The sequence below is a fragment of the Pedobacter sp. 01N310 genome (genome assembly GCF_056399805.1).
On the sequence record NZ_JBFTSB010000007.1, the window covers coordinates 1 to 115343 of the forward strand.

A 115343-nucleotide genomic window follows, 5' to 3' on the forward strand; every position below is an offset into this window, starting at 1 on the left:
CCTTCGGTTTTTGTAAGCAAGCTGAGCAATATTAGCTGGGCCCAGACCAATGCGGTAAAAACGATCGACATGACAGCCAGCCCGATTGTAAAACCCTATATCGTCCGCTTTGTAATCAGGGCGGCAGGAGGCAATTTTTCAAGTTGTGCCGAAATCAATTTTAGCTCTGCAGAAACGGGAACGCTGGTTTCTACAGACTGTGAGCACCCAACTGCAGACCTGGATTTATTTGCAGACGCAAAGATACAGCCGACTGCTGTAAACGGGACGGTTGCGAATGAGCAGCAGCGCCTTATCGGCTACTCTATAGATGGCAGTTTAAGTTCGTTTTATTTTTCTGCTTATACCGAAGGCGTCAGCCAGGTCAAACCGGTATTGATGAATTTTGACTTTGGGGGAAATAACAGCATGGATTACATAAAATATTTTCCCAGAACAGATGGCGGAGTAAACGGTAACATTGGAAAAGGGGAGATCTGGTACACCAGTGCAACGCAGGCTACTTTGACCAAGCTGATGGATTTTGATGCCGGCCTTGTTAATACCCCTTCTACATTTACATTTCCGGCCAACCTGCAAAACGTCACGAAAATTGTATTTAAAATATTTTCTGGTGTAAACAATGTAGTTAACTGCGCTGAAATGGAGTTTCACCGCGCTGCCAGACCGGTGTCCAGTAATGTTTTTGCGGATGATCTGTATACTACGTTAAAACCCGAAATCACACAGACCGATATCGATGCCATTGCTTCTCCGTTTTTTAAATCCATGGCGCAGTGTATTTTCAACAATACCTACAACAGGAAATACCGCGTACAGACCTATGATTTTTATCCAAATACCGGTACAGTTGAGGGCATATTAAAGACAAATGGTTTGAACAAGGTTGAAAACCCGACAGGGATTGCCTTTAAGGCCAATACCAAAGCGGTTGTTTTTGTTGGCGATACCTATGGTGTAAACCCAAAATTGCTCATTAAGGACTTTGCGCTTAATAACAGTGCCACTACCGATAGTTATCCTTTGCAGAAGGGGGTAAACATTATCAATGTGGCACATAATGGCTTGGCCTACATCAGCTATTTTAGCGATAATGCCAATCTGCAGCCTGTGCGGGTTAACATAGCCACTGGCCAGGTTAACGGATATTTCAATCCTTTAACCGACACCAATGATGAATGGACAAAAATGTTGCTGAACGGTGTTTATCCAACTTTGGACATCAAAGGAACCTATACAAATTTAAACTTACATAAATATATACTCCTAAACGGTTCACCGAACGGCGGAAAAGAGCTGGTTGCTGCCTACGACACTATTGTGCATAAAGAATATATTTTAAACGGCCTGACCAAATATAACAGAGTACCTAAAAACCACATGTTCCTGAGGTCTGTATCTGAGGATGGAAATCCCAATGCAAGCAGTGATGGCGTGAACTATCTTATAGGCGCGGGAGGTAGTGGATCCAATCTGTACAGTGCTGCAGGTGTTCTTTACGATCCATGGGGAGTAGCCCATGAATATGGCCACAATAACCAGGTGAGGCCCGGAGCCAAATGGATCGGCATGACCGAGGTAACCAATAACATCAATTCGGCCTGGATCATGTATATCTATGGCAGCAGGTATCCGAATTCTTCAAAGATGGAAAAACAGGCCGAGAAAACTAAGGTAGGAGGTCCAAGTGTAATCGGTGGTAGATTCAGTCTGTTATTAGATTATAGTTTAATACAGAAAAAACACATCCAGACACCTGGGAATGCAATAGATGCCTATATTCCGCTAGTGCCTTTCTGGCAATTGGAACTGTATTATCAGGCTGCCGGGGCGTGTAAAGACCTGCCTACCATGCAGCAGCGATTATCTGGTACAGCAGCTCCGGCTGGGCTACCAGATGTGGCTTTCTGGTATGGTGATGTGCTGGAGAAAATGCGTACAACCAGTCAGGTTGGTGTAAATGACGGACAATTGATCATTAATTTTGTAACCGCTGCCAGCGATGCCGTTCATGAAGACCTGACTGATTTTTTCATAAAAGGAGGTTATCTGCTGCCAATTGATGCGGATATTAGCGATTATGGCACAATACGCCGTTTAACAATTACCCAGGCGCAGATAGATGCTTTAAGTACTGCAATGAAAGCCAAATATCCAAAACCGGTATCCCCGGTATTGAATTACATTTCGGCAAATACTGTAGATACCTATAAAAACCGTATCCCATTGGCGGCAACCGCAGTTGCAACGGTCGGTGTAACCGTTAATGCAGGTACGTTAACGATCGACAATACGAAATGGACTGGTGCAGTAGCTTTTGAGACCTATAACCAAAAGGCACTTACCGATGTGGCTATTTATGCCGCAGGCGATGGCACAACTGCAAACGCAACCACAACGGTTCAATATGGTGCCGGTTCTACAAGTGTTTATGCTATCGGATATGATGGTTCAAGAAAACTGGTTTATCCGGCTGTAGACGTTGCCAACTCGTTGCCAACGGTATCGATTACTTCGCCTGTTAGCAATGCAGTAGTTACAGTTGGTAGCGATGTTGCTATTAATGCCAATGCTGCCGATACCGATGGAACGGTTGCTAAGGTAGAATTTTATCAGGGCAGCACACTTTTAGGTCAGTCAACCACTGCACCTTATAGCTTCACCTGGACTACTCCAGCTGTAGGAAATTACAACCTAACCGCTAAAGCAACCGATAATAACGGAGGAATAAAGGTATCAGACACGGTGAAGGTAATCATCAATACCTTGCCAACCGTGGCCATCAGTTCACCGGCAAACAATACGGTGTTAACGGCTGGTACCAATGTTGTTATTGATGCCAATGCTGCTGATACCGATGGAACGGTTGCTAAGGTAGAATTTTATCAGGGCAGCACACTTTTAGGTCAGTCAACCACAGCGCCTTACAGCTTTAACTGGAATAATCCTACAGCAGGAAATTACAGCCTTATCGCTAAAGCAACGGATAATAACGGAGGAACAACAATGTCAGACACCGTTAAGGTTACTATCAATACCTTGCCAACGGTAGCCATCAGTTCACCAGCAAACAATACTGTATTTACAGCAGGTGCAAATGTTACTATTAATGCCAGCGCTACGGATGCGGACGGAACAATTAGYAAAGTAGAGTTTTATCAGGGCAGCACTTTATTAGGTCAGTCTACCACAGCGCCTTACAGCTTTAACTGGAATAATCCTACAGCAGGAAATTACAGCCTTATCGCTAAAGCAACGGATAATAACGGAGGAACAATAATGTCAGACACCGTTAAGGTTACTATCAATACCTTGCCAACGGTAGCCATCAGTTCACCGGCAAACAATAATGTATACACAGCAGGTACGAATGTTACTATTAATGCTAGCGCTACGGATGCGGATGGTACGGTTGCTAAAGTAGAGTTTTATCAGGGCAGCACTTTATTAGGCCAGTCAACCACTGCACCTTATAGCTTCACCTGGAATAACCCTGCTGCAGGAACTTATGCGCTTACCGCAAAAGCGACCGACAACAGTGGAGGGATAACTGTATCGGGTGCGGTTAATATTACCATAAATACTCCACAAGCTTTAGTTGTTAATCCGGTAGCGGACGCATTTGTACGAGATGGTTCATTGGCAAATACAAAATATGGGGCGGCAACAACTTTGGAAGTGAAAAAAGATGGATCATCATTTTTTAGGCAGTCGTATTTGCGATTTGATTATACTTCGTTTACACAATCCAGCGTCGAAAGTGCGAAATTGCGGGTTTATGTTTCCAGTGTTGGCGCAGATCCAACCAGGGTAGTATCTGTATATGGACTTTCCAATACAACCTGGACTGAAAGTACAATTACTTGGAATAACCAACCAGCTGAGGCCGGCACATTGATCGGGAATTATACCGTCAGTAATTTAAATGGTCGATGGTACGACCTAGACGTAACTGCCTACATCAACAGCCAATTGGCAGCGAACAACAAAATCATTTCTTTCAGGTTAATCAATCAGGGAACCACAAGCTCGGCCAACAATGTAAGCTTTAATTCGCGAGAAGCTGCAAGCAACAGACCGGAACTCTTATTGAATCAGGAGCCAAACAACAACATACAAAACACGGAAGAAGTATTCTCAAACGAGGATATAAATACCGTCATTTTGCCTTCCGAAACATTAAAAGTTAAGGCCTGGCCAAATCCGAGTACCAGTGCATTTAAAGTGCATGTAGAAAGCCCTAGTAAAGAAATAGTATATTATAGAATATTTAATATAGCCCAACAATTGGTTAAAGAAGCTAAAACAGATGCTCATGACCAGCTAAATTTTGGAGATGAACTTGTTCCAGGGATGTATTTGATAGAAATAAAACAGGGCACACAAAGAAAGGTTGTAAAAGTAATTAAGTTATAATAGATGACAGTAGCATTCAACCTAAACCATAAATAAAATGAAAAAAAAACAATTATTGATTGCCCTTGCGGCAACTGCAGTCCTCTTTACGTCCTCATGTAAAAGAACAGAGATACCTGTTGCAGAAACGGGAAACACCTACAAGTCTAAACCACAGATGACCGTAGCGAATCCAGTGTTATCACACACCCGCAATCTTACTGTTGCCTATCTGATTCCGACGGATCTTGACACTGTTGCAAATTTTAGATCAAGAATTGATGGGGTGCTAACATGGATCCAGAATTACTATGCTCAGGAATTGGATAGAAATGGATATGGGCCAAAAACCTTTGGCCTTGTTAAAGATTCGGTTACTCAATTGGTCCAAATCAGTGTAATCAGAAGTGCACAATCTAAAATAAATTTCAATGCTGGTACTGGAGTTACAGAAGTGAATAATTTCTATGCAACCAATCCGGGCCTAAAACAAAGCCAGCATGTGCTTATACTGTTACCACCTTTCTCAACAAATGCAAATGGAGAGCCTGCTGGAGGAAATCCATTTTATGGGGTTGGAAAATACTGCTATGCCTTGGATTATGCAGGTCTGAACATTGCCAATATTGGAACTGACCCGTTTACAATGTGGATCGGTGGAACGGCACATGAACTGGCGCATGCACTCAATTCTTCCCATAACAGGGAATCGGTATCTCAAAAAAGCAGCTTGGGTACATCATTGATGGGGTATGGCAACTATACCTTAGGTAAAACACCAACCTATATTTCTGCAGTAGACGCCGCCATTTTTAATAACAACGAAGTATTCAACGATAATAATTCCACTTATTATGGTAGCGTAAGTACCACAATACCCAAAATTTATGCCAGCTACTCTGCAGCGCAAGGTGCGATTCTCTGCTCTGGAAAATTTACTTCTACAGGTACGGTAGACAAGATCCTGTATTATAACGATCCCAATGTAAACAACGAGGGTACTGGAGTTAACAAGGACTATAATGCGATTACCTGGGCCAGTTCAAAGATCGGCACAGACAGTTTCAGTGTTGTAATGCCCATATCGGATTTTTGGGTAAAGACTGATGGGATACCTTATGAGCTAAAGGTAAAATTTGTGCATACCAATGGTACCATTACCGAACATATCTATTATTATACTTTCCAGGGTGGTATACCTGTAGTGAACTTCGGTTATCGCCCCGAACTTAGCAAAACAGGATGGACGATTGATGGATTCAGTACCCAGGAAACCAGTGGTACAAATGGCTACGCTGCAAATATACTTGACAATAATTCGTCGACGGTTTGGCACAGCAGATGGACATCCTCACCTACAGGAACTTTCCCCCACTATATCAGCATAAATCTGGGTAGCAATAAAACCGCAACAGGTGTAGCTATACAACACCCCTCGGGATCGAGCAGAGCGATTAAAAATTTCGAAATATTAACCAGTACCGATGGTGTGAACTTCACCTCGAGGGGAAGTTTTACAACCATTAAAACAAATAGTAAACAATATTTTGCTTTTGGATCGTCATTGACTTTTAAATATCTTAAAATTGTGGCCAATACCTCTTGGGATGGAACTCAATATGCAGCTATAGCTGAACTTGGATTATATTAACAGGCTGAAATACAATTGTTATTGATGTATGAAAAGAGAGTGCCCAAAAAGCACTCTCTTTTTTATGCGGTTATTTTTTAATGTTAGGGAAGCATTCTTTTTAAAAGGTCTGCTCATTTTAAGAACAAGCCTGTAAAACAGTTACATTCATTTTAACTTTTTTATGTAACGCATTTTGTTACAATTAATGGTCGCCTTTTAGGCTTCTACACTAAAAAACGCCTAAAAGTGTTAAAAAAACCTTAAAATTTAAGGTTTTTGCACATGTTCATTTAGGGTTCAGGTAGATAATGACCAGATGGTCAAACAGTCTTACAAGCTAACACACGAGAGAACCGATTGCCAATTTTTTAATCAGCGCATTTAAACTGCGATATAGCTCACAAAAGATATTGGTTGTCTTGGGGTTTCTACATTCATAAGTAAAGACTGCAAGCGCGATTTATTGCTATGCTGATACATAACTACTATAAAGAGAAAATTGGATAACATATAATGGCAATAGTAAGTTTTAAAAACGTTTCTACCACGAATAATGAAAAGAATAACTCAATGAAATCTAAATTAATTACAGGTAAGATTTTAATTTTAAGTGCCTTTTTTATGACAGGCACAAGCAGCTTTCTGGCGAAAGCACAACCCGGCCGAAATACCAGAGATGGAATGAAGCAGTTGATAGATGAGCAATTTAGTTTTGCCGCAAAGCAATATAAGGTACTGGCCAAAACTGTTCCGACAAATGTAATGCCGAGGTATTATGACCCAAAGAAAAACAAATTGGTAACCAGTAGCACCAAGTGGTGGTGCAGTGGGTTTTTTTCCGGAACCCTATTATATATTTATGAATATACAAAAGACACAGGTATACTAAGTGAGGCTAAAAACAGGTTAGCGATATTAGAAAAAGAAAAACATTTTACGGGCAATCATGACTTAGGGTTTATGATGTTCTGTAGCTTCGGCAATGCCTATCGCATATTGAAAAACCCAGCATATAAAAATACACTCGACACATCTGCTGCATCATTGGCTACGCGTTACAGACCATCAATTAAAGCAATTCAGTCATGGGATTCGGATGAAAGCTTAGCATGTCCGGTCATTATCGATAATATGATGAACCTAGAACTGCTTTCCTGGGTAAGCGATCACGGAGGTGATCCAAGGTATAAGGAAATTGCCGTTACACATGCCAATACCACCCTTACGAATCACTTCAGGCCTGATTACAGCTCCTATCATGTAATAGATTATGATTTGAAGACTGGCAAGGTGCTAAAGAAGGTAACCGCACAGGGTGCGTCAGATTCTTCAGCATGGAGCCGCGGACAGGGATGGGGCCTGTACGGTTATACCATGATGTACCGCTTTACCAAAGATAAGCATTACCTCAACCAGGCTAAAAACATTGCCAAATTTATACTAAGCCATCCGAATATGCCTGAGGATATGATTCCATACTGGGATTTTAATGCACCTGGTATACCAAATGTTCCGCGTGATGCCTCATCTGGGGCCTTGATGGCATCAGCCCTGCTTGAACTTGCACAGTATTCGGGCAAGGCTGAGCAGAAAACCTATGTTGCTGCAGCAGAAAAAATGCTCCGTTCACTTTCCTCGGATACTTATCGGGCCAGATTGGGCGAAAATGGCGGCTTTTTATTGATGCACAGCACGGGCTCATTTCCTGTAAAATCGGAGGTCGACGTGCCTTTGACATATGCCGATTATTACTTTTTAGAAGCTTTGGCTAGGTATAAAAAGTGGTATCTATAATAAATTACAATTCATTAAAAACAATATTTAAAATTATGGGCAACAGAAGACAGGCATTAAAGAATCTTTTTTTTGGTGGAGCTTTAACCATCGGTATTCCAGGGCGTGTATTGGCCAGTGGTTCAGCACAAGAACATGAAAGAAATAATTTGCCGGTATCGGGTGATAAGGACAGGGCCTACTGGATTAAATTAATGTATAAAATGGTTTATCCAGTACTTTCTAACCTGGCAGATGGCACACTAAAAAAGAATATGCCGCTAGAAAAGTCGTCTGATTATACCAAGCCTGTTTCTACAATCTACGTAGAAATTGTAGGCCGCACCTATGCAGGAATTGCAGCCTGGCTAGCCTTGCCCGATGATGCTACCGATGAGGGCGAATTAAGAAAAAAATTAAGGGGACTGGCACTTACAGGACTTAAGAATGCCGTAGATCCTTCAAGTCCGGATTGCTTACAGTTTAGGGTAGACTATCAGCCCATTGTTGATTCTGCTTACCTTGCCCAAGCCTTTATCCGTGCGCCAAAAGCTTTATGGGAACCGCTTGATGATCTGACCAGGCAGCGAATAATAGCAGAGTTTAAGGCCCTCAGGGTACGTAAACCATTTAATACGAACTGGCAGCTTTTTGGGGCAATTACCGAAACCTTTTTAATGTCCATCGGGGAGCAGTATGATGAAGAGCGGATATTTGGTGCGGTAAAGAAAATACAGGGCTGGTACGTTGGTGATGGCTGGTATAGCGATGGACCAATGTTTTCGTTTGATTATTATAATTCTTATGTAATCCACTCGATGCTGGTTGATACATTGAAAATTTTGTCGGAGCATAAATTAGCTACAGTTGCATCTTATGATCTGGCCGTGAAAAGAATGCAGCGTTATGCCGGACAACTGGAAAGAATGATTTCTCCTGAAGGAACATTTCCGCCAATTGGCAGATCTATAACTTACCGTACAGGAGCACTCCAGGGACTGGCACAGGTGGCCTTAATGGAAAAACTGCCTGAAGGGATAACACCTGGGCAGGTGCGTTGCGCTATAACCAGTGTGGCAAAAAATATGTTCAGCTTCAAAGATATTTTTGATAAAAACGGATGGTTGCAGTTGGGCTTTTGCGGCCATCAACCAGAAATTGCCGATTATTATACCACAACGGGAAGCTTATATATGGCTGCACTTGGGTTTTTGCCATTAGGCCTGTCTGCGGATAACCCTTTTTGGACAGCGCCCGCTGCCGATTGGACAGCGAAAAAAGCCTGGGCGGGTAAATCAATTAAGAATGACCATCATGTAGAATATTAAATCTGTAATGATCAAAATTAGGCCTTTTTCACTTTGCAAAAGACTGGCCAACATGGGAGAAGGCCGATTAACCATAACAAAATTAAACAAGGTACAAACTTATGAAACAAATTGTAGCAATCTTCTTTTTGTTTATTGCATTTAACGCTGGGGCGCAGTTACAAAAGGGCGAATCCAAGCTTGACAATAATACAAACAAAGGGCGTAAACAGACGGCCATGGCAGGGGAGACGTGGTCACCCGATAACGGGGATGGTACATTTAAGAATCCATTGCTGTGGGGCGATTGGGCAGATCCCGATGTAATCAGGGTAGAGGATGAGTTTTATTTTGTATCAACCAGTATGCATTATGTGCCTGGATGCCCTGTACTGAAATCGAAAGATCTGATAAACTGGGAAATGGCCGGTTATGCGGTTGATAAATATGATGAAGATCCACGATATAACCTTCAAGGGGGAAGTATGTACAGTAATGGCTCCTGGGCGGCAACGATCAGGCATCATAACGGATTGTTTTATGTTGGCTTTTGTACCCCGAGCAGAAATGGCGCAAAAGGCAGTTATCTATGTGTGTTGCAAAAGATATCAAAGGGCCCTGGAAGAGGACGATTTTTCCTGAATTAATGTATGATCCTGGTTTGTTCTTCGATGATGATGGGAAGGTATATGTAGCACATGGGCAGGAAAAACTCTTTATAACGGAATTGAATGCTGATGCCTTATCAGTAAAAACACCACAAAAGGAAATTTATAACAACCGTAATTATCCCTATTTGGAGGGATCGCATATGTACAAGGTTAAGGGGAAGTATTATATTTTAGGCACAACCGGTGGGACAAATGGCCGACAGATCTGTTTACGGTCTGACAGTATTTATGGCCCCTACGAATCAAAAGTTGTCCTCCGTGACGATAATCTTTATCCCGGAAATTTTTTGCACCAGGGCGGAATGATGCAGCTCAAAGATGGCTCCTGGTGGTTTATGATTATGCAGGGCCGCGGGGCAATAGGGCGTGTTCCAAATTTAGAACCGGTTACCTGGGCAGATGGCTGGCCGATGTTAGGTGTAAATGGTAAAGGGTAGCTACCTATAAAAAACCTAATGTTGGTAAAAGTTATCCTGTAAAAGTACCTGCCACATCCGATGAATTTAGTCTGCAGTCACTGGGCTTGCAATGGCAGTGGAACCATAATCCAGACCATTCAAAGTGGTCGCTAAAGGAACGGAAAGGCCATATGCGCTTGCATGCCTCATTTGCAAATGATATAACCATGGCGCGTAATACGCTAACCCAGCGTGTTCAGGGGCCAGCTTCTGAAGGGATTGTAGAAATGGATGTATCGGGATTAAAAGATGGTAATATTGCAGGTTTTGGGATTTATCAAAAGCCCCATGCGTATATAGCAGTAAGGAAAGAAGGCAATACAAAGACACTGATTATGGTGAACAATAACAAAGTGATCGATAGCATCAAAAATTTCTCGGCCAATAAAATCTGGATAAAAGCTAATGCCACGCATATCGGTTATAAAGCTACATTTGCATACAGTCTGGATGGAAAGAAATTCATCTCCTTCGGGAATGAACTTAACATGGCCCTTGGTTATAGCTGGACAGCCAATCGCTTTGCGCTGTTAAACTTCAGTACAAAAAAAGAAGGCGATAACGGATATGCCGATTTTAACTGGTTTCACTTTAAAGGAGAAAACCCTCACGCAGAAGAAACAATTAAGACGGATTAATCCCGCAGACCGATGCCATTAAGAAAATAGGATGGTGTATAGAACCTCTGGAATAGGTTAAAAGTTAAGAAAAATGACCGGATAACCAGTTTTTACCCTCATTTCCATTAATAAGAACCCCTTGGTTTTTGTGAATAATATTCAGATTTGGCTATTGTAATCGAAATGATTATTAATAGAATAACCAAATTTAATTTTTAAAATGTATGAGAAAGATTTACCTCTTTGTAATGTGTATGATCTGTGTCTTTTCTGTTTTTGCCCAACAAACGCGTAAGGTAGAAGGTAAGATTACCAATCAAAGTGATGGCACCCCTTTAGTTGGTGCAAGTGTGCTTGTTAAAGGAAGCAAAATTGCTGCTACAACCAATGGCGACGGAAAGTATTTAATCAATATTCCTTCTCAAGAAAATAGCACCCTGATTTTTAGTTACATCGGATACCTAAACAAAGAAATAACCGTAGGTGATAATAGCGTTATTAATTTAGGTCTTGTTGAAGACAGCAAATCATTGAATGAGATGGTTGTAATTGGCTATGGTACACAAAAAAGGGGAGACCTTACTGGTTCTGTATCTTCAGTGTCAATGAAAGATTTACAAAAAGCGCCTGTTCGTTCATTTGACGAAGCTTTAGCAGGTCGTATTGCCGGTGTACAGGTTACCTCATCAGATGGACAGCCGGGTTCGGGAATAGATATTGTAATTCGAGGAAACAACTCGATTTCCCAGGCCAATTCTCCATTGTATGTAATTGATGGATTTCCTATCGAAGATATGAACAATAATGCGATTAACCCGCAGGATATTGAATCTATAGATGTTTTGAAAGATGCTTCGGCAACCGCTATTTATGGAGCAAGAGGTGCTAACGGCGTAATTGTAATTACCACCAAAAAAGGAAAAACAGGGCCTCCGGTATTTAGCTTCGGCAGTTCATTCGGCATTCAAAAAGACATAAAAAGATATACATTACTGGATCCTTACGAATTTGTGAAACTCCAACTGGAATGGGATCCGACACCAGTTTCTACAACAACATTTCCAACACCAACAGAAACCTATTTAACAGGTCCTGGCAAAACATTGGAGGATTATAAAACGGTAAAAGGCATCGATTGGCAAGATAAGGTACTACGTACTGCACTCATGCAAAATTACAATCTCTCCTTAACGGGAGGAACAAAAAAAACTAAATATGCCTTATCAGGTTCTCTGGTTGATCAGGATGGTGTTTTGCTTGCTTCAAACTACACCAGATATCAGGGCCGTTTAGTTATTGATCACCAATTAACCAAGAAGATAAAAATAGGCCTTAATACTAATTACAGTTATTTACGACAAAGTGGTAGCAGCCCGGCGCAAACTATTTATAGTGCTACTTTGAATACGATGTACTCTGTTTGGGGTTATAAGCCGGTTGACGCAGGTGGAGTAGATCCTGATTTGGATGCTCTTTTTGATGAGGATGTTAACCCTGGCAATGATTACCGGGCAAATCCTATTCTTAATTTAAAGAACACTTATAGCGTAAATATCGGGCGCAGTTTGATATCTAACGCTTATTTGGACTACGAACTTATTCCTGGCCTGAAGTTTCGTGCATCAGGTGGAATTGTTAGCAATGAAGGAGAAAACCGACTTTTTTATAACAGCAATACCAGCTCAGGTCGCGGTACTAATGGACAAAATGGTAGAATAGATTATCCTAAATCGTTCAATTGGGTCAGTGAAAATACCCTAACCTGGAACAAACAATTTAACAAAAAACACAATCTAAATATTTTAGGCGGGTTCACGCTACAGAAAGGAACCGGCAAAACTTCAGGTAGAGGCGCCAATAAAATACCTGAAGGCCTGGATATTACGAACGGTTTAGACCAGGGTATTGCGTATAGAATTGATTCTTTTGAGTCATTATGGACCATGGAGTCTTTCCTATCAAGGGTAAATTATAATTATGATTCCAGATACCTTTTAACAGCTTCGATAAGAGCCGATGGATCATCTAAGTTTCCTTCAGAGAACCATTGGGGCTATTTCCCATCAGCTGCTGTTGCATGGAATTTTAAAAATGAAAAATTTCTCGTAAACAGCAACCTATTATCTGAGGGTAAATTGAGATTCTCTTATGGCCAAACCGGAAATAACAGGGTAGGTGATTTTGATTACCTGACTAAATATTTTAATCCGGTAGGGAGTGCCTACGCATTCAATAACCAGTATATAGATGGCATAGTTGCAACTAATCTGGGAAACGACAAATTAAAATGGGAAACTACTGAGCAAACCGACCTGGGACTTGATTTAGGATTCTTTAAGCAACGTATCAACCTGACTGCTGAAGTTTACAAAAAAACAACCAATGATTTATTGCTAAGGGCCGATCTTCCTACTTCATCGGGTTTTGCAACCGCCTTTAAAAACGTAGGTTCAGTAGAAAATAAAGGATTGGAACTTACCTTAAGCACCGTAAATATAAAAACACCCGATTTTAACTGGAATACGTCCATTAACATCTCATTTAACAGAGGTAAAGTACTGGGCCTGTCAGACAACCAAACGGAGTTAGCAAGCTATATTTCATGGGATAGCCCCTTTAATACGATCCCGGGTTATATTGCAAAAGTAGGCGGTCCACTTGGCGAAATGTACGGTTTAATTTCTGAAGGAACCTATAAACTCTCTGAGTTTGATCAACCAACACCAGGCAAATATGTGTTAAAGCCAGGGATTGTTACCAATGGTAATTCAGCTAGTCTGATACAGCCAGGTGATGTAAAATACAAAGATATTAACGGTGATGGTGTGGTTACTGCTAAAGATTATACGGTAATTGGGCATGGCTTACCCAAACACACCGGAGGATTCACTAATAATTTCAATTACAAGGGATTTGATCTGAATATCTTTTTTCAATGGTCTTATGGAAATGACCTGATGAATGCGAACAGAATTAAGTTTGAAGGAGGAGGTGGCAATTACCTAAATCAATTTGCCAGCTATGCAGATCGATGGACATTTGCTAACCCTGATTCTGATTTGCCACGTGTTAAAGGATTTCAAGGTGCAACAAGTGGTTACACGAGTGCAAATGTAGAAGATGGTTCCTATTTAAGGCTTAAAACAGTGTCTCTGGGATACACCTTCGATGATAAATTAATTCGCAGATTAAAGTTAAAATCTTTGAGGCTTTATGCTTCAGGACAAAACCTGATCACCTGGACCAAATACTCAGGTACAGATCCGGAAGTAAACACTAAAAGATCTGCCTTAACCTCAGGGTTTGATTACTCGGCTTATCCAAGAGCCCGTGTGATAACTGCCGGATTAAACGCATCATTTTAATAATTTAAAAATCAAAAAAAGAAACCAGCATGAGCATATGCTTACAAACGGCAACATATATGCTCATGCTAGCTTCATCACAATTAAAAAACAAACTATATAAAGATGAAAAAGTTACTTTTTTTATTATCGATAATAGCTGTTACGTTAGTATCGTGTGAAAAATTTCTAGATACCGAACCCATTGACAAAATATCTATTAAACAGTATTATACTGATGAAGCTGGATTAACACAAGCATTGGCCGGTGTTTATGATCAACTAGGCGTTATTTATGGAAATGCATTTTACGTGACTTACAACGCATGTACAGATGAGGGATATTACGCCAGAAACAACACCATTGGTCTTGCAACAAATAGTTATGACGCGGCTGACGCGAGCGTAGCTAATTTATGGGCTACGTGTTATCGCGGCATTGATCGTGCCAATACTTTAATTGCAAATATTCAGTTACCTCAAATGGACGAGGCAAAGCGTCAGATTATATTAGGCGAGGCATTATTTTTAAGAGGGTATTTCCATTTTATTTTAGTGCAAAATTATGGTAATGTTCCTATTAAAGTAGATCCTACCACTAACCCAGCTGATGTATTTGTATCTCCTTCGCCTGCCAAAGCGGTGTATGAACAAGTTTTGAAAGATATGAAAGACGCCGAAACAAAAGTAGGCACTTCTACCGCTATTGGGTTCTCTGGCCGTATATCCAAAACTGCTGTAGAAGGGATTTTGGTGAGGGTTTGCTTGCAAATGGCCGGCTATCCACTAAATGACAACAGTAAATATGCAGAAGCCTTAAGCTGGGCACAAAAAGTACAATCTTCAGGAGAGCATGCTTTAAAAACCAGTATAAATCCAGATCCAACCTGGACATACAATGCCTATACCGCCGCCACCCCAAGTGTTAAACAAACATTAGCCACTGCCTATAGCCAAATTTTTATCAATGAGGCACAAGATGTATATGATACAAAAGAAAGTATGTGGGAGGCTGAGTTCAACGGAGATCGGTCAGGAGTATACAATGAGCTTGGTGGTTTGGGCAGTCAAAATGGGATCACGATGACTGCAACACCTTTTATGGCGACCATAGGGTACAGTTATGGATTTATCAGGGGAACCGCGAGATTATACAAAGCTTACGGTGTAGGTGATTTACGCCGCGATTGGGCGCTAACCACTTTTACCTATAATGGTACTACAGGAGCCGAAACTGCAATAACCGCCGCAACGGGTTATGGAAGAGATTGTGCCAAATGGCGCCGGATATATGAAAAATCTAAAATTAAAGACAAAAACCAAACCGCTATCAATGCGCCTATATTGCGTTTTGCAGATGTATTGTTAATGTTGGCTGAAGCTGAAAACCAGGTAAATGGACCAACCACAACTGCATACAATGCTGTTAACCAGGTACGAAGAAGAGGTTATGGCTTAGATATTAATACAATAAGTGTGGTGGCAGATTTACCTGCCGGTTTATCAAAGGCACAATTTCAACAGGCGATTGAAGACGAACGTTTTCGTGAATTGTGCTTTGAAGGTACACGTCGTCTGGATTTAATCCGCTGGAATAAATACGTTCAGACACTGAATAGTGTTGGTAACGAGATAACAACTGGCTACGCAGCGCAAAACTGGGGAGGAACCGGAGGAAAAAATACAGTAGATAAACACCTGTTATATCCAATTCCTTTAAAAGAAATGGGAATAAACCCAAACCTAAAACCTCAAAATCCAGGTTGGTAAAAAATCTCAATATAAGCAACAATTACCCTGGACAGACAATCCAGGGTAGTTTTTGAAAAGCCTATTTTACGACATCGGTTCAACAAAACCGTTCTCCAATTTCTCTTGTGGCTATAAAATATAACTAAAAAATATTTTGATCTTTTCTATGATGAAAAAATATACATATTGCCTTTTGATTCTTGTGGCGAGTACGAAGCTGGCTTTTTGCCAAAAAATACAGCCTTCTCAGTTATTTCAGAATTATAAACAAAACAAAAGCCAATCCTTATTGCCTGATTTTTCTTATGCGGGTTATCATTGTGGTGAAAAGAAGATTCCTTCAGACACTAAATACAAAATTTTTAATGTAGTCGATTTTGGTGCTAAACCAGATGACGAACTTTCTGATAAGGATGCGATACAGCGTGCCATTACTGCCGCTAACAATAATGGATCGGGCATTGTGTTTTTTCCAAAAGGGAGATTCCTGGTAAACGAAGATGTTGCTGCCAACAAAGGTATATTTTCAAAAGGAAGTAAGATTATCTTTAAAGGGAGTGGTTCTGGCCCAGGTGGTACCGAACTGTTTATGAAGCAGGCACTGTTACCAGGCGATCCAAAAAAAATGTGGACAGGACCTCCCATGTTTACATTTACGGCCAATGGGGCTGATAGCAAAATAGGAACCATTAAAGAGAGTGCCAGTGTTGGAGATTTCAAATTAAAGCTAACCGAAACAAATAAATTAAAAGCAGGCGATTGGATAGCTTTAAAATTATTGGATAACACACCTGCTTTAATTGATGAAGAATTAAGCCCGGCTAAGGTAAATATAACATGGACTTATCTGGTAAAAAAAGGAGTGGATGTTTGTATGTACTACCAGGTGGTAAGTATAAAAGATGATGAGATCCAATTGCATGCCCCCCTGGCTTATAAAGTTGATGTAAAGTATAAGTGGAAGGTAGAAAAATTTGCTAATGCAGCGGAAGTAGGTATCGAAGACATTGCATTTGTTGGCAACTGGAAAGAAAAATTTATACATCATCGTTCCTGGATGGATGACAGCGGCTTTAACCTTCTTATATTTAGCCGCTGTACCAATTCCTGGATGCAGAATTGCCGGTTCACCGATTGTAATGTTGCTGCCATTGTAGGGCAGAGCGCCAATGTAACCGTAATGAATTGTATGGTTACAGGAAATGCTGGTCACGAAGCCATCACATCGAACCATTCTACAAATGTGCTGTTGGCAAACTTAACAGATGAGGCTTCACAATGGCACTCATTTGGTGTAGCTAATGGCTCGGTTAATACTGTGGTCTGGCATTGTATCTATCCATCAACTACTAGTTTCGAGTCGCATTCAAGCCAGCCGAGAAATACACTTTTAGATAATGTAAAAGGCGGATTAATGCAGAATCATGGCGGAGGCGCAATAGAAAACATGCCCAACCATATGAAAGGGCTGGTTATATGGAACTATACACAAACCAATAAGCCAGTAAAAGATTTCGAATTTTGGCCATCCAATTATCTTTGGTGGAAAATGCCCGTTCCGGTAATTGAAGGGTTCATCGGAAACGGTACAACATTTAAAAAGGATCAGTTGAGTTCCGTAGAAGGCATCGATAAACAAGTATCTCCCTTATCGTTATACGAGGCGCAATTGCAGTTGCGTTTGAATAAACTCCCGGAGTGGTTGTTGCACACTAAATAAGACGAAGTTAAATTGATTAAAAAGGAATAAATGAAACAGATAACTTATTTTATATGGGTTGCGCTAGGGTTCAGTATTTTTAGTTTAGCAACATCATGTAGTAAAAAAGGCAGCGAAGTTGTTGAACAGCCCGTATCAAAAAGTACCGAACCAGAATATCAATTGGCATGGACTGATGACTTTAATGGCACTCAGCTTGATATGGCGAATTGGGAATATATGTATAACAATCAGGTACGACATTCAGCCATCAATGATGCAGCAACTATATCTGTGGCAAATGGCAACCTAATTCTTCAACCGTTTACTGATATCGTAAATGGTGTTACTACCCATCACGCATGCTATCTTGCTACTAAGAAGAAGGATTATCTATACGGACGTTTTGAAGCAAAAATCTCTTTCGTAAATGAGCCCGCATCATGGTCGGCTTTTTGGGTGAATTGTGGTGGAATGGGGAATCCGGTTGGTAATCCAAAAGTGGCGGGTACGGAAATGGATATCGTAGAATCGCTACCAAATGACGGAAGAGTGCAACATGCGATTCACTGGGATGGGTACGGAGCCGATCACAAATCCAAAGCATTTAAAACAGGTGATTTAGGCTGTAATAGCGGTAACTACCATATTTATGTGATGGAATGGACACCAGACTATTATAAATTTTATGTGGATGGAAACTTAACCTGGACTTTTAATGAAGCTATTTCGCAAAGAGGCGAATATATGATTTTTAGTACAGAAATAGCCGATGATTATTGGACTGGAAAAATACCAGCAGGTGGTTATGGAGCTAAAGGCCAGGGCAAAACGATCATGAAAATAGATTATGTAAAATATTACGCGCTCAAAAAGTAATACAACTTACAGCGCAATAACAGAGAAATGAGGTTGTATCATAAATATAGAATTGTCATCCTGAGCCTGTCGAAGGACCTGTTTAAATGCCCTTCAAAGCATTTCGACAAGCTCAATGCGACAAGTTCGAATGGAATCACAACTTATGATACAGCCTCTATAAAATGAAACCACATAGGTTTTTTACATCAAACCAAATGAAAAAAAAATATCATCAACTAAATCTTTTGCCTATTGCATTACTGATGTTTTTCCTTCTAGGGGGACTTAAAACTGCTTTCTCTCAATCAAATACTGCCGAAGTTTGCCAAACAATTACCTCAAGAATAGTTAAAAATTTAACTAATAATAGGCCTGATAATAAGTTAGTTACAGCAAATATAGCTGCCATAAAACCAGATGGAACCTGGCCCGGCGTGGATTATGCCAGTAAATCAATTACCATTTGGCCACCCACAGAACATTTAATAAAACTGCAAACACTTATTAAAGCCTATCTCACAAAAAACAGTGGTTTTTATGCAGATGCAAAGGTCTTTCAAAACATCAACAATGCATTGCAATACTGGTATAATTTAGATCCCAAAAGTGATAATTGGTGGTTTAATGAAATTTATACACCTCAATCCTTAGGCGAATCGCTCATCATGATGGAATATGGCGAGAAGAAATTAGATAAAGAACTGAAACTGAAACTTGTTGAAAGGATGAAAAGGGGTAATCCGGAAAAACAAGCTGGAGCCAACAAAACCGATATTGCACTTCATTATTTTTATAGAGCTGTATTAACAGAAGATGATACTTTGCTAGCTTTTTCCTTAAAGGAATTTTTTAGTCCGGTTGGTTTAGTTTATAAAAAAGAAGGCTTGCAATATGATAATTCTTATATGCAGCATGGATTACAATTATATATAGCGGGCTATGGTGATGTATTTATCAATAGCGTATTTAAATTGACAAACTATGTAAAAGAGACGCCCTATGCCTTAAGTGCCGATAAAGTTGCCCTTCTATCTAATTTTTATAGAAATACTTTTCTTAAAGCCATTCGTGGGGAATATGCTGATTTTAACATTGAGGGGCGTAGAATAAGTAGATTCGACATGTTAAATTTGGAGAAACAGATAGAAAGTGGTCAGATACTAAAAGCAAGTCCCCAAATTTTGATTGCAAAACAGGTTGACCCTAAAAACACTGTTGATTGGGATGGTGCCATTGCACGAATTACTGGTAAACAAGGGCCATCTTACAACGTTAAAAAGGTGCATACCCAATATTTTAATTCCGATTATACTTTACACGTAAGACCTGGGTATTCTTTTAATGTCCGTATGGTAAGTAACCGTACCAAGCGATGCGAATCAGGAAATAATGAGAATTTATTAGGGCGATATCTATCTGATGGAGCAACTAATATCCAGGTTAATGGCCCCGAATATTATAATATTATGCCCATTTGGGAGTGGGATAAAATACCAGGGGTTACCAGTAGGGATTACGCAACCGATAGGCCAATGACAGTATTTTGGGGTGAGCAAGGTAGTAATGACTTTGCTGGTGGTGTTAGCGATGGTGTATATGGTGCAAGTGCCTATGCACTCGATTATGATAGTGTTAAAGCGAAAAAATCCTGGTTCTTTTTTGATAATGAAATTATGTGTTTGGGAACAGACATTAAAAGTAATGAACCAGAAAGTATTACCACGACCATTAATCAGTGTTGGTTAAAGGGAAATGTAGAAAGTTCTTTAAGTAGAAATCCGATAGCAAAAGATAAAACAATCCAACATAATGAAAAATTAAGCGCTTGGTTTTTGCACGACAATGTAGGCTATTATTTTCCACAAGGTGGTAATATCACATTAAGTACAGGTGTACAAAAAGGAAACTGGTATCATATTAACAACTCACAACCCAAAGATGAGCTTTCTGGTAATGTGTTTAAATTGTGGCTAAATCATGGTTCAAAACCACAAAATGCCAGTTATGCTTATATCGTACTGCCTGGGATTAAGGACGCAGCTAGTATGAAAAAATTTCAGGCCAACAATCTAAAAATTATAGCGAATAATCCAGCTATACAAGCCGTTTATCATCAAAAATTAAATATCCTACAAGCCATTTTTTATCAGCCAGGAAGATTGACTTTGCCATCAATGGAAATTAAGACAGATAAAGCCTGTGCCCTGATGATTAAAATGATAAATGGGAAACGGTTAATCTCTATTGCCGATCCGTTACAAAAAGAGAAAATAGCAACCTTGAGTCTCAAAGACTTAAAAACCGGGAAGACAGAACAGGTAACGGCTAATTTTCCGGAGGGCGCATTAGCAGGTTCAAGCGTTCAGTATAAAAACTAAAAAAGTGAAAAAAAGTTTTATTGGCTTAACAGCCTTGTTAATTCTCATTACAGTTAAAGTTTTTTCTCAAAACGCAGAATCAGGAATAGCTTTTGCCAATTACCATCGCTATTATGCGGATGGACAAAAAACAAAAAATCTCGTAAAGGAAAAATCAATCTCGGATTACAGGCAGTATTATTCGACACATGGTTATCATGTAAGTTCATTGAGCGATGAAAAATTGACTGTTTCCGAATGTATTTCTCTTCTTAATGAAGAGGGGCTGTTTTCAGATTTAATAGCTCAGGAGAAAAAAATAGTAAGCGAAAACTTGTCGCGAAAGAATGATTTAGCCATTCAACAAACCGTTGCAGGATTGGTTTATGAAGCTTACAACCGTATTTGGAAAATTGCTGAAGGGTATCGTAAAGGTGAGTTAAGTGAGAAAAACGCACTTACTAATAAGTACATAAAAGCAATCGTTCATTATGGCAATATAGAAATCAGCAGATCGAATAAAGTACATCGCTTTCATGCATCCTGTTTTGCCCTGCCTACAGCTGCGGTTAACATTTATTTTGCTTTCTTAAAACAAATGAATGCGACGGAGAATGGCAAAAACACGCGGCTAAATGCTACTTGTGATATGTTGAAGGCAGTAGCTTTACAAGCCTGGACGCAACCTTTTAGAAATGATGAAACGGATAAAAATGTAGTGCAGATTGATCGATTCAGAAAACATGTGTGGTGGGTAGGCGGCAATGCGTTGGCCTATCGGCCATTATTATTGGTGGCATACATGTACAAATCCATTCCGATGGTTGATCTGATAGCGGAAGTTTCGCAAAATGGAATTAGCATGACCTCCCAAAACACTTTTAATGAGGCTTTCTGGACGGAGGGTTTTACTGTTGACGGAGCAGGTTGGGGACATGGGAAACAAAGTTTGGTATGGGGATACCCTATTGATGGAACAATGGCAGCTTTAAACATGCTTACTTCTCTAAAGGGTACCGCCTGGGAAAAGAAATTGACAAAAGAAAATACAGATGCTTTGCTTAATTTTTTCAGGGGAAGTAATTGGTATTATTATAAAGGATATAATTTACCCTGCCTTGATCGTTATTCCATGCGATATAATGTAGATAGTAGATCTATTCACTATTTGGGTATGTTAAAAACAATTCTCAAAGACTGGAAAGACTCCTTTACCGCTGAGGAAAAAAAAGAGCTCGAACAATTGGATAAGGAATCGGCAGGAAATAATATCAAAATGATCAATTATCCAAATAGTGGTTATAATGGGACAAGATCATTTTTTAATAATGATGATTTGATTAAAAAAAATGAGAAGTACCATATCCTTGTAAACATGGCTTCCGCTCGTTGTGACGGCCTGGAAAGTGCAGGTTTTGCTGATAAATATAATTTTTTCACAGCCGATGGAATGACAATTTTTCAGAAAAAAGGAAATGAATATAATAAAATATTTGGGGGCTGGGATGTGACAGCTGCTCCCGGAGTAACCGCCCGTGAAGGAATGGATAAACTAACTCCGGTTACCAATTGGAGGGGTTATTGCAGTAGGTATAATTTTGCGGGTTCAGCTACCAACGGTGATGAAAATGCCGTGGCCGGGTTTATTTTTGAAAAAATGAATGGCTCCGATAAGGATGATGTGAATGATAAGGGCACAAGTGTTGGGGAAAATCCGACTTTGTATGGAGTGAAAGCATACAAGTCTTATTTTATGTTGGGTGATTATTTCGTGGCTCTTGGGGCAGGAATTACCAATTTAAATCCGAAAATGGACGGATCAATACGCACCACTATCGATCAAACGGCCAAAGAAAATGAGGTAACTATTATCGAAAATGGAGTATCCCGTCCTGCGGTTACCGGGATACAATCATTTATGGTAAATGAAAAACCAATATGGGTGTCGCAAAAGGGTAAATTTGCTTATACCATTCTACCTGAATTTACCAGGAATGCCTCTTTTGTTTGTGAAAGCAAGAAAACCAACTGGGTAAAAATGAATCAAACCAACGAGAAAGTTCAAAACTTACCAGGGAAAGCAGATATTCTTCGCCTTTGGGTAGATCATGGACAAAAAGTAACAAACGGAACGTATGGATATGTAGTTTATGCTGGAGATGGTATTCCATCGCAAAAATTACCATTCAATGTATTAAGAAATGATACCCTGATTCAGGCGGTGAAATTAGCTGGCAATAAACTGCTTGAAGCCGTATTCTACAAAGCCAATACACAATTGAATGAAACAGGGATTTCGTTGACAGCCTCGGCTCCATGCATTGTTTTAATTGAAGACAAAGGCAACGAATATGTGATTTCGGTTACTGATCCAGAAATGAATGCTGTTTTAAAACAAATCAGTTTGAATTTCAACGGCAAAGATATAGTTGTTAGCATGCCTCAAGGCCAATATTGCGGTAAACCTGCCACAATCAGGATTAAAAAATAAACTCATTTATGAAAATATCAGGAACAAACACGATAGCTTCATTGCTATTAAAAAACATATTGTTTTTATGTTTTATTTTAATTACGGCTCAGACAGTATCAGCACAAGAGCAAAAAATGCTACCTAATTTGCTACAGTTAAAAAAGGACTCAAAAAATGAAATCTTTCATCATCTGGGTCAGGCAGTAAAGAAAGGTGGTTTTTACCTTAAAGGATATTGGGTTTGGGATAATACGGTAATAAAAGGAGACGATGGAAAATACCATCTGTTTTCATCTTGCTATTCAGATACGATAGTATTTCATCCTGGCTGGATGGTTTCTGCAGAAATTATTCATGCTGTTGCTGATAAGCCAGAAGGTCCTTTTCGTTTTGTAAATAAAGCGCTTAAAACCAGAGGTGCACAGTATTGGGATGGCCGTTCAGTATTTAATCCACAAATCTTCAAGCATAATGATAAATATTATATGTTTTATGTTGGCTCTACTCATCCATTTGAAGATCCTAAGCGCGGCGAACTTACCTTAGATAGCAAATGGTGTATTATAGGTAGAAGCAACAAACGTGTGGGCCTGGCAGTTTCTAATAGTCTTGATGGGCCTTGGAAAAGAATGGACAAACCAATTCTTGAAACAGAACCCAATACATTCTACAGTTTTTTGACATCCAACCCCACCATGGTTATCAATAAGGACGGATCGGTACTAATGATTTTTAAAGCCCGTTCTTACGAAGGAACTAAATATAGCGACATGTCGCTCGGCGTTGCCTATGCGAAGAATATTTTTGGCCCCTATAAAGTATTGAATAATAAGCAACCGGTTTTTAGTGCCAAACTTACAGGCGAACTCGAAGATCCATTTCTGTGGAAGGATTCAAAAGGATATCATGTAGTTTTTAAAGATCATAAAGCAAAATATACGGGTGAACTTGGCGGAGGCGTATCCGCTACTTCAATCAATGGAACAGATTGGAAAATGGATAGTGACGCGAAAGCTTATTCCAAAACAATTCAATGGGATGATAACACAATTGAAAAAAGAGGTCAATTGGAAAGACCTTTTATTCTTTTTGAGAATAATAAACCTCGTTGCATGTATTTCTCTACGATGGATGGAAAAGGCGGCTTTGAAAATGGTACCTCATCGGGCATTGTGGCAATACCGTTTGTAAAATAAATCTAATCCCATTTTAACTGTTATTATCCTTATTTAAATCAATTAATACCCCTGTTTTTAGGTAATTGATATACAAATTTGATGAATGTAGTCGAAAGATTATCAAAGATAAACCAAATAAAAAAATGAGAAAAATAATTAGCGTGGGTTTTATGATTTGGATAACACTACTGTTTACAACGGTAGGTCAAGTGTCTGCCCAGATAAATACTAAGGGACTTCCATTATACGATAAAAATGCATTGAAAATCAATGTAGATTGGCTGCTGGCTAACACCGCAAAAAAAGCAGCGATATACAGAACCACAGAAGGGAATTTAGCGTTTAGCAATGGCTTGCTTACCAGAACCTTTTCACTAACGCCAAATGCCGCTACCATAGGGCTTGATAATCTGACAACCAATGAATCTCTGCTTAGAGCTGTTGGACCCGAAGCTATGCTTTGGGTAAATGGATGCGAAATAAAGGTTGGAGGGTTAGCTGGCCAGCCCATTGGGAATTATTTGCTGAAAAAATGGATACCAGCGCTCAAGGCAGATCCTTACAGCATGAAAATGGTTTCCTATACCACTAATCCCATTCGCGAACGGTTTGAATGGAATCGGAAAACAAACTGGATGCCGAATCAGCCGGCGTGGCCACCAAAAGGAATGGAATTGACTTTTACGTATAAAGCAGATGCGGCGACTATAAATAATATAGCTAATGCCACTTCTTCTGATGTGCAACGAAAAGTGCTCTTTAAAGATGATTTTCTTGAAGTTTTGCCGCAATGGAAGATTGTGAGTGAAAAAGGAGCATCTTATAACAATGAAGGTAAGGCTGGCGAAATATTGGCACCACATAATGCTGTGTCTTATGCGGAGAAATCCATTCCGAAAGAAACACAGGTAATTATTTGCAAACTCAATAGCGGAACAGATGGCCTAGAGAATAAAAGTCCTTATAACCCTTACGGATTGGGGTTAGCACTGGTGTTCGCGGATGGCAAAACCAGTAAAATCTGTCTGCAGCCTTCAGCTAAACGAATGACAGTTAACCATAATGACCGGGGACTTCAATGGAGCGACTATCAACCAGGTAAGGATGTTTGGGTGAAAATTTTGTTTGTAGGGGATAAGATGATTTGCAGTAAATCTGAAGATGGCGAAACCTTTTCGGGAAATATGGAACTGGCATTAGCATCAATGCCTACACATCTTCGTGTTGGAAAAACAGATGCAAAAGGTGGGGGAAATGAAAATAGTAATAAAGGTGCCCTTGGACGAAGCAAAATAGATCGAGTAGTTATGCTTGGCGCACCTAATGTTCAAAGTGCCTCTCTTAATTTTCTTGCCGATCTTGAAGTACAAGTACATTATGAGATTTATGATGGCCTACCTTTGATGAGTAAGTGGGTAAGCATCAAAAACAATGGTAAAGAAGAAATACTGGTCAATAATGTGCAAAGCGAACACCTGGCTGCTACAGAAGTTGAAAGTGAACCATCGGGCCAAACCTGGAAATTGCCACCCATTTTTACAGAAACGGATTATGCATTCGGCGGCATGAATAATTCTGCTAATGCACAGGTTATCGCATGGCAACCTGATCCATCCTATACCACACAAGTAGATTATGGCTTAAGAAATCCTACTGTTTTAGAGTGTAAACCTCAAAAAGGTATTAATCAGGAATTGGCTTCAGGTAAGTTGTTTGAAGGTGTTCGGCTTTGGGAACTTCTTTTTGATAGTGAAGATCGTGAAAGAAGAGGTTTAGCGCAACGGAAACTGTACAGAACGATTGCACCGTGGACAACCGAAAATCCTACAATTATGCATGTGAGCAATTCTGATGATAAATCGGTTAAAGAAGCCATTGATCAGTGTGCCAAAGTGGGATTTGAAATGGTAATCATGACTTTTGGAAGTGGAGCAAACCTGGAAGATGGTTTGGCAGCTAACCTTGAGCGGATGAAAAATTTAGAAAGATATGCACAATCAAAAAATATTGCCTTGGGTGGATATTCATTGCTCGCCAGCAGATCCATAAGTAAAGAAACAGATGTGGTGATGCCTAAATCCGGCATGAGTCCAAAATTCAGTAAATCACCTTGTTTACAAAGCGCGTGGGGACAAGATTATTTTAAAAAACTGTATGCTTATTTTGAAACCACCGGTCAGGGCGTATTTGAACATGATGGTTCTTATCCGGGAGATATTTGTGCTTCAACAGATCATATTGGGCATAAAGGCTTGGAAGATTCACAATGGAAGCAATTTATAGAAATACGGGATTTCTATCGTTGGTGCCGTGGAAAAGGTATTTATTTAAATATACCCGATTGGTATTTCCTAAATGGTAGCTCTAAAACAGCAATGGGATATCGCGAGACAAACTGGTCGCTTCCAAGGGAATACCAGGAGATGATAGAACGCCAGAATATATATGATGGTACCTGGGAAAAAACGCCTTCAATGGGCTGGATGTTTGTTCCACTGGTACAATATCATGGCGGCGGACCAGCTGCCACCATTGAGCCTTTGAAAGAACATTTGCCACATTATGAGCAACGTTTGGCCAATCTTTTTGGTGCTGGGGTACAGGCTTGTTACCGCGGTCCACGGCTTTATGATAGCCCCGAAACAGAGGTGCTCGTTAAAAAATGGGTAGATTTTTATAAAAAACATAGAAGTGTGTTGGATGGTGATGTTATCCATATCCGTAGGGCCGATGGCAGAGATTACGATGCATTATTACACACTGATCCACTGGGTAAAGAAAAAGGCTTGTTGATGGTTTACAATCCTTTGGATGAGCCTATTACCAGGGAGATTGATATTGATCTTTATTATACCGGTTTGAAGAATCAGGCAATAATGAGTGAAAATGATGGAGTAGCACGAATATTAAACTTAAGGGGAACCAAAACTAAGTTAAAAGTAACCATTCCGGCAAAAAGCCAGAAATGGTTGGTGTTTAGTCAATCTAAATAATATGGGTAATATGAAATTATTTTCCTTAGTAAAGCTTGGGGTTTGCTGCATAACAGTTAAAGCTCAAGCTAATAAGAATAAAAAGCTAAATGTGGTAATCATCCTAACCGATAAGTGGAGAGGAACGGCCTTTAATAAACAGTGGATTTAGGGTATCCGGACAATCGATTATAAACTGGCCTATCAGAAAAAAGGGAAAAGTGTAACGGGTTATCTTTTTGTATTTAGAAAATGATCCGTTCGAACTTCACTATTTATACAGTAAAGACAGTGAGCAGGATAAGCTTCTTCGTCCAAAACTGGCACAATGGGTGGAAAAAGCGAATGATGATTTTGTGATAAAAATCCAATATAAAAACTTATTATATGAAACAATTTTTTAATATCAGTTTGTTCTTTCTTTTGCTGAGTGGAACTTTATTTGCACAACAGCCCGCTAATTATGCGACACACATGGATTGGTGGAAAGAGGCTAAGTTCGGTATGTTTGTGCATTGGGGCTTATATTCTGTTACAGCCGGCGATTGGAAGGGCAGACCTGCAAAAGGATATGAACATTTTATGCTGCACGAACGTATTCCACTTAAGGAGTATGCTAAAATAGCTGATGATTTTAATCCCACTAAATTTAATGCAGAAACTTGGGTTAAGGCCGCTAAGGCAGCTGGAATGAAGTATGTAGTGTTTACCAGTAAACATCATGACGGGTATGCCATGTATAACTCTAAGGCAAGTGATTATAATATTGTTAAAACTACAAAATGGGGTCGCGACCCAATAATGGAACTTGCTGCAGCATGTAAAAAATACGGAATGAAACTAGGGCTGTACTATTCGCTCGGACGCGACTGGGAAGATCCTGATGTGCCCACTAATTGGCCAGTAAAAGCAGGAAGGAGCAATACATGGGACTACCCGAATGAAGATGCTAAGGATTTGGCCAGGTATTTAGAGCGTAAAGTAAAACCCCAAATTAAAGAACTGTTAACGAATTACGGACCAATTGGCATTATTTGGTTTGATACCCCTGAGCTAATTAGTAAGCCACAGAGTGTTGAATTGGAGGCATTCATTAGAAAATTACAGCCCAATTGCATTATCAATAGCCGTATAGGCAATGGACTTGGAGATTACCTTGTATCTGAACAGCAGATCTCAGCCACAAAAATAACCAAGCCTTGGGAAGCTTGTATTACGATGAGCGGACATTGGAGTTACAACAAATATGATAACGCATGGAAATCTCCTGAATTGATTGTTAGGCAGTTGGTAGAAATTACCTGCAAAGGCGGAAACTTCTTGCTCAACGTAAACCCAGATGGAAAAGGAGAATTACCCACTCAATGTTTGGGGAATCTCAATGCGATAGGGCAATGGATGAGAACAAATCAAGAGGCGATCTATGGTACACAGCCATATACTATTTCCAATGAAGTAGTTTCTAAAACCACAAATGAAAAGCTAAAGAAAACTTCAGATTTAGTAGATACAGATAACGACAATACCATTAAAACAATTAATCCAGATATCTATTTTGCAAAAAAAGGTCATAGCATTTATATCTATGCATGTAGTTGGACAGCTCCAGATCTAACCATTAAAAGCTTGAAAGCAGGAATGGAGTCCATTAAGTCTATACAACTTTTGGGCGCTAAAAAACCTATAGTTTGGAAACAGAAAACGGATCACCTATATATCGCTGTGCCTAAAAAACTGCCAGTAGGAATACCTGTATATGTATTTAAAGTTACAATCTAGTGAAAAGAACAACAATTCTAGTTGCAATAGGCTTTAGTCTTACAGGGCGCAAAGATATGAATAATGCTAAAAGCAGATTAGTCACCCTTTTTAAACCAAATTTTGCCCCCTCATCGCAGTAAAGAAATTGAATATTTGTAATAAAGAATTACCTAAAAAAAGAATAAAATCAACTATCTGTTATGAAAAAACTCATCTTTCTATTATTCACCATTTCGTTTTTCAGCTGTAAAAAGGAAAGACCAACGCCACCCCTTCCAGATCCTGTAACAACAGTTGGGTATAATTTTGATAACGATAGCAATTCCAGTCTGATGTTCAAGGATGGTGAATCTATGGAACTCCTTACTTCCGAGGCCAGGCGTTATGAAATTGGCAAGGTACTGCGGGTAAAAGCTATAAATGCGACCACTATTGAAGTGGCGAATTTTGCACCTGTTGATATCGCAGATGCCACTATACTTTTAACCATACAGGGACAGTCAAAACCGGTAAAGCTGTTCAAGATCGGGAAAATCAGGGCACATGCTGCTCAACAGATCAAATATCCATTCATCGAAGGGGGAACGAAGTTTCTTGATGTCGATGGGGCGGAAATAGATCTTGCGCAATATAAAACCACTGGTATCCCAACAGACAAAGTATCGTTTGATTTTACCGGTGATTCAGATCTGATCAAAAAGCTGAAGAGTCTGTCTAAACTGAAATGGAAAATTAAATACCAAGATTTTGATGGCAATGATGATCCTAACAATAACTGGAAGGAAAATATTGATGCCAAGGATGTGCGCCGGTTCTCTGGGCTTATCATCAACCTGGCCTATCTGTTTCAGGCAGAACAAACCCAGACAGCATTTTTGGCTGAACCGATTACTGGTAACAATAAGGTAGCATTAACTGCGGAGCAAAAGCAGGAAGCATTTAAAAAGATAATAGATATACCAGAATTCAACTGCGGCGTAGTGGTAAATGTTTCCGGCCTGGGCGGTGGGTCGACCTTTGGCGTGGCTAACCATGTGTTAAGAGACTACCTGACCCTCGACATCTGTTTTGTTGCTGTACATGAGATCGGCCATATGGTGGGCTACTCACATGATTCGAGTATGACCTATCCAACCGCTGATAACAGGGGCGCTGTTGTGGCTACAGGGAATATATATAAGGGAATGATCGCAAAGAAAGATTTACCGATCACAACGGGCAATTATTACCTAAAGACAGATTTATAATGCATCGTATTTATGGCTTATTTCATCTGCATTTGCGGAGGGGGTAACGTATTGACCATTATCTATAAGCTTCGGGATCGGGAAGGGAAGACTTTCCGTATTTTCTGGCCAAAATGCCATGAGCTCAACTTAAAATTAAACAAACCAAATAAAAATGAAACAAACCTCTTTTAACATTAAGCACTATAGTTTTGTACTGGTATGTACGTTAACAATGATGGTCGTACTTTCAGCTTTTCTATGGCTTTCGCCAAAAAGTGAGTTGATAAAAGATGATTTTACCGTTGCCGAAAAACAGTATAGAGAACTGCTGAAAACCTCAACAGACTTAACCCGTTTTCCACGTACCATAAATCAAGACCGTTCTTTAAAAAGTACCGATATTAAGGATTGGACACAAGGCTTTTTTGCTGGAAATCTGTGGTATATTTATGAATATACTAAAAATCCGGAATGGAAAGCTGCAGCAACCAAATGGACAGAGGCCTTGGAGCAAGCACAATTTTTAACTCAACACCACGATATAGGATTTGTAATGTACTGCTCTTATGGCAATGCAATGAAGTTTGAGAAAGATCCCAAAAAATTGGATCAATACCGGAAAATCCTGATCCAATCAGCAGAGTCGGCTTTAACCCGTTTCGATCCTAAAGTAGGGCTGATCAAATCATGGAATGAAAAAAAATCGTGGGACAAGAAAACCACCTGGAAATATCCGGTTATTATTGATAATATGATGAACCTGGAGCTGCTTTGTTATGTATCTAAAATTACGGGTAACCCTAAGTATAAAAATGCGGCCATCAGCCATGCTTTAAATACGATGAAGAACCATTTTAGACCCGATTTTAGCACCTATCACGTGGTTGATTATAGTGCAAATGGTAAAGTATTGCACAGGCAGACCAATCAGGGCTATGCAGATAATTCTACATGGTCTAGAGGGCAGGGCTGGGCCATTTACGGCTTTACGATGATGTACAGAGAAACCAAAGATAAACGCTTTCTGGAAGCTGCACAAAAGGCAGCTGATTTTTACCTGAACAATCCAAACCTGCCAAAAGATAAAATTCCTAACTGGGACTTTAACGAGGGGCAGAAAGGCTTTACTCCAGATTGGGACTATGAGTCAAGAAAACTTTCTTATATCCCTCGCGATGCTTCTGCGGGCGCTCTTGTAGCCTCTGCCTTAATAGAGCTGAGTACTTTTTCTAAGGATAGCAAAAAGTATTTCAAACCCGCTGAACAAATGTTACAATCATTGTCTGATAGTACATATCTGGCTAAGCCGGGCAGCAATTCTGGTTTTATATTAAAACACTGTGTAGGTAGCTATCCACATAATTCTGAGATCGATGTTCCGTTGATATATGCTGACTATTATTTTATGGAAGCCTTATTGAGGTACCAAAAAATAAAAGAATAAGCACTTTAAGGCTGTTGTCTGGTATAAGCCCCAGAAACAGCCTTTTAAGCTAATTATTGCTACCTATAATCCTTAAATTGAGTAGCGTTAGGCTGCTGGAAGGAGGTAGATACAGACCATATTTTATGCTGTTTTTTAGCGGTGATATGCTATATTTTGAAAATAGCCCCGATTGTAGGATGATTGAATGGATACGTAGAAAAATAAACTTGTCGTGATGTGACAGGCTTTTGGGATAGTTATGGAGCCGTTGGATGGCGTGCTCCTAGACTTTTTATAACAAAACGATGGTTATCTCGCTATTTCTCCATTTATTAAAACTATGCATATTAGAAAATGTTCAGGCGTATGCATAAATTCATAAGACTTTAGTCGATGGCATTAAAGAATAGTATTGATCTTCTTATAGATTAGCTGAATGCGGAAACTGTAAAACACAGATTATTTAGTTTAAAGAAAAAGATAATGATAATAAAGAAAATATACATATTGTTTCAATTGCTAGGGCTGCTATTGGTCTTTCCATACCTAAGTTTTGCTCAGCGCAAAAAGCCGAATGTTGTCATCATTCTGGTTGACCAGTGGCGTGGTCAGGCACTAGGATATTTAGGCAAGGAAAAAGTAAAAACACCCAATATTGATGCATTTGCCAGAGAGAGTTTAACGGTTGGTCAAATGGTGGCCAACAATCCAGTCTGTTCGCCATCTAGGGCGATGCTGTTTACCGGGACTTATTCTTTTAAAAATAAGGTATATGCCAATGTCAACTCCGGGTCGGCTCCATATGGGGTGGAACTTCCACGCGAAATCGTATGCTGGTCTGACGTGTTAAAAGCAGGTGGATACGCCAATGGTTACATCGGTAAATGGCATTTAGATTCTCCGCACAAACCCTATATTCCTACCGCCAACAACACTGAGAAATTAGCCTGGAACGAATGGACACCTCCAGAAAAGAGACATGGTTTCGATTACTGGTATGCTTATGGTACATACGATTACCACTTGCGACCGATGTACTGGGATACTAAAGATCCCCGCGACAGCTTTCATTATGTAAACCAATGGGGGCCAGAGCATGAGGCAGATAAAGCCATAGATTTTTTTGACAATAAACAAAAGATAAGAAAAGAAAAGGCTCCTTTTTCGTTGGTCGTTTCCATCAATCCGCCACATTCGCCATATGATATGGTGCCAGAAAAATACACGGCCCTTTATCAAAATATCTCACTTGATTCGCTGCTGCATGATCCCAATATCCCACCTGCAGGCAGCCCAATGGGAGAGGAATACCGTAAAAACATCAAAAACTATTATGCAAATATGACCGGTGTTGATGATCAGATCGGACGTATAATCCGTTCCCTAAAGGATAAAAAGCTGCTGGAAAATACCATTGTTGTCATTACTGCCGATCATGGTAACTGTTTGGGCAAACATGATGAAGTTTCAAAGAATAATATTTACGAAGAATCACTGCGTGTTCCTTTTATTATCTACTGGAAAGGGAAAATTATGCCAGGCATCGATAATAAGCTCCTGTTAAGTATGCCTGATGTTTATCCAACACTGCTTGACTTAACAGGTAACAAAAATTCAATTCCAAACACTGTTGACGGAAAAAGTTATGCTTCCTATTTGCTGAACAGGAAGGGCAGCATACCCACAGAACAATTTATTATGGGCGGTATTGCCTATAGTAAACCAAATAGTTCCGGCTTCAGGGGGCTACGCACTGACCGCTATAAACTCGCCTATGAGAGAAAAGGGGATCATGTAATTGGCTATTTGTTTGATTTAAAGAATGATCCTTTTGAGCTTGATAATCAATATGATAGAAATAGCGAACAGGTTAAAAAACTTCGTCCAAAACTTCAGGAGTGGCTACAGAAAACAAATGATGGGTTTGTGTTGGCCAACTAACCAGCCGGATGAACATCGGTTTAACTTTAGCACAGGATCGTTTTTGTTAATAACCTGAGTTCGATTATTAAATTGTAAAAATAACTATCAGACAAGGTTTATTCCTAATCTTATCGTCATGCTGAACTTGTTTCAGCATCTTTTTTGGCGGGAAAGACCCTGAAATAAATTCTGGATGACGACCGACTTAACAGAAAACTTGATTAAAACGTCGCAAAGTGAGATTTAATAATCGAACTCAGGTTAATAGTCTATTAATTCAAACGCCACTGCCTTTAGTGTGATTTAGGGAAATTATAATTGATGTATCGATATATGAACTAAACACATGGTGAGTGTTGCCCAGGTATAGGGTTTATATGTACAGTTGGAAATCTGTTTCTCTGGATGCAATTGATAAAGAAACTAAGCAGGGTAGCAGTCAGTTCGCTTTGGCTGCTATTTTATTTTAAGTGCTGTTGTTTGTATTGGTGTCTTCATAAAACAGGAATGATTTAAGCACTATGCACACTTCGGTTTAATTTAAAACAGAATCCTGAAAAATAGTATTTTCAATATCTCGGTGATCAGAAAGAGAGCTTCTGTTGCAGTAAAGATAGAGCCATGATGCTTCAATATACAAGTAGGTTGATCTTCACCCCCAATCTAACCGATTCGTGCCCCCTGTTTTGAAATAGAAACCCAATATTTGATATAACGGGATTGYACAGCCTTGAGCAAATAAGCTACGTGACGCAGCTTTCCTTTATGAACTAACCAAACTAACCAATAAACAAACAAAGAGAAATCTAAAGAACGCAGATCAATACTATCGAGTAGCCTCTTAATCATCCTTATTTTCTAACCAATAAACCAAAATGTATGAGACTAAAAACTACTTTTCTATTACTGCTGGTAATTTGTAGCTTTTCGGGCAAACTTCTTGCTACAGATTACTATACCGCCTCGCCCTCTGCTACCTTAGCGGGGAATAGCGGTGCAGTTAACGCCAACTGGACCACCAATCCGGATGGACTTACCGGTTTAACCACAGCCACTATAGTTGCAACTGATAACCTTATTATTTTGAATGGAGGTATAGCCACTATTACCTCAGGAATGAGTATTGGAGCCTTAACTATTAATACTGGAGGGAAAATTATCCATAACAATAATGCTTCTGCCAGTACATTTAACATTAATGGTATTCTTACCTGGAATGGCATTATAAAAACGTTACAAGCAGCCTCAGGAAGTAATTTTTTTAACACCAATGGAGACGTTGTTGGCACCACAGGCATACACGACTACAGTAGCAATAGGGGGATCTACTTAGGGGGTACAGCAAAAACGATTAACTTAATTCAGTCTCCAGGAACTGGCACCATGCCAAACAATCTTTCCTTCGGTCTACTACTTAAAACAAACCATGCATTATCAGGGAATTGCAAGTTGTATGACCCAATTTTATACAACCAACCCTCTACACTTGATCTTGCGGGCTATAATCTACAGGTATCTGCTCTTAAACAAGGGGCTGCAAGTAATTTAATAAAAGGCAATACCGCTTCTAACCTTACCATTTCTGGAAGTACAGGTACAACAACCAGTGCAAGTGTAATTAATTTTGATCCTACAGCGGCAGTGCTTAATGGTTTTAATATTGATAATGCTTACAATGCTTCTGCAGCGCAGACAAGCGTCACTATAAACGGAAATCTTACGGTAAATTCATTGAATTTTGGCACTACCACTGGAGATAACGGAACGAGAATTCTACAAGTAAACGGTAATTTTACATTGAACAACAGTGGCTCTATGCGTGTACAAACTAAAGGAGCAACAACACCAGGAACTAATTATGATCAATTATCAGCAACGGGAAATGTTACCATAGGAACCTCAACAACGCTGAAGGTTGATTACACTAATTCATATACCCCTCAAGCTGGCGCACAGTTCAGTTTTGTACAATTAACTACAGGAACTATTACGGGAAGCTTTGGAACCGTTCAAAATCCGAGTGGCTATACCGCTTCTGTTAGCTACCCTGCCGGAAAAGTACAGTATCAGGTATTAACATCTCCACCACCAACACCAGCCTGCTCTTACACGCCAAATCCTGATTTACCTTTAGTGGCATCAAATGCAACGATAGAAGCAGAGATAGAAACCATATATCAGCGTTTTTCTGACTCTTATTTAGGCACAACCGAACCAACCACTACAGCACTTGCTGCGGCCGTAACTAGTTATAATGCACTTAATATTGTGGTAAACGGATATAATATCACTGGAAATATTACCAGCTATGGTCAAACGACGTTTCTAAAAACTTTTGCCCAACAACTCAAATTTCATCCCGAGGATACTGACACCTATACCAAAGCCCTTAACACGGTGTGGTTGGTATCAGACCTCGTATGTAAAGGAACATTGGCTTTAGACTATAATCAATATTCTTATAGAGATTTTGCAAAACCAGCAATACTAATACCCAGCATTAAAGACAACTCGTATGTAAAAAGCTTGTTCGAAAATGTACTGTATCAACAGAATAATTTCGACTATATATGGAATCCTACAGTTTCTGGCATTAATGTAGACCATGTTGGAAACTCAGGAGTTGTTACCATGGCCTATGTAAAATGGATTGACGCTGCCGATGAACGTTTTCGTTATATGACTGCTTTCAAGCGTGAAATGGAAGCATTTGCCGCCTATTCAGAAGGGACTAAGGACGGGTTAAAGCCAGACGGTTCAGGATTTCATCACTGGGCAGCCTATCCATCATATATGTATGATTTAAGCTATGCAACGAGTATTTTTTCATGTTTACGGCAAACTTCCTTTGAGATAAGCGGTGCAGGTTATCTTCGTTTTAGAGATGCACTTATGGCACAACTTATGTTTACCAATGATGCAACTACGAGATTCTTAACTATGACAGGAAGAAAACCCGAAGAAGTAGCTACTACCATTAGTAGATACGATTTCCGTAGTATGGCATTGACAGGAGGAAGTATCTTAGGTACAGGGGCCTCAGATCCGGTTATGGCTAACATTTACACTCGTTTATGGGGTACTTATGCAGCATTTGGTGACAACACTATAGCACCTTACAACGAAGGTTATTTCCAGTTCAATCATAGTATGGCGGGCATTTATCGTAAAAACAATTGGCTGGTGGTATGTAAAGGATTCAATGACAATATGTTTGGCACAGAAACTTATCCAGATGCCAACCGTTTCGGCCGTTATCAAAGTTATGGCGCCATTAATATCGTTTATCCTGGAGATGCCCCAACTGGAAATGGATTTGACTATACAACCTGGAATTGGAATTACAATCCGGGAACTACGGTTATCCGACTTCCATGGGATAAGCTTCATGCCGAAAAAAGCAATCTGGATGAAAGACAACAGAAAAAGTTTGCAGGTTCTTTAAGTTTTGTAAATAAAAACAGTAATTACCTAAAAGCGATTCATGGCACCTATGGTATGTTTGCCATGGATTTTCAGGAAGCAACTGGAAGAGGATGGGGAACAACCTATTCTTCGGAAAACCATAACCCGACATTTGTTTTCAAAAAATCTGTTTTTGCGTTTGACAATATGTTGATTTGCCTTGGTTCTAATATTGGCAACAATGATGCAACAAATACTACATTAACAACCTTGTATCAACGTAAAGCAATAACTGGTAAAGACCAGGTAAATGTAGACGGTAATTTATTGCAAACAAGTACTTACAACAACAGCTATACAGATAATAATAACCACTGGCTTGTTGATAATTTCGGTACCGGCTTTTATGTTTTTGCGGGAAGTGGTACGATCAAACTGACAAGAGCTGATCAACAAACACCACAGCACACAATTCCAATAGCCAGCCAAAATGTTGCCAATAATCCGATAGGAAACTATGCCATAGGTTATATCGATCATGGAACTGCTCCATCAAATCAAGGCTACGAATACATTTGCATGCCTCAGGCCACCACCACAGACATGACTAATTTAGACAGCCAAGTAGGTGCCGGCAACAAACCTTATACCGTACATCGTAAAGATAATGTTGCCCACATCGTAGAATACAAACCAACAAATGGAAGCCCTATTTTTGGATATGCTTTTTTTGCTGCCCTTTCAGGAATAAACAATACGGGATTATTAACTGGTGCTGACTATCCTTGTTTAACAATGTCGCAATATGATTCGGTACAGAAAACCCTTAAAATAGCAGTAAATAATCCTGATTTGGGATTTGCCTATAGAGAATATACTCCATCTATAAGCAAACAGATAAACATTACCATAAAAGGAACAAACTGGCAAATTTCCCAGCCCAATGCTAATGCTAACATAACAGGTACGGCAAATGGAGAAACTACAATTCAATTCACAACCGTGGATGGGTTACCAGTAGAAATTACATTGGCTCGTGTTTTAACCCCACAAACCATTACCTTTAATGCAATGCCAACAAAAAACATGGGCGATCCGGCATTTAATTTAACAGCAACTGCCTCATCTGGTCTCGCTGTTAATTATACCAGTTCCAATACTGATGTAGCTACAATAAGTGGCAGTACGGTGACCATTGTTGGCGAAGGTTCAAGCACAATTACGGCTTCGCAGGCAGGTAATGATATTTATGAAGCAGCCACGCCGGTAGAACAGACCCTAAAAGTTAACTCAGTGGTCGGCGCTCTGGCAGATGCTTATGTAAGAGATGGTAGCTATGCTGCTTCCAATTTTGGAACAGCAACTACATTAACGGTAAAAAAGGACGGTACCTCATATAGCAGGGAAGTATATTTAAAGTTTGACCTAAATGCAGCAAATAGTTTTGATAATGCTAAACTGAGGTTAAATATTGCTTCAGCTGGTACCAGCGTAGCAGCTACTACTTGGCAGGTGTACTATGTGCCTACAGATAGCTGGACGGAAACAGGTATTAACTGGAATAACAAACCCGCTTCCACTACGTTGTTGGCAACCATTAATGGTCAAAGTTCTGGATGGGCCGAATGGAATATTACGAACCAGGCGTTAGCAGAATTTTCGGGAGATAAAACATTGTCGCTTCGCATCGTTTCAACAGTTGTAAATGGTTCGTCAGATGCTTCGTTTAACTCAAGGGAAGTTACCAGTACAACACTTCGCCCGCAGCTTCTGTTAACACCAGCAGCGGGCGCACCTCAGGGCTTATCGATGTCTGTAATGCCATCAGGAATAAAGAACAGTGTGATTAACAACGAAACAGTACCTGAGCATAAAGATATAAAAGTGCAGGCATACCCCAATCCTGTAGAAAGGGTACTCCATGTAAATCTCACTGGGTATAACGGTGCTCAGGAAGCGCGGCTGTTCGATATATTTGGCCGAACTTTACAGCGTGGGAGACTTATCAATGACAGTGTTGACTTTGATGTATCTGGATTGAGCGCAGGTTTATATGTAGTGAGAATATATGGCAACAATAAATCGATAGCTACAGTGAAAATAGTGAAGATATAAAGTATACTTAGTAGATCTTGTCCCGTAGGGTTAACCCGACAAGATCCGAACACCAAGTTATAACCAGCAAAGATTAATAGGTGCTTTTGCAATTGAATAAAAACAAGAGCTGCATTCATACTCTATGAATGCAGCTCTTTGTATTTAGTGCTCCTGGGAAGACTATTAACGAACTTTTTTAATTGATTACTTGAAGCTAATTGCAGATTTGAAGATTCCGAAATGATCTGTTTGTGTAAAAAAAGGACGAGGCGACATAGCTTACCGGTCAGGCTTGATTGGAAGAATTGCAAAAATGATATTATTTAATCTATTTAGGTGAAAAATTATAGTAGTTTGAACTGATTTGTAAACCTGTAGAGAATGATGTATATTGTTTCAAATCTGTATTTATCATTTCCAATCATCCCAATGAAGAGCCCTTTTAACACATTAATGATCGCTAGCATGATATTGCTATGTTCTTTTAATGAAGCTTTTGCGCAGCTTTCTTTTGATCATTTGTCGGTAAACAATGGACTTTCACAGAGTACGGTTCAATCCATCTGCAAAGACAGCAGGGGCTATATGTGGTTTGGTACACGCGATTGCTTAAACAGATATAATGGTAAGGCGATTAAAATTTACAGAACAAGTTCCGATAATAGTTCTATTAGTTCCGATGATTACATATTCGCACTGAAAGAGGATCATGAAAAAAATCTTTGGATTGGAACACAAAATGGGCTAAACCGCTATATCGCTGAAAAAGATGCTTTTGAACGCATCATCTACAATGAAAAGGATAAGAATTCGATAAGCAATAAAAGCATTAATTGCATCTCAGAAGATAGAAAGGGAAGATTATGGTTTGCTACGGGTAATGGGCTCAGTATGTTGGTAAAACCCTCTTCCAGAAAATTTATCAATTTTTATCAAAAAGATGGTCTTGCTGGCAATGCTGTATATGCCGTTTTTGAAGATAGTAAAGGTATACTATGGGTAGGTACCACCAATGGTTTGAGTATGATGAAATCAGAGAAGGGCAGATTCAAAATTACTTCTTTTAATCATCGCCCCGAGGATCAGAAAAGTCTTAGTGATAATTTCGTTAAAACCATTGTAGAAGATCGTAAAGGCAGGATCTGGATTGGAACGGAAAAAGGCGGATTAAATCTTTTTGTTCCCGAATCAGGCTCATTTGTTCGGTTTAAATACGATGCCCTAAATCCAAAAGGATTGAGCAACAACAGTATCCGAAAGCTTATGCTCGATAATAATGGCAATATATGGGTGGCAACAATGAACGGCCTCAATATTTTGAACGCTGAAACGCTCAATTTTACAGTCTACAAGCATGATCCGGATAACAGAAAAAGTTTGAGTGATAACTCTATCAAAGAAATCTATAAAGACGAACAAGGGTCTATATGGTTAGGTACTATGTTTGGGGGGATAAATGTTAACCACCACAATAGCATTACTTTTGACGTATATAAGTATAATAAATATAGAAATAGCATCAGCGGTGATATTATCAGTGCAATAGAGGCTGATGACCAGGGGAATCTGTGGGTAGGTACAGAAGGGCAGGGACTGAACTGTTATAATGTGAAAACGGGTCTTTTTAAAAATTATGTGAATGATCCTTTTGATCCGAGCAGTTTAAGCCATAATACCGTCAAAGCTATTTTTAAAGATGGCCAGGGTAGGATCTGGGTTGGTTTATATGAAGGTGGTTTAGAACTTTTTGTTCCGGCCACGGGTAAGTTTAAACATTATCCTCCAAATCCTAAAAACCCAAATGCACTGAGTTATGGATACATATCAAGTATATCAGCAGATGATCAGGGACGATTGCTGCTCGGTACTTCATCCCAAGGATTGGATGTTTTTGATCCCCAAAAACAAATATTTACACATATCACCGACCTACCAGGAAAAGGTTTAAGGATTAGCAGTAATTACATTAGGTTCGTATATCAGGATTCAAAAAGGAACTTATGGGTCGGTACAATCAGCGGACTTAGCTTGTTGAGCCCTGGAGCTAAACAATTTAAGATATTCAGAAAAAAAGCCAAAAATAAAGACAGTCTTCAATCTAATCTGATTACCTGTATAAGAGAAAGCCGTCAGGGGAAAATCTGGATCGGAACGATGCGCGGAGGCTTGAGCTTATACCATCCTGAAACCGCTTCGTTTACTACTTATAATAAACAGAATGGTCTGCCCAGCAATAACATTACCAATCTATTAGACGATAATGAGGGTAACCTGTGGATAAGCAGCGACAGGGGACTTACCAAACTTGACCCACGACGGAGAAGCTTTAAAAACTACAATACAAGCGATGGTCTGCCTTCCAGTGAGTTCAATGTAAACTCCGCTTATAAGGACAAAAATGGCAAGTTATACTTTGGGAGTTTTAACGGACTGGTAGCCTTTACGCCAAGAGATATTAAGGAGAATACCGTTGTGCCAAAAACAGTATTCTCGGGCTTGAAACTATTTAACAAGCCGGTGCATATTGGAGGCTCCGATCAACTGTTGAATGAAGATATCAGTTTTACCAAATCCATCACGTTTTCTGCCGGTCAGAATATTTTTACCGTCGATTTTGTAACCTTAAATTACATCCAGCCCCAGCGTAATAAATACGCATACAAATTAGAAAACTTTGAAAAGGATTGGAATTATGTTAATATTCCATCTGCTACCTATACCAATCTGCCTTCTGGAAAGTATAGGCTATTGGTAAAAGGAAGCAATAACGATGGCCTTTGGAACAAAAATCCAACAGTATTGGAAATTCGGATACTGCCTCCGCTATGGCAAACCTGGTGGGCCTACCTGTTGTATTTTACAATAGCAGGTCTATCCTTGTATTTTGTACTCCGGTTTACCAGAAGACAGCAGAGATTAGAATCGAAACTCTATTACGAACAGCTGCATAGCGAGCAACAGCAGGAGCTTTTCCAGATGAAACTCGATTTTTTTACCAGGATTTCGCACGAGATCCGCACGCCATTGACCTTGATTTTCGCTCCTCTGGAAAAGCTGATCAAACTGACGCAAGAGAACAGTACAGTTAACCATTCGCTGGTCGGCATCAGAAGAAATACTGATCGGTTGTTGCGGTTAATAAGCGAACTACTTGATTTCAGGAAAATAGAAAGCGGACATGTTAATCTACACGTTTCTAAAAATGATCTGGTTGCTTTTAGCCATAATATCTACCGTTCCTATCTGAGCTTGGCAGAACTCAAAAACATCGATTATCAATTCAACAGTAAACAGGAAGAAGTTTTGATATATTTTGATGCTGGCCAAATGGAGAAGGTGTTTTACAATATCCTTTCCAATGCTTTTAAATATACACCTAATGGCGGAAAAATAATCTTCACGATTGCAGAACATGATGGGCAAGCTAAAGTCACGATAACCGATAACGGCATTGGTATTCCATTAGATGTGCAGGATAAAGTGTTTACCAATTTTTATCAGGTAAAATCAAGTGGTGTTATGGCCGAAGGCTGGGGAATAGGGCTTGCCCTTGTTAAAGATATAGTGGACCTGCACAAAGGGCAGATCTCCGTTTCAAGTGAGCCAGCTGTTGAAGGGAAAAATGGTAAGACCAGTTTAACGATCTTGCTCCGTTCTGGAAAAGAACATTTTTCAGCGGAAGAGCTGTTAGCAGGCGATAGTGCGCTAAAAATATTGGAAGATGTGCCCGGACAGCTAGCAGAAAGGCTTTCGGGTGAAGATGCTGAGGCGATTGTTGAGAAAAAATATACGGTACTTGTTGTGGAGGATAATGATGAATTAAGGGGGTTTATTGTACAGTCGCTAAAAGCTACCTATCATATCCTCGAAAGTATTGATGGATTAAAGGGCTGGGAAGCTGCTATTGAACATGTTCCTGATATTATAGTGAGTGATGTAACAATGCCAGAACTGAGCGGACTGGAACTCTGTATGAGAATAAAGCAGGAGGAGCGGACGAACCATATTCCGGTAATTATGCTCACCGCAATGGCTTCTCACTTGCACCAGGTTAACGGACTTGAAGCAGGGGCTGATGTTTATATTACAAAACCTTTCAGTATTCAGGTACTTGAATTAAATATACGCAACCTTTTACAGGGACGGGAGGAATTGAAACAGAAATACACCAGGCAGATTATGCTTACGCCACGAAAATTGGATGTAGAATCGCCAGATGAAAAGTTTCTGAACAAACTCATGCAGCTGGTGGAAGACAATATGGAAAATGTAGATTTTAACGTAGGCATGTTAGTTGATGGAATTGGGATGAGCCAAACGGTTTTGTATAAAAAAATAAAATCACTTACCGATCTCTCTATAGCTGATTTTATCAAATTGCAGCGGTTAAAAAGAGCAGCTCAGTTATTGGATGAAAAGAAACTCCGTATTGCAGAGGTCGCCTATGCTGTTGGTTTTAACGATAGAAAGTATTTTAGTAAGGAGTTTCGCAAACAGTTTGGCGTTGCCCCCTCAGATTATCTAGAAAAAACACCTTAAGTAACCATGGTTGAAAGAAAATTTAACCGTTTTTAATGTTTTGCAACAGGTCGATATAGTTGTATCTAATGTATAGCATAAGATGTATGTTGTCGGAGTTTATCTGACATGTGGTTTAAGGCGTAATAACCGATTGATCACTAAAATCTTTTTACAAAAGTCCTCATCCAGATTCGGTCTCTGCCATTACATTTAATAATTCGGGAAATATAAATTTTTAATGCCTTCAAGGAAGGGAAATAGAGGTTTAATGATGGTTCACTAAACTCCCTTGAACTTTTTATTCAAAGATTTATTAGACTTTTCAGCCTAATTTCAAACACCAAAATTTTTTTCGAAAAACGCTCAATTTATAAAATAAGTTAAAAATTGTTGAATTTAAGAAAAGTACACTGGCTCAGCTAAAACAGCTATTTTGACCCTGATTTCATGTTGTTAAACAGCGTGAGCAATGGAATTAATTGTTCAACAGTAGTCTCCAAAAGTGCACTTGAAGAAGTTGTATCATAAATATAGATTTGTCATCCTGAGTCTGTCGAAGGACCTGTTTAAATACTCCTTTAAGGTGTTTCGACAGGCTCAACATGACAGCATCTGAGGTGAAATCGCCTTTATGGTACACCCTCTTTTTTGTTGTTCAGTTTGAAAGGCCTTTTTAGCTTAACCTCGCTTTTCCCAGGAACCTTTCTCGCCAAGAATTTTTAAATAGCTGTTATATGGCTCATTAACGTGATAAAGTTGATACAGCTGATTGGTTAGCGCTGTAAGAAAGTTAAAGAAAATTAAAAATTCTTCTTCTGAGTTATAAATTCCGCCCCACTCATTCAATATCCAATTTAACCTTTTTCCATCCTGAGTGGTGATCGAAAATTCCAGGTAAGGAATATCTATGTCTGTGTTTTTGTAATAGTCTTGCTGTAGCCCCCCAAAAAGGCCTATTTGCTTTACGGGAACCTGAATGGAGTATATTTCTGAAAACAAAACAGAACCGAAACAGGAACTGGTAAAGCCTTCTTTACTTAGTGAAACAATTTCTCCCGACCGCCTTTCGGAGGCCACTTTAAACAACCTGTAAATGGCCATAAACATTAATGGTAAGGAGATCAGCAATAGCCAGGCCGGGAAAAGTGCATCCGGATGTAGTAGTAAAACGATGGCTGTTAATGAAATAGTCAGCAAGGTGGTGAAAAACCAAAACAGAATAGTTGAGTTTTTTTGGCCGTTATTAAAATGGAAGTGATAGGTATTCATAAATAACTAATTGGATAAATATCAAACCACAATTTCGGAAATTATTGCAGTAACGAAAGAGAAATTAATTGATAAAATTTTTAATTTAGCCATACACGGGGAGCTGAAAAAGTAGTTTGCAACGGTTGAAATTGGAAAGGGTTTGTGTTTTGATTGTCAATCACTTGTGGGTTGAATTTCCTAAATAAAAAGGAAAAATTTAATTCACCTCCTTTGCTGAAAATAGAAATGAAAAATGTTTTTGCTTTAATTGTCCTGCTGTTAATGTTTGCGCTGGCAAGAGCACGATCTAACCGAGAAGGTATAGTCACTGCTCCCTAACGGCTATTGGTTGAGGACAATTATTAATCTGCTACAGATCTAGGGAATAAATGGAGAATCATCAAATAGACTATAAGCAAATACAGTTACAGGAAAATATTCCATTGACTGAAGATGAAATAGCGCAAATGGAGACAGCGCAAAAAACAATTATGAGAATCGCAGTAATTACGCTTGTTGCTGCTATATTCTTTATTGGGATAATCGCTGCTTTAGCTGTAGAAAAGGAAACGCTCAACAATCTGAAGTATTACGACTATATCGCTTTTGCAGCTATAGGATTATTAATGTTTAGTTTTTGCTACTGCATTGCCTGGTTGGTAGATAGGTATAGCAAATACAATTGGAAGAAAGATAAACTAAACGGTAAAAACAGATTAACGAGTGTAGTTATCGGTCGGGACAAAACAGAGCATGCAGAATACCTGACTTTTTCGGGCCTAATTAAAAATGAAAAAATAAGGATTGAGGTTAAGCAAGAGGATTATAACCGTTATAAAATTGGATCGAAAGTTATTGTTACTTATCTGAAATTTAGCAAGAGGGCTCTTGATATCGCCGACTTTTAGATTTGAGGATCAATAAAAATGGTTCTTCTATTCTAGGCGATAAATGTTTTTCTGCTGATGGCAGCATCGCGGCATTTCGTTTTTTACAATCTAGGTATATTGGAGGATATCAGCTCAGTAATGTTACAAATACCTAAGTTTTTAGTAAAATTTAATAAAAATGTAAAAGGATTGTTTGGTCAGACCCGTTAGTATTTGAAGAAAATTCTGTTAAATATAAAAATGGCACAAGATTCTTCTTAGAAGAAGATAAATGTCATTAAAATAGCCCATTTTTAAATAAATCGTCAATTTTAAATGGCATCTAAATTAATAATTATATATTTGCAGCCTTGAAAGTAAGCAATGTCTAATCCTATTAATCAGTGATTTGAATATTACTTTTAACAGAGCCATAGGAATAAGGCTTTTTTAATTTTTGAAGACAACCTAAACAACTTGAATGCTTAATTTAGTTCTCTTTGGCCCTCCAGGGGCGGGTAAAGGCACCCAATCTGAAAAGCTGATTGCAAAATATCAGTTGGTACACGTTTCAACAGGCGATCTTTTTAGAGCACACGTTAAAGGAGAAACCGAATTAGGAAAAAAAGTAAGTCAATTGTTAGCTGATGGAGAATTGGTTCCAGATGCCATTACAATTGCCATGCTTGAAGAAGAGGTAGATAAAAATCCTGATGCTAAAGGATTTGTGTTTGATGGATTTCCGCGTACCGTTCCACAAGCAATAGAGCTTGATCTGTTTTTAGAGCGTAAAGGCAGTAAAATTGCTGGCGTTATTGCTTTAGATGTTGACCAGGACGAGTTAACAAAACGTATTGCCGAACGTCACAAAACCAGCGGCCGTCCTGATGATGACGCTGAAAAATTAAAAAAACGGATTTCAGAATATTTTGATAAAACCATCCACGTATTGCCTTATTATGAAGAGCAAGGAAAGTTGAACAAAGTAAACGGAATAGGTGAAATTGAAACAGTATATAATGATCTTTGCGCTGTAATCGATCAGTATAAGGTATAAAGTTCAAGTAGCGGATATAAAAGAGAAGGTTTTAATTAATTCCCGATCCAATATTCAAAAACATAAAAAGAGTTATAATGTTAAAACGTTATAACTCTTTAATTTTAAAGGAATTGTTGTTTTCGACGTTCCAGTATTAACATTTCAATATTAAAATATGTCACAGGGTTCGAATTTCGTAGATTATGTAAAAATTTGTTGCCGTTCTGGTAAGGGCGGGGCAGGTTCGGCACATTTACATCGTGATATTTTAACATCAATGGGTGGCCCCGATGGTGGTGATGGCGGTCGTGGTGGCCACATTATCGTTAAAGGCAGTATCCATATCTGGACATTATTGCACCTTAAATACCGTAAGCACATTATTGCTGAAGATGGTGGAGCAGGCGGTAGTTCCCATAAATTCGGTAAACAAGGTAAGGATGAGATCCTGGAGGTTCCGCTTGGTACCATTGCTAAAGATGCTGAAACTGGAGAAATCCTTTTCGAAATTACCAAAGATGGCGAGACTAAGATTTTAACAGCTGGTGGCCGTGGTGGTTTAGGGAATGCACACTTTAAAAATTCGGTTCAGCAAACACCGCGCTTTGCACAACCGGGTGAGCAGGGACAAGAGGTTTGGAACATTTTAGAATTAAAAGTTTTGGCCGATGTTGGCTTGGTTGGTTTCCCAAATGCAGGAAAATCTACATTGCTTTCGGTAGTTTCGGCTGCTAAGCCAGAAATTGCCGATTATCCTTTTACTACCATTGTTCCTAATCTGGGTATTGTAAGTTACAGGGGTGGAAAATCTTTTGTAATGGCCGATATCCCTGGGATTATCGAAGGTGCGTCAAAAGGTAAAGGTTTAGGCTATCGTTTCTTACGCCACATTGAACGTAACTCGGTATTGTTATTCATGGTCCCGGCTGATACAAGCCGTTCTATCAAAGAAGAGTACGAAATCCTTAAAAGCGAACTGGAATCTTACAATCCTGAATTAATGCAGAAACCGCATGTTTTAGCCATTACCAAATCAGATATGTTAGATGAAGAACTGATGGAAGAAATGAAACAGGGTCTGCCAAACATTCCATCTATATTTATTTCGTCAGTAGCTGAAAAAAATATTTTAGAACTGAAAGATATGCTTTGGAAAGCAATTGAAGGATAAAGCAGTTCATTAGTTCAATGGTCAGTTGTTTATTAGTTTCTACTCCTGACTAATGACCCAGTGAACTAATGAACTATTAACCAAACTAGGCTCTCAAACCGTCTACCGCCAAACCAATCCATTCTTTAAATAACATTTCCCATACGCCTAATGCACTGGTATTTGGAATAATGATATCACTTAAGTCGAATTCAGTATCTCCAGAAAAATTTGTTGGGTAATATTCAATTTTCTGTTTGGCTTGTTTATCAAAAATCAGTTTTGCCCTTGGGATGTGCCATGCACTGGTAATCACCAAAATTTTAGCTTTAGGCTTGCTTTTCGCGATGAGTGCGAGGCTGTACCTTGCATTTTCGATTGTATTTCTGCTATGGTTTTCAATCATGATTGCAGAATCAGGAATGCCGATCAATTTTAAGTACTGAATGGCTAAATCAGCTTCTTTAATTTTTTGGTCTATTAAATTTGCGCTCCCACCACTAAGTAATATCTGCTTAATCTGTCCTTTTTTATAAAGTGCGATTGCTTGGAATAATCTATCTCCTGCCCAATTAAACGCAATTTCATTATTTCGTTTGTTTAAACCAGAGAAGCCCCCAAGTACTATTCCGACATCGAATTTACCTGCCCTGGGATAGTCAGCTTCATAACTGCTTATTATTTTCCCAACAATAAAGCCATTAGAGAAAAAGAAGAAAATAATCAAAATACAGATTAAATACCTTTTCCTTTGTTTAGATTGTTTTGATGCAATTGCAAAAATCAAAAGCACAAAAATCCACACTATAGGTTTAATGACGAAAAGCAAAATCTTTGAGAGGATAAAAATCATATACAGATATTATCCTGTAAAACTAAGAATTTGTTTAAATGATAAAGGGGGGAGGCAAGGTATTAATTGGTTAAAGTATAATCAATTAATACCTTGCCACATTTTATCCTTGTCCTTCTTGTACCTGGCCATTTTCGTGTGCATTTTCTAAAATTTCCTGCACATCCGATTTACGTTTCTTAACAACCTTATGTTTAAAATGAGGCACTTCATGTTCGATAATATCTTCTTCGATGGCTTCTACGCCAAAAACCTTCTCTTTTAAAAGGTTGTATTTGTCTTGAAAGCCGTAACGTAGATTTTTAGCTCCGCCAACAATTTTTCCACGGGTACCTGCGCCGCTATCAGGAGCAAATAAAATACTAATAACTGCACCCGCCGCTAAACCAGCAACTAAGGCCAGTGCTATTTTTGCACTGTTATCCGATTCGTGCTTTAAATATTTTCCGATTAACTTTCTGTATTTCATAACGTAGCATTTTTAAAAAGAACAAATGCAGGGTTATAATGTTTGGATGTTTTTTGATTTGGAAAGCAAGTGCAGTAGTTTTTGGAAAAACAATCCAGCTTCTGCTCCGATGAAACCTGTGAAACAAGCAAGCACACCATAAATAAGTGCTTAAATCGAGAGCATTCGCTAAAATCGGGTTTAGATGGCAATGCTGCTGTGACAAGGAGCGGTAAAGAAATCTTAAAATTTAATGTATCTATATTGATAAGACCTAAGTAGGGGCCGCAGCGAAAGGCAAAACTGCAACAGTCATGAAATTGCGACATCCGTTTTCAAAAAAAGACCAGACTTTTACCTAAGTTTAAAGTTAAAGCACAATATTTGGGATACTAAAACTAATCATATGGTAAAAGCGACAATAAATAAAGAGCATTATGCATGTTCTGTAACAAATGGTTCTCATGATATTATAGTAGACGAGCCTTTAGAATTGGGTGGTACACATAAAGGCTTTGCCCCAAAAGGATTGTTAATGGCCTCTTTAGCATCGTGTGTAGCCATTACCTTAAGAATGTATGCCGATAGAAAGGAATGGCCAATTGATAGAATTGAGGTAGAAGTAAATATTGATACCGAAAATGGGGAAACCATATTTTTTGAAGAAATTGTATGTACAGGAATACTTACCGAAGAACAAAAAATCAGATTGGAAGAAATTGCCGCAAAATGCCCGGTAAGTAAAATTTTAGCATCCGGTCACGAAATCAGATCGAAGGTACTTTAATGCTAACGGTGCAAAACTCGTTTATACATTGATAAAAAGCTTTAATATCTTTGTCAAAACCCGAGCGTTCGCTGTGGTAAAAAAATAATTTATGCCTACCGAAATAAAATGCCCCAACTGTGCCCATGTTTTTCCGATGGAAGAAGCCATGGCAGAAGATTATAAGAAAGAGTTACGTGAGAAAGCGGCTGCTTATGCAAGGCAGAAAGATGAAGAATATCAACGTAAACTGCAGGTTTTTGAATCAGAAAAACAACAGCAATTGAAAGCTTTTGATGCCAAACTTGCTGAAGAGAAAACCAAGCTTAAGGATAATCTGGAGGAAAACCTGCGTAAAAGTATTTCGGCCGATTTTGAAACAAAACTGCAAATGCTCGAAGGTAATGCGAAAGACAATGCTGAAAAACTAAAGTTGGCCCGCGAAAAAGAACTGGAGTTTTTACGCCGCGAGGAAAGCCTTAAAGTAAAGGAAGAAGAAATGGAACTTGCCTTTCAACGTAAAATGCAAGAGCAGCGTAACGAGTTGGTAGAACAGATCCGTAAGCAAGAGGCAGAAAAAAATAGTATTAAAGATACCGAACACCAATTGCGTTTAAAGGAATTGGAAAAACAGCTCGACGACCAGAAAAAATTGGCCGAAGAAATGAAACGTAAGGCTGAGCAGGGCAGTATGCAATTGCAGGGCGAAGTGCAGGAACTGATTTTGGAAGAATTGCTTCGTACCAATTATCCTTTCGATTTAATTGAAGAAGTTGGCAAAGGAGTGCGTGGTGCAGATTGTGTACAGGTGGTACGCAACCAATTTGGACAGGAATGCGGTAAAATTATTTACGAAAGCAAGCGTACCAAAGATTTTGGTGGCGACTGGATCGAAAAACTGAAAAAAGATATGCGCAGTATGGGTATTGATGTAGCGGTAATCGTAAGTCAATGTTACCCAAAAGGCATGGATTGTTTCGGGCAGCGCGATGGGGTTTGGATTTGCTCTTTCGAAGAAGTAAATGCTGTAGCATACGTGTTGCGCGAAGGTATTTTGCGCTTGGCAGGTGCAGTAAAATCGCAGGAAAACCGCGGCGAAAAAATGCACATGCTTTACGATTATTTAATGGGAGCAGAGTTTTCAGAACAATGGAAAGCCATTAGAGAAGGTTTTATGAGCATGAAACTATCCATACAACGCGAGCGTGATGCGATGGAACGCTTATGGAAAGCACGTGAAAAGCAGTTAGAAAAAGTATTGTTAAATGCGACCCATATCCGCGGTTCGATAGAAGGTATTGCGGGTAGCGATAGTGTGCAGCTGAGCTTAACCGATGAAGATGATGATACCTTGCTTTTAGAGTAACTCGCAATACGTCATCCCGTTCCGATTTTTATATCGTATCGTCATCCTGAACTTGTTTCAGGATCTATTTTGAATAGACTGACGTTGCTCATCGCCAGGTGTGAACTGCAAACTGCCAGCTTGTTTTGGCGTTCCCCAATCCCGTGAAAAACGGGAAAGGGGCGGGCTTTTCAGGGCTACGCTTCGCTCCGGTACCGATGAAGGATCGGTACTGAACCCTTACAATCCCTAACGCGGAGATATTGCGTGACTAGACCTCGCAGGTTTTTAAACGGCGTAGCGCTCAATGAGGCCATTAATATTAACCTCCGCCGCGGTTCGTGTCGTCACAAACCGAAACATAGTAAAGTAGAAATACTTTTTGTATCAGGTTATACCGGATTAGTATCTAACTTAGATATAAATTGTATTTAATCAAATGCGTTTTTGTATTAAAGAAACCAAAACCTGCAAGTTCTAATGTATATAAATAGGAATAACAAAAATAAATGATAACATGAATAAGAAACCTAACCAATCCTTTAACCGCTTTAAAATCCTTACTTTAATATGCACTTTGCTATTTTTTGGGAATGTTTTCGGGAACGTTCCCGGAAAGAATTTGAAGTCGCCGGATGGCAATTTAGTAGCCAGTTTTGCTTTGGCCGAAGGGGGAGTGCCAACCTATAGCTTAAAGTACAAAGGAAAAGACGTTATTAAAACCAGTAAGCTGGGGCTTGAACTTAAAGATGGTAAATCTTTAATGAACGGTTTTACCATAAGTGATACCAAAACCAGTACTTTTAACGAGACCTGGAAACCAGTTTGGGGCGAAGTAAAAGAAATTGTAAATCATTACAACGAACTGGCGGTAACTTTAACGCAAAAGGAAACTAACCGCTATATCATTGTGCGGTTACGTTTGTTTAACGATGGCTTGGGTTTTAGATATGAATTTCCTGAACAAAAAAACTTAGATTATTTCGTAATTAAAGAAGAGAAAACCCAGTTTGCCTTAGCTGGCGATCATAAAGCATTTTGGCTTCCTGGTGATTATGATACACAGGAATACAGTACGGTAACCTCAAACTTATCAGAAGTACGAGGTAAAATGAAGACTGCTATAACGCCGAATGCTTCACAAACTACTTTCTCACCAACGGGTTTACAAACGCCGTTGATGATGAAGAGCAAAGATGGTTTGTACATCAATATCCATGAAGCGGCATTAATCAACTATTCGCTAATGTCGTTAAATCTCGACGATAAAAATATGGTTTTAGAATCGTGGTTAACACCTGATGCAGTTGGCGATAAAGGTTATTTGCAGGCACCCTGTTTATCGCCCTGGAGAACCATTATTGTGAGTGATAAAGCAGGTGACATTTTAACCTCAAAGCTAACCTATAACTTAAACGAGCCAACAAAATTTAAAGATGTATCGTGGATAAAGCCAACCAAGTATGTAGGTGTTTGGTGGGAAATGATTACAGGTAAAAGTACCTGGGCCTATAATGATTTAACCAGTGTGCAATTGGGCGTAACCGATTATGCAAAAACAAATCCCAACGGGAAACATGCTGCAAATACCGCACATGTAAAAGAATACATCAATTTTGCTGCTAAAAACGGATTGGATGCTGTTTTGGTTGAAGGCTGGAACGAGGGCTGGGAGGATTGGTTCGGTAAAACAAAAGATTATGTGTTTGATTTTGTAACGCCCTATCCCGATTTCGATGTAAAAGAACTGCACCGTTACGCTGCAAGCAAAGGCATTAAAATGATTATGCACCATGAAACTTCTTCGTCGGTACGTAATTATGAGCGCCATTTAGATAGCGCTTATAAATTTATGAAAGCCAATGGCTACGATGCCGTTAAAAGCGGTTATGTAGGCAACATGATCCCAAGGGGAGAGCATCATTATGGCCAATGGTTAAACAATCATTACCTGTATGCCATCCAAAAAGCAGCGGAATATAAAATAATGGTGAATGCACATGAGGCTGTTCGCCCAACAGGCCTGGCACGTACTTATCCGAACTTAATCGGAAACGAATCGGCAAGGGGGACAGAATATGAAGCTTTTGGAGGGAACAATGCTGATCACACTACCATTTTACCCTTTACACGTTTAATAGGTGGGCCAATGGATTATACCCCAGGTATTTTTGAAACTAAAGTAAGTGTTTATAATCCCGAAAATACCTCTTTTGTGCATAGTACATTGGCTCGCCAGTTGGCACTTTATGTTACCATGTATAGTCCGCTGCAAATGGCTGCCGATTTGCCTGAAACTTATAACAAGTACATGGATGCTTTTCAGTTTATTAAAGATGTGGCGGTAGATTGGGACGATACCAAAGTTTTAGAAGCAGAACCAGGCGATTATATCACTTTTGCGCGTAAGGCGAAAGGTAAAAACAACTGGTTTGTTGGTCGCACCAATGATGAAGTGGCGCGGACATCTAAAATTGATTTTAGCTTTTTGGATCCTGGCAAAAAATATACCGCAACCATTTATGCCGATGCAAAAGATGCCCATTACGAAACCAACCCTAAAGCCTATACCATTCGTAAAATGGAGGTAACCAACAAAACTAAATTAGCTCAATATTGTGCACCAGGTGGAGGATACGCGATTAGTATTATGGCGAAATAATTCGATAGGTGGGGCAGTTTGATGTGGTGTCGGTTGTTACCAACTGATTCTCTTCTAGTCGTAGCGTCTCGCTACGACTTTTTTATTGTTTTTTTGCCACGGATGGACACAGATAAACACGGATCAAAGATATCTATCTGTGTTTATCCTTTTTATCTGTGGTTAATATTTTGTGGAGTCAGATGGTAACATCTGACAGCGCGATTATATCCATTACGCGAGTCAGATCCTGAGATGAACTCAGGATGACGACCGCTGTGAGAGTTCTTTCCCGTAGATCTCACTGATAGCCGCAGAAAAATAATCAATTGCGTTAATCATCTTAAATCTGCGGGACTATTTTTGTAATTGGCAGTTAATTGTGCCGAGTCATCTTAACAGATCATAACAGCTGACCGCAGGAAAATAGCTTATTTTATAATATCTTAGCAAAGACATTAAAACCAAGCAATTTTTAACGAAATATTACCATGCCCAGAACCAAAAACCATATCGAACTTCAATTTTTAAGCGAACCCTCTGATGTTAATTATGGAGGTAAGGTACATGGTGGGATGATGATGAAATGGATCGATCAGGCTGCTTTTGCCTGTGCTTTACAATGGAGCCAAACTTATTGTGTAACGGTTTATGTTGGGGGAATCCGTTTTTTTCATCCTGTTCATATCGGGCACTTGGTTAAAATGGAAGCACGAATTATTTACACGGGTAAAACCAGTATGCATATTGCCGTTGATGCTTTTTCGAAACCAGTAGGGCAAACCGATTTTGTTAAGAATACACACTGTATTATTGTTTTTGTTGCAGTAGACGACGATGGGCAGCCAAAAGGAATCCCAGCCTTTAAGCCAAAAACCGAAAAAGAAGTTGCCATGCATGGCTACGCCATTAAATTAATGGAACTGCGTAAAAGCATTGATAAGGAAATGGAGCCTTATATAGTGTAAACGTAAGGCGCTGAGCGTTTGGCAGCATAATCATCTTCAGTTTAACCACAGAGAAAACAGAGGGTAGGCCACGGAGCACACCGAGTTAAGCGCATAGCTATTGTATTTGTTTTATACTCTGTGTACCTCAGTGCAAAACTCGGTGTCCTCTGTGGTAAAAAAAACGCGGAATCTATTCTACAACTGGCAAGCTGAAACAAAACTTGCTGCCTTCGCCAATGGCGCTTACCACCCATATTTTTCCGTTTTCGGCTTCAATAAAATCTTTAGAAATGGCGAGGCCCAATCCGGAGCCCGATTTATTCTGTCCATCTGTTGGTACCTGGAAATACCTGTCGAATAATCTTTTCTGATATTTTTCGTCGATGCCTTTTCCAAAATCGCGCACAGAAAATTCGATAAACTTGTCTTTTTGGAAAACATCGATGATTACCTTCGATTTTTCTGAACTGTACCGCAATGCATTAGATAAAAAGTTAACCAGTACCCAGGCTGTTTTCTGGATATCAGCATTCACATCCGGCAAGTTCTGACTGCAGTTAAGTACCAGTTGAATCAATTTTTGTTCAGCCTGAAATTTAACGGCATCAACGGCATAACTTACAATTTCTTCGGGTTTGGTTATGGCAAAAGTGAGTTTTAAATTACCGGTTTCTACTTGCGAAAGATCTAAAAGTTCGCTGGTGATTTTTAGCAATCTGTCGCTATCTTCTTTGATGTGGTTGAGCAGCTCATGCTGTTCTTCGTTCATGGTGCCCACACGCTCATCGTTTAGCAATTTCAAGCTCATTTTGATAGATGATAGTGGTGTTTTTAACTCGTGCGAAACTGTAGCGATAAAATTTGTTTTGGCTTCATCGAGCTCTTTAAACTGCGTAATATTTTTTAACGTGTAAACGCTTCCTGCAGATTTAGATGAGGCAATTAAAGTGTTTTCATCCTGCTCTTCATAATTTGGGATGATGATTTCGCGGTTTTCCAACAGGAAATAAGATTCTTTATCATCAGCATAAATTTTTAAGGTATTGTCCTCTGTTTCCGGTTTAATGATCCGTTTAAGCAGCTCGTTTTTTTGCATCAGTTCGGCCACGTTTTGGCCAATAACCTTATCTTCATCCAGACTCATCAGTTTTGCAGCCAGATGATTTAGAAAGAGTACTTCTCCCTTTTCATTTAAGCCGATTATAGCATCCTGCATTTGTGCAATAATGGCTTCAATACGCGATTTTTCGGATTTAATTTTAGATAAGTTGCTGTTTTCCCATTCGTTTAATTTAACTACCATTCCGTTAAAGGAATCTGCCAGTTCTGTAAACTCATCTTCGTTTTCGAAATGCAGGCGCTGTTTATAATTTTTACGACTGATCTGCTTTATCGCAGCACTAAATTCAGCAAGAGGGTTGGCCACAAAACCTGGAAAGTTTACAATGAACGTAAAGAGGATAATAAAACTCAGGGTAGCGGCAATCATGATGTAGAGGTTTGCCCTCGATGAGGTTTCATTAGCCAATTCATTTTTATCGTAAATGGCCTTCATATTTACCTGTTCGATATTTTGTAGCGCAACGCGCAAATTTTTAATGCTATTTTCTTTAATGGTTAACGATTGTGGGCCGTTTAGTACGTTGAAAGCCGTTGCTAATTTCTGGAAAGCCACTTTTTCGCCGGGTTCGGTAATGTTTAACCCTTCATTTTTTAAGTTTTCCCTAAATACAGCCAGTTGAGTACTGCTTAATGGAAATTGGTTCTGATCGATTACATTGCGCATAGCAGCAACATATTTCAACGATTTATAGTTGTCTTTAAGAATTACCTTCGATTTATCGGAAAGCTCGTTTAAGAAAAAGAGCGCGATTAATCCAAAGGATAAAACAAGTATAAAGAGAAACCCGAATCCGAGGCGGAGCTTGGTTTTTATTTTCATCTGTTTTTATTTTTTTAATGGTGATGAAGCTATCATGATTTACTTATTTATTGTGAAGTTTTGTAAATCATTGATGGTTTCATGACTTTTTTGTTTAACCGCAAAGGGCGGAGAGATTTTTGCTATTAACGCAAAGCAATTTTTCTCTTTTTTGTGTAAAAATAGGTTATAATTTAAATCTGTTTCCTGATTAACTAAATTACATAACAAAGGTTAAATAAATAGCATCTGTTTAGCCTGTAGTCAATAGCTATGCCAGTAGATTGGGTTATTGTTTAAGTTATTGTTTTATAGTCTTTTATGATGTTTTTGAAATTGTTTTAAGCAAAAAACCTTTTCATTTTGGAAGGGTTTTTGTCATTTTGAACGATTGGTTTTGGATTTTAAACCACTGTTTTTTGTTCCCTAAACCTGATCGCAGCGAACACGGAGTGAAACGGAGTAAAGCGGAGAGCAGGGACAAACGTTCCTATGAAATACAGGTTTTGCTTTTCAAAACAAAAAATAAATATTAGCTTTTTTTTTGGAAAGCAGGTTCGGAAGCATTTAGGATAATACTTCCCACTGTCCGCTTTACTTCGTGCCCGCTTCCATTGGGTTTAGGTGGCACGGTCTGTACCATGATTTAGGGCTGCAGGGTGCAGAAAATGAAAATTTAATTTAGACTGAACGATTTTTAAGGTTATGGCGCTGTCTTTTGTTTCCTAAACCTGATTGACGTGGAAAGCCCACAGCGTAGCGAGGACTTGTAACAGAAAGCAGGAGTGACACTAATATGAAACACAGGCTTTGCTTTTCAAAAGAAGAATAGCGTTTTATTTTTTTCGAAAAGCAGTTTTGGGCATTTAGGGAAATGCAGTCCAACTGTCAGCTTTACTGCGTGCCGCTTCCCATCGGGTTTAGGTGGCGTGGCCGGTAATAAGATTTAGGGCTGCAGGGTGCAGGAAAAAATGAATGACGATTAGAATTTGATAAACTTATCTATCTGCTCGTTGGTAAACTTGATGGTATCCGGATGATTGAAATTACCCTCTGCATCTAACTCTGTTTTAATATTCGGAATGTGCAAACGTAAGGGCAAAATATGCAGATGAATATAATGGCAAACGCCTGTGAAATGGTCAACCCCGCGGATGTTGCCATATTTACCAGAAGAGATGCCGACTAAAGCGGTCTTTTTATCATAAAAACTATCAGGGAAATTGCAGGCATCTATTAATACTTTTAGTACACCTGGGTAGCTTCCATTGTACTCGGGCATGATAAATAAAAACTTTTCGGTGTTATTAATCATGTTTTGGATTTTTTGAAAAGCTTCCGATCGTTTGCCATACATATCCGTATTCAAAACATCTATAGGCAGGTGCTCCAGGCTGAACAAATTGGCATCGGTTCCTTTTTCTTTTAGTTGCCTTTGGTAATATTTAGCAACTTTTAGCGTATTGCTATTGGGCCTGTTGGTTGCGGCTATAATTGTGATCATGGATAATTGTTAATAAGATGTGTAAAACCCAAACACGCTTCTTGCTAAAATTGCCATATAGTTTGTATCTTAGCTGATTGTGAAAAAGGCCGTAAACAACGCAAAAATAGAACTTTTTGCCAATTAAAAGGCATAAATAACACAGCCCAAATAAACGTTAAGTAAATTTCGGATACATAGATGAGCAAAATTATTGCATTAGCAAATCAAAAAGGTGGTGTTGGTAAAACAACTTCATCTATAAACCTGGCTGCGAGTTTGGCCGTATTAGAATACAAAACTTTACTGGTTGATGCTGATCCTCAGGCAAATTCGACTTCAGGTATCGGTTTCGATCCCCGGAATATTAAAGATAGTATTTATGAGTGTATCATTAATGATATCGATCCTTTACAGGCCATCCAAAAAACGGATACACCAAATTTAGATTTACTGCCCGCCCACATCGATCTGGTTGGTGCAGAAATCGAGATGATTAACCTGAACAACCGCGAGTACAAAATGAAAGCGGTTTTGGAGAAGATAAAAGATCAGTATGATTTTATTATCATCGATTGTTCACCATCTTTAGGTTTAATCACCATCAATGCTTTAACAGCGGCCGATTCGGTTATTATTCCTGTTCAGTGTGAGTATTTCGCGCTTGAAGGTTTGGGTAAATTATTAAATACCATAAAGATTGTTCAGAACCGTTTAAACCCTGATCTGGAAATTGAAGGTATTTTATTAACCATGTACGATGTGCGTTTACGTTTATCAAACCAAGTGGTAGAAGAGGTAAAAACACATTTCCACGAACTGGTTTTCGATACCATTATTCAGCGTAATACACGTTTAAGTGAAGCACCTAGTTATGGCGTTTCGGTAATTATGCACGATGCCAATTGCAAAGGTGCCATTAACTACCTTAATCTTGCCCGCGAAATTGTGAAGAAAAACGGCCTTTTAAAGGAAGAAGAAAACATAGGAACAGCAACTTTATAAATTATAGATGACATCTTTTCAGCGAAAAACAGGTTTAGGAAGAGGGTTAAGTGCGCTTTTAGATGATAGCGAATCTTCTCATCCGCCGAAACAGCAGGTAAATGCTGTTAGCGAAACCGAGCAGATTGGCAATATCAGTCACGTAAGTTTAACTGAAGTTGAAACCAATCCATACCAGCCACGTACCGAATTTGACCAGGTAGCTTTAAACGAGCTTGCCGATTCGATTAAGATACAAGGTTTAATACAACCAATTACAGTTAGAAAACTTGGCGCAAACAAATACCAGCTCATTTCTGGCGAGCGTAGGTTCAGGGCTTCGAAGTTAGCTGGCTTAACACAGATTCCTGCTTACATCCGCAGTGCCAACGACCAACAGATGTTGGAAATGGCCTTGATCGAAAATATTCAACGCGAAAATTTAAATGCCATTGAAGTGGCATTGAGTTTCCAGCGGATGATTGACGAGGTAGGCTTAAAACAAGAGCAATTAGGCGAACGTGTAGGTAAAAACCGTACAACGGTTACCAATTACCTGCGTTTGTTAAAACTTCCGCCAGCTATTCAGGCTTCCATCCGCGATCAGAAAATTAGCATGGGGCACGCAAGAGCCTTAATTAACGTTGATGGTGTTGACAAACAATTGTTTATCCACCAGGAAATTTTAGAAAAAGGATTATCGGTACGCAAGGTAGAAGAGCTTGTACGTAATTTGCAGCATGTACCTTTAAAAGGCAGCGAAAAATCGAAAGAAAAAGCTGTTTCTTTTCAATATCAAAAATTGCAGGACGATCTGGCCTCTAAATTTGCTACCCGCGTAAAGTTAAAAGTAAGTCAGAACGGTAAGGGAGCGATAGAAATACCTTTTATGAGTGATGATGACTTAAACCGAATTTTAGAGTTATTAGACTGGTAATGCAAAAGACTAAGCTTTTAATACTGGTTGCTGCATTTACATTTTTTCTTGTAAACTTAGCCTCGGCGCAGGTTAAGGATACGGTATTAAAACCTGTTGATACTTCGAAAATTAAATTGTCTAAATCGTTAGATACTGCGGCTAAAAAACCGATGACCAGAAAGGATTCGATGAAAGCCAAGTATGTTAACCCGGGTAAGGTTGCCGGTAGAAAAGCGGTTTTCAGATCGATGATTATACCAGGCTGGGGTCAATTGTACAATATGCAGCTGCTTAACGACGGTTATGGTACAAGAGCCGGAAAAAGCCAGTTTTTTCAAAAGCTGTATACTGGTGGTAAAATAGCAGCTATTTATGGTGGTATAACCGTACTTACCATGTCGTACATCGAAAGTAGCAAACAATATAATTTATCGCTGACAGAGTTACAGTATCGCCTTGAGCATGGTGATCAACCTGATCCTAGCGGCCCTTTTGGTAGCCGTTATTCTACTTCAGGCATCACCCAGCGTAAAGATACCTATAGAAGGAATAAACAGATTGTATTGTTCTCTTACGGTTTGGTTTATTTCGCCAATATAGTTGATGCCTATGTTGCAGCCCGTTTGCATTTCTTCAATATTGATGATAACCTTTCTTTTAAGGTAATGCCATCTATGATTAACACCAATTCGATATATGGTTTCAATGCAACGCCTGCATTAAAATTATCACTAACATTTTAATATAGGAAACCATCATGAATATTCAATATAGGATACTACATTTGAAATCATAATTGTTTATCCGTTGCTAAGGGTTAGATATAACAAGAATAAAAACTGAAAATAAATATAAACAGATGAAAATTGCGCTTTTAGGGTACGGTAAAATGGGGCAGATTATCGAAAAATTTGCAGTAGAACGTGGCCACGAAATTGTTTTAAAAATAACGATCGATAACCAGGAAGATTTAACCAGACAAAATTTAAAATCGGCTGATGTAGCTATCGATTTTAGTACGCCTGATTCGGTTTTGAAAAATATTGATGCCTGCTTTGATGCCAATGTGCCTATAGTTGTAGGTACAACAGGCTGGTATGGAAAACTCCAGGAAGTAAAAGACGATTGCAACAACAGTAACAATACGTTGCTTTTTGGGTCTAACTTTAGTATTGGCGTAAATTTATTCTTTAAGCTCAATCAAACTTTGGCCAAGCTGATGAATAACTACCCGGCCTATGAGGTGCAGGTTGAAGAAATTCACCACACGCAAAAACTGGATGCACCAAGTGGTACGGCCATTACCCTTGCAGAAGGGATTGTAGATAACCTGGACAGAAAACAAGAATGGTTAAACGAAGTGGTTGGGACCGATGTTGAAATGTTTCCGAAAACGGAGCAACTGCTGATAGAATCGCATAGAATAGAAAATATTCCAGGTACACATACTGTAATTTACAGTAGTGAGGTAGATGAAATAGAAATTAAACACACTGCCCATAATAGAGCTGGTTTTGCTTTAGGTGCAGTTGTGGCGGCAGAATGGTTGAAAGATAAAAAAGGATTTTTCAGCATTACTGATATTTTTGAATAAAGCCTAAAGCTGAAAGACCAAAGCACAATATAATCTGTGAAATCACTAAATCTGTGAAATCACATCAAAGGAAGTACAGATAACAGGTAACCGATTAATAAATCGCAAACCAAAAATAAGATATATGAATTATAAATTCTGGCAACGAAAAAAAGATGCCCCAAAGAAGAAAAAAACTAAAACCCGTGAGTGGGTTGATGCAATTGTTTTTGCAGTAGTAGCAGCAACCATCATCCGCGTATTTTTTATTGAGGCTTACACCATTCCATCTGGTTCGATGGAAAGATCTTTGCTTATTGGCGATTTCCTTTTTGTGAGTAAAGTTAATTACGGTGCTCGTATCCCAATGACTCCCGTTGCTTTTCCTTTTGCTCACCATACTATGCCTTTAACCACTTCTACCAAAGCTTATTGGGATGGTGTGCAGTGGAAATATCATCGTTTACCGGGTTTATCTAAAATTAAGAGAAACGATGTTGTGGTATTCAACTTTCCTGAAGGAGACACTGTAGCTGTAGAAAACCAGGCAGAAAGTTATTACGCATTAGAACGCAGTATGGGCCGGCAGCAGGTTAGAAGCACATTTACGATAATAGACCGCCCGGTAGATAAACGGGAGAATTTTATTAAAAGATGTATAGGTATTCCGGGCGATGTAATTTCGATGAGCAATGGTATTGCCAATGTAAATGGCAAAAATGAGCCTTTAAAAAACACGGGTATGATGCCATATCGCATCGAGTTTAAAACCATGGACTTTAATTATTCTATACTTGATGAATTTAAACTTAATTTAGGCGGAACACCTGCTATTGCAGATAAGACATACGTTGTAGATGCATCGCCAGAAATTGCCGGTAAATTAAAAGCATTTGATTTTGTGAAATCAGTTACCTTAAGTCCCGATGCTGCTGGGGATGTTCCGGGAGGTGTTTTTCCGAACGATCCCAACAGAGTATGGAACAGGGATAACTTCGGGCCGATTAAAATCCCTTCAAAAGGATGGACCGTTAAAATCGATAGCAATACCATGCCGCTGTACTACAGGGCTATTAGAACTTACGAAGGAAATAAAGTAGAGCAAAAAGCAGGTATTTGGTATATTAATGATAAAGTAGCCACTACTTATACTTTTAAAATGGACTACTATTGGATGATGGGTGATAACCGTCACAATTCGGCCGATTCGCGTTATTGGGGTTTTGTGCCAGAAGACCATATTGTAGGTAAAGCTTTATTTGTTTGGATGAGCTGGGATAGTACTGCATCTTTCTTGCATAAAATAAGATGGAGCAGGTTGTTTATGGGCATCCATTAATTTATAGGATATTTTTTTGAAAAAGCTTGCTTTACGCAGGCTTTTTTTTTGTGCCAAAATCACCTTTTTAAAAAAATTAAAAAGTCTTCATTGTTTATATTTTTTTTTCATAAGTTTGTTATGTCAGTGGTTAGTAAAAAACATGTAAAAATCTAACTGTATATTCAATTTACATCTCCTGATAAAATTAATGGGTTCAGTTTTTCCCATGATTAAATAGTTCAAATTATTATTGCAAACTACTAATCGAATAATACTGATAAAGTAACTAACCAATTTAACTAACCCTTACCAAACAGATTATGAAACAAAACCAGTATCATGTTTTTGTGAATATGTATATAAAATAACTTTCTTTTTAATTTTTTTAAAAAGATTGCATTTCTTTTGTTTTTTTTATATTTTTATGTAACCAAATTAAAAAAATGTCAGCAACTATTAAGAAAGCACAACGACTAAGGGCCGACATTATTAAGCTACTTTATTATAAAAAAAAATCATCGCTTACCGATTTAAGTAAACGTACTAAAAAGAGCCTGCCTCTAATTACGTCGACTGTAAATGCTTTGATAGAAGACGGCTTAATTATAGAGCAAGGATTGGCACCATCTACCGGGGGCCGCCGCCCTTTAAATTTTTTATTAAACCCTGATTACAAAAGGTATATAATAGCAGTAGCAATGGATCAGTTAACCAGTCAATTAACCATATATGATTTGTCAAATCATCAGGTTTTACCCACGCAGGTGATTGATTTAGACATGACCGAGAGTAAAAGTGCTGATACTTTAATTGAATTTATTGACCACTGCATAAAGAAATCAACAATCAATAAAGAAAATTTATTGGGAATTGGTATTGGTATGCCGGGTTTTGTAAATGCAGAGAAGGGAATGAACTATTCATTTATGCAGGTTGAAAACGATATAAGCCTGCAAGACTATCTCGCTAAAAAATTAAGTTTACCGGTTTACATAGATAACGACTCGAGTTTGATTGCCTTAGCTGAATTGAACTTTGGTGAAGCAAGAAATTTAAAAGATGTGCTTGTAGTTAATATTGGCTGGGGCACAGGTTTAGGGATGATTATTAATGGCAAATTATACCGGGGGAGTAGCGGTTATGCTGGCGAATTTAGCCATATCCCTTTATCTAATTCCAATACCTTGTGCTCTTGTGGTAAGCGGGGATGCCTTGAAGTGGAAACGTCTCTTTTGGTGATGGTTCAAAAAGCAGAAACAGCGGTAAAAAATGGAGAAGAAACAAGTTTAAGAACGCTTTTTAATGATAAAAGTAAAAGCCATGTAGATCATTTCTTGAATGCAGTTGTAAAACAAGACCCTGTTGCTATTTCTATTTTAGCTGATGCCGCATTTCAGATTGGTAAAGGATTGGCAACTTTAATCCATATTATGAATCCTGAACGGATTGTATTAAGTGGCCGTGGTGCAAAAGCTGGAAAAATGCTTCTGCCGCCAATACAACAGGCAATTAACGAGTTTTGTATACCTCGGGTAGCCGAACAAACAGAAATTAAATGCTCTAGTTTAAGTGATGAGGCTGAATTATTGGCTGCCGCCAGTTTGATGGTCGAAAATAGCTTATTTGATTAAGCTAATTTCAATTGAATAAAGAATTAAACAAGTTTTTAACTAATAAGCGAACTGTATGCATAAATGAAAAAATGATCCTCAACCAAGTCCCGAATTATTTCAAACTAATATCAACTAAACAAATAAAATTATGAAAAAAATGTACTTAAAGTGTCTAAGTGTGCTATTGTTATGTTTTTTAACAATAACCGCTTTTGCACAGAAGAATATTACTGGTACCGTTAAAGACGCGTCCGGTGATCCCATTCCTGGGGTGAGTGTTCTCGAAAAGGGAACTCAAAATGGAACTTCTACCAACGCCGAAGGTAGATTTACCCTTACGGTAAAAGATGGCGCTAGATTGATTTTTAAATCTATTGGTTTAGTCACTCAAGAAGTTGCTGCCTCATCAAATCTGGCTATTGTAATGCACGATGATTCCAAATCACTAAATGAAGTTATTGTTACTGGTTTTGGTGTTAAAAAAGAAGTTAAAAGACTAAGTTATTCTGCAACAGCTGTTGGTGGAGCAGAATTAGCACAAGCAAATAACGCCAATGTGGTAAATGCTTTACAGGGTAAAGTAGCAGGGGTTATGATCAATCAAGGTGCCAGTGGTCCTTCTTCTTCTTCCAGAATAAGAATCAGAGGTAATTCATCGTTAAGTTCAAATACACAACCTTTGGTGGTTTATGACGGTATATTGTTAGAACCTGGCACCTCTGGAGCAGATTCATGGGGTGATGCCGCAGATTTTGGTAATATCATGAAAAATATTAATTCTGATGATATAGAAAGCATTAGTGTGTTAAAAGGAGCTGCAGCTTCGGCACTATATGGATCTAAAGCAGCTGGTGGTGTACTCCTTATTACGTCAAAAAAAGGTAAAACTACCAAAGGTTTAGGTGTAACTGTTTCACAAACCAGTTCTTTTGACGATGCTTATAAATTTGTAGATCTTCAAAATGAGTATGGAGGTGGAATTTCACCTGTTTTTGCAAAAGATGCAAATGGGATGGATGTTGTTGATCAGCAGGCCGGTTATTATGTAGGTGGATATTCTTTTGGCCCTAAATTGGATGGAAGAATGGTTAAAGATTTAGATGGGGTAGTTAGGCCATGGGTAGCCAATAATCCATTAGATTATTTTAATACCGGAAAATTCATCAATACCAATGTATCAGTTGAAGGTGCAAATGAAAACACAACTTATCGTTTAGCTTATACCAATTTATATAATTCAAGTGTTTTACCCGGTAATAACTTAAAAAGAGATGCATTTGCGCTTAGAGTGACCAGGGTAATTTCAAAATCAATTTCTGTTGATGCGAGTGTAAATTATACGATGTCGAATTCATTGAATCCGGCAAGACAAGGAAGTGCCAATAACCCATTATTTGCATTTACGTATTATAAGCCTAGAAACGTTGATTTAAGTGCTTATATTGATAACAATATCAACCCGGTAACTGGTGGTGCTTTAGGTTCCAGCAATCGTAATCTTTATGACCCTTATGGTATAGGATCATTTGCCTATGGACTTCAAAATGATAACAGAACGCAAAAAGAAAATAATTTATTGGCCAATATTGACGTAAATATCAAAATCCTTCCATGGCTTTCTGCTTTGGTAAGAACCAATACTAACTTTTATAATATTGCTTATGAAAGAAAAAATAGAGGAGCTGGTGTAGCCTTTTCAGGTGGCGATTATGAGATAACACAAAATACCAATAAATCTTATCGTATTCAGGGTTTATTAAATGCAACAAAACAATTATCAAACGATTTTGAATTAAATGCTTCATTAGGTGGGGAAACTTATCAAAAAAATCTTGGTAATTCTGCATTTTATAACAGATCTTATACCAATGGCGGGCTTAAAATTCCTGATGTATACTCTATTGGGAACTCAATTAATCCAGCATCAACAACTGCCTATCCAAATTTAGGTGAACGTACTGATGCGGTTTATTTGTATGGTGATATTACCTGGAAAAACATGTTAACTTTAAATTTTAGTGGAAGAAATGACTGGTCATCGGCATTAACCTATAAAGACGGCCATGGTAATTATTCGTACTTCTATCCAAGTGTAGGTTTGGCATGGATATTCACAGAATTACCTGCATTCAAAGATAATTCGATATTATCTTTTGGTAAGTTAAGAGCATCATATTCTTACACAGGTTTATCGGCTCAGCCACAATATACTAATACAGCCGGCTACTATAGATTACAAGATGGTACTTTCAGTAATGCGAATGGTGGTAACCAGTCGGTTTATGGGTTTAGCGACAATATTCTTAAAAACAACAATTTAAAGAATGAGTTAACCAAGGAACTTGAAATTGGAACCAATTTAGGTTTCTTAAAAAACCGTATCAACATTGATTTTGCTTATTATAAGAAAAATTCTTATAATCAAATTTTAAGTTTTGCATTACCACAAGAGTCTGGAGTGAGTTCACAAGCTTTAAATGCGGGTAATATCCAAAATCAAGGTATCGAGATCTTGGTTACTGGAAAACCAATCGTATCAAAAGATTTTAATTGGAATGCTTCAGTTACTTTTACGCGGAACCGCAACAAAATATTGGAATTGGCACCTGGTGTTGAAAATTACGACCTGGATTTAGCTTTTGGTAACGACATCACTTCAGTAGCCAGAGTAGGCGAACAATATGGTTCATTGATTACTGGATATGGTTATTCATATTATCAAAAGAAAGATGCAAGCGGTAATCCAATTGCCAGTCCAAATAATGGTAAAAAAGTATTAGGTAATACTGGTTATGGAACTACCGGTGGTTATTACACCTATGTAAGATCGCAGGATTATGATGGTACAAAGAAAAATTTAGGTACTATGATGGAGAAATATCTTGCCAGTACCAGACAAGAATTATCTTATAAAAACTTTACATTAAGTTTTCAAATTGATGCTAAAATTGGTGGTTTAATGGCCTCTGGAACCCATCAATATGGATCAGCTAACGGTTCGTTTGCCAATTCACTTTTTGGTAGGGATGAAGGCTCAGGTGGTGTAACTTATACCGATGCAAACGGCGTAGTACAGCATGATGGTATTATTCCTGATGGTGTATTGAATGATGGATTAAAAGCCAATGGAGTAGATTTAGGTGGAATGACCTATGCAGATGCTGTTAAACAAGGTTTATTAAAACCAATACCAGCTTATGCATATTATGAAAATTTAAGTCAATGGTCTAGTGGTATCAGAGAGTATTCGGTATTTGAAAATTCTTGGGTGGCGCTTCGCGAAGTAACTGTAGGATACACCGTGCCTAGCAAATATTTAAGTAAATTGAAAATAAATACTTTAAGTTTAAACTTAACAGGTAGAAATCTAGCCTATTTGTATAAAACGGCTAAGGATGGTATTAATCCTGAAAGTATTTTTAGCAATAGAGCAGGTGCTTTTGCTGAATATGGTGGCTGGCCTTTGGTTAGAAGTTTAGGTTTTAATGTTAGGGCATCGTTCTAATTATTTAAAAAATACAGATATGAAGACTATAAATAAAACAAAAATATATTTCCTGATGGTTTCAGCTTTGCTTGTAGTGGGCGGTTGTAAAAAGGAAAGCTTTGTAGAAGCAAATTTGAACCCTACGACCTTATACGAGGTTAAACCTGAAGATCAGTTTCTTCGTGCGGCAGTGGGTTCGCAAGATGATTTCGAGTATTTTGCCGATGTTTATCGCGCAGCCAATCTATGGATGCAATACGCTACCTTAAGTACAGGAAATGGATTGAATTTTAACAATGTTGGTTCACAATTCAATACCCGTTACGGTAAAATATTTTACGGCAGATTAGGCCCGGCCTTAATCGATGCTATAAAAAATATCGAACAAATGCCTGATGCAGATAAAAATGCAAGAATACACATGAAAGCAATTTCGCAGATACTTTTATCGTATTATGCATTTTATGTGAGCGATATCAATGGAAGCATACCTTATGCTCAAGCTTTTCAAGCGAGGTATGGGGGTACCACAACTCCAGCATATGATACTCAACAAGCAGTATTTGCAAAAGTTGATGCGGAATTGAAAGCAGCTGTAGCTACTTTGAAAACCACACCAGCAGGTCAGATCAGTCTTGCCGGAAATGATCCCTATTTCAATGGTGATGCAACACTTTGGGCTAAAGCAGCAAACGCTTTACGTCTGAAAATAGCTATTCGCTTAATAAAAGTTGATCCAACTAAAATGAAAGCAATTGCTACCGAAGTTTTAGCAGATCCAGTGCAGATGGCAAATGTTAACGATTCATGGATGCTTAAGGTTGGCCCATCTTATGCAGATGGTGGTGGAAACTTTAGTCCGTCGAATTTCGCAGCAGGTAAACCTGTATTAGATTTTATGGTTACAAAAGGCGACCCTAGATTATCGGCCTTCTATCGTCCAAACGCAGCAGGAAATTATGTAGGAAGTTTTACTAGTCCAGACGATGCAAAATTACCTGCAAATGTACCATTATATGCATCTATAAATAATTTATCACAGTTGCAACACAGGTTATTTACACCTAATTATAACGAAGCCGATGGCTTAGGTGCTGGTACAGGCAAAGGATTTTACCCTGTTTTAACTTATGCAGAATATTGCTTTCTACGTGCAGATCTTGCAGCCCGTGGTGTCACTACAGATGTGGCTGAAACATGGTATAAAAATGGAGTTTATGCATCAGTTCAATTCTATAGCGATAGGGCTGTTGATGCCAAAGTATCTAACTTTAATGCAGTGACTACTCCGGCTATTGATACCTACTATAACACAGTTGGTATTAAATACGATGCAACTAAGGCAACTGATCAAATCGCTTGTCAGGCTTATCTTGATCTTTATAGACAACCATTAGAAGCATGGGCCTGGTGGAAAAGAACTGGCTTCCCGAACACTACCTCGGTTTTAGCATGGTCGGAATTAAAAGGTAATGGAAGTGTATTACCATTAGCTCGTAGAGCTGGTATAGACTTGTTAAGTACTACCAATTTAAACTATGCAAATCAGCAAGCTGCGATTGCTGAAATGGCTAAAAACCCTGATTTTGGTGCCGGACCAAATGATCCTTTTGGCCGTGTTTGGTGGGATAAAAAATAATCACTAAATTAAAAGAACCCTTAGTCATTTTACTAAGGGTTCTTTTTAATTAAAAGCAATGAAATTTTCTAATATTTTTATTCGATTCAGTTTTTTACTCGCTATCGTTATTTTTCCTGTTTTTATAAAAGCTCAGGAAAATTTAATATCCCCTGCAAAAATAAATGCGATTAAATTAATCAATTTAACAGGTAAAGAAAGTCGAATTAATTTAAACAAAACAACAGTCATTGTATTTTTAAGCCCCGAATGCCCATTATGCAAAAATTATTTACCAGGCTTGGTAAAACTTCAAAATGCGAATAAAAGCATCAATTTTTACGGAATAATCCCAGGTACCAGTTATTCCATAAAAGAAATAAACGAACTTAAAAATGAATATGGTATCAACTTCGATCTTTTAACAGACAAAGACAAACGATTATCAAAATATTTAGGTGCAACCACCACGCCTGAAGTTTTTTTAATCAATAAAATGGGCGCAATAACCTATAGTGGATTAATCGATAACTGGTCTTCCTCACTCGGACAGAAACGTTTGGTAATTACAGAAAAATATCTTGAACAAGCTATAAAAGACCTTTTAAACGGCAAACAAACATTTAAAAAAACGATTCCTATAGGGTGCTTAATTAACGACATATAATGAATTCAAAATCTTTAGTATTATTAAAAATTATTACCATTATACTTGGGATATTCATTTGCATACCTCATGTAAGTGCCCAAAAGGTAACTTACTATAAAGATGTTGCATACATTATTCAAAATAAGTGCCAGCCCTGTCACAGGCCAGGAGAAGCTGCTCCATTTGCTTTATTAACCTACGAGGATGTTGCAAAAAGGGGCTCTTTTATTAAAAAGGTAACCCAATCTGGTTACATGCCACCATGGAAGCCAGATAACCACTACAGACTATTTAAAAATGATAGATCATTAACGAATGAAGAAAAACTAACTATAGCCAAATGGGTTGACGAGAAAATGCCGATGGGCGATATTAGCGAAATGCCCAAAAAAGCAGTTAAAACATATATAGATGGTACTCAGTATCTCAGGAAACCCGATCTTGTTTTAAAAACAAATAAACCATATAAAGTTTTAGGCGATAATAAGGAGCGGTTTATTGTTTTTAAAATTCCTTTTGATATTGGTGTAGAAAAAAATGTAGAAGCAATGGAGTTTTTTTCGTCCAATAAAAAAGTAGTACATCATGCCAACTTTGCTATTCATCCTGTAGCAGATGATATTGATATTAACCAGGGAGCCGATTTTTTAAATTTAACAGAAGATGATCGGACTAAATACTCGCAGTATTTTCCTTTTAAAAAAAACATGACCTATTACGGAGGATGGATCCCAGGAACCTCTTATGAATCTTATCCAAATAATTTTGGTTGGGTAATGCCTAAACGGGGCGTTATATTATTAACTGTACACTTTGCTCCGGTTTCAAAGGAGGAAGAGAATATTTCAGGAGTAAATTTCTTTTTCAAAAAAACACCAATTGGGCGAAAAGTTGAGGTAATTAGTTTAGGCTCCGCCGGTGTAGGCGAAAAATCTATCGAGCCTTACTTTTTTATCCCAGCTGAGTCAGTAAGAAAGTTCGAACTAAAAATCACAACACCGCAAGATCAATCTTTATTATATATATGGCCGCATATGCATTACTTGGGTAAGATATTCAAATCATACGCAGTAACGCCTAAGAAAGACACCATACAACTCGTTTCAATTCCATCCTGGGATTTTAGATGGCAGGAAATTTATCAATTTAAAAATTTAGTAAAAATTCCTAAGGGCTCTATATTAACAATAGAGGGTACTTATGATAATACAACGAGTAATCCTAACAATCCAAGCAGCCCGCCCCGAAATGTTTATTCGGCCAATGATATGAAATCTACCGATGAGATGTTGACCATGTTACTTGTGTTTTTGCCCTACAAAGAAAATGACGAACAAATACAATTAAAATAAAGGCTTACCACCAATTGTGTAATTAATTTTAGCTTGATTTAATAAAAAGTACCATGAAAATAAGAATATGGCTATCCGCACTTTTTTTCTCAATGCAAGCTGCTGTTGTTAACAACGCTAATGCACAACAGCCTTTATTTACGTTATTACCGGCAAAGGAAACAAATATCAGTTTTGTAAATAGAGTAATTGAAACGGATTCATTACACGTTATGAACTATGAATATTTGTATAACGGATCAGGAGTTGGGGTAGCCGACTTTAATGGCGATGGTTTGTCAGACATTTTTTTTTCATCAAATGCATCAGATCATAAATTATACCTTAACAAAGGAAATTTAAAATTTGAAGATATTACGAATAAAGCAGGTGTAAGAGGAAATGGTACCTGGGGAACAGGGGTATGTATTGCTGATGTAAATGCAGATGGGTTACCCGATATATATGTAAGTCATTCCGGAAAATTTCCTGACAGTAAACTCAAAAATGAATTATTTATTAACCAGGGAATAAAAGGCGATATGCCTGTTTTTAAAAACATGGCAGAGGTTTACGGCCTTGATGCAATAGGAACCCAATCTACACAAGCAGTTTTTTTTGATTACGATAAAGATGGTGATTTAGACATGTTTTTGCTAAATCATTCAAACCAAACTTATAAACCTTTTTTAAATACTAAAAAAGTACGATCTACCCCAAATATGAAATATGGGAATCGTTTATTTAGAAATGATTCTAAAAACAATCAACCCCATTTTGTAGATGTTACGTTAACCTCGGGGATTATAAATAATGCCTTAAATTTTGGCCTAAACGTAGCGGTAAGCGATTTAAATAATGATGGCTGGCCAGATATTTATACTTCAAGTGATTATACTGAACAAGATTGCCTTTATATCAACAATAAAAATGGCACTTTTTCTGAAAGTATCCGGAAATCTATCAAGCACATTTCAAAGTATTCAATGGGTTCTGATATCGCCGATTATAACAATGATGGTAAACCCGATATCATCACGCTTGATATGTTGCCCGAAGATAATCATAGGCAAAAGCTACTTAAAGGACCAGATGAGTATGACCAATATCACTTATTACTGGATAGTGGATATTATAATCAGCAGATGAGAAATATGCTGCACTTAAATCAGGGATTAGGAGAAGATGGTAATTTGCGTTTCAGCGAAATAGGACAATTGGCAGGTATTTCTAATACAGATTGGAGTTGGGCACCTTTATTTGCTGATTTTGACAACGATGGTTGGAAGGATTTATTTATTTCTAACGGATATTTAAGAGACTTTACTGATATGGATTTTCTGAAATATACCGTTGCAAATGCCCAAAAAGAATCACTTAAACAAGGGAGTTTAAAATTTCAAACCTTCGATTTGGTGAAAAAAATGCCATCGAATCAAATCTCAAATTATATTCTTTCAAACAACCATGATTTAACTTTTACCAATAAAACAGTAGAGTGGGGTATTTCAACACCTTCCGTTTCAAATGGTTCTGCTTATGCCGATTTGGATAATGATGGTGATCTGGATTTAATTGTTTGTAATATAAACTCACCGGTAATGGTGTATAAGAACAATTCCGATTTACTGAAATCGAACTATTTAAAAATTAATCTTATTGGAGAAGGATTAAATACAGCAGCAATTGGGGCTAAAATCTATATTAAAACAGAGGATAATTTACAGTATCAGGAGAAGTATGTGGTACGTGGTTATCAATCAAGTGTAGATCAAATCAATTGTTTTGGTTTAGGTAAAAACAATAAAATAAATTATGTAAAAATAGTTTGGCCTGACGGAAAAGAAAGTTTGATTGAGAATGTACAATCAAATCAGACACTAACAGTTAAGCAGAATGAAGCTGTAATAAAAAAGGAGAATATTAGTACACCAAAAGCACTATTTACAGATTATACGGCAGATTCAGGCTTAGATTTTAAACATCATGAAAACGATTTTATCGATTTTAAAGGCGAAACCCTTTTACCTTATCAACTATCTAAATTTGGACCTGCCCTAGCTAAGGCTGATGTTAACAAAGACGGAATAGAAGATGTTTTTATCGGTGGGGCAATTGGTCAGGCAGGTAAATTATTCTTAGGCGATAAAGCGGGGAACTTTAGTCCTTCTCTAAGTCAGCCTTGGGAAGAAGATAAAGCGAGTGAAGATGTAAATGCCGTTTTTTTTGATGCAAATGGCGACGGGGCTTTAGATTTATGGGTGGTAAGCGGTGGAAATGAATATGATGAAAATGCTCCGGAGTATCAGGATCGATTATATTTAAACAACGGGAAAGGTACTTTTAATAAGGCTCAAGATGCATTGCCAAAAATGTGGAGTAGTAAACAGGCCATAAGCATTGCCGATTTTGATAAGGATGGAGATTTGGATGTTTTTGTAGGCGGGATGAGTAAACCGGGATCTTTCCCCCTCTGCAGTAAAAGTTATTTATTACGTAATGAATCAAAAGGTGGAGAGGTAAAGTTTATTGATGTAACCAAAGAACTCGCCCCAGAATTGGAGTACGCGGGTATGGTTGTTACCGCTTTGTGGCAGGATTTGAACACTGATGGATACCCAGAGTTGTTGATTGGCGGTGATTGGATGCCATTAAAGAAATTCAAAAATGATAAGGGGGCTTTAAAATATGATAAAGATTCTGGATTAGAAAACTCAGATGGTATGTGGAGTAAAATTGTACCAATGGATGTAAACAAGGACGGGGCAATGGATTTTATTGTTGGCAACTGTGGTTTAAACAATCAATTTAAAGCCAATAGTAAGCAACCGGTAACAGTTTATGCTGGTGATTTTAATAATGATGGCGTATTAGATCCAGTGATGTGTTATTACATTCAAGGGCAAAATTATCCGATGGCTTCTAGAGATGAGCTACTTGATCAGATGGTTCAATTAAAAAAACGGTTTTTAAATTATGCCTCTTATGCTGATATCACAATAGAACAATTATTTACACCAGAGCAGTTGAGTAAAAGTCAAAAATTTTTCTGTAAACAACTTGAAACTTCTGTTTTATTAAATGATGGAACTGGAAAATTTACTATTAAAGTACTCCCAATTGAAGCACAATTTTCAAGAACGTGGGGCATTATTGTAGATGATTTTAATAAAGACGGAAAAGATGATATTCTTTTGGGAGGTAATTTTTATCCTTACAGGGTACAGCTTGGTCAGGCGGATGCAGGTTTGGGCTTACTTTTACTCGGGAATGGGAAGGGCGATTTTAAAGCAGTGCCCCCTTACAATTCCGGATTGTATATAGATGGCGACGTTAGGAATATGATTGAGATTAAGGGAGCAATCAAAAAAATTATTGTTGTTAAAAATAATGATAAGGTCCAGCTTTTAAAAACTACTAATTAAAACCAACATCATGAAGATATATTTATTTTTGTTTGTTTTCTGTATTTCAATCGGTGCTAGTGCTCAGTGGCGCAAAAGCGAAAATGATCCTTTACCACTGCATAGATCGCAAAAGGCACTTTCTGATATCATTGTAAGTGATATATTTTCTCCGCCGGTTGCGAGTAGAATTTTTGTTTATGCAAACATCGCTGCATACGAAATTCAGGCAAAAAACAATAGTCAGTTTCAATCTTTAAAAGGACAGTTAAATAGCTTTAATGGCATCCCAAATGCAGATAAAAAACAAATTAGTTATTCAGTCGCTGCAACTTACGCCTACTGGCAGATTGGAAAAAGGCTTGTCTTTTCGGAGCAAGTGGCCTTAGATAGTTTAAACAGTATACTTTCATGGTATAAGGCTAAAGGCTATCCTGATACAATAGTACAAAATTCAATTTTATATGGTAAAACGGTATCTGATACCGTTTTAAAATGGGTGGATCAGGATAAGTATAAAGAAACACGTAAATTAAGGCGATATAGTTTAGTAAAGCAAGAAGGTAATTGGGCCCCCACGCCTCCCGGCTATATGGCAGCTGTAGAACCTTATTGGAATAAAATAAGACCTCTTGTGATGAAAACAGCTGATCAGTTTAAACCTGCAGCTCCTCCTGCTTACAGTAAAGATAAAAACAGTGCTTTTTATATTAATGCAAATGAAGTTTACACGGTTGGTAAAAACCTGGATGAAAAACAGCTTGATATTGCTAAATTCTGGGACTGTAATCCATTCTTTTTGAATCTGAACGGGCATATGAATTATGCAACCAAAAAGATTTCACCAGGAGCACACTGGATTTCGATAACTGGCATTGCCTGCAAGCTAAAAAGCTTTAACTATGTTCAAAGTAGTTCTGCTTATACATCTACCTGTATTGCATTATTTGATGCCTTTATTAGCTGTTGGGATGAGAAATACAGGAGCAATTACATTCGCCCAGAAACATTTATTGATGCCAATATCGATGAAAATTGGCGGCCAATTTTGCAAACACCTCCATTTCCCGAATACCCGAGCGGGCATAGTGTTGCTTCAACATCAGCAGCCTATGTGTTAACCAAAATATTTGGAGATAACTTTAAGTTTCAGGATAATACTGAGACTGATTTCGGATTACCCGTGCGAAGCTTCACTTCTTTTAATCAAGCGGCTAACGAAGCCGCTATTAGTAGACTTTACGGTGGTATACATTACAGACCGGCCATTGAAAATGGTCAGATTCAAGGTAGGAATATCGGAGCATATCAGACCGAAAAAATTATAATGAAAAAAGATTAAGTTAAAAACAGAATAACAATGAAAATAAAATACCTCCTAGTACTTGTTTTAATTGCTTTGGCTAAGTTTTCAAGTGCCCAAAGAAACGACATACTAAAAGAATCATCAGATTACGAGTGGCCAACAGATCCAGCTGTTAAGCAAAAACTCGATACCTGGCAGGATAAAAAGTTTGGAATGATTATCCACTGGGGGCTTTACGCTGTGCCAGGGATTATCGAATCTTGGTCTATCTGTTCTGAAGATTGGATTGATAGAGACAGTACCATTAAATACGAAGACTATAAAAAATGGTATTGGGACCTAAACGAAAAATTTAACCCAACAAAATTCAATCCTGAGCAATGGGCCAAAGCAGGTAAAAGTGCAGGAATGAAATATTTGGTGTTTACCACCAAACATCACGATGGCTTTGCTATGTTCGATACCAAACAATCTGATTTTAGCATTACAAAAGGTCCTTTTTCAACCAATGCCAAAAAAGATGTAGCTAAATATGTGTTCGATGCTTTCCGTAAGGAAAATTTTATGATCGGTGCTTATTTTTCTAAACCCGATTGGCATTCTCAATACTATTGGTGGGATAAATATGCCACTGCAGATAGAAATAATAATTATGATATCAGAAAGAATCAATGGCGGTGGAATATGTTCAAAAGCTATACTCAGAACCAGATTGGAGAGTTAATGAACAATTACGGAAGCATTGATATTTTATGGTTAGATGGTGGATGGGTTCGTCCACGGGCTAGCGTAAATAAAGAAGTACTTTCTTGGGGAGCACCTATTCCTGATTGGAGTCAGGATATTGATATGCCGAAAATTGCAGCTGATGCCAGAAAAGCACAACCAGGTTTAATTGTGGTGGATAGAACGGTACATGGCCAGTTTGAAAACTACCAGACCCCTGAACAGAAAATTCCTGAAAATCAGTTAGAGTATCCATGGGAAAGCTGCATGACGTTAGGCGGAGCCTGGGGTTTTGTACCCAACGATCAGTATAAATCGGCAGAAGAAGTGGTTCATAAATTAGTAGAAATAGTAGCCAAAGGTGGAAGTTTGCTTTTAGGTATTGGGCCTAAAGCTGATGGAACGCTGCCTGATCATGTGATTACAAGATTGGATGAAATTGGTAAGTGGACCAGTAAAAATGGTGCTGCCATATACGGAACAAGGATTACCAAAAACTATCATGATGGACAGAACTGGTTTACGCAAAGTAAAGATGGTAAAACTATTTACGGCATCAGTTTAATCGGCAATACGCCAAACAAAGAAATTTCATGGCAAGGAAGTATTCCTAAAAAAGGAAGTCTCATTACCATTTTAAGTACCAACCAAAAGGTAAAATGGACATTGAAAGATGGCAAGGTACACTTCGATTTTCCTAAAACAGAGGAGAAAATAGCCCTGACTTTTTCTTTTACGCCCGAAATTAATTAACAATGCCGAAACCGAGAAGATACCTATATTTATTGCCTGCATTATTTTTCTGCAGTGGCCTTTTTGCTCAAGTTAAAAAAGGGCAATCTTTACCCTATAAAAATCCGAAATTAAATATCGATTTGAGGGTAAAAGACCTCATTTCGAGAATGACGCCAGAAGAGAAATTCTGGCAGTTATTTATGATTCCTGGAGATGTTACAACTGAAAATAAGACACAATTTAAAAACGGTATTTTTGGTTTGCAGGTTAGTGCTGCTGCCCAGGGAAGTGGTAATGCGCAACAAATGTTAACCTATAATACCTCTGAAGACGGACTTTCTCTGGCTAAAAAAGTAAATAAAATTCAAAAATATTTTGTTGAGGAAACCCGTTTGGGCATTCCCATCATTCCATTTGATGAGGCTTTACACGGTTTGGTTAGGCAAGGTGCTACTGCTTTTCCACAATCAATTGGTTTAGCTGCAAGTTTCGATACTACTTTAGTGGCCAAAATTGGTACGGCTATTGCCAATGAGGCAAAGGCACGTGGTTTGAGGGATCTTTTGGCACCTGTAATCAATATGGCTACAGATGTAAGATGGGGCAGGGTAGAAGAAACCTATGGGGAAGACCCTTATCTAACAACTGTAATAGGTCATGCTTTTATGAATGCCATAGAAAGGCAGAATATCATTGTTACCCCAAAACATTTTATTGCCAATGTTGGCGATGGCGGGCGGGATAGCTACCCGATAGAGATGGATAAACATTTTTTAGAAGAAATCCACTTTCCAGCATTTAAAGATGGGGTTAAAAACATAGGTATCCGTTCATTAATGACTTCCTATAACAGCGTTTTTGGTACTCCGGCAACCTCAAATAAATGGCTGCTCACCACTAAACTAAAAACAGAATGGGGCTTTAAAGGTTTCGTAATTTCTGATGCAGGTGCAGTAGGAGGTGCCAATGTGTTACATTTTACGGCTAAAGATTATAAAGATGCTACGGCGCAATCGATTAATGCTGGCCTTGATGTAATCTTCCAGGTAGATTATAATCATTATAAACTTTTTCTGCCCGCATTTTTAGATGGTAGCATTCCCAAATCGAGAATAGATGATGCATTGTCAAGGGTGCTGAAAGCTAAATTCGAGCTGGGGCTGTTTGAGCATCCTTACGTGGATGAAAGTATTGCTGAAAAGATGCTGAGCGATCAAAGTAATCACAATTTAGCCAAAGAAGCCGCTTTAAAATCTTTTGTGCTCCTGAAAAATGATAACAACACGCTTCCGTTAAAAAGTGAAAAGCAGATCTTACTGGTAGGGGAAGATGCTGTTGAAGCCAGATTAGGTGGCTATAGCGGTACCGGAAACAATAAAATAAATATATTGGAGGGCTTAAAAAATGCCGTATCCAATAACGTTAAGGTTAATTATGTAAAAGGCAGTAGCCGGGATCTGCAATCTTATATTCCGATAGATAGTCAGTTTCTTTCTGCCAATCAGAAAGCAGGATTAATGGGAAGCTATTACAAAGGGCTTCAATTTTCAGGAAACCCAATTAAAGAAGTAAATGATAAGGCTGTTAATTTCAGTTGGACGTTATATCCGCCAGACGAGCAGCTCCAATTGGATGATTATTCGGTAAGGTGGGCCGGTAAAATTAAGGTGCCACAGAATGTTGATGTTAATATCGGATTGGAGGGAAATGATGGTTACCGATTATACCTGGATAACCAGTTACTTATCGATAATTGGGATAAAAAATCTTTCAATACGAAAACCGTTCCATTTCATTTTGAGAAAAATAAGGAGTATGCAATTAAGATCGAATTTTTTGAACCTAAAGGCAATGGTAAAATCAAACTGATCTGGGATTATAATATCAGGAAATCAAACGAAATAACTGATGCGGTGGCTGCTGCAAAAAACAACGATGCAATCGTATTTGTTGCAGGCATAAAAGAAGGAGAGTTTTTAGATCGGGCGATGTTAAACCTGCCTGGTAATCAAGAAATGCTACTGGGAGAACTCGTAAAAACCGGGAAACCTATTATTGTGGTATTAACCGGTGGAAGTGCGATCAATATGCAGCCTTGGTTAAATAAAGTAAGCGCAGTTTTAAATGTTTGGTACCCAGGCGAAGCAGGAGGTAGCGCCATTGCAGATGTACTGCTTGGCAAGATAAATCCGTCAGGTAAACTTCCAATTACTTACCCGATAGATGAATCGCAGTTACCATTGGTTTACAACCATAAACCTACTGGAAGAGGCGATGATTATAACAACTTAAGCGGGGAACCACTTTTCCCATTTGGATATGGATTAAGTTATACCAACTTTTCTTATAACAATTTGAAGTTTAACCGTAAAAGTATTGCTAAAAATGAAACCACTAACTTAAGCTTCGAGCTTAAAAATACTGGCAATTATGATGGTGAAGAAGTGGTGCAGTTGTATATGAGACCTTTGTTGAGCAAATTGGCACAGCCAGTTCTTGCATTGAGGGCTTTTCAGAGGGTACATTTAAAGGTTGGTGAAACAAAGGTAATTTCATTCAAACTGGATAAAGAGGTGCTGCAAACACTCAATATCAATAATGTATGGGAAGTAACTCCAGGGCAGTATAGAATTATGATCGGATCATCAAGTAAATCACTTTACTTAAAAGATAACTTAACTGTTAAGCCTTAAAAAAAGACCTCCTATGGTTAGGTATAAACCATATCATTAATAGTTGCCGCAGATTCTGGTTAAATCTGTGGCTTTTTTATTCTAATCCGTGTTTTCTTACATCCGTCCTCCTGAATTTATTTCAGGATCTATTGAAGCAGTAGAATGAATAATGAACTCACCTAAGTGTTTTTGCTGCGGAAACACGGAAAACATGAAATTTTCATTCGATCGTCATCCTGAGAGGTTAGTTTTAGAAAAAACAAAGGAGGGGTGATGACAGGTCCGTAGAATCGTCATTTCGACCGCAGTGGAGAAATCTTTGAATGAAGTATGTTAAAAGATTTCTCCATTTCGCTAGGCTTCAGTCGAAATGACGACTGATTTTCTAAACCTGTAATTGGTAGCGTAATCGAAGGATCTTTAAGGAAAAATAGAATTGCTGCACCCAACTTTGCGAACTTAGTGCTTTCTTCTCAGCGCCCTTTGCGGTTAAATGAAGTTATTTTAATTCTTCAATACCCAATTTCACTGCAAGTTCATTCAGATCCTTTACCACAACATCAATGATCGGAATACCGCTGATTTTCCTTTCCTGCTCAAATTCATGTTCAGGTTCGCCAGGGATGATTACCTTTTTATCAGGATCTATCGTTTTTGCACTTTTAAAGCGTTCTACCCAATTATCTAAATGATTTTTGAAGTCTGCAGCTGGTCTGAAACCATCTACGCGCATAGCGCCCAGAAAGTGGCCAAGTCCTTCGCCAACCGGATTGGCCGATGGTTCTAAGAAAGCCACAAAAGGAGGCACCCAAGGGCCATAATTCGCGCCAGATAACACCGCTGATAAAATATCGACCGTAGCACTTAACCCATAACCTTTATGACTGCCATGATCTTTATCACTGCCCAAAGGAAGGAGCGAACCGCCATTTTTTAATTCGTTCGGATCGGTAGAGTTTTCCCCACTTTTATCCTGGACCCAACCATCCGGAATACTTTTGTTTGCTCTTTGGGCAATTTCCAGTTTTCCGTTTGCTGCCGCTGCTGTGGCCATATCTACAATTACTGGTGGGTATTTTCCGGCTGGGAAGGCATAACACATGGGGTTTGTACCCAATAAACGTTCGTTAGCATAAGTAGGGGCTACCAAAGGACTTGCGTTGGTCATACTGATTCCGATCATATCCTTTTCTACCGCCATTAAAGCATGGTAGCCTGCAATACCGAAGTGATTGGAATTTTTAACCGATACCCATCCGCTACCGTATTTTTCTGCTTTTTCTATAGCAACTTTCATGGCAAATGGTGCAACCACTAAGCCTAAACCTGCATCGCCATCTACAGTGGCAGTAGTTGGTGTTTCATGTACGATTTTAATATCGGGCGTAGCATTTATCCTTTTCTTTTCCCAAAGGAGTACATAACCGCTTAAACGGGCAACGCCATGCGAGTCGATTCCACGTAAATCTGAACGGATTAATACATCGGTTGCTAAATCGGCATGCTCATCAGAACAGCCCATTTTTTTAAAAACGCTAAAGGTAAAAGCTCTAAGGTTGGTTTCGGTAAAAGTGATGAAATTCATAGTATACTATTTGTCGTCATCCTGTCTCGATTTTAAATCGGGATCAGGGTTTTCCTTGATAGATGCTGATCCCGAATATTCGGGACAGCATGACGAATCTAAAAATAAATTACGGCAATAAAACAGTAAAATCGCCTCCCAGTGGTTCGAAGTTTTCTATGCATGAGGAAAGAAAATCTTCTCCATAATTTACATACATGGGTGCAATATTTAAGGTTCTTTCCTGAAGTGCTCCATTCGGGAAAAGTCTTTTCTTTACATTATCAATCTGCAGCAATGCCGTTTCATGTTTCCTTTTCTCTGCGCGGAATAGTTTCTTCTCCAGGTTAGCCAATAAATGATTGGTCCGCTGTTTTGCTGTATCTGTTGATACGGAAAGCGTTTTATCTATTTTATAGGCATTTAGCTTAATTTGATCGAAAATGCTGTTAATGGCCCTGGTTTCATCAGCCAAGCTCAATTGGGCAGTTGTATTTCGCTTTACCCAAATGTTTTTTAACGCTTCAACTGGTAAAAATATATCTTCTAAAGAAAAACCTAAGTGGTATAAATTCTGCGCACTGCGTTTATCAATCAATAAAGCTGAGTTACGAAGCAATAAAACTGGGAAATCAACTTTATAAAAGTCGAAATTTGCCCTTAACTGCATCCAGTAAGCTACTTCTGCACCACCACCTATATAAGCAATGTTTGGCAAAATCACTTCCTGGTACATGGGCCGCATTACCACATTCGGACTAAAACGCTCGGGATGTGATTCGATTTCGGCTTTTAGTTCCGCTTCCGTAAAACTAATGTCTGTATGATTTACAATGTATTTTCCTTTTTCGAAGATCAAACGCTCACGCAGATTGTCGATAAGGTAAAAGAAGTTAATATCACGGCCATTCACCTGTGTTTTATAGCCTAAATCCTCCAGGTTTTTCGAACTTTCGTCGATATTTTTTGCACTATTATGCTGAATAATATCTTCGGTAATGATATTCGCGAATTGTTTTTTTAGTTGTGCATCATCCGCATTTACAATCACCAGACCATATTTCTCGAATAAGTTATTCACCAAAAACCTGGTGGCGTCGGCTAAATTATCGTGTTGCAAATAGGCCTGTTCTACCAATTTGGCAATTCGTTTTCCGTTTTTAGAGATCCCGAGGTATCCTTTATAAGCCGTTACCGCTGCGGCAACGGTTTTGGTGCTTAGTCTTCCGGTGGCGCCGTTGGTTTGCTGTATCCAGCTAATGTTCTTTTCATCAACACTTACATGGTTAATTTCATCAAAATCGTGATCCTCTGTTGCCATCCAATAAACCGGAACAAAATTTTTATCGGGATGTGCCATTTTTAACTCGATGGCTAAATTAATGGTGGTTACAATTTTGTAAATAAAATAAAGTGGACCAGTAAATAAATTCAATTGGTGGCCCGTTGTAACCGTAAAGGTGTTCGCTGAACCTAAAAGTTCTATGTTTTTGGTAACCGATTTATTGGGCTGTAAATGCTGGTATTGATCTTGTAAAACCTTAACTAAAGTTTCTCTATTGCCTAAAAAATTTCTATGCTCAATTGCTTTGGCTAAACCCTCCATATCAGGACGATAGCTATAAAAAGCTTTAAGCTGATTTTCGTCGTTAATATAATCTAAAACCAGTTTTGAAAATGATCCGGTTTCCTGATATGAGATATATTTTGCCTGCATGATGTGCGAAAGTAATGCAATTTAAGGATAATCGTAAAGTCGCGCCACTATTTTACAATTGTTAAATAATTAGAGGTTGCTTTCAATCGCGCCAACTTTTTCGCGGTACAAATCAATCGGGCTATCTAAAAGTACTGCAATTACGGTTAATTCGGGATCTAGTTTATCTTTGGGTACCGGAATGTAAACAATGCCCGGTATTTTGCTCCAATACAGTTTGTTATAAATTTCGTGCGGTAGCATGGTACCTTCACCCACAATCCTGATCCTGCTGATGTTGTTTTTTAAACCTTTAATGGCAATTGGCCCGGTTGGCGTGCCTTCTACAAATAAGTAAAGGGTTTGTTTATCTGCAGAAAGTGCCGTATTGCCTTGGTAATGTCCAGACGGAATTCCGCCCGTTGTTTTGTATAGCGCTTCTGCGTTTTTAATTACCCAATTGCTAATCTTTTGATCTGCGCTTTTAATTCCAGGGTTAAAGTCTAAGCCATCAGCAGGTAAACCGGTATTTTGAAATACATTTGTACCCGCATTTAAGTTAATGGTCAGCCTGTTTAGATTTAAGTTGGTCAAACCCCGTTGTTTGGGCGCAGCATATAAGTCTGCGAGCGAAAGGGTTTCCTGTTTGTCTTCATCGAGCTGAATAGGGCCGTTTAATGATACTTTTAGAACGGTTACATCGCTGTCAAAATCGGCATCTTTTAAATTAAGCAGATAATCTGTTTCATTTAGCTTAATTGTATATGGCTGAGCTTTGCTACCAACTACTTCAATCTTGTTTATTTTTGATTTTATACCTGATAGTAAAATCCCGTTTTTGGTTTTATAATCGAGATACAGGTACAATACATCTTTGTTTTTGGATAAGGTAGTTTTACCGATAATATGCCCATCTGGAATCCCGGCCTGTGTACCATAAATGGCCTCTGCGTGTTTCTGGGTCCAGCGGCCTAAATCCTTTAAAATTTTAACCTGCTCTGACGCAATGGTTCCATCTGCTTTTGGTCCAATATCAAGCAATAAGTTACCGCCCATGCTAATACAATCAACCAGCGTGCGGATGATCATGTTTGATGATTTATAATGATTGTCATAAGGCTGATAGCCCCACGAATCATTCATGGTGTAACAAAGTTCCCATTCTGGTGAGTTTGGTTTTACAACGGGAACACCTTGCTCCGGTGTATCGTAATCGCCATGCCCGTTTAAGCGAGAGTTGATAATGATGTTCTGATTTACCTTGCGTAAATTTGTCAATATGTTTTTGGCCTGCCATTCTTCTCCACTATGCTCCCAATCGCCATCAAACCATACCAGATCAGGATTATATTTGGCCGAAAGTTCGTTTAACTGCCCTTGAAAATAATTTTGGAATTTTTTAAAGCGTGGTGTATCCTGTTTATAATCATAACGTTTCCTGTCGCGGGTAAAACCATCATAATCCGGGTAGCTCCAATCAGGTAGAGAAAAATATAACCCTGTTTTAAGACCCGATTTTTTAAGTTCGGCCACAAATGGAGTGATTAAATCTTTTTTGGCAGCACTATTTTTTAGTGTGGTAGTGGCTAAGGGAGCTTTACTATCCCAAAGGGCAATACCATCATGGTGTTTTGTGGTAATTACGGCATATTTGGCGCCACTTTCTTTAATCAGGTTTACCCATTCTTCTGGTTTGTACTTTGCAGCGGTAAAACCATCAAGCTGTTTCATGTAAGCATCATGATTGATGTAGTTGTTAAAAAACGACCACGATTCGGAAATACCATTAACCGAATAAATACCCCAATGGATGAAAATACCCAGTTTGGCATCAGCAAACCACTGCATTTTTTGATCAGAAACCTTTTGTTGGGCAGAAAGTTTACTGCTGATGAATAGTGAAAATAAAACGATGAAAAACTTTAAATAACGCATGATCGTGTTTAGTATATCTAAACGTTAAATATAATGTTTTATAGCTGTTTTTAAACAAAAATTGGGTGTGAAGTCAGATGTTACCATCTGACTGGAGATTGATTTAGTAAGAAAAGTCAGATGGTAACATCTGACATCACATATATATAGAATGATCGTCATCTCGATCCGATAGCTATCGGATGTAGTGTAGTCCCGAACTTTCGCGCGAGAGAGCTGCTGTAGATTTAGTTTCGCTGAGCACTACCTGGTTCTCGGCTGCGTTGCACTTCGCTCGAAATGACGATCCTCAAAACAACAAAATTTACCCATAAAAAAAGCCGCTCTGAATAATCAGAACGGCTGTAAAATATTTGGTTTAGTGATTTACCATTTTTTTCTGCGTTCGCCACTGCCACCTTCACGGTTTCCGCCTTCTCTGCGTGGACCTCCAGTGTTACCACCTTTGTCGTCACGGCTACGTCCAGAGAAATCTCTGAAACCGCCACCGCTGTTTCCACCTTCACGTCTTCCACTACCACCGCCAGATTTTCTGTCGCCGCCGCCACGATAACCGCCGCCACCGCCGCTTCTGCGTTCACCGCCACCGCTACGTCTTTCGCCACCACCGCGTCTTTCACCTGCGCCTTCACCACGACCACCGTCTCCGCTTTTCTCGATGCGTACCTGACGACCGTTAAACTCAACAGATTTAAAGCCTTCAAAAACTTTGTCAGCTACGTCGTCTTCCACTTCAAAGAAAGAGAAAACACCTTTTAAATCGATTTTACCAACGCTTTTGCCACCAATTTTACCGTTGTTACAGATAAATGATAACATATCGCCACGGGTAAACTCATCTACAGAACCTAAGTTGATGAACAAACGGGTGTAACCTTCGCTACCACGTCCACGTCCGGCACCTCTTTCGCCTCTGTCTGCACCGCGGTCGTCGCCAACTGCAGCATTTAAGTCAGGTGCTTTAGAGTAGTAATCCAAGAAACGGTTAAATTCTAATGAAGCAAAACGTTTAATTACATCTTCTTTTGATAAATCAGCAAATTCATCCATAATACGTGGAATGTACTGATCAATCTGTTCGTTGTTAACTTCTACATTGTGTACTTTATGTACCAAAGAGAACAATTGTTTTTCACAAACATCAAATCCTGTAGGAAGCTCAGCTTTGGTAAATTGTTTACCAATAATGCGTTCTAACTGACGGATTTTTCCAACTTCTTTAGAGTTGATGATACAGATAGAGATACCAGTTTTACCAGCACGGCCTGTACGGCCAGAACGGTGGGTATAACTTTCAATTTCGTCAGGTAAAGAATAGTTGATTACGTGTGTTACATTGTTTACATCGATACCACGTGCGGCAACATCAGTAGCAATTAACAACTGCATGTTACGCTCACGGAAACGTTGCATTACTTTATCACGTTGTTGTTGCGATAAATCGCCGTGCAAGGCATCAGCATTGTAACCATCTTTAATTAAGTGCTCGGCAACATCTTGTGTATCCAATTTGGTTTTACAAAATACTACGGCAAAAATTTCAGGGTTAAAATCTACAATACGTTTTAAGGCAGCGTATTTATCACGTGCACGAACAATATAATATTCGTGTTCGATGTTTACATTACCTGTATTTTTTGTGCCCATGGTTAATTCAACAGGGTTGTCCATATAGTTTTTAGCTATACGGCGAACTTCTGCAGGCATGGTAGCCGAGAATAACCAGGTTTTTTTGTCATCAGGAGTAGTTGATAAAATGTCGTTAATGTCGTCCTGGAAACCCATGTTCAACATCTCGTCAGCTTCATCAAGCACAACATATTTAACTGAAGAAAAATCAATGGCTTTACGGCCAATGATGTCCAACATACGGCCGGGCGTGGCCACTACGATCTGAACGCCTTGGCGTATTTCGCGTAGTTGTTGCATAATGTTCGCGCCACCATAAACGGCAACAACGTGGGCATTAGCAACGTTTTTAGAAAAGTTTTTAAGGTCGTTAGCGATTTGCAAGCATAACTCACGGGTAGGGCATAAAATCAATGCCTGTGGTTTATTAACTTTAAAATCGATTAGTTCTAACAGCGGCAAACCAAATGCGGCTGTTTTTCCTGTTCCTGTTTGGGCCAAACCAACAAAATCATTAGTGCCTTCTAACAGTACAGGAATACTTTGCTCCTGAATAGGTGTTGGAGTTTCAAATCCAAGATCCTTTACGGCATTAACGACGTCATCACTTATCCCCAATAATTGAAATGGGTTTGTCATTCGTCTTTTTATTTTTAATTGAGCCGCAAAGGTAAGGTTAATATTTCGTATTTCACAGATAATCAAGTAAATAGTTTTTTAAGCTAAATATTTGAAAATAAGGAAGTAACAGTAGATGTAAGATGGATGATGGAAAAGGTAGGGTGTAGAAGGTTTAAATTGAGGTCGTGATTGCAACAAGAACACGTGTTTTTTGTTTGGAAAGCGGCTGCAGTTGTGCTTAGGTTACCTCAGTCCCGTTTTCTGTTTCAATCTTTTTCAAACCTTTCAGGTTTTAAAAAGGATTTTCACGCCAACCGGGTTTAGGTTGCTGGGGTAAAGCAGCTATTTATGTTTGTATTTAAACAGCCAATGGGGCAGTTCGTCAGTTAAAATTGCGGGAGCGAAAATATCGTTGTGGGCCAGACTGTCGAATTCCCAAAACCTGGTTCTGTTGTTGTATTTTACCTCTTCAAAAAACTTTTCATCACTATTAAAAGGGTTTTCGGTATCCATATTTCCGTGAATCAACCAAATTGGAATGTTCGTGAGTGTTTTTACTTTGTCGAATTGCGGTATGCCAGAAATGCTTATGCCTGCGGCAAATAAATCTGGTTTTAACGATAAGGCATTGATCACAGAAGAAGCCCCCATCGAAAAACCGATCAGATAAATCCTATTCACATCAATATTTAAATTGCTTTTTAAGCTATCAATCAGCTGTAATGCGGTTGTTAAACACGGCTGTGGTACAGAGGTAAGTAGATTTCTGCTTTGGTCCATCACGTAATTTGATGATCGCGAAGGGAACTGGGGTGCCAAAACAAAAGCTGGGTATTTTGCCTGTATTTCATCCGTAGCAAATAGTTTTGCCAAAATACCCAGCTGGCTGCTATTGTCGTTTCCAACCGCGTTTGATCCATGAAATACAATTACCAGTGGAAGTTTTCTGTTTGTACTTTTTGGTTTTAATAAACGGTATACAATTGGTGTACCACCAGCGCCTTTGAATGACCCTTTTGTAAAAACATCGGTATTTAAACCTTTTATTTCGGCTATTCTCTGTTTAAGGTAAATAGAATCAACACTTTTTTCGATTTTGGCTTTTTCAAAAGTATGGATGCTTTTGTTGCATGATAAGATTCCGCAAAGCAAAACCACTAAACAGATATAGTTAACCGCATGATTTATTTTAATGTGCATAGAGAGAGGTAATTTTCTGTTAAAATTAAAGAATTAGCGCAAGCTTTCAGCCGAGCGTATCAATCTTTCATCCTTGTTAATGCCGAAGATGGCAAGAATCAAAAATAAAATAATGAGTGTGGGCATAAAAGTTACACCAAAATGCAAAACCGGCAATTAGTAATGATGGTCAGCATTGTAATCCTCTTTTGAGCGCTTCTACTTTTAAAGTTGAAAATGTTTGCAAAGCAGATTAGTGCCAAAAAATATTTAAAATTAATATTAGATAAATAGTTTTAATCAAACTATTTTGTTTTTTGAGTCGTTAACGGGCCATAATCAGTGCGGTTTCTAAATAGGCCAGGGTATCCTGAGCTGTCAATTTGGAAACTATATCATCTGCAATATCGTTAAATGTAATCCCCAATTGTTTTGAAGTGGCTCCGCGTTTTAGCAAAAAAACTGTTCTCGAAAATGAAAATTTATCGTAATCCCCACGGGCAACCCTTACTTCCTGTGTAATAAAGTTGTATCCATTCTGAGTTGGGATAGGAGTTATTGGAGCCCGGTATTTAAAAATCTGATCAATGAGTTGATTGTTGGTTAACACGGTTTTTGGAGAGTAGAACAAAATTAAATCTCCGTCTTTTACTACTGTATAGTTTACATTTCCGTCAATTGTTGCCACATCATTAGTTGAAAAAACCAGACTGCTACCATCTGCAACCTAGTGATCTGGTAAAATAAAGATGCTTTCGTTTTTAATAAACTGCTTAATTATATTTTGATCTTTTATTTCACCGTTCGCCGTAAATAAACGTGTTTCCGATTTTTTAACCAGATTTTCTGTTTGTAGCATTAATGGGAAATTTATTTCAGATTTGCTTCCGCCTTTTTTGCACGAAAAGAGTAAACAGATAAAAAGAACGGTAAATGTATTTCTGTAAGTCATAAGCGAATTATCTTAACCTTTCGGCCGAGCGGATTAATCTTTCATCTTTATTGATGCCGAAAATGCCAAGTACAACGAATAAAATAGCTAAGGCAGGCAAATATGCTCCAACACCAAAACTAGCACCTTCAATACCGCCAGGTAGTTTTTTAGCATAAACACTGCACCAAAAAGCAAAACCTCCAATTAGTATGATCGAAATAACGGCAATACGTTTTTGAAAACTTCTTTTTTTATAGTTGAAAATATTCATTAAACAAATAAATGCAACAGCGATATTGGTGATAATTAAAGGTAGAAAAGATTGAACTTTAAGACTTATKCCTGCTTTAATGGTTAAAGTTTGGTATAGCCCGGTGGTATATACCGCTGATTCTGTTCCTGCAACATCTTTTGTGGCGATAGGTAAAAACAACATTAAAACTAAGGTTAATGCTGCTAAAAAAAGCCAGATCGATTGTATTCTTTGTATCATGTCAATTTAAAATAATAAACAATTATAGGGATTCTATTTCAACCTTGAAAAAACATTCTTCCTGCTAATCGGAGATTTTGTTAAAAACACTAAGTTTTAATACATTTGATTTTCCATCCAAACCATAACAGATTTAATGCTTTTCTCAGTTAAGCAGTTACCCACGGTATTACTGCTTTAAAGAAATACATTTTTAACTGGAATACTTAGCGACTGGTTAAAAAATGATGAAAAATTTATACAGGTTGTCACGTTGAGCCTGTCGAAATGCCTTTAAAGCTTATCCTTCGACAAGCTCAGGATGACAAGTAAAATATAAAAACGAAATTAAACAGTTTGTTAATAAAACGTTTATGCTGAAAAACTTACTTTTTCTAATTCTCCTACTTGCTGCAACAAACACCTTTGCGCAAGATACCCTTAAATTTGAGCAGGCATTAACGGTAGCCAGTGGTAGCCGCTATGGCCGCGAAGCCGTTTATACCGATTTACTGGCCTGGCAAATGGCGAATGGAAAATTACAGAGTCCCACCGAAAATGGGGCATTTTCTGAAGGAAAAGATGGCCAAAAAATATTGTGGAAAGCAATTAAAGCAGATGCTAATGGCCGTTTTAGTGCATTCTCCAGAAGATCTTTTCAGGCTACAAATAATCCTTTCCTGAATCCAGGTAGCATAGATAGAGGTTCTGATTATATCTACATTACTTATACTTCCCCAAAAGAACAAACCGCAATTTTAAATGTAGTTGGAGGCAATAGTTTGTTTTTCAATGGTACCCCACATATGGGCGATCCCTATGCATCGGCTTATATGAATATTCCGGTTCAATTAAAAAAAGGTGTAAACGAGCTTTTTGTAAGAGGTGCCAGCATATTGCCAATGATCATTATTAATGCTAAAAAGTTAATCATCCATACAGACGACGTTACTTTACCGAGTATTGTGCTCAATCAGGCAAATGGTGTACTAAAAGGGGCATTAACGGTAAGTAATTCTTCTTTGAAAGATGTTAATGATTTGCAAATCAAAACTGTTTTAAATGGTAAACAGCAGGAAGTGGCCATTTCGCGTATCGCCAAACTGAGCATGAGGAAGGTGATTTTTGAGTTAGATGCAAGTACCATAACCACACCAGGTAATTATAATCTCGAAATACAACTCTTACAGAACAAAACAAATGTAGATCAGAAAACGATTGTAATTGAAGCTTTAGCAAATTCATCAAGCTATAAACAGACTTTTATCAGTAAAATTGATGGCAGCTTGCAGTATTTCGCAGTTACCCCGCAACTTAACGGCTGGAAACCAAATTCAGCATTATTTCTGTCGGTCCACGGTGCAGGTGTTGAAGCCATTGGTCAGGCTAAAGCCTATAAATCTAAAGATTGGGGAACGGTAGTTGCTGCCACTAACCGCAGGCCACGTGGTTTTAATTGGGAAGATTGGGGTAGACAGGATGCTTTAGAAGTGCTGGCGTTGGCAAAGGATCAGTTTAAACCGAACGATAAACAGATTTACCTCACCGGCCATTCTATGGGTGGACATGGTACCTGGTTTTTAGGCGCCACTTATCCCGATAAATGGGCTGCTATTGCGCCTGCCGCAGGTTATGCTTCGCTTAAAGATTACGGTTCTGCCGATGGGAAAATCCCTGATAGTAGTAAAAATATGGTCGAAAGGATGTTGTTAAGAGCTGGCAACCAGAGCGATGTTCCGAAATTAGTGACTAATTATACACCATTGGGCGTTTATGTTTTGCATGGCGATGCGGATAGGGTAGTGCCTGTTAGTTATGCAAGGCAAATGAAGAAATTGCTTGCTGGTTTTCATGCCGATTTTAGTTATTATGAATATCCAGGTGGCGAGCACTGGTTCGGTGATCAAAGTGTAGATTGGCCACCTATTTTTAGTTTTTTTAAGTGGCATACTATTGCTGCCGATTCTGCTGTAAACCGCATCGATTTTACCACATCCAGTCCCGGAATTTCGTCTACTTATCGCTGGGCTACTATTTATCAGCAAACGCAGCCTTTACAATATAGTCGCATCATTTTAACAAGAGACAGGAAGCTATCAACCATTGTTGGTAAAACCGAGAACGTTGCGCTTTTAAAATTGGCTTTAACAGATTATGTTGCAAAAACACCCATAAAAATTACTTTAGATAGTTTAACAGTTATTAATTATACCACACAAAGCGTTAACGATACCCTGTTTTTAGAGAAAAATAACGATGCGTGGCAAATCATCACCAAAATTGACAAAAGAGATAAAAATCCGTTACGATATGGCACATTTAAAGAAGCTTTTAATCATAAAATGGTTTTTGTGGTAGGAACAAACGGTTCTGCCGAAGTCAATCTGGCTAATTTAAATAAAGCCAAATACGATGCTGAAAGCTGGTATTACCGGGGCAATGGAGCTATTGATATCATTATGGATAAAGAATTTTCAGCATCAAAATACCAGGGGCGTAATATTATTTTATATGGAAACTCCGAAAATAATACAGCCTGGAATAAATTACTTAAAGATTGTCCTATACAAGTAAGCAATTCGCAAATAACCACGAAACAACATGTGTTGAAAGGCGATGATTTAGCCGCATATTACATTTGGCCTCAGCACGACAATAAACTATTGATAGGCGTAGTGGCCAGTACTGGAGTAAAAGGGATGAAAGCGGCTTATGCCAACCAGTATTTTGCTGGAGGTAGTGGTTTCCCTGATTTTATGATTTTTTCATCTGAGTTACCAAAAGAAGGAAGCAAAGGCATTAAGCTGGCCGGTTTTTACGATAATAAGTGGCAGTTTGACGAGAAAAATACCGCTAAGCCTTAGTTATGGCTACTTATAATAAATGTAGAACGCTTTCCTTCTAAATAAAAGGAAAAAAGTATTTTTGCATCGCTTTGAGTAAAAAAAGGTACTTCATCCAATTGGCTTATGATGGCAGCTTATACCATGGCTGGCAAACACAACCTAATGCAATTACCGTTCAGGAATTGTTAGATAAGGCTATGTCTGTTTTTTTTAGACAGCCCATCGAAACGTTGGGCTGTGGAAGAACGGATGCAGGCGTGCATGCTACTGATTTTTATGCGCATTTTGATGTTGAAAGTGTAGAAGAGGCAAAGGTTTTAAGTGGGGTAACCGGTATTAATGCCATGCTGCCTTATCAAATTGCAGCAAAACGGATTATACCGGTACATGATGATGCCCATGCCCGCTTCGATGCCACTGCCCGTGCTTATAAATATTACCTTCACTTCGAAAAGAATCCTTTTAAACTTAACCGATCGTGGTTGGTTAAAGATAAACTGGATGTGGAAGCAATGAACGAGGCAGCGGCACTGTTATTAAACTATACCGATTTTTCGTGTTTTAGTAAATCAAACACGCAAACTTTTACCAATAACTGTAAAATAAGCAAAGCCGTTTTCGAGCGACAGGAAGATGGATTGGTTTTTACCATTCAGGCCGACCGTTTTCTACGCAACATGGTAAGAGCCATTATGGGTACTTTGGTACAGATCGGTAAAAAAGAAATAAATTTAACAGATTTTAAAGCAATAATAGAAAGTAAAAACCGCAGTAAGGCCGGGCAATCGGTGCCTGCCTGCGGTTTGTATTTAGTGAAGATAGAATACGATTATATAAAATGATTGAATGAGAGAGGGATTGAATGAGGGAATGAAAAAGTATCTATAACATTCAATAATTCGAAATTCTTTCATTCAAAACTAAAAAAAAATGGCAGTTACAGGCGACGTATACAACACCGGATTACTGAAACGTATTTTTCAATATGTAAAGCCTTACCGTGCCGTTTTTGTGTGGTCGGTTATTTTAACCATTCTGCTTGCGGCCATTTCTCCGGTCCGTCCGTTTTTAATTAAGTATACACTCGATCATTATATTTTAACCGGAAATTATTCTGGTCTGGTGAATATGACCATGTTGATGATCTTTATGTTGATCTTACAAACTTTGATTCAATATAACCACACGCTTTTAACCAATACATTAGGTCAATCGGTTATCCGCGATCTTCGGATCAATGTTTTTAACCACATTACAAAACTCCGCCTAAAATTCTTCGATAAAACGCCCATCGGACAATTAATTACCAGAACGGTTTCCGATTTGGAAACCATTGCCGATATCTTTTCGGAAGGTTTAATCTCGATGATAGGCGATAGTTTGCAGGTGGTAGTGATTGTGTGCGTCATGTTATATACCGATTGGCAATTGAGTTTAGTGGTGCTCTTGCCCATTCCATTGTTGATTATTGCTACCCGGAAATTTCAGAAAGCGATTAAAGTGGCTTTTCAGGAAATTAGAAATGAGGTTTCTAACCTGAATACTTTTTTGCAGGAACACATTACGGGTGTATCTATTGTGCAGTATTTTGCCAGGGAGAAACAGGAATACAGAAAATTCTACGCCATTAACAAGCGCTATCGTGATGCCAATATCCGTTCTAACTGGTATTATTCTATCTTTTTTCCGGTGGTGGAGTTAATCTCGGCCATGTCGTTGGGTTTGTTGGTGTGGTACGGCGCAAAAAGTATTCTTTCCAAACCGTTGGATGTAACGCCTGGAACCATCACACAGTTTATTATGTACCTGGGTATGGTATTTACACCGATCCGCCAGTTGGCCGATAAGTTTAATACGCTGCAGATGGGAATGGTAGGTGCCGAACGTGTTTTTAAAGTTTTAGATACTGATGAAACTACGCCAAATACGGGGAGACAAAAGCCAACCAAATTAGACGGAAATATTAAATTCGAAAAGGTTTGGTTTGCCTATAACGACGAAAACTATGTGCTGAAAGATCTTACATTCGAAGTGAAGGCTGGCGAAACTGTGGCCTTGGTGGGGGCAACGGGTGCTGGTAAATCTTCCACAATTAATATCCTGAACCGTTTTTATGAAGTAAAAAAGGGAGATATCACCGTAGATGGCATTCATATCGAAGATTTTGATCTGGATTACTTAAGGAGCAATATTGCTACTGTACTTCAGGATGTTTTCTTGTTTTCGGATACCATTTTAAACAACATTACACTAAATAACCCCCAAATTACCATCGAAGAAGTGGTGAATGCTGCCAAAAAAGTTGGTGCGCACGATTTTATCGAACGTTTACCGGGTGGCTATCAATATAATGTGATGGAAAGAGGTGCTACACTCTCAGCTGGTCAGGCCCAGTTGATTTCGTTTATCCGTGCCCTCGTGCATAATCCGGCTATTTTGGTTTTAGATGAGGCCACTTCATCAGTTGACACCGAAACAGAATTATTGATCCAGAAAGCCATTGATAACTTAATGGACGGTAGAACTTCGATTGTAATTGCCCACCGTTTATCCACCATTCAAAAGGCCGATCAGATTATTGTGCTCGATAAGGGTGAGATTAAAGAAAAAGGCACACATCAGCAGCTGTTAAGATTAAATGGCTACTATAAAAAGCTTTACGATCTGCAGTTCTCATCCAAAGGGATAGCTAAAGTTTAAACGCATTTATTCTCAAGGATTTTCTTAATTTAACGGCTTCTTAAACCCAATAGGAAGATGAAACGGTTAAAATTACTTGCCTTGTTCTTGTTTTCGGCTTTAGCCTTGCAGGTTTCTGCACAACAGAAAAAATATGTAATGGTGATTCACGGTGGTGCCGGCACCATTCTCAAAAAGAACATGAGTCCCGAAAAAGAGGCTGCCTATATCGCTGCCTTAACACAAGCATTAAATGCAGGTTATGCAGAAATTAAAGCAGGTAAATCGAGCCTCGATGCTGTTGAAGCAACCATTCACGTTTTAGAAAACGATCCACATTTTAATGCTGGCAAAGGTGCTGTTTTTACACATGATGGCAGAAATGAGCTCGACGCCGCAATAATGGATGGAAAAACCTTAATGGCGGGATCCGTTGCGGGGGTAACTACCATAAAAAATCCAATTTCTGCTGCCAGAGCCGTGATGGAAAAATCGGAGCATGTAATGATGGTTGGCGCAGGTGCCGATCAGTTTGCAAAAGAAGCTGGATTGGAAATCGTTGATCCTAAATATTTCTGGACTAAGGAACGTTGGGATGGCTTACAACAGGCCATTAAAGAAGATTCTACCAAAGCGGTTTTAGATCATGGAACTAAAAAATCGGAATTATTTGGAATTAAAAACCACGATTACAAATTTGGTACGGTGGGTTGTGTAGCTTTAGATAAGGCTGGAAACCTGGCAGCGGGAACTTCAACCGGTGGTATGACGAACAAAAAATACGGACGTGTGGGCGATGCACCAATTATAGGGGCAGGTACCTACTGCAATAATGAAACAGCAGGTATTTCCTGTACTGGTTGGGGCGAGTTTTATATCCGTAATGTGGTGGCAAAAACCATTTCCGATTTAATGGAATATAAGGGCTTATCTGTTGCAGAGGCATCGAAAATTGCGTTAGATAAAGTAGGTAAAATGGGTGGCAACGGTGGTTTAATTGCTTTAGATAAAAAAGGAAATATGACTATGCCCTTTAATACCGAGGGAATGTATAGAGGTGCAATTACTGCCGACGGGAAAATTGAGGTCAGTATTTATAAATAAAATTATTTTAAGCTTACGGTCTGTTCATTATTCAATAGCAAACCAAAACACCTAAAAAAATAAAGATGACATTTATAGAATTTGTAAAAAAAGTATTCTCCAATTTAACCTTTCAGGTTATCCTTGCCATCATAATAGGAATTAATGTTGGGATTTTCTTCCCCGGTTTTGCACCTACAGCTAAATTGATCAGTCAGGGTTTTATCAACCTGATTAGCATGTTAATTGCACCAATTATATTCTTTACTATTGTTTTAGGAATCGCACACATGGGCGATATGAAAAAAGTAGGCAGGGTAGGTGGTAAAGCATTGTTATATTTCGAAATTGTAAGTACGGTAGCTATTGCAATTGGTTTAGTGGTAGCCAATGTTTTAAAGCCAGGTGCCGGAATGATAACTAAGGCTAGCGATGCTACAAAAATTGTTGGTTATGCCGAGCAAGCTAAAGATATGAACTGGGCAGAGTTTTTTCTGCATATTATCCCGCATAATGTGATTGCCGCTTTTGCTGAGGGAAACATTTTACAGATTTTGCTGTTTGCCATTCTTTTTGGTTATGGTTTAAATAAATTAGGTGGAGAGGGAACAAGCGTATTAAATGCCTTCGATAAAATATCGAAAGTGCTCTTCAAAATTATGAAGGTGATAATGCGTTTAGCGCCAATTGGTGCTTTCGGCGGGATGGCTTTTAGCATCGGTACCCATGGTTTGGAAAGTTTAGTGGGCATGGCCAAACTGATGGGCTCAGTTTATTTAACCTGCATCCTGTTCATTTTTATTGTTTTAAACGGAATTTGCCGCTACTATAATTTTAGCTTGTGGGCCTACCTGAAGTATATCCGACAGGAAATTTTAATTGTACTGGGTACTTCTTCTTCCGAATCGGCACTGCCAAGCATGATGCAGAAAATGGAAGCTATTGGGTGCGATAAATCGGTTGTTGGTTTGGTTATCCCTACCGGCTATTCTTTTAATCTTGATGGAACTGCAATTTACCTGGCCATGGCCGTTATATTTCTTTGTCAGGTTTTTCATGTCGATTTATCCTTAGGTCAGCAGATTACAGTTTTAGGTGTGCTCATGGTTACTTCTAAAGGTGCAGCTGGGGTAACAGGGAGTGGTTTTATCGTTTTGGTATCAACCTTAACCGCTTTGAAAATTATGCCGATAGAACATATCTCCATATTAATTGGTGTAGACCGTTTTATGAGCGAAGCAAGGGCTATAACCAATGTAATCGGAAACGGCGTGGCCACCATCGTAATTGCTAAAAGTGAAAACCAGTTTGATGAAGCAAAGTATCAGAAAGCTATTCAGCCTGCAATGATAGAAAAAGCAGAGGAGGTGTAGTTTAGAGCTATCCTCTCGAAGCATCACCCTGTCCCGATTCATCGGGATCAGGGTCTTAATAGCAGGAAAGATGCTGACCACGGAGTAGCTACAAGGCAGTTGAAAATACTGTCTCTACTTGTAAAATAAATTCAGCATGACGAACGCTCCGAAACCCCTTCTACCCTCAGCCTTCACACCTTCAACCTTTTTATGTACCTTTGTGCTAGAAACATGCACACAGCTTGTTTAATTAATCCACAGCACATTGGCTCAAGAAGAACAAAATAACCGCAAGGAAAAAAGCGAGTTACACCCACGCAACAAACACCGTTCGCGTTACAATTTCAAACAACTTATTGCAACCTCAAAAGAATTAAAGCGTTTCGTTTTTAAAAACGAACACAATGATGATTCTATCGATTTTGCAGATCAAAGCGCCGTTAAAGCACTTAATAGGGCATTGTTGAAATATTTTTATAACATTTCACAGTGGGACATTCCTCAGGATTTTCTTTGTCCGCCTATTCCGGGCCGGGCCGATTATATTCACTATGTTGCCGATCTATTAGGGTCAAGCAATAAAGGTAAAAACCCTAAAGGAGCTAATATTAATGTATTGGATATTGGTGTAGGTGCAAACTGTATTTACCCCATCATTGGTCACCAGGAATATGGCTGGAGTTTCGTAGGTTCTGAGATCGATCCACTTTCGGTCGATTCGGCTAAGCGCATTATCGAAGCGAATAAACCCCTACAAGGGGCAGTAGAAATCCGTCAGCAATCTTCAAAAATGGGTATTTTTAGAGGTATTGTTGGTGGCAAAGAGCGTTTCGATGCCGTGGTTTGTAACCCACCGTTTCATGCTTCTTTAAAAGAAGCCGAGCAAGGTACCCGTCAGAAATGGCGTAACCTGGGCGGAAATGAAAAGGAAGTAAAACACGTATTAAACTTTGGCGGTAACAAGGCCGAGCTTTGGTGCCCGGGTGGTGAGCGTGCTTTTGTAGAACAGATGATTATCCAGAGTGAGCAGATCAAAAATCAGGTTTTATGGTTTACCTCATTGGTATCAAAAAGTGCCAACTTAAAAAGTATCTATAGTGCATTGGTTAAAGCAAATGCTTTTGAGGTAACCACCGTTCAAATGAGCCAGGGGCAAAAAATAAGCCGTTTCGTAGCATGGACCTTCCATGACGAAGCTGCACAGGCCGAATGGGTAAAAGCCTGGAAAACTGAACCAAAACCTAAAGCAGATAGTCCTAAAGCTGAAGCTAAAAGTCTTTAGGATAAATTTTATATAGTATACTTTGTCTGTTCGTCACCCTGAATTTATTTCAGGGTCTATTTTGATTAGAATAGCTTTTAAAAGATTCTGAAATAAATTCAGAATGACGAATTACAAGAGATTAAGTAAAGCAAAGCCGTCCTGATTTTATATCAGAACGGCTTTTTTGCATAAGTGGATTATGAATCCTTATGTGGTTTAATTAACTGGTCTTTGCCTCGAAAATATACCCAGCCAGAGCAGTTACTACCATGGCAACCGTGCCCCAGAAACAAATCCGTAATATCCCTTTAATCATACTAGATCCCCCTGCCTTCGCTGCAATTGCGCCCGATAAAGCTAAGAATACAATAGCAAAACCATATTGATAAAACACCATCGATTTTATTGGGGCAAGAAAAGCAACTAAAAAAGGTAAAATACCGCCGCTGATAAAGGAGGCGCCAGATGCAAAAGCAGCTTGAAGCGGCTTGGGCTGTGTAATTTCGTTAATACCCAGTTCATCTCTGGCATGTGTGCCTAAGGCATCTTTCTCGGTTAATTTTATGGCTACCTGCATGGCCAGATCTTCATCAAGCCCTTGTATAACATATATCTTAGCGAGCTCTTTCAGCTCCAATTCGGGCATGGTTTCGAGTTCTATTTTCTCGCGTGCAAGATCTGCTTTTTCAATATCGGACTGAGAACTTACTGAAACATATTCTCCTGCTGCCATAGATAATGCCCCTGCAACCAAACCGGCCAGTGCCGCTAATACAATCGGACTTCTGGTATCGCTCGCTGCGGCAATACCAATAACCAAACTGGCTGTAGAAATAATGCCGTCGTTGGTACCAAGTACAGCAGCCCTTAGCCAGCCCGTTCTATTGGTATAATGTTTTTCCAGTTCCATTTTTGGTTATCTGTTCTCTAGTTGTAATGTTCAAGGTCCCCCTTTGAAGGGGGCAGGGGGATGAAAAATAGCGCTATCCTTCCCTTATCCCTTCCGAAGGGGGAGGGAAGTGGCTTAGGTTCGAATATCATCATTTCTTCTCGTAAACAATCATAATAGTCAAATCATTACCGGCATTTGGGGCAATACCATGCGAGCTACCTGGGCGGGTTAAAATGGCATCACCAGGTTTAACCGCAAAAGTTTTTCCATTCATCTGCATGGTTCCGTTTCCGCTGAGTACGTAATAAATCTCATCTTCTTTTTGCAAATGGTATCCGATAGAGGAACCCGGTTTTAAAGTTCTTTTTCGGAATGCTGTTTTAAGATTTTTGGCATCACTAAAAAAGTTAAAGCCGATGGTTTTACCCCCGCCGTTATGCGTACCAGGTTCCTCTTTGGCTACTTCAATATCGTTTTGGAGGATGTATTTGCTGGTATCGGTACTTTGTGCGCTGGCCTTAACTGAAATAAAGGTTGAAACAAAAATGGTTACGATTGGGATTAGCTTCTTGATCATATACGTTTTATAATTGGCTTAAGTTTTGTCTGGGTTTTTAGACTTTCCGCTTTGGTCTTTAGTCTTTCCGCTCAAAAGGTAAATTTAAGCGTTTTGCCTGGATGTTGCCACAAGCACCAGCACTTTGTTACTAAACCCGATCGCAGTGGTCCCGACTTTACGTCGGGAAAGAACGAAGAGCGGGAGTGTAGCCCTCCAAAAGAACTGGACCGCTCATTTTCTAATCCTAAGCCTTAATGTTTTTGCTTTGAAAACGAATGTGCAGTAGTTCTTGGCCTTTTAAGTCCTGCCATCCGCTTTACCTCTCTACGTTCGGTGTTCGCTATTGTCAGGTTTATAATCGAAAGGCTTGCTCCTGATGTAGCGCCAAAAAACTTTTACCTTTCATGCCTAAACCCCATAAAGGCAGTCTCAACTTTACTTCTGAATAAAGTCTATGACGGGCTACAGGTGCCATAAACCATTTCCTTACATTTTCCTGAAAAAACGGACTAAATAATATGGTTTTAGATTTGAATTCCAGTTCAATAATATTAGCTTTGCACAAAAAAAATATTGATACATGAGCGTTTTAGTAAATAAAGATTCTAAGGTTATCGTTCAGGGTTTTACCGGAAACGAAGGAACTTACCACGCTGAGCAGATGCTGGCCTATGGTACAAACGTAGTTGGTGGTGTAACGCCTGGCAAAGGTGGGCAATTGCATTTAGATAAGCCTGTTTTTAATACTGTTAAAGATGCCGTTGATAAAACGGGTGCAAATGTATCTATCATTTTCGTGCCACCAGCTTTTGCTGCTGATGCAATTATGGAAGCTGCCGAAGGCGGTATTAAAGTTATTGTTTGTATTACTGAAGGTATCCCAACTAAGGATATGATTCAGGTTAAAGAATATATTGCTGATCGCGATGTTACGCTTATCGGCCCTAACTGCCCGGGTGTAATTACTGCTGATGAAGCTAAAATCGGTATCATGCCAGGTTTTATCTTCAAAAAAGGTCATGTAGGTGTGGTTTCTAAATCAGGAACTTTAACTTACGAAGCGGTAGATCAGGTTGTTAAAGCTGGTTTAGGTATTACAACGGCTATCGGTATCGGTGGTGACCCAATTATTGGAACACCTACTGTAGAAGCAGTTAAATTATTAATGAACGATCCTGAAACTCACGGTATCATCATGATTGGTGAAATTGGTGGTGGAATGGAAGCAGAAGCTGCCCGCTGGATCAAAGAACACGGTACTAAACCTGTTGTTGGTTTCATCGCTGGTCAAACTGCGCCTCCGGGACGTAGAATGGGCCACGCTGGTGCTATTGTGGGTGGTGCTGATGATACTGCAGCTGCTAAAATGAAAATCATGCGCGAGTGTGGTATCCGTGTAGTAGAAAGTCCTGCTGAAATCGGTGCTGCAATGGCAGAAGAATTAGCAAAATAAAATTTAAAAATCTCTTTATAGAAAAGCGTTTCGATTAATTTCGAGGCGCTTTTTGTGTTAGGCACTATTTTTAACCGCAAAGGATGCAATTTATGTTTAACCACTAAGTCGCAAAGAACACAAAGTTGGGGTGTTACGGCCATCTTTCTTCTTATGGCGTTATTCCCGCGCAGGCGGGAATCTTAATGCTTAAGGTTAAAACCACTACCCCTTGTTTGGGGTTGCATCATAAAGACGATTTCAGCTCAGGATGACAATCTATATTTATGATACATCCTCTGTGCAGAAAAGGGAAATAACCCACCAACTTTGTCAGGGTGAGGTAAACACTAATACAAACCGCTAAACCTGCAAACCAAAACAGAATCTATAGCGTATATTGAAGTATGAAAACGATGTTAAATAAACTATTTTTGGTTTCTGCTGTTGTTTTAATAACAGGTATTTCTGCTTGTGCCCAAAAGCAAGATAAGAAAGCCGTAAAACAATCGAAGGAAACAGAACAAATCATACCAAAAAAGAAAATGAACTGGAATCCATTAACACCCGAAGAAGAAAGAGTAATTGTAAATAAAGGTACAGAATACCCTGGTACAGGTAAATATGAACATACAACAGATAAAGGAACTTATACCTGTAAGCGTTGTAATGCGGCCTTATACCGTTCGGAAAGTAAGTTCGATGCACACTGCGGCTGGCCTGCTTTCGATGACGAAATTAAAGGCGCTGTAAAGCGTATTCCTGATGCTGATGGCTCGCGCACAGAAATTGTTTGCGCCAATTGTGGCGCACATTTAGGTCACGTATTTTTGGGCGAAGGATTTACCAATAAAGACACCCGTCATTGCGTAAATTCGATCTCAATGAATTTCGTGCCAGATCAAAAATAAGGTGGATGTAGAAGGGTTAGGTAGGGGCGTACAGCGATAAGTTGTACGCCTTTTTTAATGCATAAAATAAGGCTGTTTTTCCACAAATTATTGATTATAAACTAAATGCTTATATTTGCAGGCTCGATAAAGAAAATTTAGCCTATGAAGTATCTGCTGTTATTAAGTTTTTGTTTCCTGTTTTTACAAGGTAAAGCACAAGATTCCGATTCATCAAATGAACCGGATAGTATCAAAAAAACAGTTCTCGCCACTTATTATCACAGAAAATTCGAAGGCCGCCGCACCACCAGTGGCGCCAAATACCGGGCAAAAAAGCTAACAGCTGCCCATCGTACATTGCCATTCGGCACCCTGGTTACAGTAACCAATCCAGACAACGGAAAATCGGTAGTTGTGAAGGTAAATGACCGTGGTCCTTTCTCTAAAAGATTAGCTATAGATCTGTCTGAACGTGCTGCAAAACAGATCGGTATCTTCCGTAAAGGCATAGCTAAAGTAAGCCTCAGTTATACAGTTGAGTAATACTCCTTTTAGCTCTATTTAGTGCCGATTATACCCCTCAAATTTAAGTTATTAACACTCGTTTTGGTTTGCTAAGCCCTTGAAAAGAAACGATTAGCTTTTTTTTCGCTTGAAAATGATATTCGACTGATCGTTTTTCCCCAGCAATTGAGCAGGGTGTTAACAACTTTGGTTCACAAAAAAGGGCCACCGTATATATATTTGTTATAACAAAGTTCTTTAACTTCTTGCGCTTGAAAACAAATATAAAAGCTTAGTTTTTAGTAATTTATACGTACATCACCTGATTGCAATTTTAAATTTTCCCTAACTAAAAACTCAGTTGTTTGTCAGGCAATAGGGTTAGCACTTTCACAACAGCGTTTTGATAAAAGACATTACAATCATCATATAAAATTGATGGATGCGTGCCTTTGTCGGCTCTGTTAAAAAAATAGAATTAAAAACATCAGCGTATGGAACAGGAATTATTACTACAAGAAAACAAAGATAGATTTGTGCTTTTGCCGATTAAGTATCCGGCAATCTGGGAAATGTATAAAAAGACCGAAGCTAGTTTTTGGACTGCAGAAGAGATTGATCTTTCTGACGACCAGAAACACTGGGACAATTTAAACGATGGCGAAAGACATTTCATTTCGCACATCCTTGCTTTCTTTTCTGCTAGTGATGGTATTGTGAACGAAAATCTTGCGGTAAACTTCATGAGTGAGGTTCAATTGCCAGAAGCACGTTGTTTTTATGGTTTCCAGATTATGATGGAAAATATCCATGCAGAAACCTACGCCCTGTTAATCGATACTTATATTAAGGATCCAGAAGAAAAAGACCGTTTGTTCCATGCCATTGATACCGTACCTGCGGTGAAAAGAAAAGCAGAATGGGCTTTACGCTGGATTGAAAACGGAACTTTTGCCGAGCGTTTAGTGGCATTTGCTGCGGTTGAAGGTATTTTCTTCAGCGGAAGTTTCTGTTCTATTTTCTGGTTAAAGAAACGTGGTTTAATGCCGGGACTAACTTTCAGTAACGAGCTGATCTCGAGAGACGAGGGTTCACATTGCGAATTTGCTTGTTTACTTTACAGCATGTTGAGCAATAAATTGAGCGAAGAAGCGGTTCATGGCATTATTCGTGATGCTGTAGAAATTGAAAAGGAATTTATTACTGATGCATTACCAGTTGCGCTAATTGGTATGAATGCAAAATTAATGAGTCAGTATATCGAATTTGTAGCCGACAGGTGGTTACAGGAGCTGGGTTACAAAAAAATCTACAATGCAACCAATCCATTCGATTTTATGGAAATGATTTCATTGCAGGGTAAAACCAACTTCTTCGAGAAACGTGTTGGCGATTATCAGAAAAGTGGTGTATTAACCTCTGCTGATAATAATAAACAGGCGTTTTCTTTAGATGAAGACTTTTAAAGTAGAAGGCAAAAGGTTTTAATCTCGCTACTTGTTACCTGCTACTCGATACTAATAAATAAATAACAAAAAATACAAAGTGATGATTAGGTCTTGATACTTGATACTCACGACTTAATAATAAAACTTAAATCTCATAAAATATGTTCGTACTAAAAAGAGATGGCCGCAAAGAAGCGGTGCAATTTGACAAAATCACAGCCCGCATTCAAAAGTTGTGCTATAGTTTAAATTCAGATCTGGTAGATCCAATCGATGTAGCCAAAAAGGTTATCGAAGGTTTATACGATGGTGTAACAACATCTGAGTTGGATAACCTTGCTGCAGAAACTGCTGCCTCGTTAACAACAAAACACCCTGATTACGCTTTGTTGGCATCGCGTATTGCGGTTTCCAACCTACATAAAAACACCACTAAATCATTCTCGGGTACGATGAAAATGTTGTACGAATATTTCGACCCGAAAGCGCAGAAAGCGGCTCCGCTTATCGCTGATGATGTTTATGAGATTATAGAAAAAAACAAAGATATTTTAGATAGTTCTATCATTTACGACCGCGATTTCGGTTTCGATTATTTCGGTTTTAAAACGTTGGAAAAATCTTACCTTTTAAAAGTTAACGGTCAGATTGTAGAGCGCCCTCAACATTTGTTTATGCGTGTTTCTGTTGGTATCCACAAAGAAGATATCGATAGCGCAATCAAAACCTATAACTTAATGAGCGAGCGTTGGTTTACACATGCTACACCAACTTTGTTTAACGCAGCTACACCAAAACCTCAAATGTCGTCATGTTTCTTGTTAACCATGCAGGATGATAGCATCGAAGGTATTTACGATACTTTAAAACAAACAGCTAAAATTTCGCAAAGTGCAGGTGGCATTGGTTTAAGTATCCACAACATCCGTGCAACAGGATCATATATTGGTGGTACAAACGGTACAAGTAACGGTATTATTCCAATGTTACGTGTATTTAACGATACTGCACGTTACGTAGATCAGGGTGGAGGTAAACGTAAAGGTGCCTTTGCTATTTATTTAGAACCTTGGCATGCAGATGTTTTCGAATTCTTAGATCTTCGTAAAAACCACGGTAAAGAAGAAATGCGTGCGCGCGATTTGTTTTATGCCCTTTGGATTAACGATTTGTTTATGCAACGTGTTAAAGATAATGGCGATTGGACATTATTCTGCCCGCACGAAGCACCAGGTTTGGCAGATTGTTTCGGTAAGGAATTCGAAGAATTATACGCTAAATATGAAGTAGAAGGTCGTGGCCGTAAAACCATTAAAGCACAAGAACTTTGGTTTGCTATCTTAGATTCGCAAATTGAAACCGGTACGCCTTACATGTTGTTTAAAGATGCAGCGAACAGCAAATCTAACCAACAGAATTTAGGTACCATTAAGAGCTCTAACTTGTGTACCGAAATTATCGAGTACACCTCTAAAGATGAAGTTGCGGTTTGTAACTTAGCATCGTTGGCATTGCCTCGTTTCGTAATCAACGGTGCTTTCGATCACCAAAAATTATACGATGTAACTTATCAGGCTACTTTAAACCTGAACAAAATCATCGATCATAACTATTATCCAGTACCAGAAGCCGAAAACTCAAACATGCGCCATCGTCCCGTTGGTTTAGGTGTACAAGGTTTGGCTGATGCCTTTATCTTATTGCGTTTACCTTTCGAAAGTGATGAGGCTAAACGTTTAAATAAAGATATTTTCGAGACGATCTATTTCGCTTCGATGACCGCTTCGCACGATTTGGCTGTGAAAAATGGTCCTTACCAAACATTTAAAGGTTCTCCATTATCAAAAGGTAAATTCCAGTTCGATTTATGGAATGTTACACCAGATAGTGGCCGTTGGGACTGGAATGCATTGCGCAAAAAAGTAGTTAAAGATGGTGTGTACAACTCATTATTGGTTGCACCAATGCCAACAGCATCTACTTCTCAAATTTTAGGTAACAACGAATGTTTCGAACCATATACTTCTAACATTTACACCCGCCGTGTATTAAGTGGAGAGTTTGTAGTGGTAAACAAACATTTATTGAAAGATTTAGTAGCGTTAGGTTTATGGAACAACGATATGAAAAACCAGATCATATTGGCTAACGGTTCTGTTCAGGCAATTGATTCGATTCCAGATTACATTAAAGAATTGTACAAAACGGTTTGGGAGATTAAAATGCGTAACATCATCGATATGGCTGCCGATCGTGGTGCTTATATCTGCCAATCGCAATCGTTAAACTTGTTTATCAATGCACCAAATACTTCAAAATTAACTTCAATGCACTTCTACGCATGGGAGAAAGGTTTAAAAACCGGTATGTATTACTTGCGTACACAAGCAGCTTCTCAAGCCGTTAAATTTACAGTAGAGAACCAAGGTGGTAAAGCCATTGAAGCGGTTATTCCAGCTGAAATGACACAAGATCAGGTTGCAGAAGAAATCGTTGACGGACCAGTTTGTTCAATGGAAGAAGGCTGTATCAGCTGCTCAGGCTAGTAAACTCGTCATGCTGAATTTGTTTCAGCATCTATCAAGCAGATCCTGAAACAAGTTCAGGATGACGAATCTAATAATATCGTAAGGTTTTGGGCAAACGCTCAAAACCTTTTTTACGATATGGTGCACATTGTTAATGGCTGTAATTTTTAGCCAAAATTTTTCTATTATTATCCATATGAATAAGAAACGATTTGTAACATTGATTTTGATTTCTGCCATTCTGCTTTTCTCGAATTGTAAAAAAGATGAAACAGAAGAGAAGGGCCCTTTAGATTATCTCACTAAGCGAACTTGGAAAAGAGCCACAGTGGATAAAAGCCCTGGTTCGAATCCACTACTTAATATATATATCTTACCCATAGATTGTGAAAAGGATGATGTTTACTCTTTTAGTGTTGATGGTGTAATAAAAATTGATAATGGTACTGAAAAGTGCGATGCTACAGAAAGTAAAATAGATACAAGCTCTTATAGTATCGCTAAAGCAGAAATTACGATTAAAGGAGTGAAGTATATCCTTACAGAAGTTTCGCCTCAACAAATAAAATATGTTAATGTAGTTTCTTCTCAGACTGGCTATTATTATACTGTAATGTTATTGCAGTAGGGATTCCAAGTTTTAAGCAATGTTAGTGTAAGGTTTTGGGCAAACGCTCAAAACCTTATTTTTTGTTTATACTTTTGTGTTGGTTCAGTAGTTCATTAGCCATTGGTTCATTAGTTTCTAAAGCACCATACACCAGTGAACTAATGACCATTGAACAAATGAACAATACCTTAAAACATAGCGCCAAACACGAAATCATTCCTTGCGAGCGATGTAATGGTGCCATTGAATGCAAGGCAAATTCTTATACCAAATGCCAGTGCAGTGTAGTGCAGTTAAGCATTAATGAAGTGCAATATATCTCCGAATTGTACGATGGCTGCCTCTGCGCCAAATGTTTATTTGAGTTACAGCAAGAATATCGTGTAGAAATAGGCGTATAAAATTTTGTGATTTTTGTTGCCAGCTTCCATGGTCTGTGGCTCGCAGACCGAATCTGTTAACCGTTTGTAAAGCACAGGTCATCATAATATTAAGAAAAATCATTTGAAAAGCAGGTTCCTGTTCTTTTGGTTTGGTTCCTGTCCCGCTTTCCCTTCTGCCGATTGAAGGAATCGGCATTCGTACAATCGGGTTTAGTTAATCCGGGTATTGTGCTTTTCTGAAAATTCTTTATTTCTGTTCATCTCTATTTGGTTCTAACCTGAGTTCGATAATTATTAGGTGAAAATCATATCTTATACACGCCTAATCCAGCTTTATCGTCCTGCTGAATTTATTTCAGCATCTTTTTAGCGTGAAAGACCCTGAAATAAATTCAGGGTGACGACCGCCTTAACTGAAAACTTGATTCAAATGTCACAAAGTGAGATTTAATAATCGAACTCAGGTTTCTAATTCTGGTGAAGTACTGTACTCCAATTTGGTCAATTGTATAGGTCTAAAAAAGGACAGCTTTTTTCTATTAATTGTTAATTATACATTTAAAATTTCCTCAGGTATTCAATAAAACCCAAAAGGTTAGTTTTTGTGGTTTATAAGCGTTGAGGCGGGGTATTCCTGAAAATGTCATCTGCAGTTGGTATTCTTTCGAAAATCGATCCTGAGTCATCTTTGAGGCCTTAAAATCAATAAAAAATAGTTAAAAAATAAGTGTTAAAAATGGTAACAAAGCACGCCGTTTGATATCTATATCGTGCTTGATAAATGGTTTATCAGGTTAAAAAAATAGAAAATATAAAAGATTATGGAAGCGCTCATTTCTAATTACTGGTGGGTTTTAGTGGCACTGTTGTGCATAGTTTTATACAAATATATTTTACGTTTCTTATTCGGGATGGTCATCGTACCCGAAGATAGAATCGGGTTGATTACTAAAAAATTCGTGCTCTTTGGTTCCGATCGGGAGCTGCCCGATGGTCGCATCATCGCGGTTAAAGGCGAAGCCGGTTTCCAGGGAAAAACACTGGCGCCAGGATTGTACTTCGGGATGTGGTTTTGGCAGTACAGTGTAACGATGGAACAGTTTACCATTATTCCTGAAGGGAAAATCGGACTGATTATGGCCAAAGATGGTTCCGAAATCCCAACGGGGAATATCCTTGGGCAAAGGGTAGAATCTGATAACTTTCAGGATGCGGTGAAGTTTCTCGAAAATGGTGGTCAGCGAGGCCGGCAAACGTCTTACATTACCTCGGGTTCTTATCGTATCAATACGATGCTGTTTCAGGTTTCTGTTACGGATATGATTCGCATTCAGGAAAGCATGGTGGGCATTGTAACCACTTTAGATGGTTTACCGATTGAGGCCAATCAAATTGCGGGCAAGCTTGTTGATGGACACAACAATTTCCAGGATTTCGATGCCTTTATAAAACAAGGTGGTAACCGTGGTTTGCAGCCCCAGGTAATTTTGGCGGGTTCTTATAACCTCAATCCATGGGCAATCCAATTAGAGGAAATTCCGATGACCGAAATTGCAATCGGTTATGTTGGTGTTGTAATCTCATTTATTGGTACAGACGGAAATGACTTAACCGGTGCAGACTTTAAACACGGTAATATTGTCGGAAAAGGTTCTAAAGGTGTTTGGCTCGAGCCACTTGGTCCGGGTAAATATCCGATTAACAAATACATTATGAAGGTAGAACTGGTACCAACAACCAATTTGGTATTAAACTGGGCATCGGCGCGTAGTGAGGCGCATAATCTGGATAAAAACCTATCAACCATTACCGTACGTTCTAAAGATGGTTTCCCGTTCAATTTGGATGTCGCGCAGATTATTCACGTACCAACTACAGAAGCTCCTAAAGTAATTGCACGTTTTGGTAATATGGTGAATTTGGTTTCGCAGGTTTTAGAACCCACCATTGGTAACTATTTCCGTAACTCCGCACAAGGAAGTGATGTGATTGCTTTCTTAAGTACCCGTAAAGAGCGTCAGGAATCGGCTAAAGAACATATCCGTAAAGTGCTTGATGAGTATAACGTAAATGCGGTTGATACGTTAATTGGTGATATTGTTCCGCCAGAATCGTTAATGAAAACCTTAACCGACCGTAAAATTGCAGAAGAACAAAAGGTTACTTACGAAACCCAGAAACAGGCACAGGAAACACGCCAGGGGATGGAGAAAGAAACCGCGATTGCCGATATGCAGAAAGATATTGTGAAGGCACAACAAAGTGTAGAGATTGCCGAACGTACGGCAAGTGCAACCGTTAAAAAATCTGAAGGTGATGCGGCTGGCGTAAAATTAGCTGTAGGAGCAGAGGCTGAGGCTACAAAAATGAGGGCGCATGCAGAGGCTGAAGCCACCAAAGCAAGAGCACAGGCCGATTCGGAAGCGATTAAGTTAAGGGCATCAGCAGAGGCTGAACAGATTTCGTTAACCGGTAATGCAGAAGCAGGTAAAATTTTAGCGGTAGGTAAATCAACCGCCGAAGCTTACGAACTTGCTGTGAAAGCTTTGGGCGGCGAAAACTTTACCCGTTACAAAATTACCGAAGAGTTATCGAAAGGTAATGTGAAACTGATTCCTGATGTACTGATTGGTGGTAGTGGAGGTAATCACGGCGGTTCAGCAATGGATGGGCTATTGGGATTGAAGTTGATGGAGTTGATGGACCCAGCACAGCGGAAAGAAGTGGTAGCGGTTGCAGAAATTGTAGAAACAAAAGCAAAACCTAAAAAGGACAATATAAACCCTTAATTTGGTTTTAAAGTAAAACGGAAAGCCTCGATGAGAATCGGGGCTTTTTGTTGTAATCCCATCGATAATTAGTAGAATATTTTTAGGTTTTTTTATCAGCTACGTCACCCTGAATTTATTTCAGGGTCTTAATGATATAAAAGATGCTGAAATAAATTCAGCATGACGATCGCGTTGGGCAAAGCAACCAAAAAAAATCATTGGGCTTGTAATATAATCGAACAAAGGCAAATTCGTATTATAAATATAACATTTGGTTCCACTTACATTTTGCTTTTCCGAAAAACAATTACATTATTATGCCGTTCTACTTTTAAACAAAATAGTAACTTTGCAGCCAGATTTAGAATGATAGAATTTTGAATGATTGAATGGCTTAATAATTCATTCATTCCATCATTCGCTCATCCAATAATTTTAAAAAATGAAGAAAGTAAAAGTTGGCTTGGTACAAATGAGTTGTACTAAAGATAAACAAGAAAATTTAGATAAAGCGATTGTTAAAGTAAGGGAAGCAGCTGCAAAAGGCGCACAGATTGTGTGTTTGCAAGAGCTTTTTACTTCTTTGTATTTCTGCGATGTTGAAGATTACGACAATTTCGATTTAGCTGAAGCTATTCCTGGACCATCTACTGATGCTTTACAAGTGGTAGCCAAAGAATTGGGTGTGGTAATTATCGCTTCTTTGTTTGAGAAACGTGCTGAAGGTTTATACCACAATACAACTGCGGTTTTAGATGCTGATGGTTCATATTTAGGTAAATACCGTAAAATGCATATTCCTGATGATCCGGCTTATTATGAAAAGTTTTATTTCACCCCTGGCGATTTAGGCTACAAGGTTTTTCAAACCAAGTTTGCTAAAATTGGTATCCTGATCTGTTGGGATCAATGGTATCCGGAAGCTTCACGTATTACAGCATTAATGGGTGCAGATATCATGTTTTATCCAACTGCAATTGGCTGGGCTACCGATCAGGATGAAGAAACCAATCAAGATCAATATAATGCTTGGCAAACCATTCAACGTTCGCATGCGGTTGCAAATGGTGTGCCTGTAGTGAGTGTAAACCGCGTAGGCTTTGAGCAAGATGGTGCCATGAAATTCTGGGGTGGAAGTTTCGCCACAAACGCACAAGGCAAAATACTTTATTTAGGTTCTCACGATCAGGAAGAAACCGAGGTAGTTGAACTGAATTTATCAGAATCTGATTTCTTCCGTAAACACTGGCCTTTTTTAAGAGACAGAAGAATTGATTCTTACCAGCCGATTACGAAGAGATATATTGATGGGGACTAAGCAGAAAGGTTAAAGACCAAAGCTTAAAGCGAAAACCATACATGGGTGTCATCCTGAGCCTGTCGAAGGACTTAACATTTCGACAAGCTCAATGTGACACCTTTAAATTAAAAGACTACACGAAATGTCAAATTTCCCTCCTAAAAAAGATTTAAGTATCAATCAATTCGATTATTCACCGAAACAACAAGGTTATGCTTTCCCTGCCGAGTGGGTAAAACATGAGGCAACTTGGTTAAGCTGGCCACATAAAGAAGCCTCTTGGCCAGATAAAATCGAAACTATTTACGAACCATATTGCCAATTTATTAAAGCTGTTACCGAAGGCGAAAAGGTACGCATCAATGTGAAAGATGAAGAAATGAAAGCTTTTGCTGTTTCTGAATTAACAAAAGTAGATGCCGATTTAAGTCAGATTGAATTTTATTTTAATGAAACCAACGATGCCTGGTGCCGCGATCACGGTCCTGCGTTTTTGCAGAAAGGAAATGAAAAGGCTGTTGTAGATTGGGGATACAACGCCTGGGGTGGAAAATATCCTCCGTTTGACCTGGATGATGTGGTTCCGACAAAAATTGCCCAACATTTCGATTTACCTTTGTTTACACCAGATATTGTGATGGAAGGAGGTTCAGTAGAATTTAATGGCGCAGGAACGGTTTTAACCACCACTGCTTGTTTGTTGAACGAAAACCGTAATCCGCATTTAACCAAAGAGCAGATTGAACAATATTTGCTTGAATATTATGGTCAAGATCAGGTATTATGGTTAGGAGATGGAATCGTTGGCGACGATACAGACGGCCACATTGATGATATTACGCGTTTTGTAAACGAGGATACGGTTTTAACTGTTGTAGAAAGCAATCCGCTGGATGAAAATTATATCTTGTTACAAGAGAATCTAGAGGCTTTAAAAGCCATGAAGCTGAAAGATGGCAGATCATTGAATATTGTTCAATTGCCAATGCCATCGCCGGTTATTCATGAAGATACTCGCCTGCCTGCATCTTATGCAAATTTTTACATCGCTAATGCGGCTGTAATTGTTCCGGTTTTTGATGATGTAAACGACCAGAAAGCTTTAGATATTATTCAAGGCTGTTTCACTGATCGCAAAGTGATCGGTATCAATTCGGTTGATATTATTTGGGGATTGGGAAGCTTTCATTGTTTGAGCCAGCAAGAACCAGCTGTTTAGTCCTGAGTCTTTAGTCAAAAGTCATTAGTCAAATTTGCGTGGTTGTCATCCTGAGCATTAGTCAAAACTCATTAGTCAATTTGGTTTTTAGTATTAACTTTACAACATTAAAACATTTCAACTTTACAACATTTCATAATGAAATTATTAGAAGGAAAAACAGCATTAATTACAGGCGCATCTAAAGGAATCGGCCGTAAAATAGCTGAAAAATTTGCCGAGCAGGGCGCTAATGTGGCTTTCACATATTTATCATCAGTAGAAAAAGGTGAAGCTTTAGAGCAGGAATTACAAAGCTTTGGAACAAAAGTTAAAGGTTACCGTTCTGATGCTTCTAAATTTGCCGAAGCGGAGCAATTGATCAATGATATCGTAGCTGAATTTGGTGCCATTGATATCGTGGTAAACAATGCGGGTATTACCAAAGATGGTTTATTGATGCGTATGAGCGAAGAAAACTGGGATGATGTGATCAATATTAACCTAAAATCGATTTTCAACGTAACCAAAGCGGCCTCTAAAGTAATGATGAAAGCCCGTAAAGGTGTTTTTATCAATATGGGGTCTATTGTGGGCACTACAGGTAATGCCGGACAAGCAAATTATGCTGCATCTAAAGCTGGTATCATCGGTTT

At 38.7% G+C, this 115343-nt stretch carries 73 protein-coding genes and 1 pseudogene (1 of these 74 running past the window's edge); 59 read left to right on the forward strand and 15 right to left on the reverse strand.

The window, feature by feature from the left end; all coding sequences use genetic code 11:
* The 21 genes and pseudogenes from AC1DNH_RS15670 to AC1DNH_RS15770 all read left to right on the forward strand — a co-directional run.
* Positions 1-4416, forward strand: a 4416-nt coding sequence (locus tag AC1DNH_RS15670) for an Ig-like domain-containing protein (RefSeq protein ID WP_477609951.1), incomplete at its 5' end; no start/stop codon positions are given.
* A 37-nt stretch (positions 4417-4453) separates the two neighbouring features.
* Positions 4454-6046, forward strand: a complete 1593-nt coding sequence (locus AC1DNH_RS15675; protein ID WP_477625499.1) for a discoidin domain-containing protein — start codon at positions 4454-4456, stop codon at positions 6044-6046.
* Positions 6047-6598: 552 nt separating this feature from the next.
* Complete coding sequence (locus AC1DNH_RS15680; RefSeq protein ID WP_477582858.1) at positions 6599-7822, forward strand: glycoside hydrolase family 88 protein; 1224 nt, start codon at positions 6599-6601, stop codon at positions 7820-7822.
* Between the two features lie 35 nt (positions 7823-7857).
* The gene (locus AC1DNH_RS15685) at positions 7858-9129 is read left to right on the forward strand and encodes a DUF2264 domain-containing protein (protein ID WP_477582860.1); all 1272 of its coding nucleotides are present in this window, start codon (positions 7858-7860) and stop codon (positions 9127-9129) included.
* Between the two features lie 101 nt (positions 9130-9230).
* A complete protein-coding gene (locus tag AC1DNH_RS15690; protein ID WP_477582862.1) occupies positions 9231-9755 on the forward strand; it encodes a family 43 glycosylhydrolase in 525 nt (174 codons plus the stop codon).
* The gene (locus AC1DNH_RS15695) at positions 9698-10216 is read left to right on the forward strand and encodes a family 43 glycosylhydrolase (protein ID WP_477582864.1); all 519 of its coding nucleotides are present in this window, start codon (positions 9698-9700) and stop codon (positions 10214-10216) included. The genes AC1DNH_RS15690 and AC1DNH_RS15695 overlap by 58 nt, the downstream gene beginning before the upstream one ends.
* A 68-nt stretch (positions 10217-10284) precedes the next feature.
* Positions 10285-10875 (forward strand): annotated as a pseudogene (locus AC1DNH_RS15700) (beta-xylosidase family glycoside hydrolase); the annotation flags it as partial.
* 206 nt (positions 10876-11081) lie between these two features.
* On the forward strand, positions 11082-14222 hold the full coding sequence (locus AC1DNH_RS15705) for a SusC/RagA family TonB-linked outer membrane protein (RefSeq protein ID WP_477625500.1): 3141 nt from the start codon (positions 11082-11084) through the stop codon (positions 14220-14222).
* Between the two features lie 105 nt (positions 14223-14327).
* Entirely contained in the window at positions 14328-15971 is a 1644-nt protein-coding gene (locus AC1DNH_RS15710) for a RagB/SusD family nutrient uptake outer membrane protein (protein ID WP_477579447.1), read from the forward strand.
* A gap of 151 nt (positions 15972-16122) precedes the next feature.
* Positions 16123-17673 carry a DUF4955 domain-containing protein gene (locus tag AC1DNH_RS15715; protein WP_477625501.1) on the forward strand — a complete coding sequence of 517 codons (1551 nt, stop codon included), beginning with the start codon at positions 16123-16125 and terminating at the stop codon, positions 17671-17673.
* A gap of 30 nt (positions 17674-17703) precedes the next feature.
* The gene (locus AC1DNH_RS15720; RefSeq protein ID WP_477579444.1) at positions 17704-18531 is read left to right on the forward strand and encodes a glycoside hydrolase family 16 protein; all 828 of its coding nucleotides are present in this window, start codon (positions 17704-17706) and stop codon (positions 18529-18531) included.
* A gap of 197 nt (positions 18532-18728) precedes the next feature.
* Positions 18729-20891 (forward strand): chondroitinase-AC, encoded by a 2163-nt coding sequence (gene cslA, locus AC1DNH_RS15725; RefSeq protein ID WP_477579442.1) that lies wholly within the window; start codon positions 18729-18731, stop codon positions 20889-20891.
* Positions 20892-20895: 4 nt separating this feature from the next.
* Positions 20896-23361: a polysaccharide lyase family 8 super-sandwich domain-containing protein gene (locus tag AC1DNH_RS15730; protein WP_477625502.1), complete on the forward strand. Its 2466-nt coding sequence runs from the start codon at positions 20896-20898 to the stop codon at positions 23359-23361.
* 116 nt (positions 23362-23477) lie between these two features.
* Positions 23478-24539 carry a glycoside hydrolase family protein gene (locus tag AC1DNH_RS15735; protein ID WP_477579440.1) on the forward strand — a complete coding sequence of 354 codons (1062 nt, stop codon included), beginning with the start codon at positions 23478-23480 and terminating at the stop codon, positions 24537-24539.
* A 125-nt stretch (positions 24540-24664) separates the two neighbouring features.
* A complete protein-coding gene (locus tag AC1DNH_RS15740; RefSeq protein ID WP_477579438.1) occupies positions 24665-27514 on the forward strand; it encodes a hypothetical protein in 2850 nt (949 codons plus the stop codon).
* Positions 27515-27880: 366 nt separating this feature from the next.
* Positions 27881-29272, forward strand: coding sequence for an alpha-L-fucosidase (locus AC1DNH_RS15745; protein WP_477579436.1), 1392 nt, complete (start codon positions 27881-27883; stop codon positions 29270-29272).
* A 182-nt stretch (positions 29273-29454) separates the two neighbouring features.
* The gene (locus tag AC1DNH_RS15750; protein WP_477610030.1) at positions 29455-30501 is read left to right on the forward strand and encodes a hypothetical protein; all 1047 of its coding nucleotides are present in this window, start codon (positions 29455-29457) and stop codon (positions 30499-30501) included.
* A gap of 154 nt (positions 30502-30655) precedes the next feature.
* The gene (locus AC1DNH_RS15755; RefSeq protein ID WP_477584500.1) at positions 30656-31927 is read left to right on the forward strand and encodes a glycoside hydrolase family 88 protein; all 1272 of its coding nucleotides are present in this window, start codon (positions 30656-30658) and stop codon (positions 31925-31927) included.
* Between the two features lie 465 nt (positions 31928-32392).
* Positions 32393-33850, forward strand: coding sequence for a sulfatase family protein (locus tag AC1DNH_RS15760; RefSeq protein WP_477584498.1), 1458 nt, complete (start codon positions 32393-32395; stop codon positions 33848-33850).
* A gap of 861 nt (positions 33851-34711) precedes the next feature.
* A complete protein-coding gene (locus AC1DNH_RS15765; protein WP_477625503.1) occupies positions 34712-39352 on the forward strand; it encodes a CBM96 family carbohydrate-binding protein in 4641 nt (1546 codons plus the stop codon).
* Between the two features lie 447 nt (positions 39353-39799).
* Positions 39800-43873, forward strand: a complete 4074-nt coding sequence (locus tag AC1DNH_RS15770) for a hybrid sensor histidine kinase/response regulator transcription factor (RefSeq protein ID WP_477625504.1) — start codon at positions 39800-39802, stop codon at positions 43871-43873.
* A 660-nt stretch (positions 43874-44533) separates the two neighbouring features.
* Here AC1DNH_RS15770 and AC1DNH_RS15775 read toward each other — a convergent pair.
* Positions 44534-45124: a hypothetical protein gene (locus AC1DNH_RS15775; protein ID WP_477578996.1), complete on the reverse strand. Its 591-nt coding sequence runs from the start codon at positions 45122-45124 to the stop codon at positions 44534-44536.
* Between the two features lie 371 nt (positions 45125-45495).
* Between AC1DNH_RS15775 and AC1DNH_RS15780 the strand changes: the two genes are divergently transcribed.
* The 3 genes from AC1DNH_RS15780 to obgE all read left to right on the forward strand — a co-directional run bounded on the left by AC1DNH_RS15780 (position 45496) and on the right by obgE (position 48185).
* Entirely contained in the window at positions 45496-46014 is a 519-nt protein-coding gene (locus AC1DNH_RS15780) for a hypothetical protein (RefSeq protein WP_477578994.1), read from the forward strand.
* Between the two features lie 442 nt (positions 46015-46456).
* Positions 46457-47032, forward strand: a complete 576-nt coding sequence (locus AC1DNH_RS15785; protein WP_121283653.1) for an adenylate kinase — start codon at positions 46457-46459, stop codon at positions 47030-47032.
* 157 nt (positions 47033-47189) lie between these two features.
* On the forward strand, positions 47190-48185 hold the full coding sequence (obgE, locus tag AC1DNH_RS15790; RefSeq protein ID WP_477609417.1) for a GTPase ObgE: 996 nt from the start codon (positions 47190-47192) through the stop codon (positions 48183-48185).
* 85 nt (positions 48186-48270) lie between these two features.
* Here the strand turns inward: obgE and AC1DNH_RS15795 are convergent, their stop codons facing one another.
* Both AC1DNH_RS15795 and AC1DNH_RS15800 read right to left on the reverse strand, forming a co-directional pair.
* Positions 48271-49017, reverse strand: coding sequence for a YdcF family protein (locus AC1DNH_RS15795; RefSeq protein ID WP_477625505.1), 747 nt, complete (start codon positions 49015-49017; stop codon positions 48271-48273).
* 103 nt (positions 49018-49120) lie between these two features.
* Entirely contained in the window at positions 49121-49486 is a 366-nt protein-coding gene (locus AC1DNH_RS15800) for a YtxH domain-containing protein (protein WP_051691869.1), read from the reverse strand.
* A gap of 385 nt (positions 49487-49871) precedes the next feature.
* Between AC1DNH_RS15800 and AC1DNH_RS15805 the strand changes: the two genes are divergently transcribed.
* The 4 genes from AC1DNH_RS15805 (at position 49872) to AC1DNH_RS15820 (ending at position 55185) form a co-directional block, all read left to right on the forward strand.
* The gene (locus AC1DNH_RS15805) at positions 49872-50252 is read left to right on the forward strand and encodes an OsmC family protein (protein ID WP_477578987.1); all 381 of its coding nucleotides are present in this window, start codon (positions 49872-49874) and stop codon (positions 50250-50252) included.
* A 91-nt stretch (positions 50253-50343) separates the two neighbouring features.
* Positions 50344-51597 carry a DUF2130 domain-containing protein gene (locus AC1DNH_RS15810; RefSeq protein ID WP_477578985.1) on the forward strand — a complete coding sequence of 418 codons (1254 nt, stop codon included), beginning with the start codon at positions 50344-50346 and terminating at the stop codon, positions 51595-51597.
* A gap of 496 nt (positions 51598-52093) precedes the next feature.
* Positions 52094-54238, forward strand: a complete 2145-nt coding sequence (locus AC1DNH_RS15815) for a glycoside hydrolase family 97 protein (RefSeq protein ID WP_477578984.1) — start codon at positions 52094-52096, stop codon at positions 54236-54238.
* A gap of 470 nt (positions 54239-54708) precedes the next feature.
* Complete coding sequence (locus tag AC1DNH_RS15820) at positions 54709-55185, forward strand: acyl-CoA thioesterase (RefSeq protein ID WP_477578982.1); 477 nt, start codon at positions 54709-54711, stop codon at positions 55183-55185.
* 172 nt (positions 55186-55357) lie between these two features.
* On the opposite strand, the gene AC1DNH_RS15825 is transcribed toward AC1DNH_RS15820, so the two are convergent.
* Both AC1DNH_RS15825 and AC1DNH_RS15830 read right to left on the reverse strand, forming a co-directional pair.
* Positions 55358-57109 (reverse strand): HAMP domain-containing sensor histidine kinase, encoded by a 1752-nt coding sequence (locus AC1DNH_RS15825; protein ID WP_477578980.1) that lies wholly within the window; start codon positions 57107-57109, stop codon positions 55358-55360.
* Positions 57110-58070: 961 nt separating this feature from the next.
* Complete coding sequence (locus AC1DNH_RS15830; RefSeq protein ID WP_477578978.1) at positions 58071-58592, reverse strand: NADPH-dependent FMN reductase; 522 nt, start codon at positions 58590-58592, stop codon at positions 58071-58073.
* A gap of 180 nt (positions 58593-58772) precedes the next feature.
* Between AC1DNH_RS15830 and AC1DNH_RS15835 the strand changes: the two genes are divergently transcribed.
* The 14 genes from AC1DNH_RS15835 to AC1DNH_RS15900 all read left to right on the forward strand — a co-directional run bounded on the left by AC1DNH_RS15835 (position 58773) and on the right by AC1DNH_RS15900 (position 80930).
* Positions 58773-59576 carry a ParA family protein gene (locus AC1DNH_RS15835; RefSeq protein WP_029280114.1) on the forward strand — a complete coding sequence of 268 codons (804 nt, stop codon included), beginning with the start codon at positions 58773-58775 and terminating at the stop codon, positions 59574-59576.
* Positions 59577-59583: 7 nt separating this feature from the next.
* Positions 59584-60492, forward strand: a complete 909-nt coding sequence (locus tag AC1DNH_RS15840) for a ParB/RepB/Spo0J family partition protein (protein WP_029280116.1) — start codon at positions 59584-59586, stop codon at positions 60490-60492.
* Positions 60492-61217 (forward strand): DUF5683 domain-containing protein, encoded by a 726-nt coding sequence (locus AC1DNH_RS15845; protein WP_477610580.1) that lies wholly within the window; start codon positions 60492-60494, stop codon positions 61215-61217. Before AC1DNH_RS15840 ends, AC1DNH_RS15845 begins: the two co-directional genes overlap by 1 nt.
* A 116-nt stretch (positions 61218-61333) precedes the next feature.
* Positions 61334-62068 carry a 4-hydroxy-tetrahydrodipicolinate reductase gene (dapB, locus tag AC1DNH_RS15850; protein ID WP_477578971.1) on the forward strand — a complete coding sequence of 245 codons (735 nt, stop codon included), beginning with the start codon at positions 61334-61336 and terminating at the stop codon, positions 62066-62068.
* Between the two features lie 124 nt (positions 62069-62192).
* Positions 62193-63386 (forward strand): signal peptidase I, encoded by a 1194-nt coding sequence (lepB, locus tag AC1DNH_RS15855; RefSeq protein WP_477625506.1) that lies wholly within the window; start codon positions 62193-62195, stop codon positions 63384-63386.
* Between the two features lie 425 nt (positions 63387-63811).
* The gene (locus AC1DNH_RS15860; RefSeq protein WP_477610606.1) at positions 63812-64999 is read left to right on the forward strand and encodes an ROK family protein; all 1188 of its coding nucleotides are present in this window, start codon (positions 63812-63814) and stop codon (positions 64997-64999) included.
* A 130-nt stretch (positions 65000-65129) separates the two neighbouring features.
* Positions 65130-68486 (forward strand): SusC/RagA family TonB-linked outer membrane protein, encoded by a 3357-nt coding sequence (locus AC1DNH_RS15865; RefSeq protein WP_477625507.1) that lies wholly within the window; start codon positions 65130-65132, stop codon positions 68484-68486.
* A 19-nt stretch (positions 68487-68505) separates the two neighbouring features.
* Complete coding sequence (locus AC1DNH_RS15870) at positions 68506-70107, forward strand: SusD/RagB family nutrient-binding outer membrane lipoprotein (RefSeq protein ID WP_477610925.1); 1602 nt, start codon at positions 68506-68508, stop codon at positions 70105-70107.
* A 58-nt stretch (positions 70108-70165) separates the two neighbouring features.
* Positions 70166-70753: a redoxin domain-containing protein gene (locus tag AC1DNH_RS15875; protein ID WP_477584554.1), complete on the forward strand. Its 588-nt coding sequence runs from the start codon at positions 70166-70168 to the stop codon at positions 70751-70753.
* Complete coding sequence (locus AC1DNH_RS15880; RefSeq protein WP_477584555.1) at positions 70753-72087, forward strand: cytochrome c; 1335 nt, start codon at positions 70753-70755, stop codon at positions 72085-72087. The genes AC1DNH_RS15875 and AC1DNH_RS15880 overlap by 1 nt, the downstream gene beginning before the upstream one ends.
* A 53-nt stretch (positions 72088-72140) precedes the next feature.
* The gene (locus AC1DNH_RS15885; RefSeq protein WP_477625508.1) at positions 72141-75491 is read left to right on the forward strand and encodes a VCBS repeat-containing protein; all 3351 of its coding nucleotides are present in this window, start codon (positions 72141-72143) and stop codon (positions 75489-75491) included.
* 10 nt (positions 75492-75501) lie between these two features.
* Positions 75502-76812, forward strand: coding sequence for a vanadium-dependent haloperoxidase (locus tag AC1DNH_RS15890; RefSeq protein WP_477625509.1), 1311 nt, complete (start codon positions 75502-75504; stop codon positions 76810-76812).
* Positions 76813-76830: 18 nt separating this feature from the next.
* Positions 76831-78255, forward strand: a complete 1425-nt coding sequence (locus AC1DNH_RS15895) for an alpha-L-fucosidase (protein ID WP_477625510.1) — start codon at positions 76831-76833, stop codon at positions 78253-78255.
* A gap of 2 nt (positions 78256-78257) precedes the next feature.
* Entirely contained in the window at positions 78258-80930 is a 2673-nt protein-coding gene (locus AC1DNH_RS15900) for a glycoside hydrolase family 3 N-terminal domain-containing protein (protein WP_477625511.1), read from the forward strand.
* Between the two features lie 481 nt (positions 80931-81411).
* Here the strand turns inward: AC1DNH_RS15900 and AC1DNH_RS15905 are convergent, their stop codons facing one another.
* The 8 genes from AC1DNH_RS15905 to AC1DNH_RS15940 all read right to left on the reverse strand — a co-directional run bounded on the left by AC1DNH_RS15905 (position 81412) and on the right by AC1DNH_RS15940 (position 90963).
* The gene (locus AC1DNH_RS15905) at positions 81412-82497 is read right to left on the reverse strand and encodes an Ldh family oxidoreductase (RefSeq protein WP_477582193.1); all 1086 of its coding nucleotides are present in this window, start codon (positions 82495-82497) and stop codon (positions 81412-81414) included.
* Between the two features lie 109 nt (positions 82498-82606).
* The gene (gene bshC, locus AC1DNH_RS15910) at positions 82607-84193 is read right to left on the reverse strand and encodes a bacillithiol biosynthesis cysteine-adding enzyme BshC (RefSeq protein WP_477582195.1); all 1587 of its coding nucleotides are present in this window, start codon (positions 84191-84193) and stop codon (positions 82607-82609) included.
* A gap of 69 nt (positions 84194-84262) precedes the next feature.
* The gene (locus tag AC1DNH_RS15915; protein WP_477608090.1) at positions 84263-86107 is read right to left on the reverse strand and encodes an alpha-L-fucosidase; all 1845 of its coding nucleotides are present in this window, start codon (positions 86105-86107) and stop codon (positions 84263-84265) included.
* Positions 86108-86473: 366 nt separating this feature from the next.
* Positions 86474-88375, reverse strand: coding sequence for a DEAD/DEAH box helicase (locus AC1DNH_RS15920; protein WP_477608091.1), 1902 nt, complete (start codon positions 88373-88375; stop codon positions 86474-86476).
* A 324-nt stretch (positions 88376-88699) separates the two neighbouring features.
* Entirely contained in the window at positions 88700-89557 is an 858-nt protein-coding gene (locus AC1DNH_RS15925) for a carboxylesterase family protein (protein WP_477608093.1), read from the reverse strand.
* Positions 89558-89590: 33 nt separating this feature from the next.
* A complete protein-coding gene (locus AC1DNH_RS15930; protein WP_477585776.1) occupies positions 89591-89683 on the reverse strand; it encodes a hypothetical protein in 93 nt (30 codons plus the stop codon).
* A gap of 178 nt (positions 89684-89861) precedes the next feature.
* Entirely contained in the window at positions 89862-90224 is a 363-nt protein-coding gene (locus AC1DNH_RS15935) for a hypothetical protein (protein ID WP_477585778.1), read from the reverse strand.
* Positions 90225-90495: 271 nt separating this feature from the next.
* Entirely contained in the window at positions 90496-90963 is a 468-nt protein-coding gene (locus AC1DNH_RS15940) for a DUF4293 domain-containing protein (protein WP_477608095.1), read from the reverse strand.
* A 353-nt stretch (positions 90964-91316) separates the two neighbouring features.
* Here AC1DNH_RS15940 and AC1DNH_RS15945 point away from each other — a divergent pair, with 353 nt between their 5' ends.
* From AC1DNH_RS15945 to rlmF, 6 genes are all read left to right on the forward strand, one after another.
* Entirely contained in the window at positions 91317-93806 is a 2490-nt protein-coding gene (locus AC1DNH_RS15945; RefSeq protein ID WP_477584669.1) for a prolyl oligopeptidase family serine peptidase, read from the forward strand.
* 71 nt (positions 93807-93877) lie between these two features.
* Positions 93878-94630, forward strand: coding sequence for a tRNA pseudouridine(38-40) synthase TruA (gene truA, locus AC1DNH_RS15950; RefSeq protein WP_477584670.1), 753 nt, complete (start codon positions 93878-93880; stop codon positions 94628-94630).
* Between the two features lie 88 nt (positions 94631-94718).
* Positions 94719-96488 (forward strand): ABC transporter ATP-binding protein, encoded by a 1770-nt coding sequence (locus AC1DNH_RS15955; RefSeq protein ID WP_477625512.1) that lies wholly within the window; start codon positions 94719-94721, stop codon positions 96486-96488.
* A 57-nt stretch (positions 96489-96545) separates the two neighbouring features.
* On the forward strand, positions 96546-97571 hold the full coding sequence (locus tag AC1DNH_RS15960; RefSeq protein ID WP_477585098.1) for an isoaspartyl peptidase/L-asparaginase family protein: 1026 nt from the start codon (positions 96546-96548) through the stop codon (positions 97569-97571).
* 65 nt (positions 97572-97636) lie between these two features.
* Positions 97637-98923 (forward strand): C4-dicarboxylate transporter DctA, encoded by a 1287-nt coding sequence (gene dctA / locus AC1DNH_RS15965; protein ID WP_477608021.1) that lies wholly within the window; start codon positions 97637-97639, stop codon positions 98921-98923.
* 247 nt (positions 98924-99170) lie between these two features.
* Positions 99171-100187, forward strand: a complete 1017-nt coding sequence (gene rlmF, locus AC1DNH_RS15970; RefSeq protein WP_477580195.1) for a 23S rRNA (adenine(1618)-N(6))-methyltransferase RlmF — start codon at positions 99171-99173, stop codon at positions 100185-100187.
* A gap of 202 nt (positions 100188-100389) precedes the next feature.
* On the opposite strand, the gene AC1DNH_RS15975 is transcribed toward rlmF, so the two are convergent.
* A complete protein-coding gene (locus AC1DNH_RS15975; protein WP_477580193.1) occupies positions 100390-101079 on the reverse strand; it encodes a VIT1/CCC1 transporter family protein in 690 nt (229 codons plus the stop codon).
* Positions 101080-101209: 130 nt separating this feature from the next.
* Positions 101210-101638: a cupin domain-containing protein gene (locus AC1DNH_RS15980; RefSeq protein WP_477580191.1), complete on the reverse strand. Its 429-nt coding sequence runs from the start codon at positions 101636-101638 to the stop codon at positions 101210-101212.
* Positions 101639-102200: 562 nt separating this feature from the next.
* Here AC1DNH_RS15980 and sucD point away from each other — a divergent pair.
* The 11 genes from sucD to fabG all read left to right on the forward strand — a co-directional run.
* Complete coding sequence (sucD, locus tag AC1DNH_RS15985) at positions 102201-103073, forward strand: succinate--CoA ligase subunit alpha (protein WP_029279034.1); 873 nt, start codon at positions 102201-102203, stop codon at positions 103071-103073.
* Positions 103074-103459: 386 nt separating this feature from the next.
* Positions 103460-103963 carry a methionine-R-sulfoxide reductase gene (locus AC1DNH_RS15990; RefSeq protein ID WP_215131388.1) on the forward strand — a complete coding sequence of 168 codons (504 nt, stop codon included), beginning with the start codon at positions 103460-103462 and terminating at the stop codon, positions 103961-103963.
* Between the two features lie 144 nt (positions 103964-104107).
* The gene (locus AC1DNH_RS15995; protein WP_477580188.1) at positions 104108-104488 is read left to right on the forward strand and encodes a septal ring lytic transglycosylase RlpA family protein; all 381 of its coding nucleotides are present in this window, start codon (positions 104108-104110) and stop codon (positions 104486-104488) included.
* A 455-nt stretch (positions 104489-104943) separates the two neighbouring features.
* A complete protein-coding gene (locus AC1DNH_RS16000; RefSeq protein ID WP_477580186.1) occupies positions 104944-105915 on the forward strand; it encodes a ribonucleoside-diphosphate reductase small subunit in 972 nt (323 codons plus the stop codon).
* Positions 105916-106058: 143 nt separating this feature from the next.
* Entirely contained in the window at positions 106059-108443 is a 2385-nt protein-coding gene (locus AC1DNH_RS16005; protein WP_477580184.1) for a ribonucleoside-diphosphate reductase subunit alpha, read from the forward strand.
* Between the two features lie 178 nt (positions 108444-108621).
* The gene (locus tag AC1DNH_RS16010) at positions 108622-109053 is read left to right on the forward strand and encodes a hypothetical protein (protein WP_477580182.1); all 432 of its coding nucleotides are present in this window, start codon (positions 108622-108624) and stop codon (positions 109051-109053) included.
* Positions 109054-109115: 62 nt separating this feature from the next.
* The gene (locus AC1DNH_RS16015; RefSeq protein WP_477580180.1) at positions 109116-109436 is read left to right on the forward strand and encodes a cysteine-rich CWC family protein; all 321 of its coding nucleotides are present in this window, start codon (positions 109116-109118) and stop codon (positions 109434-109436) included.
* A gap of 803 nt (positions 109437-110239) precedes the next feature.
* Entirely contained in the window at positions 110240-112207 is a 1968-nt protein-coding gene (locus AC1DNH_RS16020) for an SPFH domain-containing protein (RefSeq protein ID WP_477580178.1), read from the forward strand.
* Positions 112208-112631: 424 nt separating this feature from the next.
* Positions 112632-113507, forward strand: coding sequence for a carbon-nitrogen hydrolase (locus tag AC1DNH_RS16025; protein ID WP_477609786.1), 876 nt, complete (start codon positions 112632-112634; stop codon positions 113505-113507).
* A 124-nt stretch (positions 113508-113631) separates the two neighbouring features.
* A complete protein-coding gene (locus tag AC1DNH_RS16030; protein WP_477580174.1) occupies positions 113632-114708 on the forward strand; it encodes an agmatine deiminase family protein in 1077 nt (358 codons plus the stop codon).
* A gap of 138 nt (positions 114709-114846) precedes the next feature.
* Positions 114847-115343, forward strand: partial view of a 3-oxoacyl-[acyl-carrier-protein] reductase gene (fabG, locus tag AC1DNH_RS16035; protein ID WP_477609788.1) — the 5' portion only. 247 nt of this gene lie beyond the right edge of the window; the window shows 497 of its 744 coding nt (coding positions 1-497); its start codon is at positions 114847-114849; its stop codon lies off the right edge, out of view.

Excerpts from the sequence above, each read along its gene's own strand:
- AC1DNH_RS15675 (WP_477625499.1), top strand. The coding sequence starts at position 4,454 with ATGAAAAAAAAACAATTATTGATTGCCCTTGCGGCAACTGCAGTCCTC.
- AC1DNH_RS15680 (WP_477582858.1), top strand. The coding sequence starts at position 6,599 with ATGAAATCTAAATTAATTACAGGTAAGATTTTAATTTTAAGTGCCTTT.
- AC1DNH_RS15685 (WP_477582860.1), top strand. The coding sequence starts at position 7,858 with ATGGGCAACAGAAGACAGGCATTAAAGAATCTTTTTTTTGGTGGAGCT.
- AC1DNH_RS15690 (WP_477582862.1), top strand. The coding sequence starts at position 9,231 with ATGAAACAAATTGTAGCAATCTTCTTTTTGTTTATTGCATTTAACGCT.
- AC1DNH_RS15695 (WP_477582864.1), top strand. The coding sequence starts at position 9,698 with ATGTGTGTTGCAAAAGATATCAAAGGGCCCTGGAAGAGGACGATTTTT.
- AC1DNH_RS15705 (WP_477625500.1), top strand. The coding sequence starts at position 11,082 with ATGAGAAAGATTTACCTCTTTGTAATGTGTATGATCTGTGTCTTTTCT.
- AC1DNH_RS15710 (WP_477579447.1), top strand. The coding sequence starts at position 14,328 with ATGAAAAAGTTACTTTTTTTATTATCGATAATAGCTGTTACGTTAGTA.
- AC1DNH_RS15715 (WP_477625501.1), top strand. The coding sequence starts at position 16,123 with ATGAAAAAATATACATATTGCCTTTTGATTCTTGTGGCGAGTACGAAG.
- AC1DNH_RS15720 (WP_477579444.1), top strand. The coding sequence starts at position 17,704 with ATGAAACAGATAACTTATTTTATATGGGTTGCGCTAGGGTTCAGTATT.
- cslA (WP_477579442.1), top strand. The coding sequence starts at position 18,729 with ATGAAAAAAAAATATCATCAACTAAATCTTTTGCCTATTGCATTACTG.
- AC1DNH_RS15735 (WP_477579440.1), top strand. The coding sequence starts at position 23,478 with ATGCTACCTAATTTGCTACAGTTAAAAAAGGACTCAAAAAATGAAATC.
- AC1DNH_RS15740 (WP_477579438.1), top strand. The coding sequence starts at position 24,665 with ATGAGAAAAATAATTAGCGTGGGTTTTATGATTTGGATAACACTACTG.
- AC1DNH_RS15745 (WP_477579436.1), top strand. The coding sequence starts at position 27,881 with ATGAAACAATTTTTTAATATCAGTTTGTTCTTTCTTTTGCTGAGTGGA.
- AC1DNH_RS15750 (WP_477610030.1), top strand. The coding sequence starts at position 29,455 with ATGAAAAAACTCATCTTTCTATTATTCACCATTTCGTTTTTCAGCTGT.
- AC1DNH_RS15755 (WP_477584500.1), top strand. The coding sequence starts at position 30,656 with ATGAAACAAACCTCTTTTAACATTAAGCACTATAGTTTTGTACTGGTA.
- AC1DNH_RS15760 (WP_477584498.1), top strand. The coding sequence starts at position 32,393 with ATGATAATAAAGAAAATATACATATTGTTTCAATTGCTAGGGCTGCTA.
- AC1DNH_RS15765 (WP_477625503.1), top strand. The coding sequence starts at position 34,712 with ATGAGACTAAAAACTACTTTTCTATTACTGCTGGTAATTTGTAGCTTT.
- AC1DNH_RS15770 (WP_477625504.1), top strand. The coding sequence starts at position 39,800 with ATGATATTGCTATGTTCTTTTAATGAAGCTTTTGCGCAGCTTTCTTTT.
- AC1DNH_RS15775 (WP_477578996.1), bottom strand. The coding sequence starts at position 45,124 with ATGAATACCTATCACTTCCATTTTAATAACGGCCAAAAAAACTCAACT.
- AC1DNH_RS15780 (WP_477578994.1), top strand. The coding sequence starts at position 45,496 with ATGGAGAATCATCAAATAGACTATAAGCAAATACAGTTACAGGAAAAT.
- AC1DNH_RS15785 (WP_121283653.1), top strand. The coding sequence starts at position 46,457 with ATGCTTAATTTAGTTCTCTTTGGCCCTCCAGGGGCGGGTAAAGGCACC.
- obgE (WP_477609417.1), top strand. The coding sequence starts at position 47,190 with ATGTCACAGGGTTCGAATTTCGTAGATTATGTAAAAATTTGTTGCCGT.
- AC1DNH_RS15795 (WP_477625505.1), bottom strand. The coding sequence starts at position 49,017 with ATGATTTTTATCCTCTCAAAGATTTTGCTTTTCGTCATTAAACCTATA.
- AC1DNH_RS15800 (WP_051691869.1), bottom strand. The coding sequence starts at position 49,486 with ATGAAATACAGAAAGTTAATCGGAAAATATTTAAAGCACGAATCGGAT.
- AC1DNH_RS15805 (WP_477578987.1), top strand. The coding sequence starts at position 49,872 with ATGGTAAAAGCGACAATAAATAAAGAGCATTATGCATGTTCTGTAACA.
- AC1DNH_RS15810 (WP_477578985.1), top strand. The coding sequence starts at position 50,344 with ATGCCTACCGAAATAAAATGCCCCAACTGTGCCCATGTTTTTCCGATG.
- AC1DNH_RS15815 (WP_477578984.1), top strand. The coding sequence starts at position 52,094 with ATGAATAAGAAACCTAACCAATCCTTTAACCGCTTTAAAATCCTTACT.
- AC1DNH_RS15820 (WP_477578982.1), top strand. The coding sequence starts at position 54,709 with ATGCCCAGAACCAAAAACCATATCGAACTTCAATTTTTAAGCGAACCC.
- AC1DNH_RS15825 (WP_477578980.1), bottom strand. The coding sequence starts at position 57,109 with ATGAAAATAAAAACCAAGCTCCGCCTCGGATTCGGGTTTCTCTTTATA.
- AC1DNH_RS15830 (WP_477578978.1), bottom strand. The coding sequence starts at position 58,592 with ATGATCACAATTATAGCCGCAACCAACAGGCCCAATAGCAATACGCTA.
- AC1DNH_RS15835 (WP_029280114.1), top strand. The coding sequence starts at position 58,773 with ATGAGCAAAATTATTGCATTAGCAAATCAAAAAGGTGGTGTTGGTAAA.
- AC1DNH_RS15840 (WP_029280116.1), top strand. The coding sequence starts at position 59,584 with ATGACATCTTTTCAGCGAAAAACAGGTTTAGGAAGAGGGTTAAGTGCG.
- AC1DNH_RS15845 (WP_477610580.1), top strand. The coding sequence starts at position 60,492 with ATGCAAAAGACTAAGCTTTTAATACTGGTTGCTGCATTTACATTTTTT.
- dapB (WP_477578971.1), top strand. The coding sequence starts at position 61,334 with ATGAAAATTGCGCTTTTAGGGTACGGTAAAATGGGGCAGATTATCGAA.
- lepB (WP_477625506.1), top strand. The coding sequence starts at position 62,193 with ATGAATTATAAATTCTGGCAACGAAAAAAAGATGCCCCAAAGAAGAAA.
- AC1DNH_RS15860 (WP_477610606.1), top strand. The coding sequence starts at position 63,812 with ATGTCAGCAACTATTAAGAAAGCACAACGACTAAGGGCCGACATTATT.
- AC1DNH_RS15865 (WP_477625507.1), top strand. The coding sequence starts at position 65,130 with ATGAAAAAAATGTACTTAAAGTGTCTAAGTGTGCTATTGTTATGTTTT.
- AC1DNH_RS15870 (WP_477610925.1), top strand. The coding sequence starts at position 68,506 with ATGAAGACTATAAATAAAACAAAAATATATTTCCTGATGGTTTCAGCT.
- AC1DNH_RS15875 (WP_477584554.1), top strand. The coding sequence starts at position 70,166 with ATGAAATTTTCTAATATTTTTATTCGATTCAGTTTTTTACTCGCTATC.
- AC1DNH_RS15880 (WP_477584555.1), top strand. The coding sequence starts at position 70,753 with ATGAATTCAAAATCTTTAGTATTATTAAAAATTATTACCATTATACTT.
- AC1DNH_RS15885 (WP_477625508.1), top strand. The coding sequence starts at position 72,141 with ATGAAAATAAGAATATGGCTATCCGCACTTTTTTTCTCAATGCAAGCT.
- AC1DNH_RS15890 (WP_477625509.1), top strand. The coding sequence starts at position 75,502 with ATGAAGATATATTTATTTTTGTTTGTTTTCTGTATTTCAATCGGTGCT.
- AC1DNH_RS15895 (WP_477625510.1), top strand. The coding sequence starts at position 76,831 with ATGAAAATAAAATACCTCCTAGTACTTGTTTTAATTGCTTTGGCTAAG.
- AC1DNH_RS15900 (WP_477625511.1), top strand. The coding sequence starts at position 78,258 with ATGCCGAAACCGAGAAGATACCTATATTTATTGCCTGCATTATTTTTC.
- AC1DNH_RS15905 (WP_477582193.1), bottom strand. The coding sequence starts at position 82,497 with ATGAATTTCATCACTTTTACCGAAACCAACCTTAGAGCTTTTACCTTT.
- bshC (WP_477582195.1), bottom strand. The coding sequence starts at position 84,193 with ATGCAGGCAAAATATATCTCATATCAGGAAACCGGATCATTTTCAAAA.
- AC1DNH_RS15915 (WP_477608090.1), bottom strand. The coding sequence starts at position 86,107 with ATGCGTTATTTAAAGTTTTTCATCGTTTTATTTTCACTATTCATCAGC.
- AC1DNH_RS15920 (WP_477608091.1), bottom strand. The coding sequence starts at position 88,375 with ATGACAAACCCATTTCAATTATTGGGGATAAGTGATGACGTCGTTAAT.
- AC1DNH_RS15925 (WP_477608093.1), bottom strand. The coding sequence starts at position 89,557 with ATGCACATTAAAATAAATCATGCGGTTAACTATATCTGTTTAGTGGTT.
- AC1DNH_RS15930 (WP_477585776.1), bottom strand. The coding sequence starts at position 89,683 with ATGCCCACACTCATTATTTTATTTTTGATTCTTGCCATCTTCGGCATT.
- AC1DNH_RS15945 (WP_477584669.1), top strand. The coding sequence starts at position 91,317 with ATGCTGAAAAACTTACTTTTTCTAATTCTCCTACTTGCTGCAACAAAC.
- AC1DNH_RS15955 (WP_477625512.1), top strand. The coding sequence starts at position 94,719 with ATGGCAGTTACAGGCGACGTATACAACACCGGATTACTGAAACGTATT.
- AC1DNH_RS15960 (WP_477585098.1), top strand. The coding sequence starts at position 96,546 with ATGAAACGGTTAAAATTACTTGCCTTGTTCTTGTTTTCGGCTTTAGCC.
- dctA (WP_477608021.1), top strand. The coding sequence starts at position 97,637 with ATGACATTTATAGAATTTGTAAAAAAAGTATTCTCCAATTTAACCTTT.
- AC1DNH_RS15975 (WP_477580193.1), bottom strand. The coding sequence starts at position 101,079 with ATGGAACTGGAAAAACATTATACCAATAGAACGGGCTGGCTAAGGGCT.
- AC1DNH_RS15980 (WP_477580191.1), bottom strand. The coding sequence starts at position 101,638 with ATGATCAAGAAGCTAATCCCAATCGTAACCATTTTTGTTTCAACCTTT.
- sucD (WP_029279034.1), top strand. The coding sequence starts at position 102,201 with ATGAGCGTTTTAGTAAATAAAGATTCTAAGGTTATCGTTCAGGGTTTT.
- AC1DNH_RS15990 (WP_215131388.1), top strand. The coding sequence starts at position 103,460 with ATGAAAACGATGTTAAATAAACTATTTTTGGTTTCTGCTGTTGTTTTA.
- AC1DNH_RS15995 (WP_477580188.1), top strand. The coding sequence starts at position 104,108 with ATGAAGTATCTGCTGTTATTAAGTTTTTGTTTCCTGTTTTTACAAGGT.
- AC1DNH_RS16000 (WP_477580186.1), top strand. The coding sequence starts at position 104,944 with ATGGAACAGGAATTATTACTACAAGAAAACAAAGATAGATTTGTGCTT.
- AC1DNH_RS16005 (WP_477580184.1), top strand. The coding sequence starts at position 106,059 with ATGTTCGTACTAAAAAGAGATGGCCGCAAAGAAGCGGTGCAATTTGAC.
- AC1DNH_RS16010 (WP_477580182.1), top strand. The coding sequence starts at position 108,622 with ATGAATAAGAAACGATTTGTAACATTGATTTTGATTTCTGCCATTCTG.
- AC1DNH_RS16020 (WP_477580178.1), top strand. The coding sequence starts at position 110,240 with ATGGAAGCGCTCATTTCTAATTACTGGTGGGTTTTAGTGGCACTGTTG.
- AC1DNH_RS16025 (WP_477609786.1), top strand. The coding sequence starts at position 112,632 with ATGAAGAAAGTAAAAGTTGGCTTGGTACAAATGAGTTGTACTAAAGAT.
- AC1DNH_RS16030 (WP_477580174.1), top strand. The coding sequence starts at position 113,632 with ATGTCAAATTTCCCTCCTAAAAAAGATTTAAGTATCAATCAATTCGAT.